Here is a 115,343-nt window from a genome sequence, read left to right as displayed (position 1 = left end):
GGCCCATGGGATCCTCACCGGGGAGATGGCCGACGCGATCACAAAGCGCTTCGGCGCCACCTCGCCGATCTACATCGATGTGACGACCGAGAAGCGCTATGCCCAGGCCGGGTGCAGCCGCCTGAAGGTCACGTTCTGGCAGGACGGTGTCCTCCTGCCCGGCGCCACGACCCCACGCCGGCAGACGATGGACTTCGGCATCGACTACTGCCTCGACGGCCGGCCGCCGCAATTCCTGAAGTAGCCGTTCGGCATGAAACGTTCCGCGTTTCGCACGTCCGTCCGCTTGCCGCTGGCGCTGGCCTTGCTGCTGGGTGCCGGCGTGGCGTCGGCCCAGGATACCGCTGCGCGCTACTGGTCTGACAGTTGGCGCGGCTGGCATTTCTATGAGGATCCACCGGCCGCGGAACATGAACGCCCGACGTTGTCGGAGCAGGCCGTGTCCTCGGCCCCGGCCTCGAGAGCCGCGGAACTGGTCGAGTTCGAACGTCTGCAGAAAACCCTGGAGGACACCCGCAACATCGCCATCATGCGGCCGACCGAGGCGAACGTGCGGCGCTACATGGAACTCGAGTCCCAGGTTGTCGCCCGTGCCTCCTATTTCGCCGACGTCGCCCAGCGGGTGGCCTGGGCGACGCCCGAGCTCGATCCGACCCTGCAGGGGCGACCGGTCAACGCCAAAGCGCTGGAGGTGTTCGAGCAGACCCAGCAGGCCGGGCGTTCGCGCGTGATCGCGGACCTGGGCGCGGACCATGTCCTGTTCTTTTTCTATCGCTCGGACTGCCCCTACTGCCATGCCTTCGCGCCGATCCTTGCCGCTTTTCAGGCGCGCCACGGCATCCAGGTCGTCGCCGTCAGCATGGACGGCGGTCCGATGCCGGGCTTCCCCGCGGCGCGCCCGGACAACGGCATCGCCACCACCCTGAAGGTCACCCAGGTGCCCGCCGTCTTCCTGGCCCAGCCCTTCACCGGAACGATCACGCCCATCGGCTTCGGCGTGCTCTCCGAATCCCAGTTGCTGGAGCGTCTCGCCATCGTCTCGACTCCGCAGGGCGAGGCGATGCTACCCAGCGCGACGCGGCAGATCGACCTTCGATAGGAGTCCACCCACATGTCCACCCTGCCACGCCCGACGGTCCCTTCCTTCACGCGCCGGACGGCCGCGTTCGCGCTTTCCGCCCTGCTGCTCATCCCCTCCGTCCCCCTGCACGCCGGCGACCTCAACGCCGAGGTCAACGACATGTTCAACAACCTCGGCGCCATCGGTAATTACACGGCCCCCGGCGCCTTCCGCGGCCAGACCTTCAACACCTACACCGGCGGCAACCTGATGATGCGCTCGCCCAACAAGGTCTATCAGCTCGCAGCCATCCAGTTTCCCAGCGCCAAGGCGGGCTGCGGGGGGATCGACGTCTTTGGCGGCAGCTTCAGCCACATCTCGGCCGAGGAGTTCAAGAACATGCTGAGGAACATCACCGCCGCCCTGCCCGGCATTGCCTTCCAGTTGGCGCTCGAAGCGGTCTCGCCGCTGCTGGGTGGCCTCACCAAATGGGCCAAGGGCCTGGAGACCTGGATCAACAATGCCCGCATCAACTCGTGCGAGACCGCCAAGGCCATCGTCAGCACCGCCGCCGAATCGCTCGGCTACAGCTCGCAGGAAACCTGCGCCGATCTCGCCATCGAGATGGGCCTGGAGAGCGACCGCGATGCGGCGCGCCGGCGCTGCGCCACCGACCGGCCCAGCATCCTGTCCTCGGCGCGGGCCTCCAGCGATCCGAACGTGAAGAACAAGGCCCCCTTCGTCGGCAACCTCACGTGGAAGGCGCTGCAGTACACCGGTTCCTATCTCGACGATCAGGAGCGCGAGCTGATCATGAGCCTGGTCGGCACGATCATCTACTACCCGGAGGAATCAGCCCGTGACCCCGAGCCGATCGCGCCCACGCTCACGTCGATCAGCCAGTTGCTCTACGGCCAGAGCGCAGCGAGCGGCACGGATGTCATCCAGCACATCCTGAAGTGCAACGACTATACCAACTGCGACGTGGTCAGCCTGAACACCACCTACACCCACACGCCCTTCACCGCCAAGGTCGAGAACATGATGCGCTCCATCGCGGAGAAGATCGCCTCGCGCACCGCCATCCCCAACAACTCGGCCGAGGTCGGCTTCGTGAACCAGACCACCGAACCGGTCTACAAGATGCTGTCCATCGGCACCAGCATCCCGGGGTCGGGGCTGTCCGACAGCCTCATCGCCCAGTACCGCGACGTCATCGCCGCCGACTACGCCTACGTCTTCCTCGAACGCAACCTGCGTCTGGGCATGGCGGCTCTGGACAAGAACTACACCTTGCAGCAGACGCAACGCGAGCAGGCCAACCAGGTCCGCCAGCGCGCCGAGGCGATGCTCCTGCAAATCTCACAGGAGAAGAACCTGCTCTACCAGAAAGTCGGCTCGTTCCGGGCCGTGTCGAGTCACCTGGAACAGCTCGAACGCCAACTGCGTTCCAGCATGCCGCAGCACGTGATGGACATGCTCGGCCAGCAGGCCGCCTATCTGGCGCAGTAGGGCCGACAGGATAGTGCGAGGAGAACGAAGGCCATGTGGGAGATCTACGCCTACCAGAATGCCGACAGCCTGTTCGGCGTCTTCAACGCGGCGGCGGCCATCCATGCCTCGGGCGACTATGCGGCGGCGGTGGCGGCCGTGGCCTTCTGCGGCTTCGTCGCGGCACTCATTGCCTACGCCTTCGCCCCCGAGAAACTGCAGGGCTGGAAGTGGCTGGCCACCGTGGTGCTGGTGTTCTCGGTGCTGATCGTGCCCAAGGTGACCGTCGGCATCGTCGACAAGACGGGCGGCTCGGCGGTCAAGGTGGTCGACAACGTGCCCTTCGGCGTGGCCCTGCTCGGCAGCCTCACCAGCACCATCGGCCACACCCTGACCGGGTTGTTCGAGACGGCGTTCCAGGTCATCCCCGGCATCGGCGCGCTGCCCGCCGAGCTCAGTTACCAGCAGAACGGACTGATGTTCGGCAACCGCCTGATCCGCGAGACCGGCAACGTGGTGTTCCAGGACCCGGCGTTCCGCACCGACCTCATCAACTTCATCCACAACTGCACGACCTACGATCTGATCGACGGCACCCTCGATCCGGCCGCCTTCTCCACGTCGGACGATGTCTGGCCGTTGATGGCCTCGCCCAATCCCGCGCGCTTCAGCACTCTCACCAGCGCGGGCGGCAGTGTCGGCGTCGATACCTGCCCCAACGTCTATCAGAGTCTCAACGGGCGACTGCCGGCCCAGATCACTCGTATCGAGGGGCGGCTCGCCTTCCAGCTCAACCCGACCTTGCCGGGCGCCGCGGCGGCGGCGGCCATCGCCGGGCAGATCCAGCAGGCCTATCTCAAGAACAGCATCGCTACTGCCGCGGCCACCGCCGCCGACCTCATCCGGCAGAACGCCATGCTCAATGCGATCGAGGACACCAGCAAGATCGTTGGCCAGAAGGTGAACGACCCGGCGGCCATGGTACTGGCGGTTGGCCGCGCCCAAGCCGTGGCCCAGCAGAACGCGACCTGGCTCAACTACGGGAAGGTGGCCGAGCAGGCCCTGCCGGTGTTCCGCAACGTTGTCGAGGCGGTGACCTACGCGATGTTCCCGCTCTTCGTCCTGCTCCTCCTGCTCACCAGCGGCCGCGAGACCATGATCGCCTTCAAGGGCTACGCGGCGGTGCTGATCTGGATCCAGTTGTGGCCCCCGCTCTACGCCATCCTCAACTACATGGCCTCGATCTACGCGGCCTACGATCTGGCGGCCGCGGCGGACCTTGGCACGGGCACCAAGGCGCTGGCCCTGCAGACCGCCTCGACGATCTATTCGCGTGCGATCTCGGGCGAGGCCGTCGTCGGCTACTTGGCGATGAGTATCCCCTTCATCGCCTGGGCGGCCTTGAAGCGTATGGAAAACTTCGGGACGGCGCTGATCGGCGGCCTGTCGGGCCTGCAGGCGATGATCGCGGGTGGCACCTCGGCCTCGACCGTCGGCAACGTCTCCATGGGGAACGTGGGGCTGGACCAGATGCACCTGGCGCCCAACCGCAGCTCGGCCTTCATGCACAGCTGGCAAAACGACCTGAGCGGGAACACCTTCTCGTCGAATGCCCTGACCGGACGGACGGCCGTCAGCCTGCTGCGCAACCAGGGCTTTGCGTCGCGGATGGTCTCGATGCGTGTGTCCGAACAGGATGTGGTGCAGGCCAGTCGGCAAGCCGATGCCGCGCGCGGCGAAGCAATCTCAGCAAATACCGAGCGATCAGCGGCGCTCACCGAGACCTTTACACGAGGCCTGGCAAAACTCCGATCCCTACGCAGCAGTAGTGGTACGGTCTCAAGCAGCTTCGAGCAAACGGGCGAGACCCTCAACCGGCTGGATCAGATCTCGAAAAACGTGGCAGACAGCACCGGATTGACCCAGAGCCAAGTGGCGCAGATAGCCTTTGGCGCTGCCGGCCACCTGGGGATCAATACCCCCGTAGCGGGCGCGGAACTTCAGGCCCGCGCCGGGAAGAACTACATGTCGGGTCTATCGGCTGCCCAGCAGAAGGTGCTCAACAGCCTCACACAAGAGCAGATTGCGGAGTTCAAGCAGTTTGGCGATCGGGTGTCGAGGGATTCGAGCCTCATCAACAGTTTCGCCAAGGACTCCCGCGAGGCCCAGGACATGTCGTCGCGGCTCGCCAGCGCCATGTCTCGAGCCGAGCGGGCCGATGCCACTTTCGCCGAAAGAACGGCCTTTGCAGAGCGTCTCTCACTGGCCAGGGACCGCGGAGAATCCCTTTCCATTGATATCGCCCAGGACCCGCACAACCTGGAGATGTTCCTGCGCTACGCCGAGCAGTATGGCGGCGACAGCGCCTCGGCGCTCTCCATGTTTGAGGCAGAACTCGCTCGCCAAGGGCTCAGGCCAAACCGGGTGTTTTCCGATGGCACCGCTCTACCCACTTCGTTCGAAGACGTGCGCGTCCTGCACGATCGGCACACCTCGGACCCGGCCCTGTCGCCCGATCTCTCGGCCTCGGATCAACAGCACCGCGCAACAGTTGCGCACTCCAACCGACCCGCCCCGAGCGCTCACTCGGACACGAGCCCGCCTTCGCTGCGAAACGACGTACAGACTGAGGGCATGGCCATCAGGAATGAAACCGCTTCGGCCAGATCCACCTTTGACCGAAAGGCAGAGATCGTCGACACGGCAGATGGCACCTTGGCCACCAAGAAATCCCTGCTCAAGCAATCGGGCAAGCAGGTGGTCGATGATGGCGCAGCATCGATCGAGAACGCGAAGGAAGTGGTGAAAGATCTGCTTCGAAAGGACGAGTGATCAATCGGCCATTCCGCCAGTTCCGCCGAACTGTTTGCTGTCCGGGGACGGCGGCTTCATGAACTGCGGATGGCCCTCGTCGCGCCAGTAGTTTTCCATGAGGTCTTGCGAGGAGGTACCGAGCCCGCGGAGGGCGTCGTCCCGACGAGGCGTCGGGCGACCGCGACCGATTCGCGACAGGGCCGCGCCAGCGATTGCGCCGATAAGGGCGCCAAGCCCCATCATGAACACTTTGAGGGCCAATGTCTCGCCAAGCGACGACAACAAGCCAATGGCCGCCCCTGCTATAACGAATCCGATGACAACGAGTTTTCTCATTTCGGCCTCCTCGGTGTCAGCCTACATCGGACGGTGCAGGCTTCAAGCCCACGAACACTACCCCATTCGCATTTCCACCGCCAAGGGCTTCCAAGCCTGCCCAGACGGCGGGTGAAATCACCTGCTCGGTTCGTGCCCGCGGCCCATTCTCCCGGTCGCTGAAGTAGTCGTTCACGGAGCTCAGTCCTTCGGCGCGAGCGATGCGGCAACCGCTGCCCCATTGACGATCTGTTCGAAGCGCTCAATGCTGGCAAGTACCACGTCAAGCTGCGGAACGTCGCCGAAGACCATGCCAGCCATCGCTGCGTAGTCTTTGGCGAGCGCTTCACCCATCGCCGGACTGGGTACGAGCGTGAATGTGCCGGGTTGAGCGGCATCCAGCCCCAGGTCGGCACTGCCGAAGAACAGCCTCGCGTGCTGGGCGCAGTCGATGGCAAGCGCATGATCGGCTTGCCACTCGGACGATGCCGATGCCTGCATCAGGCGGTGCACATCGTAGTAGTGGCGCGAGACGCGCTGTCCGCCGTGCCGGAGTTCGCCGCGGCGGTCATGCCATTGTCGCAGGCCGTGGAGGATGATGACCTTGTCCCAGAAGGTGCGCTCTGGCTTCACGGTGGTGACGTTACCCACTGCCAGATGCAACCCGGGCAGATCTTGTGCGACGTACGGTACGACCGAAGCTGCGATATGCGGGTCCAGCGCCGACTTCGCACCGGATTCGATCTTGACGGCTGAGCGGATGTAGCTGTCGGCCGCGGGCGTGACGGCGGGATACCAGAACAGCAGGCTCTGGCCGTCCTTGTCGTCTGGGTCGAGTTCCAACCGGAAACGCCCTTGCGGGATGACGGCGGCGGCGACTTGGGTGAATTGGTTCGTCAAAGGGCCGGCGATGTACGCTTGGCACGCCGTGCGGATGGATTCAAGACGCGCACGACGTTTCTTCCCGCTCAAGGCTTCCAGTTCCGCCACGTCGGCCGCTTGCCCCAAGTCGTCCCGGAAGACCGTGATATCGATGTCCTCGGAAAAACGGGAGATCAGGCCGAACGCCTTGGACAGGGAAGTGCCCCCTTTGAACAGAAGCCGGGGCCCGCCCGCCGCCAAGCCGTTGAACAACACGTCCAGGGTCCAGCAGACCCAGAAGTCCTTTTCGACGTTCTGGACCGCCGTGCCGAGACGGGCAGCAGCGCCCAGAAATAGATCGAGCCGGTCGGCGTCGGCGGCGGTGATCACCTCACGGAAGGATGGGTTCAACTGGCCCTCCCTGCGCTTCCAAGGGAACCGGGACTCGCCGATCGCTTCACGCTGCTTAGCGGTTGCGGAGTCTTCTTGGCCACGGCGACCAGCGGGTCGCATTCGGGCAGCTCACGGATCAGGCTTTGCATCCACGCTGGCAAGGTATTGAACCCGTCAAGCAGATCCTGGCGGAGTGCCATGCCATGGGTCGGATCGGCCAGCAGCTGGCTCAGGCGGTTCAGGATGCGGTCGCGGTCGGAGACCAACGTGTCTTTCAGCCAGTGCAGCGCTTGTACGACCCGCATGGCAGGACGACCGGCCCAGTAGAGACGACTGGGCGCGGTCTGCTTGAAGTCGATGGTCAGCTTGTCGAGTTTGATCGCCCGGCGGCGTGCATCGGTGTGTATGGTGACGCGGGCCGGGACGGCGTCCGTCAAGCCGAGATCGTTCGCCGCCGTCATGCCATCCACCAACAGACGCAGTTGGTCGCGCCGAGCAATGGCCTCGACGATTGCGCGATAGTCCGGGGTGGTGGGACGCTGGGTCAGACGGTTAATGGTGGGTTTGTCGTACAACCCACGGTCGATACGACGCAGGTCGCCCGCCAGCACCATGCGTTGAAGCGTCTTGTCGATTGCATCACGGTTGCCGAGGTGTGCGAAGTCGGTCGGCACCCAGACATGGCCGGCACCGGCGGCGGTGATCTGCGAGGAGATGGCGGATTTGAGATCGGACATAGGGGCACCTTGTCCGATATTTGTACAGCTTTTTCGGACAATCGGCAAGAATCGATGTCCGAAATTTGTAGATATTTTTCGGACGTATGCGGACAGCCACCTTCCAGCCGCCCGGCACTCAACGACGAATCCGAGGGCCACAGACAGCGTCGCCCACAGCGGCAAGATCAACGCTACAGGGCCGACTTACGCCCATCCAACGCGTCAGGAGCATAGTTTTTCCCGGCGTTACCATACAGACGGCGTAAGCACGCGCATCATCAAGCGATGCCGACACCTCGTCGGATGGGCACCACATTGGCGCCACTCTTGATCCAGCCATCCAGCATATCGGCCCAGGTTTGAAGCATCGCTCTTCGCTGTTCGGCGTACTCGGCCTTGTTGTAGATCGCACGCACACCGCGCTGCTCATGAGCTAGGCACTTCTCGATCCAATCGCTGTTGAAGCCGGCTTCATGGAGCAATGTACTGGCCGTGCGGCGCAGGTCATGCACGGTGAAGGGCTCGAAATCTTCACCGCGGTCACGGATCAACTTCACGGTGGCATCGATGACCCGGTTCAACGTCGCCGCGCTGATCGGCAATTCCGTCTCGTAACGCCCCGGATGCAGGTACGAACTGGCACTGAAACAGGTCTTGAAGGCGACCAGGATATCCAACGCCTGCTGGCTGAGATACACGTTGTGAGGGCGTCCCGCCTTCATGCGTTCCTTCGGGATCGTCCATATCGCCGTCTCGAAGTTCACCTCATCCCATGTCGCCTCGATGAATTCCGACTTGCGCACCAGCGTCAGCAGCATGAACTTGACCGCCAGACGCAGTGTGGACATGGTCGCAGTCTGATCGAGCGCATTGAAAAATGTATGGATCTCGGCCGGTGACAGGGCCCTGTCTCGAGCTTTGAACGTGGCGATGGCGCTGGGTCGAATCGCCTCCGCTGGGTTTTCGATCTTCAGTCCGCGCGCCTGGATGAATCGAAAAACCTGCTGCACGATTTCGCGCGCTTGAACCGCTGGTGCTGCGGCCCCCCGTTCCTTGATCTTCTCGCACCTCGCCATAAGGCGCACCGGCGTGATTTCTTCCAACTTCAGCCGGCCAAATTCCTCCGCCAAGTTGCGCTCATAGACCGACTTTCGCATAGACCGGGTGGACTCAGCCAAGTGCGCTTCAGCGAAGTACTTTTCCGCCCACTTGCCAAACGTTAACGCGTCCGCAGCCTCGACTCGTTTTTCAACCTTGGTACGCGAAGGGCTCTCGCCTTGCTCCACAGATCGGTGCGCCCGCGCCAGCAGAAGTCGCGCCTCCGCCAGGCTCAAGGACATCCCGTAGTCCAGTTCCACCAGATCACGCGGCTTCTTGGCCCCGAGATTCGGATCGTACTGGCCGATCACCAGGGTTTCACGGCGACCATTCACCCGGTAATCAAACCGGAAACTGACCACTCCTGTCCGCGTGACAGCGACGTAGAGCCCCTGCTGATCAGCAACCTTGTAGATCTTTCCCGTGGGCTTCAGCGCCTTCAACTTCAAGTCAGTGAGCATCTCATCCCCCGAACCGATACCGTCCACTGATACCGTCAGGGCATTTGACGGTATCAACTTTGGTCGTTCAAGGCCGGCTCTTCGATACCGTCACCAATACCGCCAATTTGGGCGCGCTTTAGTGAGGCGAGTTGAGACCAGATGAGACGCTAACCAGTTGTCAGGGCTTGCTTTTCTCCGGAACACCGGACGACATGGGACGACCTGACACGAAGATAATTTATTCCCACTCAATCGTCGCGGGCGGCTTGCCCGAGATGTCATACACGACCCGGTTGATGCCGCGCACCTCGTTGATGATGCGGTTGCTGACCTTGCCCAGCAGGCTGTGCGGCAGTTCCGCCCAGTGGGCGGTCATGAAGTCCTGGGTCTGCACGGCACGCAGGGCAACGACGTACTCATAGGTACGACCGTCGCCCATCACGCCCACGCTCTTTACCGGCAGGAAGACGGCGAAAGCCTGGCTGGTCTTGTCATACCAGTCGGCGGCGCGCAGTTCATCAATGAAAATCGCATCAGCCCGGCGCAGAAGATCAGCGAACTCCTTCTTGACCTCGCCGAGGATACGTACCCCGAGGCCTGGACCGGGGAAGGGGTGGCGATAGACCATGTCGTGCGGCAGGCCGAGGGCGACGCCGAGTTCGCGTACCTCGTCCTTGAACAGCTCACGCAGCGGCTCCAGCAGCTTCAGGTTCAGGGTCTCCGGCAGGCCACCGACGTTGTGGTGGCTCTTGATCGCATGTGCCTTGCCGGTCTTGGCGCCGGCAGATTCGATCACGTCCGGGTAGATGGTGCCCTGGGCCAGCCACTTCGCCTTCGGCAGCTTCTGCGCCTCGGCCTGGAAGACTTCGACGAACTCACGGCCGATGATCTTGCGCTTCTGCTCCGGATCGGACACCCCCTTCAGATGGCCCATGAACTGCTCGGTCGCGTCCACATGGACCACCCGTACGCCGAGCGAACGGCCGAAGGTCTCCATGACCTGCTCCGCCTCGTTCAAGCGCAGCAGGCCGTTGTCCACGAACACGCAGGTGAGCTGTTCGCCGATAGCGCGGTGCAGCAGCGCTGCTGCCACCGAGGAGTCCACGCCGCCGGAGAGGCCGAGGATGACTTCCTCGTCACCCACCTGCTCACGGATCCTGGCCACCGCTTCGGCGATGTAGTCCGGCATGTTCCAGTCATGACCGCAACCGCAGATGTCATGGACGAAGCGGGCGATCATCTCCTTGCCTTTGATGGTGTGGGTGACCTCCGGGTGGAACTGCACGCCGTAGAAGCCGCGCTCCTCGTCCGCCATCGCGGCCACCGGGCAGGATTCGTTGCTGCCGATCACCTTGAAGCCGGCAGGCAGCTCGGTGACCTTGTCGCCGTGGCTCATCCACACGTCGAGCAGGCCGTGGCCTTCGTCGTTGCTGCGATCCTGGATGCCGTTGAACAGCTTGGAATGACCACGGGCGCGGATCTCGGCGTAGCCGAACTCGCGCTTGGACGAACTCTCCACCTTGCCGCCCAGCTGTTCCGCCATGGTCTGCATGCCGTAGCAGATGCCGAGCACCGGCACACCCAGCTCGAACACGGCCTGCGGCGCACGCCAATCCACCGCGTCGTACACCGAGTTGGGGCCACCGGACAGGATCACGCCGTGCGGCGCGAAGTCGCGGATGAACTGCTCGGAAACATCGTAGGGATGCAGTTCGCAATAGACCTGTTGCTCGCGCACGCGACGCGCGATCAGCTGGCTGACCTGGGAACCGAAATCGAGGATGAGGATTTTGTGGTGATTCATGCCGGGACGGGATCTAGCCTTGCGGCTCGCTGAAGTAGAAAGGCGCCCGGAGCAATACCGGGCGCCACGCAATCGGACCGGAAGCGAGCCCCCAGAGGCCCACCCGGCGAGAAGAAACGCTCAATCCACGTGGTAGTTCGGCGCTTCCTTGGTGATCTGCACGTCATGCACATGCGACTCGCGCACGCCCGCCGAAGTGATTTCGACGAACTCGGCACGCTCGTGCATCGCCGCAATGCTCTCGCAGCCCACGTAGCCCATGGAGGCGCGCAGGCCGCCGACCAGCTGGTGGATCACCGCGCCGACCGGCCCCTTGTAGGGCACACGACCTTCGATGCCTTCCGGCACCAGCTTCTCCACATTGGCCGAACTGTCCTGGAAGTAGCGGTCGGCAGCACCCTGCTGCATCGCGCCCAGCGAACCCATGCCGCGGTAAGCCTTGTAGGAGCGGCCCTGGTAGAGCACGGTTTCGCCCGGCGATTCCTCGGTACCCGCGAACAGGCCGCCCAGCATCACCGCGTTGGCGCCCGCCGAAATTGCCTTGGCGATGTCGCCGGAGAAGCGCACGCCACCGTCACCGATCAGCGGCACGCCGCTGCCTTTCAGTGCCGTGGCAACGTTATCGATGGCGGTGATCTGCGGCACGCCCACGCCAGCCACGATACGGGTGGTGCAGATGGAACCGGGGCCGATACCCACCTTGACCGCGTCCGCGCCGGCATCCACCAGCGCACGAGCGGCGTCGCCGGTAGCGATATTGCCGCCGATCACCTCGACCTGCGGAAAGTTATTCTTCACCCAGCGCACACGATCCAGCACACCTTGGGAGTGACCGTGGGCCGTATCGACGATGATGACGTCAACCCCAGCCTCTGCCAGCAGTTCCGCGCGCTCCTCGGTGCCGGCGCCGACGCCGATCGCCGCGCCGACGCGCAGGCGGCCAAGCTCGTCCTTGGCGGCGTCCGGATGCTCGGTGGACTTCATCATGTCCTTCACGGTGATCAGGCCGCGCAACTCCCCAGCTTCGTTCACCACCAGCACCCGCTCCAGGCGATGCTTGTGCAGCAGCGCGCGGGCTTCATCCAGGCTGGTGCCTTCCTTCACCGTCACCAGGCGGGACTGCGGCGTCATGATGGCCGACACCGGTTGATCCAGGTTCGTCTCGAAGCGCAGATCGCGGTTGGTGACGATACCGACAACCTTGGTGCCTTCCAGCACCGGCAGGCCGGAGAAACGGTGCTGACGGGTCAGCGTCACCACCTCGCGCACGCTCATCGTGGGCGGAATCGTGATCGGGTCCTTCAGCACACCCGACTCGAACCGCTTCACCTTCAGCACCTCTGCCGCCTGCTCCTTCGCCGACAGGTTCTTGTGCACGATGCCAAGCCCGCCTTCCTGCGCGAGCGCAATGGCCAGGCGGGCCTCGGTAACGGTGTCCATCGCGGCGGACAGCAGGGGGATGTTGATTTGAATGCGGCGCGTCAGTTGCGTACGCAGGCTGACATCGCGCGGGAGGACCGTGGAGTGGGCGGGCACGAGAAGGACGTCATCGAACGTCAGCGCCTTCTGGATCACTCGCATGGCTTCTATCCTTTCGACCAAATCCGTATTATACAGACCGCCCTCGCGCCGTGTAAGCGGTGTATTCCGGAGATTGCCGATGCTGCGCCCCGCCCTCCTCCTGGTCGCCCTGCTTGCCGCATTTCCTGCCGCGGCCGAGATCTACAGCTGGCGCGACAAGGAAGGCCGCCTGCATTACTCCGACGTGCCTCCGCCCGAAGGCGAGGTGAAAACGCTGCGCAATGCCCGCAGCACAACCGCGCCTAGCACGCCCGAAGCTGCTGCTGGTGAAACCAACGGCAGCACCGCCGGCCAGGCGCCGGCAAACGTACCGCCGGGGACCGCAGGCACCTCCAACGCGCCCAAGACCATGGCAGACCGCGAGCTCGAGTTCCGCCAGCGGCGGACGGCCCAGGCCGAAGCGGAGGCCAAGGCAGAAAAGGAGCGCGCCGATGCCGCTCAACGCCAGCGGGCATGCGAGCAGGCCCGCAGTCAGCTCGCCGCGCTGGAAAGCGGCCAGCGCATCGCCCGTTTCACCAATACCGGCGAGCGTGCCTTCCTGGACGACAGCTCCCGCATGAACGAGATCAACGAGGCACGGACGCAGGTCGAGCAGCTTTGCCGTTGATCGGGCGCCATTAACCTGCCAACTGCCAAGGCGGACTTGTTCAGCACTGTCGGCCCCGCAGGAGGCGACCTCGTCCAACTGACACCGACGGCCCCGAGCCAACACGGAAAGCACCAAGACCAAGGCACACCGCCCCCGTGCCGCCTCACTCCTCGGCAGCCGGCGCGCCCTTGCGGCGCGCCTTCTTCACCGCCTTGCCCTCATCTGCACGCTGCCTGCGCACCGCCTTAGGATCGGCGATCAGCGGACGGTAGATCTCCACCCGGTCCTTGTCGCGCAGCACGACGTCGCCCTTCACCAAGCGCGCGAAGATTCCGAGTTTGTTGGCTCCATCGAGATCGATTTCCGGATGCTTCTGCAACAGCCCGGACGCCTCGACCGCTTCACGGGCGGTGGCGCCGGCGGGGAGACGCAGCTTGATAAGCTCCTGGCGCTGCGGCAGTGCATAGACGACCTGGACGTCTATCGCGTCGCTCATGTTCAGCCCTTCTGGTAGACCTGCGAGGCGCGCTTCACGAAGGAGTCGACGAAGGTGTTAGCGATGTGGTTAAAGACCGGCCCCAGCGCCTTCTCGAACAGCTTGTTGGAGAACTGGTAGCGCAACTGGAATTCGACCTTGCAGGCGGTCTCTCCCAGTGCGGTGAAGCGCCAGGTGCCGTCCAGATGGGTGAACGGGCCTTCCTTGAGGCGGATCAGCATCTCATGGGGAAAACGCTTGTCGTTCTCGGTGCTGAAGTGCGCCTTGATGCCGTGATAGCTGATGTGCAGCGTCGCCGCGGTCAGCGTCTCGGTACGCTGGTGCACATCGGCGCCGCCGCACCAGGGCAGGAACTGGGGATAGTCTTCGCAGCGATCCACCAGTTCGAACATCTGCGCGGGGGTGAACTCGATCAGGACGAGCTTGTTGACTTCGGCCATAGGTCGGGGGAACGGGCGCGTCGCCGAACTGCTAAAATGGTCGATTCTACCGCAAGCCGGGCGTGCCGCCCGCATCCGCCGGCCACGCCGGCGGGAAACGCAGCCGGACTACGCACACCATGAGCATCATCGACAACCGCAAGGCTTATCACGACTACTTCATCGAGGAAAAATACGAGGCCGGCCTCGTGCTCGAAGGCTGGGAAGTGAAGGCGATCCGGGCCGGGCGGGCGAACATCAAGGAAGCCTACATCATCGTCCGCGGCGAGGAGATCTTCATCCTCGGCATGCACATCACGCCGCTGAGCAGCGCCTCCACTCACATCCGCACCGACCCTACCCGCACCCGCAAGCTGCTGCTGCATGCGGGTGAGATCGCCAAACTGATCGGCAAGGTGGAGCGCGCCGGCTTCACCCTGGTCCCGCTGGACCTGCACTACAGCAAGGGCCGGGTGAAGGCCGAGATCGGCCTGGCCAAGGGCAAGAAGCAGTACGACAAGCGGGAGGACGAGAAGAAGCGCGATTGGGACCGGGAAAAAGCGCGGCTGATGCGCGTGAAGGCCTGAGCGTCTGCCCGGCTTCCAGCATCGCCCTCCTCCGCCGCCGGTTCGGCCCCCTCGTCCACCGCGGCATGCCCGGCGCGCCGGAGGGTTGCTTCCCAACTGAACGCCCAGCCGCATCCAGATGCCTGCAGGCCGGCCTCTGGCACCCATGACGAAAGCCATTTGCCGTTAAGCTTCGAGACTCGTCCCCAGGAGCTTCGTATGAGCTTTCTCGTTGCCGGCCTGCTGCTTTTCCTTGGAACTCACCTGATACGCGTCTGCGCCGCCAGCTGGCGCAGCGAGCAGATCGCACGCATGGGGCCAAACGCCTGGCGGGGCCTCTACTCCGCCTTTGCCTTGCTCGGCTTCGCCCTCATCGTCTGGGGATACGGAGAAGCGCGGCTAATGCCCACCATGCTGTGGGTGCCGCCCGTATGGACCCGCCATCTCGCCGCGCTGCTGACCCTGCCCGCCTTCATCCTGCTGGTCGCGGCCTATGTGCCGGGCTGCAGGATCAAGGCCGCCATCGGCCATCCCATGGTCGCCGGCACCAAGCTGTGGGCCCTCTCTCACCTGCTGGCCAACGGCAATCTGGCGGACGTGCTGCTGTTTGGCGGCTTCCTCGCCTGGGCGATCGTGGTGTTCGCCGCCGCTCGCCGGCGGGACCGGGAAGCCGGCGTGCGCTACCCGGTCGGGCCACCGAGCCGCGATGCGGTTGCGGTGGTCGGCGGCATCGTCGCCTGGGCGGTGTTCGCCCGCTTCCTGCATGAGCCGCTGATCGGCGTGCAACCCTTCTGACGCAGCCGGCGTTCAGGAACTGCAGGACAGCATGGAACATCCCGCCCGCTGGCGCGCCCAGTCGGGCCTCTTCTGCGCATAGGCTTCGCGGCCCGGCTGCTCCTCGTAGGGACGGCGCATGACGTCCAGCAACTCCTCGACCGGCTTCAGATCGCCCGCCTCCGCCGCGTCTATCGCCTGCTGCGCCAGGTAATTGCGCATCACATAGCAGGGGTTGGCGGCATTCATGCGGGCGCGGCGCGCTTCGGGATCCAGCCCTTCGCTGCGCACCTGCGCGGCATGGGTTTGGAGCCAGGCCTGGAATTCCTCGGCGGTGCTCCGGCGCTTGTCCTCGTCATAGAAGACGTTGGCAAACAGGGCTGCATCCGGCGTGGCAGGATCGAGCTCGGCGAGGCGGCGGAAGAACAAAGTCATGTCGATCTCCGCCCGCACCATCAGCGAATGCAGGGCATTGACACCGGCGAGGTCGGCCTCCCCCAGTTGCGCCAGCCCCAGCTTGTCCGCGGTCATGCGGCGGCTTTCCACGTCATAGACCTCGGCATAGGCGGTGAGCGCGGCCTGCAGCGGCTCTGCCGCGCCGATGGCGGGATAAATGGCGTTGGCCAGCTGTGCCAGGTTCCAGTGGGCGATGCGCGGCTGGTGGCCGAAGCGGTAGCGGCGGCCGGCGGCGTCGGTCGTATTCGGCGTCCAGCCAGGGTCGAAGTTGTCCACCCAGCCGTAGGGGCCATAGTCGATGGTGAGACCGAGGATGGACATGTTGTCGGTGTTCATCACGCCATGTACGAAGCCCACCCGCATCCAGTGCGCAACCATCAGCGCGGTCCGCTCGCACACCTCCCGGAACCAGCGTATGCGTCTCTCCTTGCCGCCGCCGCCGAGTTCGGGAAAATCGCGGTCTATGGTGAAGTCGATCAGCTTTTCCAGCAGTTCCTGGTCGCCGCGCGAGGCGAATATCTCGAAATTGCCGAAACGGATGAAGGACGGGGCGACGCGGCAGACCACCGCGCCCGGCTCGGCCTTGGGATTGCCGTCGTAGAACATGTCGCGCATCACCTGCTCTCCGGTGCCAACCAGGCACAACGCGCGGGTGGTGGGCACGCCCAGGTGATGCATCGCCTCGCTGCAGAGGAATTCCCGGATGGAGGAGCGCAGCACCGCGCGGCCATCGGCCCGGCGGGAATAAGGTGTGGGGCCCGCCCCTTTCAGTTGCAGCTCCCAACGCTCGCCCCGCTGGTTGATGGTCTCGCCCAGGGTGATCGCCCTGCCATCGCCCAGTTGCCCGGCCCAGTTGCCGAACTGGTGGCCGCCATAGCAGGCGGCATAGGGCTCCATGCCCTCCAGCAGCGCGTTGCCGCCGAAGACGTCGGCGAAGCCCTCGGAGCGGACATCCTCCGGCTCCAGATCCAGCAACGCCGCCACCTCGCGCGACCAGGCCAGCAGGCGCGGCGCGGCCACCGGAGTGGGCATCACCCGCGAGTAGCAGGCGCCATGCACCTGGCGCAGCCGGGGGCCGGTTTCCGGATCGGCGGGCAGTTCACGGATGAAGCGGTTGTCGAAAGTCAGGTTTCTCATCTGTCGGGGTTCCGTTGCGGAATGTTGTCGTTGTCGGCTTCGCCACAGGTGAGAGCGGCGGCCTCCGGCTTGGTTCTCGAAGACCGGCCCGGATGGAAGGCACAGCAGCAAGGAGCAGGCCAGCGCCGCCTGCGGCCGAGCTAGTGGAAACTCAGCCGCGGCGGGGATCGAAGGCGTCGCGCACCACGTCGGCGAACAGGTTGGCGGCCAGCACCAGCAGGAACATGAAGACGAAGGCCGCGGACAGCGACCACCACACCATGGGTTCGCGGGCCAGTTCGGCGCGCGCCATGTTGATCATGGTGCCGAAACTGATGGTGGTGGGGTCCACGCCGACGCCGACATAGGACAACACCGCCTCCGCCAGCACCAGCCCGGAGAAATCCATCACCAGCGTGATCAGCACGATGTGCATGACGTTGGGCAGGATGTGGCGGCGCAGGATGGCCGGCGTGCCCACCCCGAAGGCGCGTGCCGCCTGTACATAGTCCAGCTCCCGCAGTTTCAGCGTCTCGCCGCGCAGCAGCCGGCACAGGCCGGTCCAGGAGGTGATGCCGAGGATCACGCACAGCGCCAGCAAGCGGGCGTCGGAGCGCTCCGCCGCAGTGGCGAACCAGTCGGGGTGGGTGTCTATCACCACCTGCATCATCAGCACCGAGGCGGCGATCAGCAGCACGCTTGGCACCGCGCTGAGCACGGTGTAGATGTACTGCACCACGTCGTCCACCCAGCCGCCCAGATAACCTGCAGCAATGCCGAGGGCGATGGCGAAAGGCAGCATGACCAGCGTGGTGATGGTGCCGATGACCAAGGCGGTGCGCACGCTCTTCAGCGCGAGGTAGAGCACGTCCTGCCCTACCTTGTCGGTACCCAGCACGTGGTAGTAGGGCGCGAGTGCCACAGCCAGCGCACAGACGCAAGCCAGCCCGGCAAATGTCAGCAGTGCCGCCCGCCAGGCCAGCACCGCCCTGCCGCGCAGCACGTCTGCCGCCGCAGACACGAAGCCGCCGCGGCGCGCCCGCGCCACCCGCGCGGTAATCAGCAGGAAGGCCGCTAATACCGCCAGCGCCGCGCCGCCCGCCGCCGGCAGGGCGCGGTGGGCGATATCGCCCGCGGCCTGGGACGGCGGATCTTCCAGATGGGCAGCGCCGTGCACCAGCCGCGGATACATCCTCGCCTGCCCGCCCTCCGGCAGTTCCACCGTTTCCTTTTGGTAGAGCGTGGCAGCGAAAGGGGCGGAATAGGTCTTCTCGGTGCGCAGCCGCAAGCCTGCCAGCAGGCCATCGAGCACGCTGAGCACCTCCGCCGAGTAGGCCTTCTCGCCCTGCCCATTCTCCGCAGGCGGCAGTTGCGGACGGTAATGCAGGCTGTCCAGCAGTCCGACGACGACGAAGGCGAGCAGGATGACCGCCGCCACAATACCTGAGGGCCGCCGCCCCACCTTGCGCCAGGCCTCCCGCAGCGGCGGGCTGCGGCGAGCGTGAAAGGCCGACAACAGCGCGGCCGCCAGCAGCACGAACAGCAGGAGATCGGTCCAGAGCAGGACGGGCTGGAAATCCATGTGCTAACCCAGCCTCACCCGTGGATCGACCAGCGTGTAAGAGATGTCGGTGAGGATCAGGCCGGCGATGTACAGCACCGAGCCAATGAATACCATGGAGCGCACCACCGCGAAGTCCTGCGCGCGGATGGCGTCTATGGTGTAGCTGCCCAGCCCCGGTACGGCGAAGAAGGATTCGACCAGCAGCGAGCCCATGAACAGCATCGGGATGACCACCACTACCCCGGTCAGGATGGGAATCATCGCGTTCTTCAGCACATGGCGGAACAGCACCCGCAACTCGGACAAACCTTTGGCGCGCGCGGTGCGCACGTAGTCGCGGGAGATTTCCTCCAGGAAGATGCTGCGGTACCAGCGCGCGCTGGCGCCCATGCCGGCGACCACGCTGATCAGCACCGGCAGCACCAGGAAGCGCGCCGCATCCAGGCCCGGCGCATAGCCGGAGATGGGCACCAGCGCCCACAGCTTGGACACCAGCCACTGCCCGCCGATGATGTAGAACATGCCGGAGATGGACATCATCACCACGCAGGCGATCACACCCCAGGTGTCCAGGTAGGTCGCGCGAAAGAACACCAGCAGCAGCGAGAAGAAAATGGCCGCCGCCAGGCCGAGGACGAAGGTGGGCAGCGCGATCGCCAGCGACGGCCCCATGCGGTCGCGGATCTCGCGGCCGATGTCCCGACCGTCGTCGGCGCTGCCGAAGTCGAAGGCAAACATGCGCAGCGACTTGTCGAAGAAGATGGTGTCGGTGAGGTGCTGCACGCCCTTGGCTCCGGCGTTGAAGAACAGCGGCTTGTCGTAGCCGCGCTCCACCTTCCAGCGCTCGATGGCCTCCGGCGTGGCACGCTTGACGCCGATCTGCATGCGGGCGATGTCGTCCGGCGAATTCACCACGAAGAACAGCAGGAAGGTGAGCAGGTTCACCCCGATCAGGATGGGAATGGCGTAGAACAGGCGGCGGACGATGTAGGCGAGCATCTCCCCTTCCCCTCAGGCCGTCGCCCGTTCCCGCCGGCGCCAGTGCAACGCCGCCGGCACCACCAGCGCCGCCGCCAGCAGCAGGAGTATGGCGATGGGCCACAGCACCGGCCGGTTCCATTCTGCCCGTGCCGCCTCCCGCCGGGCGACGTCGATGCGCTGGTACTTGAGCCCGTTGCGGGCGATGTTGCCCGGCTTGCGGTTGTACACCCAGCCGTGCTGCAGCGAGTAGGTCTTGGGATGGAAGCCGAACAGCCAGGGCGAGTCGTGCTGCAGGATGGCGATCATGCGGTCGATCACCGCCTGGCGCTGCGGGCCGTCAGGCATGGACTTCATGCGCTCGAACAGCCTGTCATACTCCGGGTTCTGGTAGTTGGAGGCGTTCTGCCCCTGATACTTGACCTTGCCCTGCGGCCCGTAGAGCAGGAACAGCATGTTCTCCGGGTCGGGGTAGTCCGCGTTCCAGCCGAAGAAGAACAGCTGGCCGTTGCCCAGCCGCATCTTGTCCTGGAAGCGGTTCCAGTCGGTGGGGCGGACGACGAACTGCACGCCCAGTTCGCGGAACTGCTTGGCCAGCCAGTCAGAGCGCGACTTGTCACCCAGGCCGGTGGGCGTGGTGTCCAGGTTGATGATCAGCGGCTCGCCGGTGCGCGCATCCCGGCCGTTCGGATAACCTGCCTCCGCCAGCAGTTGGCGCGCCCGATCGAAACCGCGGCGCACTGGCCTGCCCTCGCGCCATTCATAGACCACCGGATTGATGCCGGCCTCACCCTCCCGCGCGCCGAACAACCCTGGCGGAATCGGATGCATCGCGCTGACTCCCCGACCGTTCTGGAAAATGGAAACGAACTCTTCCATGTCCAGCGCCACCGAGATCGCCTGCCGCAGTTTGCGCGCCCGCTCGCGGCCAGCCGCGGAGTCGCCGCCGCCCACGAGCGGGTCCAGCATGTTGAAGCCCATGTAGAAGATGGAGGGCGACACCGAGGTATTGAGACGGATGCCGCGCTCGGCCATCTCGTCCGACAGGCCGACTTCGCCCTGGCTGGTCAGCGTCACCGCCTGGTCGAAGTTGTCGGAGGAAACGCCGGAAGCGTCGTAATAACCCTGCAGGAACTTGTTCCACAGCGGAATTCCCTCGCGCTCGCGGGAGAACACCACCTCGTCGATGAAGGGAATGGGCTTGCCGCAATCCGCCAGCAGACCGGCCTCCGCATCGCCCTTTTCGCCCTCGCAGGGATAGCGCTCGCCACGGAAGTTGGGGTTGCGCGCCAGCACCATGCGGGCGTTGGGATTGTTCTCAGACAGCATGTAGGGGCCGGTTCCGACCGGCCACCAGTCCAGCGTCAGGTTGCGCTCGGCCATGCCCGGCTGGCCGAAGAAGCGGTCGGCCTCGGGCGGCACCGGCGAGAAGAAGGGCATGGTGAGCCAGTACAGGAACTGGGGATAAGCGCCCTGCAGGGTGATGCGGTAAGTGTACTTATCCACTACCTCCACGCCCGGCAGTTCGTAGCGGGTCAGATCCAGCCAGCCCGGCTCCTTCTTCGCCGCCTCGGCGAGCTGGGCCTGCAGCGTCTTCAGGCCGGGGATGTACTCCGCCATCAGCTCGAAGATGGGCGAATGCAGGCGGGGATGGGCGAGGCGCTTGATCTGATGGACGAAGTCCGCCGCCTCAAGCTCCCGGGTGCCGGTCTCGGCGAAATCGCCGAGATCGCGGACGCCGGCCAGGTCCTTCTGGGTTAGCGCCAGATAGCGCGGCCTTCCCTCCTCGTCGCGCGCAAAAGCCGGATGCGGCTGATAGAGCACGCCTTCGCGGATATGGATCTCATAGATGCTCTTCGCCACCCGGGAAGCGTCCGCGGTGGCCGGCAGCTCGCGACCATTCTCGTCGTAGCGTCGCAGGGTCGGCATTTCCGCCGCCGAGCCCGGCTCCAGCACATAGGGCCGCTTCAGGTAGTGGTATTGCAGCGGCGGCTCGACGATCTGGTAGAGGAAGGTCGCCTCATCCTCGGAATAGGACTGCACCGGGTCCAGGTGCTTGGGCCGCTCGCTGAAAGCGGTGTAGAGGATGTTGCGGCCCCGCTCGCTGGCGGGATAGGGATCGTTCCACACCGGCCCGCAGCCGGAGAGCACGCCCACCGCGGCCATGCAGGCGGCGGCTCCGGCCAGGAAGGAATAGGGCTGCGGGCGGCTCATCGGCAGCGAGTGTATTCGCTGCTGCCGCTCAAGTCAGTATGAAATCCTTGTTCGGCTCATGCGCCGGCGCCGACGCCTCGCCGAGCATCTCGCGCAGGCTGGATTCGATGCCGGCGGCCATGGCGTCCAGCGCCAGGTCGTTGGGCGCCAGGCCGAAGGGCTCTTCGATCTCGTCGCTCAGCGCTTCCAGCGCGAAGAAGGTGTAGGAGACGAAGGCCACCACCACCGGCGTCATCATGCCGATGCCGTCCACCAGGCCGAAGGGCAGCATCATGCAGTAGAGGTAGATGGTGCGATGCAAAATGACCGAATAGGTGAAAGGCAGTGGCGTGCTGGCAATGCGCTCGCAGCCGCCTATCACCTCCGACAGGCCGGACAAGGGCACGTCCATGCGCTGGGCGAGCATCGGGTCCAGTTCGCCGTGCTCGCAGCGCTCCCGTATCCAACTGCCCAACCACAGCAGGATGACGATGGGTGCGAAACGCGCCTTCACCATGCGTTCCATCACCGGCTGCGGCAGCAGGCCTTCAATCTCGTCGCCGCGGGGGCGCCCGCGCAGCTGGTTGCGGCTGGCGTAGGCAAAGGCGATCAGCCCGAGCACGAAGGGCCGCGCATTGACGCTGGCGCGCGGAAAGGTGATGGCCTGCCGCGCCAGGGTGCGCGACTCCACCAGCAGGCGCCCCCACAGCTTGCGTCCTTCCCAGTAGCGGTCATAGCTGGAGTTGTTGCGGAAGCCGAGGAAGATGGCGAGCGCCACGCCCATCAACGAGAACGGCGCGGAGGTCAGGGTGACCTTCCAGTGGAAGAGCTGGCCGTGCATCAGCACCACGCCACAGGCGAGCAGCGTGGTGAAGAGCAATTGCGGCAGGATGCGGGGAAGAATGGAACCTCTACGGACGAACAACAGGTGCAGCCAATGGGGACGCGGGCGGATGATCACGGCAGTGGGGTCTGGATGGGGGCGAGAACTGGAAGAGTCATGGGCGCCACCGGCTTTCACGGGCGGGACAAAAACCCGTACGGCGACGCGGCTTGAGATTCTGGCAGGTTTTATTCCGCACTGCAGCATAGCACTCGTATCAAGGAGAAAGCGGCGGCAGTAGATTTCGCTATAATTCGCGGTTCTGTCATTCGGAGTTTGGATTCCATGGGCTTTCTCGCCGGCAAACGCATTCTCATCACCGGGCTGCTCAGCAATCGCTCGATTGCCTACGGCATTGCCAAGGCCATGCACCGCGAGGGCGCCGAATTAGCGTTTACCTACCAGAACGAACGCTTCCAGGAACGCGTGGCCAAGATGGCCGCCGACTTCGGCAGCACGCTGCTGTTCCCCTGCGACGTGCAGGACGACGACCAGATCACCGGCCTGTTCGAGCAGCTCGGTCAGGTGTGGGACGGCCTCGACAGCCTGGTGCACTCGATTGCCTACGCCCCCAGCGAAGCGCTGGAAGGCGACTTCCTCGATGGCTTCTCACGTGAAGCCTTCCGCATTTCGCAGGACGTCAGCGCCTACAGCTTCCCCGCCCTGGTCAAGGCCGCCCGACCGATGATGAAGGGCCGCAACGGCGCGGTGCTTACCCTCTCCTACCTGGGCGCGGTGCGCACGATGCCCAACTACAACATCATGGGCATGGCCAAGGCCAGCCTGGAAGCTTCGGTGCGTTACCTCGCCGTCTGTCTGGGCCCGGAGGGCACCCGCGCCAACGCGATCTCCGCCGGCCCGATCAAGACGCTAGCCGCCTCCGGCATCGGCAGCTTCGGCAAGCTGCTGGCCTTCAACGAGCGCAACGCGCCGCTGCGCCGCAACGTCACCATCGACGAAGTCGGCAACGCCGCCGCCTTCCTCTGTTCCGACCTGGCCAGCGGCATCACCGGCGAGGTGATGTATGTGGACGCCGGCTTCAACACCACCGCCCTGGGCAACGCCGAACAGGTCTGATCCCGGCGCCGCTCGCGGCACCACAAAGCAAAACGCCCGATCGTCGATCGGGCGTTTTGCTTTCAGGGCGGCGTTTCCGCCACCGGCGGGAAGCCGGGTGGCGGCGGGCGATTTACCTGCCCCGCCCCGGAATCAGTTCTCCGTCTGCTGCACCGCCGGCAGCTTGGTCTCGACCTTGTAGCGCTGACGCAACTCGGCCAGGAAAGCGTAGAAGTCGCGTTCCGCCATCAGCCGCTCGTACTGGCTCTTCACCGCCGCCAGGTTGGGATCATCCTTCTTCAGTTCCGGGCGATGCACCGCATCGATGCTGTACACGATGAAGCCGCCCTCCGCTGCCGGCGCCCCGACATAGGCCGGCAGCTTGGCAGTGGAGGCAGAGAAAACCGCCTTCATCGCCTCAGCCGGCAACGCCGGGGCCGCGCGCTGAAGCTTGCGGGTGGCGCTCCACTGGCCTTCGGTCGCCTCGCCCTTCTGCAGGGCCGCCAGCACCTTGCCGCCCTCCTCCGCCGCGCGGGCCGCAGCGGCCTCGTTGCGCAGGTGGGTTTCGATCTGGCTGCGCACCTCGTCCAGCGGCAGACGGCGCGCCGCCTCGTACTCCTGCACCCGCGCCGCCACCAGAATGTTGGGGCCGGCTTCGACTGCCTCGGTGTTGCGATGATTGCGCACCGAATCGTCGGAGAAAAGGGCCTCCGCCAGACGCGGGTTGCGGTAGTCGCCCAGCCCTTCGGCGCTGCGTTCTATCCAGTCGCTATGACGGATCTGCAGGCCCAGTTGCTCGGCGGCGGGTTGCAGGCTGTCCGCCTGTTCATAGACCAGGTTGGAGAACTGCTCCGCCAGCTCGGCGTAGCGGCGGCTGGCGGCCTGATCACGCAGCTCGGCGACAATCTCGTCCTTCACCTCGGCGAAGGGCCGCACCGTGGCCGCCTTGATGTCGGTGACCTGGATGATGTGGAAGCCGAAGTCGGAGCGCACCGGCTCACTGATCTCGTCCTTCTTCAACGAGAAGGCCGCATCGTCGAAGGCCTTGACCATGGCGCCGCGGCTGAAGAAGCCGAGATCGCCGCCGCGGCTGGCGGAACCCGGATCCTGCGAGGCCTCCTTGGCGATGGCGGCGAACTGCTTGGGATCCTTGCGCAGCCGCGCCAGCAGCGCATCCACCTTGGCCTGGGCCTGGGCAAGCTCGTCGGCGCTGGCGTCCGCTCCGACCTGGATCAGGATGTGGCGCGCCTTGCGCTCTTCCGGCTGACCGAAGCGGGACTGGTTGCCCTCGTAGAAAGCGCGGACTTCGTCGTCGCTGACGCTGACCCGGCGGCGGACCGCCTCCGCGTCCAGCACCACGTATTCCGCCTTGAGCCGCGCCGGGCGCTCATAGCGCGCCGGGTTCGCGTCGTAATAGGCCTGCACCGCGTTGTCCGCCAGCTTGACCTCGGCCAGGTAACGCGAAGCCGGGAAACGCAGCTCACGGATCTCACGTTCCTCCGTCTGTGCCGCCAGGAAGCGCTGCGCCGAGCCGTCTGCGACGAAGGCCGACTCGCCGACCGACAGCGCAAGTTGCTGGATGCGCAGGTCCTGCGCCAGCCGGCTCTCGAACATCTCGGGCGTCATGCCCTGGGCGCGCAGCTGGGCGTCGTAACGGCCGAGGGAGAACTTGCCGCTCTCCTGGAAAGCGGGTACCGCCGCGATGGTGCTCTGCAGCTGCTGGGCACTCACCGAGAAGTGCTTCTCGGCACTGTACAGGGCCAGCAAGCGCTGGTTTACCAGGTTGTCCAGCACCGCCTGCCGCAACGCCGGCGACTCCAGCAAGGCACGGTCGACCTGGCCGCCGGCCGCGTCGCGCATCCTGTCCTGCTGAGTGCGCAGCGCCTGGTCGAACTCGGCCGCGGTGATCCGGCTCTTGCCGACTGTGGCCACTTCGCCGCCGCCGGGGCCGTCGCTGAAATAGGCATCCATGCCGAAGAAGGCGAAGGGGACGATGAGCACGGCCAGGATGACCTGGGCGACCCGTTTGTTATTGCGAACTGCTTCGAACATCTCGATTTCCGTGGAAGCCAGTAGGAATAAAGCAGCCGGAGCGGGTCCGGCATCGGAGGCGGGAGTTTAGCGCATCCCGATGCGCAGCAGGCCGTCGCGCCTCCTCGGTGAAAGGGCTCTATCTCCGACGACATATGCCCCTCCTGTACGCCACGCCGAGTAGATATACTGCGCGCCATGCCCGCCCACCTCGCCCAGCTGCTCGCCGTCGCCCTGGCTTATGGGTTAGCCGGCTGGGCCTCTCTCCAACTGGCGGTGCCGCCCGGCTATGCGGCACCGGTATTCCCCGCGGCCGGCGTCGCCCTCGCCGCCGTGCTGATACGCGGCAGGGAGGTACTGCCGGCGATCTTCGCCGGTGCCCTGCTCGTCCAGTTCCTCGCCCAGACCCAGACCGGCGCCAGCCATGCGTGGTGGAGCGCGGGGCCGGTGGCCCTGGGCGCCAGCATGCAGGCGCTGGTGGGGGCGGAGATGGCGCGGCGGCTGGTCGGCTTTCCGAACCCCCTGGACGCCCCGCCGGCCATCCTGCGCTTCCTCGCCGTGGTGGCCCCGGTCAGCTGCCTGATCAGCCCCACCGTCGCGGTGCCCCTGCTCAATCTCGCCGGCATCATTCCCAACGGCGAAATGGCATTCAACTGGTGGAACTGGTGGGTGGGCGACACCCTGGGCATCATCGTCGCCATTCCGCTCATCTTCGTATTCTTCGGCCAGCCAGCGGCAGACTGGCGCGGCCGCCGGCTCGGGGTGACGGTACCCCTGGGCCTCGCCCTCGTCCTCCTCGCATATACCTTCCACCAGGTGCGCAGCTGGGAAGAACTGCGGGTGCTGACCCAGTTCAATCGCGATGCCGAGTACGTCGCCAGCATGGTGCACCGCCGGCTGGACATCCAGGCCAACATGCTGAGGTCCATAGAACGCCTGATGACGGTAAGCGACGACGTGTCACGGGAGGACTTCGCCGAGTTCGTCGGCCCCTGGCTGGAGCGCTACCGCGGCACGCAGAACTTCGGCTGGAGCCCGCTGGTGACGGCCGGCAATCGCCAGGCTTTCGAGGCCTCCGCCCAGACTGAGCACCCCGGCTACCGCATCCTGGACCGCAACCCGGAAGGCAAGACCTTCCCGGCCGCTCCGGCCGACTACTACCTGCCGCTGGAGTTCATCGAGCCCTCTGCCAGCAACAGCAGCGGTTTCGGCCTCAACCCGCTGTCGCTGGCGCAGACGGAAGCCGCCATCCGCCAGACCATCCTCAGCGGCGAACCCGCTGCCACCGAGCCCTTCCGCCTGGTGCAGGAGACCGGGGGACAACGCGGCGTCGCCGTCTATCTCGCGGTCTATAGCAAGCGCATGCGGGGCTTGACGAAGCCGCTGGCCGGCGTCGTGTCCAGCGTCTTCCGCATGGACGACGCCCTCGCCGCCACCTTCGAAGGGCGCGACCTCAGCGGCATCGAACTCTGCCTGGTCGATAGGGATACAGCGCCGGACAACCGCCGCCTCTCCGGCCCGGCGGGTTGCGAGTCGGCGGGCTGGAGCAGCCAGGACATGGCCCGCAGCCACGCGCTCTCTTTCGCCGGCCGGCACTGGGAGCTGCATCTGCGCGCCAGCCGGGAGTACGCGCTGGGGATGCGCAGCTGGGCGGCCTGGAGCACCGTGGCGGTGGGCCTGCTCGCGGTCGGCATACTCGGCGCTTTCCTGCTGATCACGACCGGCAACACCCGCCGCATCGCCGCGCTGGTGGAAAGGCGCACCGCCGAACTGGTGGCGGCCGGCGCCCGCCTGCGGGAACAGCAACTGGCCCTGGTGGACGCGCAGCGCATCGCCCGCCTCGGCAGCTGGGAAACCACAGGCAGCCCGGACAGCTTGCGCTGCTCCAGCGAGCTGCCAGCGGTACTGGGTTGTAACCGGCATCGCCTGATCAACCTGGAAAGCCTGGTGGATACGGTATGCGCCACCGACAGGCCAGAACTGGAAAAAGCGCTGCAGCAGGTTGCCGACGCCCCTGGCCTGGCAACGCTGGACTGCCGCATGAACGGCACGCCGCAGCGCACCGTGCAGTTCCAGATCGAGAGCGAGTGGCGCGACGGCCTGCTCCACCGCATCCGCGGCACGGCGCAGGATGTGACCGACGCCCGCGAGGCCGCAGCCCACATCCAGTACCTGGCCCACTACGACGCCCTCACCGGCCTGCCCAACCGCAGCGCGTGGCTCAGCCACACCCGCGCCGCGCTGCATGCCTCGCAGCGCTACGGGGACCAACTGGCGGTGCTCTTCCTCGACCTCGACAACTTCAAGACGGTGAACGATTCACTCGGCCATCCGGTGGGCGACCGCCTGCTCGCCGCCGTCGCCCACCGCCTGTCCGCCTGCCTGCGCGAGGAGGACATGCTGGCCCGCCTCGGCGGCGATGAGTTCGTTGCCCTGCTGCCGCGGTTGCAGGAGCCGGCCGACGCCGCCGGGGTGGCGCGCAAGATGCTCGCGGTGCTGGGCGAAGCCATAGAGATAGACGGCCACGACCTGGTGCCCTCCGTCAGCATAGGGATTGCCGTCTTCCCCGCGGACGGCGGCGATGTGGACACGCTGCTCAAGCATGCCGACACCGCGATGTACGGCGCCAAGGCCGCCGGCCGCAGCAACTACCAGTTCTTCGTCCCGGAAATGAACGCCCGCGCCACCGAACGGCTGGTGCTGGAGAATGCGCTGCGGCGGGCGGTGGATCGCAACGAACTCTGCCTGCACTACCAGCCGCAGGTGGATGCCGTCAGCGGCGAGGTGCTGGGCTGCGAGGCGCTGGTCCGCTGGCAGCATCCGGTCCGCGGCCTGGTTCCACCCGCCCACTTCATCCCGGTGGCCGAGGAATCCGGCCTCATCGTCCCGCTGGGCAACTGGGTGCTGCGCGCCGCCTGCCGGCAGCAGGCGCAGTGGGCCAGCGAGGGACTGGAAACGCTGATGGTTGCGGTCAACATCTCGGCGCTGCAGTTCCGCCGCCGCGACTTTGTAGACATCGTCGCCGCGATACTCGCCGAAACCCGCGCCAATCCGCGCTGCATCGAGCTGGAGATCACCGAGAGCGCGCTGATGGAGGCCAGCGACGACGATCTCGCCAGGCGCCTCGCCGAGTTGCGCCGCATGGGCCTCAGCCTGGCGCTGGACGACTTCGGCACCGGCTACTCCAGCCTGGCCTACCTCAAGCGCCTGCCGATAGGCCGGCTGAAGATAGACCGCTCCTTCGTCAAGGATCTGCCCGGCGACCCGGAAGACGCGGCGGTCGCCTCCGCCACGCTGTCGCTCGCCCGCGACCTCGGGCTGGACGTGGTTGCCGAAGGCGTGGAGACCAGCGCCCAGCGCGACTACCTCGCCGCCCGCGGCTGCCAGCTGATGCAGGGCTACCTCTACTCGCCGCCCCTCACCGCAGAAGCCTTCGAGGCCTGGCTCACCGAACGCGCCGGCACGTAAAAAAGGGCGACCCACGGGATCGCCCTTCTCGTTTCCGCCCCTGCCGGATGCCTCCCCGGCCTCCGTGCTTACTCCACCCGGCTGAAGCTCAAACGGCTGCCGCTGGCATCGACCTTGATGCGGTCCTTGGCCGCGAACTGGCCTTCCAGGATGGCCTTGGCCAGCGGATTCTCGATCCGCTCCTGGATCGCCCGCTTCAGCGGCCGCGCGCCGAACACCGGATCGAAGCCGGCCGAGGCGATCTCCGCCAGTGCCGCCTCGCTCACCTCCAGGCTCATGTCCAGCCGCGCCAGGCGCTTCTCCAGGTACTGCAGCTGGATGCGGGCAATGCCGGCGATGTTCTTCTCGTCCAGCGCGTGGAACACCACCACCTCGTCGATGCGGTTGATGAACTCCGGCCGGAAGAAGGTCTTCACCTCCGCCATCACCGCCAGCTTGATCACCTGGTAGTCATCGCCCGACATCTGCTGGATCATCTGGCTGCCGAGGTTGGAGGTCATCACGATCACCGTGTTCTTGAAGTCCACCGTACGGCCCTGGCCATCGGTCATGCGGCCATCGTCCAGCACCTGCAGCAGCACGTTGAACACGTCCGGATGCGCCTTCTCCACCTCGTCAAACAGGATCACGCTGTAGGGCTTGCGCCGCACCTGCTCGGTCAGGTAGCCGCCTTCCTCGTAACCGACGTAGCCCGGAGGCGCGCCGATCAGCCGCGCCACCGAGTGCTTCTCCATGAACTCGCTCATGTCGATGCGGATCAGGTGCTCCTCGGAGTCGAACAGGAACTCCGCCAGCGTCTTGCACAGCTCGGTCTTGCCCACGCCGGTGGGGCCGAGGAAGAGGAAGGAGCCGTAGGGCCGGTTCTCGTCGGCCAGACCAGCGCGCGAACGGCGGATGGCGTCGGACACCAGCTTCACCGCCTCGTCCTGGCCGACCACCCGCTGGTGCAGGCGCTCTTCCATCTTCAACAGCTTGTCGCGCTCGCCCTGCATCATCTTGCTCACCGGGATGCCGGTGGCGCGGGACACGACTTCGGCGATTTCCTCGGCGCCGACCTCGGTGCGCAGCAGCTTGTTCGGCGTAGCCGTGTCGCCGGCCTGCTCGGCCGCCTTGAGCTGCGCCTCCAGCTGGGGCAGCTTGCCATATTGCAGCTCGGCCACCTTGTCGAGCTGGCCCTTGCGCTGGAACTCCGCCATCTGGGCGCGGACGCGGTCTATCTCTTCCTTGATGTGGGCCGAGCCCTGCACCTTGGCCTTCTCCGCCTTCCACACCTCTTCCAGGTCGTTGTATTCGCGCTGCAACTTGGCGAGTTCGTCCTCTATCAGCTGCAGGCGCTTCTGCGAGGCCTCGTCCTTCTCGCGCTTCACCGCCTCGCGCTCGATCTTCAGCTGGATCATGCGGCGGTCCAGCCTGTCCATGACCTCCGGCTTGGAGTCGATCTCCATCTTGATGCGGGCGGCGGCCTCGTCGATCAGGTCGATGGCCTTGTCCGGCAGGAAGCGGTCGGTGATGTAGCGGTGCGACAGCTCCGCCGCGGCGACGATGGCCGGGTCGGTGATGTCCACCCCGTGGTGGATCTCGTACTTCTCCTGCAGGCCGCGCAGGATGGCGATGGTGGATTCCACCGAAGGCTCGTCCACCAGCACCTTCTGGAAGCGGCGCTCCAGCGCGGCATCCTTCTCGATGTACTTGCGGTACTCGTCCAGCGTGGTCGCGCCTATGCAGTGCAGCTCGCCGCGCGCCAGCGCCGGCTTCAGCATGTTGCCGGCGTCCATCGCGCCCTCGGCCTTGCCGGCGCCCACCATGGTGTGGATCTCGTCGATGAAGAGGATGATGCGGCCCTCGTCCTGGGCGATGTCCTTCAACACCGCCTTCAGCCGCTCCTCGAATTCGCCGCGATACTTGGCGCCAGCCAGCAGTGCCGCCATGTCCAGCGACAGCACCTTCTTGCCCTTCAGCGTTTCCGGCACTTCGTCGTTGACGATGCGCTGGGCCAGCCCCTCGACGATGGCGGTCTTGCCCACGCCGGGCTCGCCGATCAGCACTGGGTTGTTCTTGGTGCGGCGCTGCAGGATCTGGATGGCCCGGCGGATCTCGTCATCGCGGCCGATCACCGGGTCCAGCTTGCCGGCGCGGGCGCGCTCGGTAAGGTCCATGCAGTACTTGGAAAGCGCCTCGCGCTGGCTCTCGGCGTCCTGGCTGCCCACGCTCTGGCCGCCGCGCACCGCTTCCACCGCAGCCTCCAGCGCCTTGCGGGTGAGGCCGTATTCCTTCAACAGGCGGCCGGCCTCCCCCTTGTCGTCCGCCAGGGCGAGCAGGAACATCTCGCTGGCGATGAACTGGTCGCCACGCTTCTGCGCTTCCTTGTCGGTGAGGTTCAGTAGATTGCCCAGGTCGCGGCCGACCTGGACCTCACCGCCGTGACCTTCCACCTTGGGCAGGCGCTCCAGCGCCCGCTGCAGCGCCGCCTTCAGCGGCGGCACGTTCACGCCGGCGCGCTGCAGCAGCGACAGGGTGCCGCCGTCATCCTGGCCGAGCATGGCGGCGAGCAGGTGCAGCGGCTCAATGAACTGCTGGTCGTTACCCACCGCGATGCTCTGCGCATCGGCGAGGGCTTGCTGGAACTTGGTTGTCAGTTTGTCGTAGCGCATGGCAGTCATCCTTTTCCGGTACTTCATGTACGGCTTGCACTCGATATGGGGCCACGCAGATGGAATTCAACTACCCAACCCGCGCTATCCCGCCTGTGCTATGGTTGCCGAGGAGGCGGAGGGAGCAGAAGCAGCCCGGCGGTCGCCGCGGAAACTGCGAATGTCTAGAGCGCCTCGTACCGTCAAGCTCGCACCTGGAGGAAAAAAATATGGCAACCAAGCAGGATCAATTCAACGAGCTGCAAAAGAAGAATCTCGAAGCCGCCATGCGCCTGGCCCAGCTCTCCATCGAGAACTCCCAGCGCATCATGGAAATCCAGGTCTCCACCGCGAAGTCGCTGTTCGAGGAAGGCGTGTCCAACGCCAAGGCCCTCTCCGCGGCCAAGGACCCGAAGGATCTGGTCGAGCTCCGCACCCAGTACGCCCAGGCCGCCACCGAGAAGATGCTGACCCTGGCGCGCCAGATGGCCGAACTCACCACCCGCACCCAGACCGAAGTCGGCAAGCTGGTCAGCGAGCAGCTGACCACCGGCAGCCAGGACGTGTTCGAGGCGATGCAGAAGCTGTTCAAGGGGCTGCCCATCACCGACCAGAACGCGGTCACTTCCTTCCAGACTGCGGTGGACACCACCCGCGCCGCCTTCGAGCAGATCACCCGCGCCTCCACCGAAGCCTTCCAGGCCTTCGGCCAGGGCATCCCGGGCAAAGGCCGAAAGTAAGGAACGGACAAGGCACAAGTATCGAAGGGGCGACGAGAGACGCCCCTGAGGTGAAAAAAGGGCGCTGGATAAGCGCCCTTTCCTTTTGCTGCGACAACACCTTGGCGCGAGCCGGCCGGGCCTACGCCCTGCCGCGCCGCATCTGGCTATTCCCAGCGCGCCGCCGCCTTGTCGTCCGTCTCGCGCGCATCCACCCACTGGGCGCCAGCCGGGGTCTCTTCCCGCTTCCAGAACGGCGCGCGGGTCTTCAGGTAGTCCATGATGAACTCGCAGGCAGCGAAGGCTTCGCCGCGATGCGGGCTGGCCACGCCGACGAAGACGATGCGCTCGCCCGGCAGCAGGCGGCCGTAGCGGTGTATCACCCGCACACCCTGCAGCTGCCAGCGCTGATGGGCCTCGGTAACGATCTCCGCCAGCGACTGCTCGGTCATCCCCGGGTAATGCTCCAGCGTCATCGCCCGCACACTGTCTTCCGCGCCGCGCACCAGGCCGAGGAAGGTGGCGATGGCGCCGATGTCGGTGCGCCCGGCGCTCAGCGCCGCGGTTTCGGCGCCGACGTCGAAATCCTCCTGCTGCACGCTGACCGACATCGCTCAGCCCCCGGTGACGGGCGGGAAGAAGGCCACTTCCTCGCCGCCCTGCAGCGTATCGTCCGATCGCGCCATGCGCTGGTTCACCGCCGCCCGCACATTGCGGCCCTCGCCCAGCGCCTGCCAGGCATCGCCGCGGGCGTGCAGATAGGCGCGCAGCTGGCCCACGGTAGTCACGCCTTCCGGCAGCGGCAGGCTTTCCTCGCCGCGGCCCAGGGCTTCACGCAGGCTGGCGAAATAGAGAATCTTCAGGTCCATGGTCTTCAGTATAGGAAGCGCCCTGCAGCGCTCCTGTTCGGTGACTGATCAGTAAAGCAGCTCGCCGTAAGGCAGGAAGCGCACAAGCTCGCCGCGGCGCACCGGCGTCGCCGCAGGCACGTCCACCAGGCCCTCGGCCCAGGTGGTGGATTGCAGCGCAGCCGCGCCCTGGTTGGGAAACAGCTCGACATGGCCGTGCGCATCCAGCCGGGCGCGCAGGAACTCGCGCCGGCGGTCCGGCCGCGGCCAGTCGAAGGCGGCAGGCAGGCTCAGCGCGCGCGGCAGGGGCTGGCGCACGCCCTGCGAGGCGAGCACGAAGGGCCGCAACATGGTCAGGAAGGTGACGAAGCCTGACACCGGGTTGCCCGGCAGGCCGACGAAGGCGGCGGCATGCACCCGGCCGTAGGCCAGCGGCTTGCCCGGCTTCATGGCGATGCGCCACATGTCCAGGCTGCCCTCTGCCTCCACCGCCGGCTTCACATGGTCTTCCTCGCCGACCGAGACACCGCCGCTGGTGACGATGAGATCGTGGCCCTCGGCCGCCTCGCGCAGCGCCTTGCGGGTGGCCTCCAGATTGTCGGGGACGATGCCGAGGTCGGTGACTTCGCAGCCCAGCCCGGCCAGCAGGCCACGCAGCATGTAGCGGTTGGAGTTGTAGATGGCGCCCGGCCGCAGCGGCTCGCCCGGCATCACCAGCTCGCTGCCAGTGGAGAAGATTGCCACCCGCAGCCGGCGATAGACCGGCAGCCGCGCCAGCCCGAGCGAGGCGGCCAGCGCCATTTCCGGGGCCCGCAGGCGGCAGCCCTGGGTCAGGACCTCGGCGCCGGCGGCGATGTCCTCGCCCATGCGCCGTACCGACTCGCCCGCCTGCGGCAGATGGTTGATGACGACGCTGTCGCCCTGGTGCTCGCACAGCTCCTGCATCACCACCGCGTCCGCGCCGGCCGGCAGCGGCGCGCCGGTGAAGATGCGCGCCGCGGTACCGGCGGCCAGCGGATGGGCGACACCGCCGGCGGCGATGCGCTGCGACACCGGCAGCCGGGTGCCAACGGCCGGCACGTCGACAACACGCAGCGCGTAGCCATCCATCGCCGAGTTGTCCATCGGCGGCTGGGCGATGGGCGAACGCTGGTTCACCGCCAGCACCCGGCCAGCGGCGATCAGGGTGTCCACTTCCTCGATCTCGCGCACCGGCCGGGCGTAGCCCAGCAGGCGTTCCAGCGCTTCGTCGAAGGGCAGCAGGCCAGCGTTCATGGCGTCTCCTTGGCGCTGACGTAGTCGAGGATGAAATCGGCGATCGCCTCGACGTGGTTGAGCGGCAGCAGCGGCAGCGGGCAGGCGATGGCCTCGTCGCTGGCAACGGCGACCACGTGCGGGTTGTCTGGCCACAGCGGCGCCTTGCCGACCGCCGGGCGGTGGATCTCGATCTTGGGCACCGGCGCCGCCTTGTAGCCCTCGATCAGCACCAGGTCGCTGGGCGCCAGCAGTGCCAGCTGCTCCTCCAGCGTCGGCTCCGGCTGGCCGCGCAACTCGTGCATCAGCACCCAGCGGTCGTCGGACAGCATCAACACCCGGGTGGCGCCGGCTTCGCGGTGGCGCCAGGAGTCCTTGCCCGGCTTGTCGATGTCGAAGCCGTGGTGGGCATGCTTGATGATGGACACCCGCAGGCCGCGGCGGGTGAACTGCGGGATCAGCTTTTCGATCAGGGTGGTTTTGCCGGAGCCGGACCAGCCGGCGAAGCCGAAGACTTTCATTCGTGGATATTCGCTTTGCGCCGTCTGGCTTCCCGGCGTCTCATCGTTCGAAGGTCGGAGGATACAACAGCGCTCAATCGCCCCCCGCCCCGCTGCCCTTGGGCGGCGGCAGCGCTTCCAGGAAGGCCACCGCGTCCGCCTCCACCCGGGTGCGGCGCATCGGCGGCAGGCTGCGCCACACCACCTTGCCGTAGGATTTCTCGATCATGCGCGGATCGCAGATGCACAGCACGCCGCGGTCGCACTCGGTGCGGATCAACCGGCCGGCGCCCTGCTTCATGTTGATCACCGCCCGCGGCAGCTGGTGGTGGATGAAGGGACTGAGGCCCTGCTTCTGCATGTGCTCGACGCGGGCCGCCAGCACCGGATCGTCCGGCGGGGCGAAGGGCAACTTGTCGATGACCACCAGCGACAGCGCATCGCCCGGCACGTCCACGCCTTCCCAGAAGCTCTGGCTGGCAACCAGCACCGCGTTGCCCAGGCGGCGGAAGCGCTCCAGCAGCTCGGTGCGGGAGCCTTCGCCCTGCAGCAGCAGCGGCAGCTTGTCGCCGCTGCCTTCCAGGCCCTGGGCGATCAGCTCATGCACCCGGCGCATCGCCCGCAGCGAGGTACACAGCACGAAGGCGCGGCCCTGGGCGGCGCGGATCAGCGGCAGCGCGGTGCGCGCCACTCGCTCGATGTAGTCCGGCGCGTTCGGGTCCGGCATGTTCTGCGGCGAGTACAGCAGCGCCTGCTCGCCATAGTCGAAGGGGCTGCCCCATACCGCGGTGTCCGGCGGCGGGTCCATCCAGGCCAGGCCGAGTTCGCGGCAGTAGTGGCCGAAATCCCTGCCTACCGCCAGCGTGGCGGAGGTGAAGATCCAGGCCCGCGGCTGTGCTTCCAGCTGGCGCTTGAACACGTCGGACACATGCAGCGGCGTGGCGTTGAGCGCCATCGAGTGGGCGAACACTTCCACCCAGCGGATCAGGTCTTTCTCGCCCGGGTTCTGCCAGTTGTTCAGGCGCTCGCCCATCTCCTGGCTGCGCCGCAGGCAGTTGGCGAGGCCCTCGGAACGCTCGGCCTGGGTCTCCAGCACCGCCTCGAACTTCTGCAGCGCTGCCGCCAGCGCATCGACCTGGACCTCGAAACCCTGGCGCTCGGCGGCCTGAGCGGCGGACAAGCGCGCGCTCTCGGCGCCGAACACCAGGCGCAGGTCGCGCGCCGCCTTCTCCAGGTTGCGGCTTTCATCGATCATGGCAACGCAGTCGCGCGCCGCGGCCACGGTTTCCGAGCGGGTGTCGCGCGCCAGCTCCAGCACCTGAGCGGTGGATACGCTCTCGCCGAAGAACAGGCTGGCGGTTTCCGGCAGCTGGTGGGCTTCGTCGAAGATCACCGCGTTGCAGGCCGGCAGCAGCTCGCCCATGCCCTCGTCGCGCAGCATCACGTCGGCGAAGAAGAGGTGGTGATTCACCACCACCACGTCCGCGTCCATGGCGTTGCGCCGGGCGTTCATGACGAAGCATTCCTTGACGTCCGGGCAGTCCTGGCCAAGGCAGTTGTCGCGGGTGGAGGTGGCGGCCAGCCAGGCGGCGGAATCCTCCCGCACCTCGGTGCATTCGGCCTTGTCGCCGGTCTGGGTGCGGTCGGCGAAGCGGGCGATGGCGCGCAGGTCGGCGGCATCCTGGGCGGTGAGGAAGCGGCCGTCCCTGGCGTTGCGGGCGAGGTGGTAAGGGCAGACGTAATTGGCGCGGCCCTTCAGCAGCGCGATGGAGACCGGCACCTTGAGCGCGGCGCGCACCGTCGGCAGGTCGCGGTTGAAGAGCTGGTCCTGCAGCGTCTTGGTGCCAGTGGAGACGATGACCTTGCCGCCGGCGAGCAGCGCCGGCACCAGGTAGGCGAAGGTCTTGCCGGTGCCGGTGCCGGCCTCGGCCACCAGCACGCCATGGCTGCGGATCGCCGCGCCTATCTTCTCCGCCATCTCGATCTGCTGCGGACGCGGGCGATAGCCGGGGATCGCCTGGACCAGCGGACCTTCGGTGGAAAAGACGTGGGCGAAGTCGGTCATGGGTGTTGCGGGAAAACCGGCATTCTAAGCCATGCAGCCGGAGTCGCGGGCCTTACGGCAGCCTTGCGGCCGGCTGACGTTCTGCCGGCGGCGACATATTGGCGTCATCTTGGCTTGTCAGCATCGTGGGCTACACCTCCTTTCCCCCTCTGGAAAAGCCCCCCGCCACCATGATTTGCCCCCGACAGAAAGCCGCCTTTCCCCGCCTGCGCCGCCTCGCGGTGCTCGCCCTCGCCCTGCCCCTGCTCGCCTGCACCGGCGACAGCGACGATGACGACGAAGCCGCCGCCCCGGCACCGGCTCCGGTGCTCAGCAGCATCAAGCTGAGCCTGCTCGGCCGCTACGCCACCGGCGAGTTCGGCGTCAGCGCGGCGGAGATCCCGGCCTACGATCCCGCCACCAGGCGCGCCTTCGTCGTCAATGCACAGAAGGGCATGGTCGACGTGCTCGACCTCTCCAACCCGGCCGCGCCCACGCTGGTCGGCACCCTGGACGCCAGCGCCATCGCCGCCGGCGCCGAGGTGAACAGCGTCGCCCTGCACGACGGCATCGTCGCCCTCGCCATCCAGGCGGCGGTGAAGACCGATCCCGGCTTCGTCGGCCTCTACCGCGCCGACACCCTGGCGCTGATCGGCCAAGTCGGCGTCGGCGCCCTGCCCGACATGCTCACCTTCACCCCGGACGGCAAGACCCTGCTGGTCGCCAACGAAGGCGAGCCCAGCGACGACTATCAGACCGATCCGGAAGGTTCCATCAGCGTCATCGACGTCAGCAACCCGGCCGCGCCGGTCGCCCGCATCGCCGACTTCGCCGCCTGGAACGGCCGCGAGGCCGAGCTGCGCGCCAACGGCGTGCGCATCTACGGCCCCAACGCCAGCGCCGCGCAGGATCTGGAGCCGGAGTACATCGCCATCTCCGCCGACGGCAGCACCGCCTGGGCCACGCTGCAGGAGAACAACGCCCTGGCGCGCATCGACATCGCCAGCGCCACCGTCACCGCCATCCTGCCGCTGGGCTACAAGGACCACGGCCTGGCCGCCAACGCCATCGACGTCAGCGACACGCCGCCGGCCATCGACATCGCACCGCGCCCCGGTGTACTCGGCATGTACATGCCGGACGCCATCGCCGCCTACAGTGCCGGCGGCCAGACCTACCTGGTGATGGCCAACGAGGGCGATGCCCGCGCCTGGGGCGAGGACGACCCCGCCTACTGGGCGGGCGATGCCAGCAGGGGCTTCGTCGAGGAGTTCCGCGTCAAGCACCTCAGCCGCACCAACGGTTTCGCCGGCCGCCGCGGCGACGACTTGCCGCCGCAGCTGGATGCGCTGGCCGCCGGCGCCCTGCTCAACCCGGTCACCTTCGCCTGGTGCGGCGCCACCGCAGGCAACCCCGGCGCCTGCCGTGACGACGCCCAGCTCGGCCGCCTCAACGTCACCTGGACCATGGGCTACCGCACCGACAGCAGCGGCAACCCGGTGATGTTCGACACCAGCGGCGCCGAGAACCCGGCCGGCAACCGCCTGATGTACGACCAACTGTACGCCTTCGGCGGCCGCTCCTTCTCCATCCGCGATGCCAGCGGCAACCTGGTGTGGGACTCCGGCGGCGAGTTCGAGACCTACCTCGCCAGCGACGCCTGCCGCGTCGGCCCGGCCCGCGACATCCCGTGCAAGACCTGGTTCAACTCCGGCCATGACGAAGGCGACGCCTTCGACAGCCGCAGCGACGCCAAGGGGCCGGAACCGGAAGGCATCGAGATCGGCACCCTGGGCGGCAAGACCTTCGCCTTCATCGGCCTGGAACGCATGGGCGGCGTCATGGTGTACGACATCACCACGCCCACCGCGCCGACCTTCGTCGACTACTTCAACACCCGCGCCGACTGGAGCACCGCCGATCCCTCCACCGTGCTCTCCACGGTGGGAGACCTCGGCCCCGAGGGCCTGAAGTTCGTCGCCGCCGACAAGTCGCCCAACGGCAAGCCGCTGCTCATCGTCGGCAACGAAGTCAGCGGCACCACCGCCATCTTCGAGATCGAGCAGATCTTCCAGTAAGCCCCCGGCCGGCGCCGCCGGCCGTTTTCAGATGCCATTCACATCAGCGCAAACAAACCGGACATCGCGTGGAAGGAAACCGCAACGCTTCCTTCATCCGTGTGAAATATCACGTTCGGACAATTGCATTTCCCCCATCGCTTCGATCTCGGAGAACTTCGTGAACAAGTCGCAAGACCTCGACGACCTGCCCGCCAACACCTCGGACAACGAGCACTTCCAGGCGGTCGTGAACCGCGTGGTGAGCCGCCGCGGCTTCCTCAAGACCGGCGCCGGCCTCTCCGCCGCCGCCTTCTTCTCCGCCTCGCTCACCGCCTGTGGTGGCGACGACGATGACGATGACGACGAAGCCGCCGCGCCGCCGAGCACCCCGGCCACCCCCACCCTGGGCTTCACCGCCATCCCCGTCGGCACCGGCGACGAGATCGTGGTGCCCGCCGGCTACAGCAGCTACGTCATCGCGCCCTGGGGCTCGCCGCTGTTCAGCGACTCCCCGGCCTGGCTGCCGGACGGCACCAACACCGGCGCCGACCAGGCCCGCCAGGTGGGCGACAACCACGACGGCATGGCCTACTTCGCCATCGACGGCAGCAACGAAGGCCTGCTGACGATGAACCACGAATACACCAACTACGAGTACCTGTTCGGCGCTGCCGGCACCACGCCGTGGACGGCGGACAAGGTCACCAAGGCCATCAACGCCCACGGCATCTCCGTCATCCACATCAAGAAGAACGGCAGCGGCCAGTGGGAAGTGCAGGTCGGCTCCAGCTACAACCGCCGCCTCACCGGCTACTCGCCGATGCAGATCACCGGCCCGGCCGCCGGCCACGCCCTGCTCCGCACCAGCACCGACCCCAGCGGCACCATCGTCTACGGCACCTTCAACAACTGCGCCAACGGCCGCACGCTGTGGAACACCTACCTCACCTGCGAGGAGAACTTCAACAGCTACTTCGGCACCACCAGCGGCGCCGACACCCGCGACGCCTACATGCGCCGCTATGGCCTCAACGCCACCGGCACCAGCTACCGCTGGGAAGAATTCGAAGACCGCTTCGACTATGTGAAGGAGCCGAACGAGTACAACCGCTTCGGCTGGGTCGTCGAGATCGACCCCTTCACCCCCGGCTCCCTGCCGAAGAAGCGCACCGCGCTCGGCCGGGTGAAGCACGAGAACGCCGCCATGACCCTCTCCGCCGACAAGCGCGTGGTGGTCTACATGGGCGACGACCAGGCCAACGACTACATCTACAAGTTCGTCTCCGACGGCACCTATGACGCCGCCCGCGGCACCGCCAACGGCGACCTGCTGGACAGCGGCAAGCTCTACGTCGCCCGGTTCCTCGACGGCGCCGCCAGCGGCGACTTCATGGGCACCGGCGAGTGGATCCTGCTGGACAAGACTGCCAACGCCACCCTGGCCGCCGACAGCAGCTTCGCCAGCCAGGCCGAAGTGCTGATCCACACCCGCCTCGCCGGTGACGCCGTCGGCGCCACCAAGATGGACCGCCCGGAGTGGATCGCGGTGCACCCCAGCACCGGCGAGGTCTACTGCACGCTGACCAACAACTCCGGCCGCAGCGTGACCGACGACGCCAACCCGCGCACCAACAACGTCTATGGCCAGATCATCCGCTGGCGCGAAACCGGCAGCGATGCCGCCGCCCTCACCTTCGAGTGGGATCTGTTCGTGCTCGCCGGCAACCCGATCGCCTACCCCGACCGTACCGACCTGCGCTCCGGCTCCTCCAACATCACCGCCGACAACACCTTCAACAGCCCGGATGGCCTGGGCATAGACGGTAACGGCCGGCTGTGGATCCAGACCGATGGCAGCTTCGCCAACACCGGCAACTACCAGGGCCAGGGCAACAACCAGATGCTCTGCGCCATCCCGGAAACCGGCGAGATCCGCCGCTTCCTGGTCGGCCCCTCCGGCTGCGAGCTCACCGGCATGACCTGGTCGCCCGACTACAAGACCATGTTCGTGAACATCCAGCACCCGGGCGAAGCCGGCTCCCACCCGCGGGCGCCGGACGCCGCCACCCGCGGCGGCCTGAGCATGGACGAGTACCTGGCGCAGAACCCGCTGGCCTTCAGCCAGTGGCCGGATGCCGCCGGCGGCCGGCCGCGCTCCGCCACCGTGGTCATCGTCAAGAACGACGGCGGCGTGATCGGGACCTGAGCCCCGATTCCGCAAGCGCCCGCGCTCCATGAACGGGCGCGGGCGGCGCGAACCCGCTCCCGCCAGGGGGCGGGCAAGCGTCCCCGGCAACGCCGCGCCTGCCACACCGCCGCCGCACGCAACCGCACAGATCGAACACGCCTTGCACGCCTTTACGCCGCGCCCCTCTTTCCCGTCCGCCTGCGCGCCGTCCCGGCCCGCCAGCCTCGCCCGCCGGCCGCAGTCATGACAACCGGATTCGAACGCCTGCAGTCCCGCCTTGCCGGCTACCTGCCGATGCTGGTGTGGCTGCTCGCCATCACCTTCTGCGCCTGGGTGTGCGCCAGCCTGTTCTGGGCCTTCGCCGGCCCCGGCCGCCTGGGCACCCAGCCGCGCCCTGAAACCGATCCGCGCAAGGCCGCGCAGCAGATCGTCCAGGCCTTGGGGGGCCACACCAGCCAGACCGCCACCGCCGCGGTAGCGCCGCCCGCCCGCTACAGCCTCATCGGCCTCGCCACCGGCTTCGGCGACAAGCCCGGCTTCGCCCTGCTGCACACCGAAGACGGCCAGACCCTGCCGCTGCTGCTGGACGAAAGCACCGCCGACGGCCTGCGCCTGATCGCCATCCACGCCGACCGCATCGAACTCGAGCGCGATGGCCGCCGCCAGGAACTGCGGCTGGCCTCCCGCCCGGACAACGAAGACAGCCGCGACGAGGTCGCCAGCGCCATGCCGCCCCCCGCACGCGCGCTGCCGCCCGCCGGCACCCCCGCGGCACCGCCCCCGGCCGCCGGCCCGCCGGCCTTTCCCCGCTCCAACGACTGAACCGGACCGCCATGCCCCTCGCTTTCCGCCCGCGCCAGCCCCTGCTCCACAGCCTCGCCTGCGCGCTCCTCTGCCTCGCGCAACCCGCCGCCGCGGCCCAACCGCCTTCCACGAGCGCCACCACCGCGAGCGAGCCCGTCTCGCTCAACTTCCAGAACGCCGACATCGAGTCTGTGGTCCAGGCCGTCGGCAAACTGTCCGGCACCAACTTCCTGATCGATCCGCGGGTCAAGGGCAAGATCAACGTCGTCACCAACACCCCGGTGCCGCGCGAACTCGCCTACCAGATCCTGCTCTCGGCGCTGCGCCTGCAGGGCTACGCCGCCATCGAGGGCAAGGGTGTGACCAAGATCGTCCCGGAGGCGGAAGCCAGGGTGCATGCGGTGCCGGTGGGCAAGGAAGGCCGCGCCGCGGCGCAGACCAGCGGCGGCGACCGCCTCGTCACCCAGGTGTTCGCCCTCAAGCATGAATCCGCCACCCAGATGCTGCCGGTGATACGGCCGCTGGTGGCGCCGAACAACACCATCAGCGCCTTTCCCTCCAACAACGTGCTGGTGGTCACCGACTACGCCGAGAACGTTGCCCGCATCGCCAGCGTCATCGAATCGCTGGACGTGGCGCAGGGCGACCTCAGCGTTATCGAACTGCGCCATGCCGCCGCCATCGACCTCGCGCCGCTGCTGTCGCGCCTGCTCGCCGAGCGCGGCGGCGCCAACGCCGGCGGCGCCGGCGCTGCCCAGGTGCTGGCAGAACCGCACAGCAACAGCCTGCTGATCCGCGCCGACACGCCCAGCCGGCTGGCGGCGGTGCGCCAGCTGGTCGCCAGCCTGGACAGGCCCGGCGCCGGCGGCAACATCCACGTGGTCTACCTGAAGAACGCCGACGCCCGCCAGGTGGCGGAAACGCTGAACGCCACCCTCAGCGGCACCGCCGCCGGCAGCGGCAGCCCGGCCAGCTCCGCTACCAGCCTGAGCGCGGGCGGCAGCGGCCTGGGCGACGGCGGCAGCGCCAGCCTGTCGTCCGCCACCGCCAGCGACAGCGGCGGCACGCTAGGCGCCAGCAGCGCCACCACCTCCCCCTCCTCCGTCGGCCAGTCCCGCAGCAGCGGCGGCGGCAACGGCATCGTGCAGGCGGACGCGATGAACAACGCCCTCATCATCAACGCCCCCGAGGCGATCTACCGCAACCTTCGCCAAGTGATAGACCAGCTGGACCGCCGCCGCGCCCAGGTCTACATCGAAGCGCTGATCGCCGAGATCTCCACCGAGCGCGCCGCCGAATTCGGCATCCAGTGGGCCGCCGGCGGCGTCGCCGGCAAGACCGCCGTGGTGGGCGGCAGCGCCTTCGGCAGCGGCGGCAACAACCTCCTCAACCTCATCGCCGGCGCCGCCAGCGGCGAACTCGCCCTGCCCGGCAACGGCCTCACGCTCGCCATCGGCGGCGGCACGGTGAACATCCCCGGCGTCGGCGAGATCATGAGCCTGGGGCTGCTCGCCCGCTTCCTCGAGAACGAGGTGCGCGCCAACATCCTCTCCACCCCCAACATCGTCACCCTGGACAACGAAGAGGCCCGCATCGTCGTCGGCCGCAACGTCCCCTTCGTCACCGGCACCTACACCACCAACACCAGCAACAGCGTCAGCAACCCCTTCCAGACCATAGAGCGCAAGGACGTCGGCCTCACCCTCAAGGTGCGGCCGCAGATCTCCGAAGGCGGCTCGATACGCCTGGCCATCTACCAGGAAGCCTCGGCGGTGGTGGACAGCACCGACACCGGCAACGGCCCCACCACCACCAAGCGCGCCATCGAATCCAGGGTCATGGTGGACGACGGCGCCATCATCGCCCTGGGCGGCCTGGTCGAAGACAGCTACAGCGGCAGCCAGGAGAAGGTGCCGATGCTGGGCGACATCCCCTACGCCGGTGCCCTCTTCCGCTACGACACCCGCCGCCGCAGCAAGACCAACCTGGTCGTCTTCCTGCGCCCGGTGATCCTGCGCGAGCGCGAGGACTACGCCGGCCTCACCCGCTCCCGCTACGACTACGTGATCGGCCAGCAGCGCGCCAGCGCCCGGCCCGCGGAGCAGATGCGCGGCGAACCCGGCCCGGCCGAGCTGCCCGCCCTCGACAGCCTGGGCCGCGACACCCCTGCCGTACCCGGCTTCGCCCCGGTGGTCGAAGCCGAAGTGCGGCCGGTGTCGCCGCAGTAAGAGGACAAGATGAGCGCCCCCGCCCTCCCCTACGCCTTCGCCCGCCGCCACGGCGTGCTCGTCACCGCCCTGGGCGCCGAGCAGGCCGAACTGCTGCTGCGCGAAGATGCCGCCCTCGCCGCGGTGGCCGAGGTGCGCCGCCACCTGGGCGTGCCGCTCACCCTCACCACCGCCGCCCGCGCCACCTTCGACGCCCGCCTCGCCGAGGCCTACAGCGGCGGCCAGGGCAGCGCCGCCGAGGTGGTGGCCGACGTCGGCCAGGAGGTCGATCTCGACCAGCTGATGACCGAGCTGCCGGCGGTGGAGGACCTGCTGGAATCCCAGGACGACGCCCCCATCATCCGCATGATCAACGCGCTCCTCACCCAGGCGGTGCGCGAGGGCGCCTCGGACGTCCACATCGAACCCTACGAGCGCCACTCGGTGGTGCGCCTGCGCCGCGACGGCGTGCTGCACGACATCGCCCGCCCCCACCGCGGCCTGCACGCCGCCATGGCCTCGCGCATCAAGATCATGGCCAGCCTCGACATCGCCGAGAAGCGCCTGCCGCAGGACGGCCGCATCACCCTGCGCCTGGCCGGCCGCCAGGTGGACGTGCGCGTGTCCACGCTGCCCACCACCCACGGCGAGCGCCTGGTGCTGCGCCTGCTGGACAAGGGCGGCGGCCTCATCGGCCTCGCCGAGCTGGGCATGGCGCAGGACACCCGCCAGCGCTTCGGCCAGCTCCTCGCCCAGCCCCACGGCATCCTGCTCGTCACCGGCCCCACCGGCTCCGGCAAGAGCACCACCCTGTACGCCGCGCTGCAGAGCCTGGACGCCGGGCGCCTGAACATCGTCACCGTCGAAGACCCGGTGGAGTACGACCTGCCGGGCGTGGCCCAGATCCAGGTCAACAGCCGCATCGAGCTCGACTTCGCCCGCGCACTGCGCGCCATCCTGCGCCAGGACCCGGATGTGATCCTGATCGGCGAGATCCGCGACCTGGAGACCGCCCGCATCGCGGTGCAAGCCAGCCTCACCGGCCACCTGGTGCTGGCCACCCTGCACACCAACGACGCCGCCTCGGCCATCACCCGGCTGGTGGACATGGGCATCGAACCCTTCCTGCTCGCCGCCACCGTGCGCGGCGTGCTCGCCCAGCGCCTGGTGCGCCGGCTGTGCCCGGACTGCCGCCAGCCCTATGCCGCCGGCGCAACCGAACGCGCCCTGCTGGGCGCCGATTGCCCGGCCACGCTGTGGCGGCCGGCGCGGGACGCGCACGGCGAAGGCTGCCCGGCCTGCCGTCACACCGGCTACCGCGGCCGCGGCGGCCTGTACGAGCTGCTGACGGTGGACGACGCCGCCGCCCGCCGGGTGCATGACGACCTGGGCGAAGCGGCGCTGCGCGAAGCCGCCCGCGCCGCCGGCAGCCGCGGCCTGCGCGAGGATGGCCTGCGCCTGCTGGCCGAGGGCCTGACCTCGGTGGAAGAGCTGCTGAGCGTGACCCGGGACTGACATGGCCGCCTTCCGCTACCGCGCCCTGGACGCCGCCGGCACCGCCGGCCAGGGCGTCGTCGAAGCCGAGAGCGCGCGCGCCGCCCGGGCGCTGCTGCGCGAGCGCGGCCTGTTCCCGCTGGAGGTGGCCAGCGTCGCCGCCACGGCGAGCGGCGGGGGGCGCCGGCGCCGCAGGATGAAGGATGCGGCGCTCGCCCTGATGACCCGCCAGTGGGCCACGCTGCTGGCCGCCGGCCTCACGGTGGAGCAGGCGCTGGCGGCGCTGATCGAGCAGGCAGAGGAGGACGGCGTGCGCCAGCTGCTGGCCGGCCTGCGCTCCGAGGTGCTGGCCGGCTACAGCCTGCGCGCGGCGCTGGACCGCTACCCGGCGGCCTTCCCCGCCATCTACCGCGCCTCGGTGGCCGCCGGCGAGAAATCGGGCGAGCTCGCCCAGGTGATGAACCAGCTGGCGGACTACCTGGAGCAGCACGGCGCGCTGCGCCAGAAAACCCTGCAGGCGCTGCTCTACCCGGCCATCGTCGCCGCCGTCGCCCTGCTGGTGGTGATCGGGCTGATGACCTACGTGGTGCCACAAGTGGTGGGCGTGTTCGCCCAAACCAAGCAGGCGCTGCCGCCGCTCACCCGGGCGCTGATCTGGGTGTCGGACTTCCTGCGCGACTGGGGCTGGCTGCTGCTGGTGCTGCTCGCGCTCGCCGGCCTCGCCGCCCAACTCGCGCTGCGCAGCCCCGCGCTGCGCCGGCGCTGGGAGGCGCGGCTGCTCTCGCTGCCGGTGCTGGGCCGCCACCTGCGCACGCTGGATGCGGCCCGCTTCGCCAGCACCCTGGCCATCCTCGCCGGCAGCGGCGTGCCCTTGCTCGCCGCGCTGGAGGCCGGCGGCCGGGTGATCGCCCGCCTGCCGCTGCAGGACGCGGTGGCCGCCGCCGCCGCCCGGGTACGCGAGGGCCAGGGCCTGGCGCGCGCGCTGGGCGCCACCCGCGCCTTCCCGCCGCTGCTGATCCACATGGTGGCCAGCGGGGAAACCACCGGCCGCCTGCCGGAGATGCTCACCCGCGCCGCCCGCCTGCAGCAGCAGGAGCTGGAGAGCCGCGGCGCGGTCCTCGCCAGCCTGCTGGAACCCGTGCTGCTGCTGGTGATGGGCGGCGTGGTGCTGGTCATCGTGCTCGCCGTCATGCAGCCCATCATCGAAATCAACACCCTGATGAAATGAACATGAAAACCACTGCCTTCCCCATGCGTCCCGCTACCGCCCGCCCGCGCGGCTTCACCCTGATCGAGGTCATGGTCGTCATCGTCATCCTCGGCATCCTCGCCGCGCTGGTGGTGCCGCGGGTCATGAGCCGGCCAGACGAGGCGCGCGCGGTCGCCGCCCGCCAGGACATCGCCCAGATCATGCAGGCGCTGAAGCTCTACCGCCTGGACAACCGCCGCTACCCCACCGCCGAGCAGGGCCTGGCCGCGCTGGTGCAGCGCCCCCAGGGCGGCCCCGCCGCCGACAACTGGAAGCCCTACCTCGAACGCCTGCCCACCGATCCCTGGGGCGGCGCCTACCAGTACCTCAACCCCGGCCTCAACGGCGAGGTCGATGTGATGAGCTTCGGCGCCGACGGCAAGAGCGGCGGCGAGGGCTTCGATGCCGATATCGGCTCCTGGCAGCGCTGAGGGGCGGCTGACGCTCATGCACGCACAGCGCGGCTTCACCCTCGTCGAACTGCTTGTGGTGATGCTCATCGTCGGCATCCTCGCCGGTGGCGCGGGATTGGCCATAGAGGGCGTACGCGCGAACGACGAGGCCGATGCACTAAAGCGGCTGCAGCTGGTGCTGGAAGCCACCGCCGAACGCGCCGAGATCCGCGGCCGGCCGCTGGCGCTGGATCTGCTCACCGACGGCTACCGCTTCGCCGAGCTGGGCACCGACGGCCGCTGGCGCGCGCTGGAAGAAGCCCCGCTGTTCACCAGCCGGCGCCTGCCGGCCCAGCTGCAATGGCAGGCGCTGCGCAGCGAGGGCCGGCTGCAGCCGGCCAATGCCGGCCGGCGGCTGGTGTTCGGTAGCCGGGCACCACAGTTCGAACTCAGCCTGCGCGGCAGCAAGGGGCTGGTGGTGCTGGCCGGCGACCCTTCCGGCCGGGTGCGCCAGCTCGGCTCGCCAGCGGGAGAGCAGCGATGAGGCGCAACCGCGGCTTCACCCTGCTGGAAACCCTGGTCGCCCTGGCCATCCTCGCCATCGCCCTGGTCGCGGCGCTGCGCAGCGTCGGCAGCACCGCGCTGGCCGCCGCCGGCCTGCGCGAGCGCGCCCTGGCCGACTGGGTGGCGCAGGACAGGCTGGCCGAATACCGCGCCAGCGGCGCCTTCCCCGCACCCGGTCGCAACGAGGGCCGCGCCCGCCAAGGCCATAGCGCCTTCGTCTGGCGCGAGACCATCAGCGGCACGCCCAATGCCCTGTTCCGGCGGATCGACGTGCGGGTTTTCGACGGCAGCGGCGAGCAGCTGAGCAGCGCCACCGGCTTCGTCTCCCGCCCGCTGCGCTGACCCCGCCATGCTCCGCGCCTCCTCCCTCCGCAGCCGCCGCCAGCATGGCCTGACCCTGATCGAACTCAGCGTCGCCCTGGCGGTATTCGCGGTGCTCGGCCTGCTCAGCTGGCGCGCCACCGCCCAGCTGGCCGACAACCGCGACCGGGTGGGCGCGGAGCTGGGCCGCTGGCGCGAAATCTCCGCCGCGATGCAGCGGGTGGAAACCGAGCTGCTGCAAGTCGCGGCGCCGGCCCGCCCCGCCAACAGCGACGCGCCGCCGGCACTGCAGCTGCTGCGCAGCGGAGACGGCCACGGCAGCGAGCTGCGCCTGCTCGCCCTGGCGCCGGACGGCGCCCACCGCAGCGCCCTGCGCTACAGCGGCCAGCAGCTGGAGTGGCTGGTGTGGCCGGACCGCAACGGCCTTGGCACCGCGCAGGCCTATCCGCTGCTGGAGGGCGTAACCGCGGTGCGCTGGCATTTCGCCGCCGGCGGCAGCCGCCGCGATGACTGGCCGCCCGCCGCCTCGAGCCCTCCCGGTGAGTTGCCCGCCGCGGTCGAAATCGAACTGGAGCTGGGCGATGCCGGCACCTTCCGCCGCCTGTTCGCGCTGCGCTGAATCGCGGCCGCCACAGCGCGGCCAGCGCGGCGCCGCAGTGCTGCTCGCGCTGCTGGCGATGAGCTTCGCCGTCCTGGTCGCCGCCACGGTGATCGCCGACTACGGCCGCGGCTACGACAGCCTCGCCGGCCGCCGCGACCAGGCCCAAGCCCGCCAGCTGGCGCGCGCCGCGGTGGATTGGGCGCGCAACGTGCTCGCCCAGGACGACAAGGAAAGCAGCACCGACCACCTGGGCGAGAACTGGGCGGTGAAGATTCCGGCCACGCCGCTGTCCGCCGACCCGGCAGACGGCAGCGTCGGCGGCGAGATCGCCGACCTCTCCGGCCACTTCAACCTCAACGACCTCTCCCCCGGCGGCAAGCCCAGCGAAGCCGCGCGGCTGCGCCTGCAGCGTCTGCTGGAGAATCTGGGCGAAGCGCCGGACAGCGCGCTGGCCGCCGCCGTCGCCATCAGCGCCTGGATCACCCCCGCCGCCCGCGGTGCGCAGGACGAAGCGCCGCATGCGCCACTGCTCGCGGTCGCCGAGTTGGAACGCATCCCCAATCTGCCGCCCGGCCTCGCCGGCCGCCTCGCGCCCTACGTCACCGCGGTGCCGGCGCCCTCGCGCATCAACGTGAACACCGCGCCGGCCGAGGTGCTGTCGGCGCTGGTCAGCGGCCTCAGCCTGGACCGGGCGCGGGTGCTGGTGGCCGAGCGCGAGCGCGCCTGGTTCCGCGACCTCGCCGACTTCGGCACCCGCCTGCCCGAGGGCGCCACCCAACCCGCCAGCCAACTCGCCGACGTGCGCAGCCGCTACTTCCTCGTCACCGTGCAAGCCGGCTACGGCGTCGCCGCCGCCCACCTGCAAGCCCTGCTCGACCGCCAGGAGCGCTGGCCCGAAATCCTCTGGTACCGCATCCCATGACGCACAGACTCCTCGTTCTCCTCGACGACCACTGGCCACGCGACCCGGCCGCCGACTGGGTACTGCTGGACCCGGCCGGCCGCCCGCTGCAACAAGGCCGCTCCGCCCCCGCCCACTGGCCAGCCGCCGACCGTACCGACGCCCTGCTGGGCGGCAGCCAGTGCCTGTGGCTGGAAGTGGACCTGCCGCCCGGCCCACGCCGCGAGCAGCCACGCCTGCTCGCCTACGCGCTGGAAGAGCACCTGATAGGCGACGCCGACGCCCAGCACCTCACCCCGACTCACAGCCGCGCCGAAGGCGAGCTGCGCCGCACCGGCGTAGTCGTGCTGGCCCGCAGCCGCCTCAAGCAGCTCATCGCCCAGTTCGACAGCCTGAGCCGGCCGCTGGCCAGCCTGCGCAGCCAGCTGCAGACCGCGGCCACCTCGGTGCCCGCCTCAGGGTCCGCCTCTCCCCCGCGCTGGGTTCTGGCCGGCGACGCCCACGGCGGCATCCTGCGCACCGGGCCGGACCGCGCCCTGCGCACCGAGTGGCGCAACGGCGCCGAGGCCCGCGACTGCCTCGAACATCTGCTGCCCACCGCCCTCGCCCTGCACGCCGCCATGCCGCCGGAAGCGCTGGAACTGCGCCTGGCCCCCGGCTTCAGCCTGGCGGACGGCCCTCGCCCCTTGCCGCTGCCGCTGGTGGCCGGCCCCGCCTGGCACTGGTGGGAAAGCTACGAACACGGCAGCGAACTGCTGCACGGCGATTTCGCCCCGCGTAAGCGCTACGCCCGCCACTGGCAGGCGCTGCGCTTGCCAGTGGCGCTGGCCGGCCTCGCCCTCAGCGTCTTCCTCATCGCCGGCCTCGCCCACATCCTGCTGCAGCGCCACGCCCTGAACGAACTGGAAGCGCGCAGCCTCGCCCTGTTCCAGCAAGCCCTACCCGGCACCCCGGCGGTGTCGCCCGCTGCCCAGCTCGCCCGCGTGCTGGAGCGCGAACGCGCCAGCCGCGGCCAACTCGCCAGCGACGATCTGCTCGGCCTGCTGCACGGCTACTTCCTCGCTGGCGGCCCGGCACCGCAAGCGCTGGACTACGCGGCCGGCAAGCTGGTGCTGGAATTGCCCGCCGAAGCCGCCGCCGGTCTGCCCGGCCGCCTCGCCCTGTACGGCCTGCAGGCCAGCGCCCAGCAGAACCACCTGACCATCATGCCGATGGCCGCCCAGCTTGCGACGACCACCCCATGAGCCCGAACGCAACCCTCCCCCACACCAAAGCCGCATCACCCAACGGCTTCGTCCAGCGCAGCCGCCAGGCGCTCGGCCGCCTCCAGCCGCCCGCCCTGCTCCAGCGCTGGTTCAACAGCCTGCGGCCACGCGAGCGGATGCTGCTCGGGGCGCTGGCCTGGCTGCTGCCGCTGCTCGCCATCGCCGCGCTGTTCGACTGGGTGCTGACCGAGCAGGCCCGCCTGGAACGCCACCTGCCGGCCGCCCAAGCCACGCTGGAGAAGATGCGGGAAGACGCCGCCGAGCTGGAACGCCTGCTCGCCCTCAAACCGCCGGCCACCGTCCCCCCGCCCCAGCTGGCGGAAGCGGTGAGCGCCGCCGCGCGAGCGCGCGGCCTGGAGACGGAGGCCTCGGCCACGCCGGACGGCCTCACAGTGACAGGCAGCGGCGGCCTGGCAGCGCAGGTGGACTGGCTGGCCGCACTGCAGGCCGACCTCGGCCTGCGCCCGCGGCAGCTGCGCCTGCAGGACGATCAGCGTTTCGAAGTGCTGCTGGCTCCCGCCAGCGACGAAGGCGGACGATGAAGCCGCGCGCCGCCTGGACGCTGCCGCTCTTCCTCGTCCTCACGCTGGCGCTGCTGCTGGCCTGGACGCCAGCTGCATTGCTGGACCGTCAGCTGGAACGCGTCAGCGATGGCCGGCTACGGCTGGGCGAGGCCCAGGGCAGCCTGTGGCAAGGCAGCGGCCAGCTCGCCGCCGCCGACGACAGCCGCCTGCCACTGCCCTGGCTGGCGCTGCGCTGGGCTTTCCAGCCCGCCGGCCTGCTGCGCGGCGGACTAGCTTGGCAGCTGTGGGCGGACGGCGCGCCGGCCTTTCGGCTGCAGCTGAGCGCCAGCGGCGTGGCGCTGCAGGACATCGCCATCGATGTGCCGAGCGCACCGCTGCTGCGCAGCCTGCCGCAGGCCGCCCTGCAGCTCGGCTGGAACGGCCGGCTGCGGCTGCACGGGGACAAGCTGGATTGCGGCTGGGACCAGCGCTGTCGCGGCCAGGTGACGGCGGACTGGCAGTCCGCCTCGGTGGATGTATTGCCGCGGCAGGCGCTGGGCGACTACCACGCGCTGCTGCAAGCGGATGGCGAGACGCTGGCCCTCACCCTCTCCAGCCCGGCGGCCAACCCGCTGCAACTGGCCGGCAGGGTCGCGCTGACACGCGGCCAGAAGCCGGTGCTGGACCTGAGGCTGGGCGGCGATCCGCCACTGTTGGCGCGGCTGCGCCCACTGCTGCAGCTGGGCGGCCGGCTGGAGGCCGGCACGCTGGCGATCCGTTATCCCTGATTTCCCCCGGGCAGAAGCGGAGCGCCGCGCCCCGGTATCAATCGATGCGGTGGGCCTCGGCGAGATAATCGCGGGTGCGCATCTCCATCAGCCGGCTCACCGTGCGCACGAACTCGTGGGCATTGTGGCCTTCGGTGTAGAGGTCATGCGCCTCCACCTCGGCGCTCATCACGAGCTTGACCCGGTGGTCGTAGAGCACGTCGATCAGCCAGGTGAAGCGGCGCGCCTCGGAGGCATTGCCCGCCAGCATGCGCGGCACCCGCGACAGGAACAGGGTGTGGTGTTCCCGCGCCAGTTCAAGGTAATCGTTCTGCGAGCGGGCGCCGCCGCACAGGGTGGCGAAGTCGAACCAGATCACGCCCGGCGCCTGCCGGACCACGGGCAGCTTGCGCCCCAGCAGCTCGATCTCGCCGGCTTCGCCCTCTATCGCGGCGAGGCGGTGGAACTGCTCCTTCATCTGCCTATCCGCCTCGGCATCCGCCGGCACCAGGTAGATTTCGATCTTCTCCAGCGTGCGCAGGCGGTAGTCGGTGCCGTGATCCACCTCGAAGACGTCGAAGCGGCGCTTGATCATCTCTATGGTGGGCAGGAAATTCACCCGCATCAGGCCATTGGGGTAGAGGCCATCCGGCGGGTAGTTAGAGGTCATCACGAAGATCACGCCGCGGGCGAACAGCGCCTCCAGCAGGCGGCCGAGGATCATCGCGTCGGCGATGTCGGAGACGTGGAACTCGTCGAAGCACAGCAGGCGGGTCTGGCGGGCGATGCGCTCGGCCACCTTCTGCAGCGGATCGGGCTCGTGGTTGTGGTCCTTGAGGTCGTTCTGTACTTCCTGCATGAAGGCGTGGAAGTGCACCCGGCGCTTGCGCTTGTAGGGCACCGCGTCGAAGAAGCAGTCCATCAGGAAGCTCTTGCCGCGGCCCACACCGCCCCAGAAATACACGCTGCGCGGCATGCGCGGCTTGTTGAACAGCCGCCGCAGCGTGCTGCTGCGCGCCGCCTTGAAGCAAATGAGTTCGGTGTAGAGATTCTGCAGTCGCTGGACCGCAGCGCGTTGTGCAGGGTCGGACTTGAAGCCCCGGGCGCGCAGCTGGGCCTCGTAGGCCTCCAGCATGCCGTGCTCGGGAACGTTGAGGGTGCGATGGGGCATGGTGTGGAAAGGCGACGACGCGGCGGCCTCTCCAGCCCCCGCGTTCGGCCGCGGTGGCACGAATCGAAAACGCGATTGTAGAGCAAGGCGCCCCCATTTTCCGTCCGGCGGCCCGGCTTGCCCCCCGCCCGGGCGGACGCTATGCTGCAATGCAACACACCCATACTCAGCCGCGGCGCCAAAGCAGCGCCGCCCGCCCTCCCCCGATACAGACCGGAGACCTCACCCGTGGATCTCGCCACTCCGCCGCTCACGCCCGAATTGCCCGGCTTGTCCCTGCTCTCTGCCAGCCTCTCGAATGCAGGCCAGCTCTTCAGGATGCAGTTCGAGACCTTTGCCGCCGCCTCCGAATACCTTTACGACCGCTTCCAGCGGCAATGGCTGACGGCGGACGTGCTGCGCGAGCGCGGCAACCAGTACCTCGCCCACGCCCGCTCGGGCAAGCCGCCGGTGCTGGCCTTCGACTACGAGATCATCATGGACGGGCGCACCCTGCCCGATCCCGCCAACTACGCGCTGGCGCGCATCCATCCGCCAGCCGGCAGTCCGCCCACCGATCCGACCAAGCGGCCCTTCGTCGTCATCGACCCGCGTGCCGGCCACGGCCCGGGCATAGGCGGCTTCAAGATCGACAGCGGCATCGGCATCGCCATGCGCGAAGGCCACCCCTGCTACTTCGTGATGTTCTTCCCCACCCCTGAGCCGGGCCAGACCATCGAATCGGTGACCAAGGCGGAGTACGCCTTCCTCGCCCGGGTGAACGAGATGCATCCGGACGCCAGCCAGCCGCTGGTGATCGGCAACTGTCAGGGCGGCTGGGCGCTGATGATGCTGGCCGCCGCCGCGCCCAAGGCGGTCGGCCCCATCCTGCTGGCGGGCTCGCCGGTATCCTACTGGGCCGGTGTGCGCGGCAAGAATCCGATGCGCTACAGCGGCGGCCTGCTCGGCGGCACCTGGCTGGCCTCCTTCGCCGGCGACCTGGGCAATGGCCGCTTCGACGGCGCCTACCTGGTCAACAACTTTGAGCTGCTGAACCCGGCCAACACTTTCTGGGGCAAGCCCTACAACCTGTTCGCCAACATCGATACCGAGCGTGAGCGCTTCCTCGAGTTCGAGCGCTGGTGGGGCGGCCACTTCCTGCTCAACAAGGCGGAGATGGAGTGGATCACGCAGAATCTCTTCGTCGGCAACCGCCTGAGCGCCGGCGACATCGTCTCCGCCAACGGCCGCACCCGCATCGACCTGCGCAACATTCGCTCGCCCATCGTAGTGTTCGCCTCCTGGGGCGACAACATCACCCCGCCGCAACAGGCGCTGAACTGGATTCCGGACCTCTACGACAGCGTGGAGGACATCCGCCTCAACGAGCAGACCATCGTCTATTGCCTGCACGAGAAGATCGGCCACCTCGGCATCTTCGTGTCCGGCGCGGTGGCGCGGCGGGAGACGGACAAGCTGGTCGGCACGCTGGAGCTGATCGACGTGCTGCCGCCTGGCCTCTACGAAGCGGTGATCGAGGACACCCGCCCCGACATGCCGGGCCGGGAATACGTACGCGGCCGCTTCCACGTGCGCTTCGAGCCACGCACCATGGGCGACATCCTGGCGCTGGACGACGGCCGCGAGGATGAACGCGCCTTCGAAGTGGTGAAGCGGGTGGCCGGCGTCAACCAGGGTCTGTACGACACCTTCGTCTCGCCCTGGCTGCGGCTGATGAGTAACGAGGTCACCGCCGAGACTACACGCAACCTCAACCCCGCCCGCTTCGAGCGGCTGTGGTTCTCCGACGCCAACCCGCTGTGCTGGCCGTTGGCACCGCTGGCTGGCCTGGTGCGGCACAAGCGCGTCGCCGCCAAGCCGGACAATCCCTTCGTGCAGGCCGAGAAGCGCGTCTCCGACGCGGTGGAAGATGCCCTGGACCACTACCGGGACGTGCGCGACCGCATGCAGGAGCAGCTGTTCACCACCATCTACGAATCCCCGCTGCTGCAGGCCCTGGTCGGCCTGGGCCAGGGGGTGGTCCGCCGGCGCGAGCAGGCCCACACCTGGATGGAGGAAGAATTCCGCAAGCTGCAGCGCAATGCGCTGGACGGCGCCTTCGACAGTGGCAGCACGCTGGACGGCATGGTGCGCACCATCTTCTTCACCAAGCCGGACATGCTGGGCTTCGATGAGCGCCCCTTCAACCTGCTGCGCGAAGAACTGACCAAGGCCGGGGTCACGCCCAGCCGCGCGGCCATCGCCGACCTCAAGCAGACGTTGAAGCACCAGGCCCTGCTCTTCCTGCTGGACGAAGACCGCGCGTTGGCCGGCCTGCCCGCCCTGCTCCCCAACGAAGAGCTGCGGCGCAAGGCGCTGGATACCGCCCATTCCCTTGCCCGCGCCCGCGGCGACGTCGGCGAGATCTTCCAGCAGCGCTACGCCCGCGTCGCCCAGCAACTCGGCCTGCCGGCCGCGCTGCCAGGCCCGGCTTTGGACGGTGCATCCGGCAAAGCCCAAGCTGAGGCCACTCCGCCCGCCAAACCGGCCTCCCGCAGCCGGGCAAAAAAGAAGCAGTGAATATGAAAGGGGCGGAGGCCTTCGCGGCCTCCGCCCCTTTCCCTGCTGCAGATTTTCCGCCCCTCCCGGGGCGGGCTCAACACTCAGAAGTGCAGCGGACGCTTATCCACCGCCAGTGCTGCCTCATGCACCACCTCCGACAGCGTCGGGTGAGCGTGGCAGATGCGGGCGAGGTCTTCGCTGCTGCCGGCGAACTCCATCGCCACCACCGCCTCGGCGATCAGCTCGGAAGCATTGGCACCGATGATGTGCACGCCGAGGATGCGGTCGGTGTTGGCATCCGCCAGCATCTTGACGAAGCCGGAAGGCTCGCCCATGCCCAGCGCGCGGCCATTGGCCAGGAAGGGGATCTTGCCGGCCTTGTAGGCCACGCCTTCCGCCTTCAGCTGCTGCTCGGTCTTGCCCACCCAGGCGATCTCCGGGCTGGTGTAGATCACCCAGGGCACGGTGTCGAAGTTGCAATGTCCGGCCTGCCCGGCGATCAGCTCGGCCACCATCACGCCCTCTTCCATCGCCTTGTGCGCCAGCATCGGGCCGCGCACCACGTCGCCCACCGCCCACACGCCGGGCAGGTTGGTGCGGCAGTGGTCATCCACCTCGATCTGGGAACGCTCGTTCAGCTTCAGGCCCACCGCTTCGGCATTGAGGCCGTCGGTGTTGGGCACGCGGCCGACGGACACGATCAGGCGATCCGCGTCCAGCTTCTGGTCGGCGCCGCTCTTGTCCTTGTAGGCGATGGAGACGCCCTTCTTGGCGATCTTCACTTCACCGATGGTGACACCCAGTTCGAACTTGAGGCCTTGCTTGGCGAACAGCTTCTGCGCTTCCTTGGCCACGTCCTGGTCGGCGGCAGCGAGGAAATCCGGCATCGCTTCGAGGATGGTCACCTCGGAACCCAGGCGGCGCCACACCGAGCCCATCTCCAGGCCGATGACACCGGCACCGATGATGGCCAGCTTCTTCGGCACGCTGTCGATGTCCAGTGCGCCCACGTTGTCGCAGACCACCTTGTTGTCCACTGGGATGCCCGGCAGATGGCGTGCAGTGGAACCGGTGGCGACGATGACCTGCTGGGCGACGACCACTTCCTCGCCCACCTTAACCTGCCAGCCTTCCGGCGTCTTGGCGACGAAGCTGCCGTGGCCGTTCAGCAGGGTGACCTTGTTCTTCTTGAACAGGCCCTTGATGCCGCCGGTGAGCTGGTCGACGATGCTGCTCTTGCGCGCCATCATCTTGCTCACGTCGATCTTGGGCGTGCCGACGTTGATGCCCTGCGCGGCAAAGCTGTGGCCAGCCTCCTCGAACAGGTGGGAGGTGTGCAGCAGCGCCTTGGACGGAATGCAGCCCACGTTCAGGCAGGTGCCGCCCAGGCGCGGTTCGCCCTTGGGGTCGGCGTAGGGATTGGACTCGCAGCAGGCGGTCTTGAAACCGAGCTGGGCGGCACGGATCGCCGCCACGTAGCCGCCGGGACCGCCGCCGACCACCAGCACATCGAATTGCTTGCTCATGTAGTGCTCCTGTGAATGCCGCAGAGCGCGCGATCACGACTCGGGCGGCGCATGCGCCGCCCGAGTCCTAACCCGTGCGCCGGGTCTTAGACGTCGAGGATCAGGCGGGCCGGATCTTCCAGCGCTTCCTTCATCGCCACCAGGCCGAGGACGGCTTCGCGGCCGTCGATGATGCGGTGGTCGTAGGACAGCGCCAGGTAGTTGATCGGGCGGATCACGACCTGGCCGTTCTCGGCCACGGGGCGGTCCTTGGTGGCATGGATGCCGAGGATGGCCGACTGCGGCGGGTTGATGATCGGAGTGGACAGCATGGAGCCGAACACGCCGCCGTTGGAGATGGAGAAGGTGCCGCCGGAGAGCTCTTCCAGCGACAGCTTGCCGTCCTTGGCCTTCTGGCCGAACTCGGCGATCTTCTTCTCGACGTCCGCAACCGACATCTGGTCCGCATCACGCAGGATGGGCACCACCAGACCGCGCGGCGAACCGACCGCGATGCCGATGTCGATGTAGCCGTGGTAGACGATGTCGTTGCCATCGACCGAGGCGTTCAGGATGGGGTACTTCTTCAGCGCGGCAACCGCGGCCTTGACGAAGAAGCCCATGAAGCCCAGACGCACGCCGTGCGCCTTCTCGAACTTGTCGCCGTACTGCTTGCGCAGCGCCATCACCGGCGCCATGTTGACCTCGTTGAAGGTGGTCAGGATGGCGTTCTCGTTCTTGGACTGGATCAGGCGCTCGGCGATGCGGGCGCGCAGGCGCGTCATCGGCACACGCTCTTCCGGGCGCTCGCCGGCGATCACCACTGCCGGCGCGGCCGCTGCGGCCGGCTTGGCCTTGTTGGCGCCCACCGCGTCTTCCTTGGTCACCCGGCCGCCACGGCCGGTGCCGCTGACTTCAGCGGCGGTGATGCCCTTCTCTTCCAGGATCTTGCGCGCTGCCGGGCTCGGCGAGCCCGCAGCGGCGGAAGAGGACGCGGCAGCCGGAGCAGCCGGGGCGGCGGCAGGCGCCGTCACCGGCGGAACCGGCTCGCTCTTGGCGGCGCCGGAGGCGGCCTTGGCTTCGGTGTCGATCTGGGCGATCAGTTCGCCGGAAGTCACCGTGTCGCCGTTGCCCTTGACGATCTTCACCAGCACGCCATCGGCCGGAGCCGGGGTTTCGAGCACGACCTTGTCGGTTTCGATGTCGATCAGGTTCTCGTCGCGCGAGACGGCATCGCCTTCCTTCTTGTGCCACGAAACCAGCGTGGCTTCAGAGACGGATTCGGACAGCTGCGGCACTTTTACTTCGATCAGCATGGAGTTCTCTCCCGTATTCGTTCGGTTTCTTGCTTATGTTTGCGCGGGCTTGCGGACTCAGTCCTTGATCGGCGCGAAGGCGTTCTCGATGACCGCCTTCTGCTGCAGATTGTGCTTGGCGTAGTAACCCACCGCCGGCGAGGCAGCCGCAGGACGGCTGACCAGCAGCAGCTTGTGCTTCGGACCCAGCACGTTCACCAGGTGCTGACGGGAAGCCAGCCAGTACCAGGCGCCCTGGTTGCGCGGTTCTTCCTGGCACCACACCACTTCCTTGGCGTTGGGGAACTGCGCCAGGGCAGCGGCAAAGGCTTCGGTCGGGAACGGGTAGAGCTGCTCGATACGGATCAGCGCCGTGTCCTTGATGTTGTTTTCGCGGCGGTGCGCCAGCAGCTCGTAGTACAGCTTGCCCTGGCACAGCACGATGCGCTTGACCTTCTTCGGATCCAGCTTCTCGGTCTCGCCGATCACGGTGCGGAACCCGCCCTGCGCCAGTTCATCCAGCGAGGAGACCGCTTCCTTGTGACGCAGCAGCGACTTCGGCGTGATGATGATCAGCGGCTTGCGCACCCGGCGCAGCATCTGGCGACGCAGCAGGTGGAAGATCTGGCTCGGCGTGGTGGGCACGCAGATCTGCCAGTTGTTCTCGGCCGCGTTGTTCATGAAGCGTTCCAGGCGGGCGGAGGAGTGCTCCGGCCCCTGCCCTTCGTAGCCGTGCGGCAGCATGATGGTCAGGCCGCACAGCCGGCCCCACTTGGACTCGCCGGAACTGATGAACTGGTCCAGCACCACCTGGGCACCATTGACGAAGTCGCCGAACTGGGCTTCCCAGACGACTAGTTCGTTCGGCTCGGCGGTGGCGTAGCCGTACTCGAAGCCGAGCACGGCTTCTTCCGACAGCACCGAGTCGAAGCACTGGAAGCCGGCCTGGCCTTCCTGGATGAACTCCAGCGGCTTGTAGGAACCTTCGTCCCAGCGCTCGCGCTTCTGGTCGTGCAGCACCGCATGACGGTGGAAGAAGGTGCCACGACCGACGTCCTCGCCGGAGATGCGCACCGCATAGCCCTGCGCCAGCAGCGAAGCGTAGGCCAGGTTCTCGCCCATGCCCCAGTCCAGCGGCAACTCGCCGCGGCCCATGGCGCTGCGGTCGTCGATGATCTTCTTGACGCGGGAATGCAGCGTGAAGGTTTCCGGGATTGCAGTCAGGCGCTCGGACAGGCGCTTGATCTCCTGCATCGGGATGCTGGTGTCGGCATCGTCGGTGTAGGGCTGGTTCAGGAAAGGCGTCCAGTCCACCGAGAACTGGCGGTTGTGGCCGGACAGCACCGGGTTGTACAGCAGCTCACCCTTGTCCAGGTGCTCGCGGTACTGCTGGATCATCTGCTCCGGCTCATCCGCACCCAGGGTGCCCTCGGCAACCAGGCGATCGGCGTAGAGCTTGCGGGTACCCGGATGCTGCTGGACCTTGCGGTACATCAGCGGCTGGGTGACCATCGGCTCGTCCTGTTCGTTGTGGCCGAGCTTGCGGTAGCAGACGATGTCGACCACCACGTCCTTCTTGAACTGCTGACGGAACTCCACCGCCAGCGCCGTCACGAAAGCCACCGCCTCCGGATCGTCGCCGTTCACGTGGAAGATCGGCGCCTCGACCATCTTGAAAATGTCGGTGCAGTACAGCGAGGAGCGGTAGTCGCGCGGATCGGAGGTGGTGAAACCGATCTGGTTGTTCACCACGATGTGCACCGTGCCGCCGGTACCGTAACCCCGGGTCTGGGAGAAGTTCAGCATCTCCTGGTTCACGCCCTGGCCGGCCACTGCGGCGTCGCCGTGGATCAGCACCGGGATGACCTGGCCCTTCTCGGCGTCCTTGCGGCGGATCTGACGGGCATAGACCGAACCTTCGACCACCGGGTTGATGATTTCCAGGTGGGACGGATTGAAGGCCAGGGTCAGGTGCACCGGGCCGCCCGGGCTCATGACATCGCTGGAGAAGCCGAGGTGGTACTTGACGTCGCCGGCCGACAGATCGGCAGCGGCCTTGCCCTCGAATTCGGAGAACAGCATCTTCGGCGACTTGCCGAGGGTGTTCACCAGCACGTTCAGCCGGCCCCGGTGGGCCATGCCGATGACGATTTCCTGCGCACCCAGCGCACCGCCGACATGGACGATCTCGTCCATCGCCACGATGGTGGATTCACCGCCTTCCAGCGAGAAGCGCTTTTGGCCGACATACTTGGTATGCAGGTAGCGTTCGAGGGTTTCGGCTGCGGTGGTGCGCTCGAGCACCCGGCGCTTCTTGTCAGCCGAGAACTTGGGCGTGCCCCGCACGCTTTCCAGGCGGCTCTGGATCCAGCGCTTCTGCTGGATGTCCGAGATGTACATGTACTCGGAGCCGATGGAGCCGCAGTAGGTCTGGCGCAGCGCCTCGAGGATCTCGCGCAGGCTGGCGCGCTCGGTCGAGAAGCCGTGGAAGGAACCGACATTGAAGCTCTTGGACAGGTCCGCCTCGGTGAAACCGTAGTAGGACGGCTCCAGCTCGGCGATCTGCGGACGCTCGGTGCGCTTCAGCGGGTCGAGATTGGCCCAGCGGTTACCCAGGAAACGGTAGGCATTGATCAGTTGCAGCGTGGAAACCTGCAGCTTGTCCTCGCCACCGGCGGCAACCACGGTGCGCACCGGGCCGCGCTTCGCCATCTGCTCGAAAGCGGCGATGACCGGGCCGTGAGCCACGTCACGCACTGCACTGCCGGCCTGGCTCTGCAGGTTGTCGAAATAGGTCCGCCAGGCTTCGGGGACCGAAGCAGGATCGGAAAGATAGTTCTCGTAGAGTTCTTCGATGAACGGCGCGTTGGCACCGAACAGATGTGAAGTGTTCTGCAGCTCTTTCATCATGGTGTAGCCACCTGTGTGTTCTGGTTCCCTGCTTCCGGGGGTAAGTGTCCGGCTGCGGTGCCCGATGGAAAAACGGGATGGGCGCGACATCACGACCCATCCCGTAGGGCTTAGTCCGTCATCCGGCCTTGCCTCCCTTCCCTCTCCATCGTCTCTTACGGACGCTGCCCGATGGCCGGAACGTCGCGACGTGCCGCGCCGATGTACAGCTGGCGCGGACGGCCGATCTTGTATTCCGGATCGGTGATCATTTCTTCCCACTGGGTGATCCAGCCCACCGTCCGCGCCAGCGCGAAGATGCAGGTGAACATGGAGGTGGGGATGCCCAGGGCCTTCTGCACGATGCCGGAGTAGAAGTCCACGTTCGGGTAGAGCTTCTTCTCGACGAAGTACTCGTCTTCCAGCGCGATCTTCTCGAGTTCCTTGGCAAGCTTGAACAGGCGGTCGTCTTCCAGTCCCAGCTCGGTCAGCACGTCGTTGCAGACCTTGCCCATCAGCTTGGCGCGCGGGTCGAAGTTCTTGTAGACGCGGTGGCCAAAGCCCATCAGCTTGAAGCTGTCGCTCTTGTCCTTGGCGCGCTTGATGTACTCGCCGACGCGCGACACGTCGCCGATCTCTTCCAGCATGTTCAGGCACGCTTCGTTGGCACCACCGTGCGCCGGGCCCCACAGGCAGGCGATGCCGGCGGAAATGCACGCGAAGGGATTGGCGCCGGAGGAGCCCGCCAGGCGCACCGTGGAAGTGGAGGCGTTCTGCTCGTGATCGGCGTGCAGCGTGAAGATCACGTCCAGCGCACGAACCAGCACCGGGTTGGGCTTGTACTCCTCGCACGGGGTACCGAACATCATGTGCATGAAGTTCGCCGTGTAATCGAGGTCATTGCGCGGGTACATGAAGGGCTGGCCGAAGTTGTACTTGTAGGCCATGGCGACGATGGTCGGCAGCTTCGCGATCAGGCGGTTGATCGAGACGTTGCGGTGCTCCTGGTCGGAGAAGTCCATCGCATCGTGGTAGAAGGCGGACAGCGCGCCCACCACGCCCACCATGATCGCCATCGGGTGCGCGTCACGACGGAAACCGTTGAAGAAGCGGGTCAGTTGGTCGTGCACCATCGTGTGGGTCTTGATGGTGTTCTCGAAATCGCTCTTCTGCACCGCATTCGGCAGTTCGCCGTTCTTCAGCAGGTAGGCGACCTCGAGGAAGTTGCACTTCTCTGCGAGCTGCTCGATGGGGTAGCCGCGGTACAGCAGCTCGCCCTTGTCGCCATCGATGTAGGTAATGCTCGACTTGCAGCTGGCAGTGGAAAGGAAGCCAGAGTCGTAGGTGAACAAACCGGTTTTACCGCCCAGCGTTCGAATGTCGATGACATCGTTGCCGTGGGTGCCGGTCATTACCGGGAAATCGACGGCCTTGCCATCGACGGTTAGGGTTGCGGTGCGTTCAGTGCTCATAAGTCGTCCCTTCTCTGCTAGCCGGTTTAACTGCTCTGCTCCCTGTTCATGAAAGGCTGGTCAACGTCATGCCTGACGCAGCAAGCCGATCATCTCCTTCCAGCGGTCTACGTCGCATGTCTTGCTGCCATTGACCATCGCCCAGAGGTCGTAGTCGTCGCAGCGCAGCAGGTCGTCCAGATCCGCCAGCTGATCGTCGCTCAGACGATCGAAATGCCGCTCGAGGAAGCGTGCGAAGACAAGATCGAGCTCGAGCAGAGCCCGACGGCATTGCCAGCGCACACGTCCCCGGTTGATGCTCATCTCAGACCGCCCGACGGACCATCATGTCCTTGATCTTCCCGATCGCACGGGTCGGGTTGAGGCTCTTCGGACAGACGTCCACACAGTTCATGATGGTGTGGCAACGGAACAGGCGGTACGGGTCCTCGAGATTGTCGAGGCGCTCGTTGGTGGCCTGGTCGCGGGTGTCGGCGAGGAAGCGGTAGGCCGCCAGAAGGCCGGCCGGGCCGACGAACTTGTCCGGATTCCACCAGAACGACGGGCAGGAGGTCGAGCAGCATGCGCAAAGGATGCACTCGTACAGGCCGTTGAGTTCCTCGCGGTCCTCCGGGGTCTGCAGGCGCTCGCGCTCCGGAGCCGGGTCGTTGTTGACCAGGTAGGGCTTGATCGAGTGGTACTGCTTGAAGAACTGGGTCATGTCCACGATCAGGTCGCGGATGACCGGCAGGCCCGGCAGCGGACGCAGCGTGATCGGCTGGGCCAGCTTGTCGATGTCGGTCAGGCAGGCCAGGCCATTCTTGCCGTTGATGTTCATCGCGTCGGAACCGCACACGCCTTCGCGGCAGGAGCGGCGGAAGGACAGGGAATCGTCCTTCGTCTTCAGGCGGACGATGGCGTCGAGCAACTTCTTGTCGGACGCTTCCAGTTCAACGGAAATGTCCTGCATGTAGGGCTGCGCATCCTTGTCCGGATCGTAGCGGTAGATCTTGAATTGAACGGTACGCTTGCTCATCTCGTTTGTTCTCCCGCGCTCAGTAGGTGCGCTTGGCGAGCGCAATCGGCTCGACATCCGCCGACAGGGGCTTGAGGTTCACCGGCTTGTAGTCGAGGCGGTTGCCTTCGCTGTACCACAGGGTGTGCTTGAGCCAGTTCTGGTCGTCGCGGCCGTTCGGATGCTCGGCGGTATCCGGCGCGTCATCGCGTACATGGGCCCCGCGGGATTCCTTGCGGGCCTCGGCCGAGATCATGGTGGCCTTGGCGACTTCGATCAGGTTGTCCAGTTCGAGCGCCTCGGTACGGGCAGTGTTCCAGACCTTGGACTTGTCGGCGATCTGGGTGACCTTGGCCTGCTCGGCCACTTCCAGGATGCTGGTGACGCCTTGCTGCAGCAGCTCCTTGAAGCGGAACACCCCCGCGTGCTTTTGCATGGTGCGCTGCATGGCCAGGCGCACGTCGTGCACCTCGCTGCCACCAGTCTGGGTTTCCAGCCTGTTGATGCGGGCCAGGGAAACATCGGCGGCATCCGCCGGCAGCGGCTTCAGCACCAGATTCCCGGACTTGAAGTCCTCGACCACGGTCTCGCCCGCCGACTTGCCGAACACCAGCAGGTCGAGCAGCGAATTGGTACCCAGGCGGTTGGCGCCGTGCACCGAGGCGCAGGCGCACTCGCCGGCTGCGTAGAAGCCGGCCACCGGCACATTGGCGTCGCCATTCTTCGGCGCAACCACTTGGCCCTTGTAGTTGGTGGGGATACCGCCCATCTGGTAGTGGCAGGTCGGCACCACCGGGATGGGTGCCTTGATTGGATCGACGCCGGCGAACTGGATCGAGATCTCGCGGATGCCGGGCAGCCGCTTCATGATGGTCTCGGGCGACAGGTGGGTGATGTCCAGCAGGACGTGGTCCTTGTCCGGACCGCAGCCGCGCCCTTCGTTGATCTCGGTGACCATGGAGCGGGACACCACGTCACGCGAGGCCAGATCCTTCAGGTTGGGCGCATAGCGTTCCATGAAGCGCTCACCGGACGCATTACGCAGGATGCCGCCCTCGCCACGCACGCCTTCGGTGATCAGCACGCCGGCACCGGCCACGCCGGTGGGGTGGAACTGCCAGAACTCCATGTCTTCCAGCGGAATGCCGGAGCGCGCAGCCATGCCGACACCGTCGCCGGTGTTGATGAAGGCGTTGGTGGAGCTGTAGTAGATACGGCCGGCACCGCCAGTGGCGAAGATGGTCGCCTTGGCATGGAAGATGGAAACTTCGCCGGTTTCCATCTCGATCGCGGTCACACCGAGGACATCGCCCTCGCTGTTGCGGATCAGGTCCAGCGCCATCCATTCGACGAAGAACTGGGTGTTGGCTCGCACGTTGCGCTGGTACAGCGCGTGCAGCATGGCATGACCGGTACGGTCCGCAGCGGCACAGGAGCGCATCACCGGCGCCTGGCCGTAATTCATCGAGTGGCCGCCGAACGGACGCTGGTAGATCTTGCCGTTGTCGGTACGGTCAAAGGGCATGCCGTAGTGTTCGAGTTCAATCACCACCTCGTTGGCCTTGCGGACCATGAACTCAATGGCGTCCTGGTCACCCAACCAGTCCGACCCCTTGACGGTGTCGTACATATGCCAGTGCCAGTTGTCCTCGGTGGAGTTGCCCAGCGATGCCGCCACCCCGCCCTGCGCCGCCACGGTGTGGGAACGGGTTGGGAACACCTTGGTCAGCACAGCGGTCTTGAGGCCCGCTTCAGACAGTTGCAGGGCTGCACGCAGGCCGGCACCGCCGGCACCGACGATGACCGCATCAAAGGTACGCTTCGCGACGTTCACGCTTACAGCCTCCAAAGAATCTGGGCTGCCCAGCCGGCGTAACCGACGAGCAGGAAAATGGTGATCAGGTGCAGCACGAGGCGCAGGCCGGTCGGCTTGACGTAGTCCATCCAGATGTCACGAATGCCGATCCAGGCGTGGAAGAACAACGAGAGGAAGAACAGGAAGGTCGCGAACTTCATCAAGCCGTTGGAGAACAGACCCGACCAGGCTTCGTAGCTCAGTTCCGGCAGGGTCAGCGCACAGATACCGAAAACAACGGTATAGATGGCCATGAAGAGCGCGGTGGCGCGCTGCGCGATCCAGTCGCGGAGGCCGTAGTGAGCCCCGACCACATGACGATTCACCATAGCTTCACCCCGATGATGACGGTGAGCGCCAGGCTCACGACGAGAACGATGCGGGCGGAATTGCGCGCGGACGGCAAGTCCAGCCCCTGGTGCAGATCCAGCAGCAGGAAGCGGATGCCCGCACAGAAGTGGTGCAGGTAGGCCCACAGCAGGCCGAGCAATACCAGCTTCGCCAGCGGGTGGCTGACAACTGCCTCGAAGGTTGCGAAGGTTTCCGGCGAACCCAGGCTGCGACCGAAGAGGAACAGCAGGAAAGGCAGCAGCAGGAAGAGGCCCGCCCCGCTCACCCGATGAAGAATGGACACGATGCCCGGCAGCGGCAGCCGGATTTCGTGAATGGCCAGATGCTTCGGCCTTTGCTTGCGCACTGTCACTTCTGACATGAAGACTCCCCTGAACATTTGCGGCGAAAAACCGCCGCCGACTTCAAAAAGTTCATAATTATAGCTTTCCTGAATACGACGTTAGCCAGCCGCGCCCCGTCAATTCAGCTCGTTCAGATAGAAATGTTCCGCCGTGGAATACAACCCGCGCCGCCACTCCACCGGCTTGTCGCCGTAGGTGTAAGTCACCCGCTCGACCGACAGCAGTGGCGTACCTTCGGGCACCTTCAGCGCCTCGCTGGTCGAGCGGTCCGCCGCGACCGCCCGGATGCGCTCCTGCGCGCGGATCATGCGCAGACCGAAACGCGTCTCGAACAGGCTGTAGAGCGAGCCGTTCCAGTCCTGCAGCGCTTCGAAGGTCAAACCGGGGAAGACGTCGCCCGGCAGGTAGATTTCGTCCACCACCACCGGCTTCTGCGCGAAACGCAACAGGCGGCGAACGATGATGATGGGAGCACCGAGCTCGATGCCCAGCATGCGCGAAGCCTCTTGCCCCGCCTTGGCACGCCAGCAGTCCAGCGGCACGCTCTGCGGATGGGAAAGATCACCATCCATCGGCACCAGGCGCAAGAAGCGGAACAGGGCACGCGGATCGTTGTGCGAGGCGACGAAGGTGCCTTTGCCCTGCTTGCGGATCAGCAGATTCTCCGCAGCCATTTCGTCGATGGCCTTGCGCACCGTTCCCTGGGAAACGGAGAATCGCGCCGCCAGCTCCTGCTCGCTGGGAATCGCTTGACCGGGACGCCACTCCCCCGCCTCAAGCGCTTGTAGGATCAGCGTCTTGATCTGGCGGTAGAGCGGGCTGAAGGTGGGGGATTCCTGGGCCATCGGCGTATTGGAGCATAAATTTTTCCGAGCGTCTATGCCATGTCTCATATCTTATATAAGACAAAAGACATGATTTGACAGGCCAGCCCTTAGCTTCTACCATCCTTGCGCCCTGCCCCAAGGCCGCCTATACCAAGCCAGGCTGTGCGCTTTCGGGCGATTGCTGCGCCGTCAGCGCGGGCATGAACATCCTTTCATCAAGACCGTTTTTTGGGAGTACTTTCATGAGCAAAGCCCCTGTGCGCGTCGCTGTCACCGGCGCAGCCGGCCAGATCGGCTACAGCCTGCTGTTCCGCATCGCCAGCGGTGAAATGCTGGGCAAGGACCAGCCCGTCATCCTGCAACTGCTCGACCTGCCCCAGGCCCAGAAAGCGGTCAAGGGCGTCATCATGGAGTTGGAAGACTGCGCCTTCCCGCTGCTCGCCGGCGTAATCGCCACCGACGATCCCAACGTTGCGTTCAAGGATGCCAAGGTTGCACTGCTGGTCGGCGCCCGCCCCCGCGGCCCCGGCATGGAGCGCAAGGACCTGCTGACCGAGAACGCCAAGATCTTCACCGTCCAGGGCGCGGCCATTGGCCAGTACGCTGATCCGGACTGCAAGGTGCTGGTGGTCGGCAACCCCTGCAACACCAACGCCTACATCGCCAAGGAAGTCGCCCAGAAATACGGCCGCGTTCCGGCGAAGAACTTCACCGGCATGCTGCGCCTGGACCACAACCGTGCGCTGTCGCAGCTGGCCACCAAGTCGGGCCGCGACGTGGCCTCCCTGAAGAACCTGGTGGTGTGGGGCAATCACTCCCCCACCATGTACGCCGACTACCGTTTCGTCACCTCCAACGGTGACAACGTCAAGGGCCTGATCAACGACGACGCCTGGAACAAGGACGTGTTCCTGCCCACCGTCGGCAAGCGTGGCGCCGCCATCATCGAAGCCCGTGGTCTCTCCTCCGCCGCCTCCGCCGCCAACGCGGCGATCGACCACATCCGCGACTGGGTGCTGGGCTCCAAGGGCGAATGGGTCACCATGGGCATTCCGTCCGACGGTTCCTATGGCATCCCCGAGGGCATCATCTACGGCTTCCCGGTGACCACCGAGAACGGCGAGTACAAGATCGTCCAGGGCCTGGACATCGACGCCTTCTCCCGCGAGCGCATGACCAACACGCTGAACGAGCTGCTGGAAGAACGCGAAGGCGTGAAGGACCTGCTGGCCTGATACCTGGCCACGGTCGCAGAAAGAAGCAGGGAGCGCACGGCAATGCCGTGCGCTTTTTTATTGGCCTCACGCCCTGCTATCCTCGACACCCCGCCGCAGCCTTCGAGACCCTCCCGATGCGTTACAGAGCCCACCCGAGCGATGTCCTCTTCGCCGGCGAAAAGCCCTTTCCCATACTGCCCGCAGTGGATCATTACGCCGGCGCCGAGAAGTTGATGCTGAAAGCGCTCTCGCTTCAACGCGAGCTCGGTCCGGTCTTCGACCTCACCTGTGACTGCGAGGACGGCGCCCGCGCTGGCGCCGAGGCGGAGCATGCGCAGATGGTCGCCGAGTTGGTGACCGGCCCGGAGAATATCCATGGCCGTGTGGGCGCCCGCATCCACGACATTACCCACCCCCACTGGCAGCGCGACCTGGAGATCCTGATCGGCGCTGCCGGGGAACGGCTGGCCTTCATCACCCTGCCCAAGGTCAGAAGCGCTGTCGATGCCCTGGCCCAGATCGCGGAGTTGCGGCGACAGGAAACCGCGGCCGGACTAAGCCGCGCCCTGCCTGTCCATGTATTGATAGAGACTCACGGCGCCCTGCGCGAGGCCTGGCAAATCGCCTCGCTGGCGGGTGTCGAGTCGCTGGATTTCGGGCTGATGGACTTCGTTTCCGGCCACCACGGCGCCATCCCCGCCTCGGCGATGAAAAGCCCGGGGCAGTTCGATCATCCGTTGGTGGCACGAGCCAAGCTGGAAATCGCGGCGGCCGCGCTGGGTTGCGGCGTCGTGCCGTCACACAACGTCACCACAGAGCTGAAGGATCTGGAAGTCATCCGCAGCGATGCAGGCCGGGCGCGGCGGGAGTTCGGCTACCTGCGGATGTGGAGCATCCATCCGAACCAGATCCTGCCCATCGTGGAGGCAATGCGACCAGATTTCTCGGAAGTGGAAGAGGCCGGCGAAATCCTGGCTGCGGCACAGGACGCCGACTGGGGACCGATACAACAACGCGGCCGTCTGCACGACCGCGCCTCCTACCGCTATTACTGGGAACTGCTGCAGCGCGCCCGCCAAACCGGCATGCCGATCGACCCGGCGCATCTGGCACGCTTCTTCGGTGCCTGAAAACAGCTCCCGGCCAGGCCGGGAGCAGCGGTTTTACTCCTGCCGCGGAGCTTCCGGCTTGCCCGCCGATGCGGCTTCAGCCGGCTTTTCAGCGGCAGCCTTGGACTGAGCGGTTTTGGGTTGAGCAGCCTTCGCCGAAGCAGCCTTGACCGCAGCCGGCTTGGCTTTGGGAGCGGCCGCGGGCTTGGCCGCCTTGCGGGGACTGGCCTTCGCCGGCTTCTTCGCCATCTCAGGCTTGCTCGCCGCCTTGGTAGCACCGGTTTCTTCCTTTACCGCAACGGCGGCCGGAGCCGATGCCGCCTTCGCCGAGCTTGCTGCCGGCTGCGGTGCCGGAGCCTGAGGCTTGGCGGCAGTCTCGGGCCTCTGCTTCGCAGCCGCTAGGCGCCTGGCGGAAGGTGCGGCGTTGGCACTCGCAGGCCTGGCCTTCTCTGCCGGCGCCGCCTTTGAGGCAACCGCAGCCTTCTTGGCGGGCTCAGGCTTGGCCTTAACCGGCTTTGCTGCCGGCGCGGCCTTGACCGCAGGCGCCTTCTTCGCGGCCACCGGCTTGGCCACAGCCAGAGCCTCGACAGTGCGCGCAGCAGGGGCTTCGCCCTTCTGGGGCGCCTTCTCGGCCGGCTGACGCGCCGTCGGCAGCGGAATACCGAATCCGGCCGCCCTTGCCTCCAACATGAGCCAATCTGCCGCCGGCGCCCAGGGCAGCGCCGCCCGCAGCATCACCTTGACCGCCTCTTCGCCGTCATGGCCATCGGCGGACGCACCGCCATCCAACCGCGGCAGCCAGGGCAGGAAGAAATCGATCTGGGAGGGCTGATTCTCGCGCTCTTCCGCCAGCGCAGGCAGCCAAGGGCTGGGCCCGGAGCCGAATGCGCTCAGCCAGGCGTGCCACTGCTCGCCCCAGAAGCTGCTCCAGCCTTGCCAAGCAGAGAAGGGGCGGGTCCAGGCGTCTACCCAAAGGTCCGAGAATGCCGCAATCGGATTCGCGGCGGGGCTGGTGCGCTTCATCGCAGGCTCTCCCGAGTGGAAAAGCGCTAGCTTACTCTGCCAGAGATTGCAGCGGGATATCCGGGGTAGATTGCGGACCTCGCGCGCTCACGCCGCGGCCTCCCCGTATCATGCCGTCTCAGTCCGGACGCGCGGCCAGCCAGTTCGCGAAATCCGCTCCGGGCATCGGCTTCGCGTACAGGAAGCCTTGCGCGCTGTCGCAGCCTTCTCGGCGCAGCAGATCCGCCTGCGCCTGTACCTCCACCCCTTCGGCCACCACCGCGAAGCCCAGGCTACGGCTCAAGGCGATCACCGCACGGGTGATGGCAAGGTTGCTGCCATCGCCCGGCAGATCGCGTACGAACTCGCGGTCGATCTTGAGCCTATGCACCGCCAAGTGCTTGAGGTAGGCCAATGACGAGTATCCGGTACCGAAATCGTCGATCGCCAACCCGACCCCAAGCTCGCGCAGCGCCGCGATGACGCGCTTGGCGTTGTCGGCGTTGTGCAGCAACGAGCTTTCGGTGATCTCCACTTCCAGCGCCGCCGCCGGCAGGCCGGTTTCCTCCAGCACACGGGCGACCACTTGCTCGAAGCCGCCGCGTTCGATCTGCGGCGCCGCCACGTTCACCGCCACCCGGCCGGGGTTGAGGCCGGCGTCCAGCCAGCTGCGCGCCTCGCGACAGGCCTGCCGCAGCACCCAGGCACCTATCGGCACGATGAGGCCGGTCTCTTCGGCCAGCGGGATGAACTCCAGCGGGGGCACCAGGCCGCGCGCCGGATCGCGCCAGCGCAGCAAAGCCTCCACGCCTATCACCCGGCCTGAACACAGATCCAGCTGCGGCTGGTACCACAGTTCGAAACTGCCCTGCTCCAGCGCCTGGCGCAGGCCGTGCTCCATCTCCAGCCGCCGGCGCGCGGCCAGGGCCATTTCGTCATGATGAAAGCTGAAGGTGTCCCGGCCCAGCTGCTTGCTGCGATACATCGCGGTATCGGCAGCCTTGATCAGCGAGGTCGCATCCGCGCCGTCGCGGGGGAAGATGGCGATGCCTATGCTGGCGGACACTCGCGTCAGGTGGCCATCCAGGTCCACCGGCAGCGCCATTTCCGCAATTAGTTGCTCGGCGGTCTCGGACACCGCCTCGCCCAGGCTGATGTCCTCCAGCACGATGGCGAACTCGTCGCCACCGAAACGGCATACCGAATCTTCCTCGCGCAGGGCCGCGCGCAGACGCTCGGAGACCACCTGCAGCAAGCGATCGCCGGCGGGGTGGCCGAGGCTGTCGTTGACGTTCTTGAAGCCGTCCAGGTCCAGCAGCAGCACCGCGACGCTGGAACCGGTGCGGCGGGCGCGGTCCAGCGCATGCTCCAGGCGGTCACCAAGCAGCGCCCGGTTGGGCAGGCCGGTGAGCGGGTCGTAATGCGCCAGACGCTCCAGCTGGGTCTCGGCATCCTTGATCTGGGAGATGTCGGAGAATACGGCGACATAGTTGCTCACCCTGCCCTCGTCATCCTTCACCACGCCTATGGTCAGCCACTGGGGATACACCTCGCCGGTCTTGCGCCGGTTCCAGATCTCGCCCTGCCATTGACCACGCTCTTTCAGCGTCTTCCACATGGCGCGGTAGTACTCGCGGTCGTGGCGGCCAGATTGGAGGATGCGGGTATGGCGGCCGACGACGTCGATCTCGTCGTAGCCGGTGATGAGGCTGAAGGCAGGATTCACCGACAGGATGATGCCGCTCTCGTCGGTGATGGAAATGCCTTCGATGGTGTTGTCGAATACCGTCGCGGCCTGCCGCAGGCGTTCCTCCGCGATGCGCCGGGCAGTTACGTCGCGGCCGACGATGACCAGGCCATCGCGGCTGCCGTCTCCACGGCGGATCGGAATGCGGGTCACGTCGAAGTAATGGCGCTCGCCCGCCGGATCATTCACCACCTCGATGGAATGACAGGGCAGCTCTTCGCTGTTCCAGGCCACTTCGTCGTTGTCCAGGCACTGTTGCAGCGCAGGCGCATACTCCGGCCGTAGCAGACCCAGTTCGCGGTCGGTCATGCCGAACCATTTCTCGCCGCGCAGGTTGAACAGCGCCTGCGCGCGCTGGTTGGTCACCAGCCAGCGACCAGCGCCGTCCTTGAAGAAGATGGCGTCCGGCAGCGCTTCGATCAGCGCGCTCATGCGCCGCTCGCTCTCCCGCACCCTCTCTTCGGCTTCCTTGCGCTCGGTGATGTCCAACACCGTGCCGACCAGGCCATGGACCTCGCCATCCGGGCCGGCGATGGTGGCCTTGTAGAAGATCACGTCGCGCCGGCCGGCCTGGGTTTCCACCTGGGTTTCGTATACCTGCCTCCCCCTGGCGTCCAGCAAGGCTCGATCGCGCTGCTCGTAGGCGGTAGCGAGGTCCGCGGGCGCGACTTCGTAGACCGTGCGGCCGATGATCTCCGTCTTGGAGCGCCCGAGGAATTCGCCAAAGGCATTATTGCAGCCGAGGTAGCGCCCGGAGACGTCTTTGTAGAAGACCGGCGCGGGAATGGCATCCAGCACCGCCTGCAGGAAGCGGCCGCGCTCCCGCCGCGCGGCGTCGCCGACGCGGGCAGCGCGCTCGCCCCGCACCGCCAGCATGAGCACCAACGCCCCACCGCCGAGGAAGGCGCCAAGCACACATAGCATCGCACCGGAAAGTGCAGGCACATGGGGTTCGGTCAGCACTTCGGAAGCACCGGGAATCGCCATGCTGTCCGTCTTGCCGAGCAGGAAGCTCAGGTAGAGCAGCAACAACATGCCGGCGAACACCAGTGCATCCACCCACCAGCGGCGATGCATGGGGGACGACGATGAATCTGGACTACTGGCCATCTTTCTTATGTTCTGTTCTGCAACTGCGGGGTTGGTCATCCACCCACTCGCGCGGGCGGAAGGAAGGCCGCATTCTACGCGTCGCCGCAAACAGCTCAAACGCTGTAACAAAACCTGCCCGCCTGTTCATGCCGTCGGACTTATGCCAGACGACACCCGGTATTCCGGAAAAGCACGTCAGGGCTTGCAGACCTCATCCAGCACGGCGAGAAAGCCCCCCAGCAGCGGCGCCGGCGCCTCCTTGCGGACCGCGACCGCCAGGCCGAAGTAAGCCTCCTCGTCCTCGATCGGCAGGTAGTTCACCCGGGGGATGCGTACGCACTCCAGTGGCGAGGGCAGCAGCGCGATGCCCAGCCCGGCGGCGACCAGGCCGATCTGGGTTGTCGCCTCCCGCGCGGTCTGCACGACATTGGGTTCGAAGCCCGCCCGGCGGCAGAGGCGCCGGAGGATGGCCGGCAGGCCGGTGCCGGCATCGGGCGGAAAGGTGATGAAGCCCTCGCCCTCCAGTTGCTCGAAGCGCAGCGCCGCTGCTCTCGCCAACGGATGGCCGGCGTTGAGAACCAGCCGCAGTGCGTCCCGTCCGATCTCCCGCAGTTCGATCCCCGCCGGCGCGTCCGGCGAGTGGTAGCGCACCAGGCCGACATCCAGCTCTCCCCGGGCAAGCGCGGTGAACTGGTCCGTGGAGAACATCTCCTCCAGTTGCAGCCGCACGTCCGGGTAGCGGCGGCGATAGGCGTCCAGCACCGCCGGCATGGTCTCGGTGTAGGGCAGCGAGGAGGTGAAACCGATGCGCAGTTCGCCCACCTCGCCCTGCCCTGCCCGCCGCGCTTCGGCAGCGGCCAGCGCGGCCTGGGCGAGGATGTCGCGCGCCCGTTCAAGAAAGCGCTTGCCGGCCTCGGTCAGCATCACTTTGCGCTTGCTGCGCTCGAACAGCCGCGCGCCCAGCTCCTGCTCCAGGTCGCGGATCTGCATGGACAAGGGCGGCTGGCCGATATGCAGGCGAGCTGCCGCCCGGGTGAAGTTCAGTTCTTCCGCAACCGCGACGAAGTAGCGCAGATGCCGTAGCTCCATTCATATATCCAACAGATCAGAAGACCCCTTCGAATATATTGGACTGCCACCCTGGACACAATCTACTGTTGAAGTACGGCCCGCCGCAGCGCCCGGCCGACAACAACAGGATGGCTCACCGTGTCCGCAGCAGCCCCAAGCCCAGAGAGATCCACCTCGCCCGCGGCGTCCCCCGCCTCCGACCGCCTGGAGGCGGGCACGGCCGCTTACCGCCGCACCAATCTGGCGATGTTCCTCGGCGGTTTCGCCACCTTTGCGATGATGTACGGCACCCAGCCGATGCTGCCGCTGCTGTCCCGGGTGTTCGAGGTCAACCCGGCGACGGCCAGCTTGTCGGTCTCTGCCGGCACCGCCGCGCTGTCGCTGATGCTGATTCCGGCCAGCGTGCTGTCGGACCGCTATGGCCGGCAGCGCGTCATGAAGTGTTCGCTGATACTGGCGGCCCTCATTGCGCTGGCCTCGGCGCTGGTCACCGATTTCAACCAGTTGCTGGTGCTGCGCGCCCTGCTGGGCGCGGCGCTGGCCGGCCTGCCCGCCGCCGCCATGGCCTACCTGGGCGAGGAAGTCGCGCCGAATGCCCAGGGGCGGGCAATGGGCATCTACATCGCCGGCAATGCCATGGGCGGCATGAGCGGCCGCTTCCTGTCGGCGCTCGTCACCGAGTGGGGTTCCTGGCGGCTGGCGCTGGCGACCCTGGGCATACTCGGGGGCATCGCCGCCATCGTGTTCTGGCGCGGCCTGCCGGCTTCCCGCCACTTCCGCCCCCGTGCCGCCGCCATCGGCCGCATCCTGCAGGATGCCCGCGCCATCGCCGCCGATCCCGGCCTGCCGTGGCTGTTCGCCACCGCCTTCCTGATCATGGGGGCCTTCGTCGGCCTCTACAACTTCCTCGGTTTTCGCCTGCACGAGCCGCCTTTCAGCCTGGGCCAGACAGCCATAGGCGCCATCTTCCTGCTGTATATGGTCGGCACCTGGGCCTCGGCCTGGTCCGGCTTGCTGGCGGACCGCTTCGGCCGCCGCAACGTGCTGTGGATCATGGTGGTGCTGATGATGGCGGGCATTGCCACCACGCTGGCCGACCATCTGCTGGTGGTGATCCTGGGTGTAGCCCTGTTCACCTTCGGCTTCTTCGGCGCCCACACCACTGCCAGCGGCTGGGTGGGCCGGCGGGCGCAGGAGCGGCGCGCGCTGGCTGCGGCGCTATACCTCTGCAGCTACTACCTGGGCGGCAGCGTGCTCGGCACCTTCTCCGGCCTGGCTTGGGGGCCAGGCGGCTGGCTCGGGGTGGCGGCCATCCTGGGCGGCTGCGCCCTGCTCACCTTTGGCATCTCCCTGCGCCTGCGCGGCCTGCCGCCGCTGCCGGAGGCGGTAGCGCTGCACGGCGCCGCCGGCGCACGCGGTTCCGCCTGAGCACCGCCCCCGTTGCTCAAGGCGCGGTCAGCGTCAGCATCAACGGCATGGTCAGCGCAGCCAGCACGGTGGTCCATACCAGGCAGCTGGCCACCGGCCCTTCCAGCACGCCGAACTGGCGTGCCATCAGATAGACGTTCGCGCCGGTGGCAATGGCGGCCAGCAGCACCACCACTTGCGTTTCCAGCACCGGCAAACCCAGCACCAGCGCCAGCCCCCACACCACCAGCGGCTGCAACAGCAGCTTGATCGCGGCGATGGCCGCGCTGATGCGCCAGCCTTCGCGCACGCCATACTGCGCCAGCCCCATTCCCAGCACCATCAGCGACAGTGGCGCAGCCGCCTGGGCGATCATGTCCAGCGGCACCGCCAGCACCTTGGGCAGCGGCAGACCGGTAAGGCCGAACAGAGTGCCAAGCACGATGCCCACGACCAGCGGGTTGGTGAGTACGCCCCGCGCCGTGCGATAGAAGCCGCGCGCAGAAAGCTGCCCGTGCCTAGCCCACTCCACCGATACCGTCACCAGCGTCCACAGCGTCAGCGCGTTGAAGACCAGGACCAGCGCCACCGCCGGCACCGCCTCCTCGCCCAGCGTCAGCCGCGCAATGGGCAGCCCCAGCATGACGTTGTTGGAGAACACGCCGCCCAGCGCGAACACCGACTGTGCCACGCCATCCAGATGAAAGCAGCGCCAGGCCACCAGCCTGCCGATCAGGAACACCAGCAGGCAGCCACCGAAGTAGGCCAGCAGCAGACGCAGGTCCACCGGCGGCAGCACAGCAAAGTCGCTCATCAGCCGGAACAGCATCGCCGGCAGCGCCACTGCGAACACGAACTGGGTGAGCGCATCAGCCATGCTCTTGGACCAGTGGGCGAGCCTCATCAGCCCGTAGCCGGCGAACACCAGGATGAAAAGCGGGGCGGAAAGGGAAACCTGCTGCAGTAAAGTGTGCATCGCGATCCGGCAGACCTCGACGCCCGGGCACCGGGCGGGGCGCCGATTTTAGTCGACGGGCTGGCACAGCCCCAGCCCTGCGGCGCACCGCGGGGCACCCGGAAGCGGAGATTGAAGATGAGCCAGGAGGACAACAGCGTAGGCTGGTTCGAGATCCCGGTGCTCGACATGGATCGGGCGCGCGGCTTCTATGCCTGGGTGCTGGGCGAGGAACTCACCGAGATGCCCATGGGCGAGGACGTCGAAATGTACGCCTTTCCCTGGCGCTATGGCGCCGGCGGCGCCAGCGGCGCACTGATCCGCCATCCGCTGATGCGGCCTGCACGCATCGGCACGCTGGTGTATTTCATCTGCGCCGAGGTGGGCGAAGCCGCCGAGCGCGCGGCCGCGGCCGGCGGCGTCGTCGTGCAGGGCAAGACCCGGGTGGGCGAGCACGGCTACATCGCGCTGGTGGAAGACACCGAGGGCAACCTCATCGGCCTCCACTCCCAGCGCTGAGGCCGGCCTTGGGCTCAGTTGGCGAGGTCAGTTGTTCGGCGCCTGCCCTGCCACCAGCGCGCGGATCTCGCGCAGCTTGGCCTTCAACCGGCGGGCGTTGTCCGGGCCGATGCGTATCATGATCTTCTGCCCGGCGGAGAGCGCTTCCAGCCGGGCATCCTCGAAACGGTAGCGCACCTTGGGCTGCACCAGCCGTATCGGCCGCGTCACTTCCGGCGCTGCCAGCAGATGGTCCAGCACCGTCACCAGGCGGTCGTTGAAATAGGCGTTCGGATAGCCCAACTCTTCGTACACCGACTGGAACAGCGGATAGAGCCGCACATAGAGGGCTACCAGGCGGCGGCTGTCCACCGCTTCCGCCAGGGCCACAAAAGGCCTGTAACGCGCCGCGTTCTCCGGGCTGATGAAGGTGCCATCCGGCTCGGTGCTGACCATGAAGGCGCCCGCGGCCGGTTTCACCGGTGAGCGCGACAATGGCAGTTGCTCGCCCGGCAGGTTGTCCACGGTGACCACAATGCGGCGGATGAAATCCTGCACGACGACCATGTCGCGCAGCCCGGTATCCGCGATCAGGCTGGCGAGCGCATCGGCGACCAGCGCATCGCTTTCCGGCAACGCGGGCGGGGGCGGGGCCGATGCGTCCGCCACTTCCGCCCCGGCCGATTCGATGGGATGCCGGATCGCCGGTTCGATCTCTCCCGAGGCCTGCGGCCCCTGTACCGGCGCGGGAGCCGGCTCAGGATTCGGTGCCGCCACCGGCGTCGATTCCGGTGCCCTGGCCTCCTCCCTGGAAAGGTAGAAATATCCGAGGGCGGCCACCGCCGCGACCACCGCAACCGTTACCACCCTACCCAAGACTGAATTCACTTCCGCTTCTCCTGAAACGCCGTATGCGGAAGGTGAGAGACCTGGGACCGGCAGACGTTCCGCTCCCTCGGTCTAGCCGCCGGCGCATCAACAAGCCTTCGCCCGTGCTTCCGCGGCAGTGAACGCCCCGGGCATCAGCTCTCCAGCGTCGGCTCCCTATCCAGATACGCCGCCATTTCCGCGGTGAAGCCCTGAGCAGCCGCCGGCCCGGCAAAGCGTTCCAGGTGATGCCCCAGCCGCTGCAATTCCATCCTCAGCTCGCCTGGCCGGCGGACGTGCTGCAGCCGCCGGGCGATCACCGCCCCCGCTTCGCCGGCGTGGCGCTCCAGCGCCACCCGCCCTGCCTGCCGCGCATTTTCCATCCAGACGGGTACGGCCATGACAGGCGGCGCGTCTGACGGGCGCGCAGCCATCCCTCCTGGCGGCTCTGCGGTCTCGGCAAGACAGCGGATATGCCCGTGCTGCTCCAGCGCCCGCAAGGCCGGCAACAGGGTGGCGGCGGGCATCAGGGTGAGCAACTCGCCTATAGGCCGGCTGCCATTCACCAGGATCAGCACATTGCGCAGGCGTTGCGGCAGGCGGCGCTCACCACCGCCCAGTTCCTGATCGCCGAGAGGGGTTTTGCCGAAGACCGTTGCCGCGTCCATTCGCACCATCCTGTTCCGATGGGGTGCATATATAGAACGGCCGCATGGCTGCAAGATGACAGCCCGGTCGCAGGAATGAAAAAACGCCCCTGCCGGCAACCCGGCAAGGGCGTTCCAAAAGCGGCAGGTACGCTACTTTGGCGTCCCGCTCGTGCTCCCTCTACCTCAAACTTCGACGGTATCCGCCACGTTACGGAATTCTTCGATCTGGTCGAAGTTCATGTAACGGTAGATATCCGCAGCCTTCTTGTTCACCACCTCGACTTGCGCCAGGTATTCCTCGACGGTGGGAATCTTGCCCATCAGCGCGCACACCGCCGACAGCTCCGCCGAACCCAGGTAGACACGGGTGTCTATGCCCAGGCGGTTCGGGAAGTTGCGGGTGGAGGTGGACATCGCGGTGCTGCCCTTGCGGATCTGCGCCTGGTTGCCCATGCACAGCGAGCAGCCCGGCATCTCCATGCGGGCGCCGGACTTGCCCAGCACGCCGTAATAGCCTTCCTCGTTGAGGATCATCGCGTCCATCTTGGTGGGCGGAGCGATCCACAGGCGGGTCGGGATGTCGGACTTGCCGTCCAGCACCTTGCCGGCAGCGCGGAAGTGGCCGATGTTGGTCATGCACGAGCCGATGAAGACTTCGTCGATCTTGTCGCCGGCGACTTCGGACAGCAGCTTCACATCGTCCGGGTCGTTCGGGCAGGCGACGATGGGCTCCTTGATGTCGGCCAGGTCGATGTCGATCACCGCCGCGTACTCGGCGTCGGCATCGCCCTTCAGCAGTTCACCCTTGGCGATCCACTCCTCCATCGCCTTGATGCGGCGCTTGAGGGTGCGGGCATCCTCGTAGCCGTTGGCGATCATCCACTTCATCAGCGTGATGTTGGAGTTCATGTACTCGACGATGGGCGCCTTGTTCAGGTGCACCGTGCAGCCGGCGGCGGAGCGCTCGGCGGAGGCGTCGGTCAGTTCGAAGGCCTGTTCCACCTTCAGGTCGGGCAGACCTTCGATTTCCAGGATGCGGCCGGAGAAGATGTTCTTCTTGCCCTTCTTCTCGACGGTCAGCAGGCCTTGCTTGATCGCATACAGCGGAATCGCGTTCACCAGGTCACGCAGGGTGACGCCCGGCTGCATCGTGCCCTTGAAGCGCACCAGCACGGATTCCGGCATGTCCAGCGGCATCACGCCGGTGGCGGCGGCGAAGGCGACCAGGCCGGAACCGGCCGGGAAGGAGATGCCGATGGGGAAGCGGGTGTGGCTGTCACCGCCGGTGCCGACGGTGTCCGGCAGCAGCAGGCGGTTGAGCCAGGAGTGGATCACGCCATCGCCCGGACGCAGCGCCACGCCGCCGCGGGTGCTGATGAAGCTCGGTAGCTCGCGGTGCATCTTGACGTCGACCAGCTTGGGGTAGGCCGCGGTGTGGCAGAAGGACTGCATCACCATGTCGGCGGAGAAGCCGAGGCAGGCGAGGTCCTTCAGTTCGTCGCGGGTCATCGGGCCGGTGGTGTCCTGCGAGCCGACGGTGGTCATCTTGGGTTCGCAGTAGGTGCCCGGGCGGATGCCCTGGCCTTCCGGCAGACCGCAGGCGCGGCCGACCATCTTCTGTGCCAGCGAGAAGCCCTTGCCGGAGTCGTTCGGCGCCTGCGGCAGGCGGAACAGGGTGGAGGGCGGCAGGCCCAGCGCTTCACGCGCCTTGGAAGTGAGGCCGCGGCCGATGATCAGCGGAATGCGGCCGCCGGCGCGCACTTCGTCGAGGATCACCAGGGTCTTCAGTTGCGATTCGGCGATCACGCCGCCGTTCTTCAGCGCGGTGACCTTGCCGGAAGCCTGGTCGACCTTCAGTTCGATCTCGTCGCCCATGTCCATCTGGCCGGCGTCGATCTCGATCGGCAGCGCGCCCGCGTCTTCCATGGTGTTGAAGAAGATGGGGGCGATCTTGGAGCCCAGGCAGACGCCGCCGAAGCGCTTGTTCGGCACGAAGGGGATGTCCTCGCCGGTGAACCACAGCACCGAGTTGGTGGCGGACTTGCGGGAGGAACCGGTGCCGACCACGTCGCCGACGTAGGCGACCAGGTTGCCCTTGGCCTTGAGATCTTCCAGGAACTTGACCGGGCCACGCACACCGGCTTCTTCCGGGGTGATGCCCGGACGCGGGTTCTTCAGCATCGCCAGCGCGTGCAGCGGGATGTCCGGGCGGGACCAGGCGTCCGGCGCCGGAGAGAGATCGTCGGTATTGGTTTCGCCGGTGACCTTGAACACGGTGAGCTTCTGCGAGGCCGGAACTTCCGGGCGGCTGGTGAACCACTCGGCGTCGGCCCAGGACTGCATCACCGCCTTGGCATTGGCGTTACCGCCTGCAGCCAGTTCCTTGACGTCGTGGAAGTAATCGAACATCAGCAGGGTCTTCTTCAGCCCCTCCGCGGCCACCGTGCCTACTTCGGCATCGGCCAGCAGATCGATCAGCGGCTTGATGTTGAAGCCGCCCAGCATGGTTCCCAGCAGCTCGGTGGCCTTGGCGCGGGAAACGAGCCCACAGGCCGTCTCGCCCTTGGCGACCTTGGCGAGGAACTCCGCCTTCACCTTGGCCGCATCGTCCACACCGGCCGGCACGCGATGGGTCAGCAGGTCGACCAGGAAAGCCTCCTCGCCAGACGGCGGGCTTTGCAGGAGTTGGACCAGTTCGACGGTCTGCTGCTTGTTCAGGGGCAGCGGCGGAATGCCGAGGGCAGCACGCTCGGCAACATGGGCACGGTAGGCTTCAAGCACGGCGACGTCCTTCCATATTCGTGACGTTGGCAGGGGTTCCGAGCGGGGTTCGCCCGTTCGGCGCGAAACGGATTATATGTCTTTTATAAGACTCGCGGGGCGGTGCAACGCACAATGCACCGCGCAACACGCTCCGGGTCGCGGATTCTACTCCTGCACAATGGATGGCGACAGGTGCGCGAGGAGGAACATCCGGCTATGAAAGGGGTCGGATTGATGTTTTTCGGTCCGCCTGTCCGGCCGGAACGGCCAGCCGCACAGGGCGACAATATCGAGGAGAAGAAACCATGCCCCACACGCTGTTCGACACCCTCAAATCCTTCTCCAGCCCCGGCGGCAAAGGCGGAAGCTATTACTCGCTGCCGGCGCTGGAAGCCGCTGGCGTCGGCCCGGTATCCCGCTTGCCGGTGTCCATCCGCCTGGTGCTGGAGGCGGTGCTGCGCCATTGCGACGGCAAGAAGGTCACCGAGGCCCATGTGCGCGAGCTGGCGAACTGGCAGGCGAATGCGCCGCGCACCGCGGAGATCCCTTTCATCGTCGCCCGGGTGGTGCTGCAGGATTTCACCGGCGTGCCGCTGCTGGCCGATCTTGCGGCAATGCGCAACGTCGCCGCCGAGCAGGGACGCCCGCCCAAGCTCATCGAACCGCGGGTGCCGGTGGATCTTGTAGTAGACCACTCGGTGCAGGTGGACCACTACGGCAGCCCACTGGCGCTGCGGCAGAACATGGAGCTGGAGTTCAAGCGCAACCGCGAGCGCTACCAGTTCATGAAATGGGGCATGCAGGCCTTCGACACCTTCGGCGTGGTGCCGCCGGGCATAGGCATCGTGCACCAGGTGAACCTGGAATACCTGTTCCGCGGCGTGCGCCACGATGGCGACCTCTACTACCCCGACACCCTGGTCGGCACCGACTCCCACACCACCATGATCAACGGCGTTGGCGTGGTCGGCTGGGGCGTGGGCGGCATCGAGGCCGAGGCCGGCATGCTGGGCCAGCCGGTATATTTCCTCACGCCGGACGTCATCGGCGTGGAACTGCGCGGCAAGCTGCCGGAAGGCGCCACCGCCACCGACCTGGTGCTGACCATCACCGAAATGCTGCGCAAGGAGAAGGTGGTGGGCAAGTTCGTCGAGTTCTTCGGCGAGGGCACCGCCAGCCTGTCGGTCACCGACCGCGCCACCATCGCCAACATGGCGCCGGAGTACGGCGCCACCATGGGCTTCTTCCCGGTGGACGAGAAAACCGTTGCCTACATGCGCGGCACCGGCCGCAGCGACGAGGAATGCGAGCTGCTGGAAGCCTATTTCCGTGCCCAGCAGATGTTCGGCGTACCGCGCGCCGGCGAGATCGACTACACCCGCACGCTGACGCTGGACCTCGCCGGCATCGTCCCCTCCCTGGCTGGCCCCAAGCGGCCGCAGGACCGCATCGAGCTGCCAGCAATGAAGGAGGCCTTCTCCTACCTCTTCTCCGCGCCGGTGGCCGACAACGGCTTCGGCAAGCCGGCCGCCGAGCTGGAGCGGCGCCACGCCACCGTCCTGAAGGATGTCGACCTCGGCCACGGCGACGTGCTCATCGCCGCCATCACCTCCTGCACCAACACCAGCAACCCGGCGGTGCTGATCGCCGCCGGCCTGCTGGCGAAGAAGGCGGTGGCGCGCGGGCTGCGGGTTAAGCCGCACATCAAGACCTCGCTTGCACCGGGCTCGCGGGTGGTCACCGACTACCTGGAGAAGGCCGGCCTGCTGGAGCCGCTGGCGCAGCTGGGTTTCGCCCTCGCCGGCTATGGCTGTACCACTTGCATCGGCAATGCCGGCGACCTCGCCCCGGAGCTGAACGCGGCGATCACCGAGAACGACGTCATCGCCGCGGCGGTGCTGTCGGGCAACCGCAACTTCGAAGCCCGCATCCACCCCAACATCCGCGCCAACTTCCTCGCCTCGCCGCCGCTGGTGGTCGCCTACGCCATCGCCGGCAAGGCCAACGTGGATCTGAGCCAGGAGCCGCTGGGCAGCGGCAGCGACGGCAAGCCGGTGTTCCTGCGCGAGCTGTGGCCCAGCTCCGAAGAGATCGCCGAGATCCTGCCCTTCGCGCTGGACCCGGCCACCTACCGCGCGCGCTATGCCGATTTCACCCGCGACCACGACCTGTGGAACGCCATCTCGGCGCCGACCGGCCAGGTCTACGACTGGCCGGCCTCCACCTACATCGCCCGGCCGCCCTTCTTCGACGGCTTCTCGATGACGCCCTCCGCGGTGGGCGACATCCACGGCGCCGTTACCCTGTTGCTGCTGGGCGACTCGGTGACCACCGACCACATCTCTCCCGCCGGCTCCTTCGGCGAAGGCACGCCGGCCGGCAAATGGCTGAAGTCGCATGGCGTCGAGCGTGCCTCCTTCAACTCCTACGGTTCCCGCCGTGGCAACCACGACATCATGGTGCGCGGCACCTTCGCCAACGTGCGGGTGAAGAACCTGATGCTGCCAGCCAAGGCGGATGGCAGCCGGGTGGAAGGCGGCTATACCCTGCTGAATGGCAAGCAGACGACGGTGTTCGAAGCCGCCAGCGCCCACATCGCCGCCGACATCCCCAGCGTGGTCTTCGCCGGCGAGGAATACGGCACCGGCTCTTCCCGCGACTGGGCGGCCAAGGGCACGGCGCTGCTCGGCGTGAAGGCGGTGGTGGCGCGCAGCTTCGAGCGCATCCACCGCTCCAACCTGGTCGGCATGGGCGTGCTGCCGTTGCAGTTCAAGGGCGAGGACAGCTGGCAGTCGCTGGGCCTGAAGGGCGACGAGCGCTTCGACATCCTGGGCGTCACCGAGGACCTGAAGCCGCAGCAGGATCTCACCCTCGTCATCCATCGCACCGACGGCAGCCGCCAGGAAGTGAGCCTGCTGTGCCGCATCGATACGCCGATCGAGGTCGAGTACTACAAGCACGGCGGCATCCTGCCCTATGTGCTGCGGGAGATCCTGGCGCAGTCGCATTGATTGCAGGCCGGCCTCCGCGCCAGGCAATCCGCTTGGCGCGCCGCCCCTCGCCTGGGCGACAATCCGGGGAAGGCCATCGCGGCTTTCCCCGTTTCCTTTCCGCCCACGCACACGACTCGATGAAATCCCTCCCCTGCCCCTGCGAATCCGGCCAGCCGCTGTCCGCCTGCTGCGGCCCACTGATCGCCGGCGCCCAGCCCGCGCCCACCGCCGAGCGCCTGATGCGCTCCCGCTACACTGCCTACGCCCAGCGCAACGCCGACTACCTGCTGGCCACCTGGCACGCCACCACCCGGCCGGTGACGCTGGACCTGGACGACAGCGCGCCGGCGAAGTGGATAGGCCTGCGCATCCTCCGTCACCGCGACACCGCCCCAAACCGCGCCGAGGTGGAATTCCTCGCCCGCTACCGCGTCGGCGGCCGCGCCCACCGGCTGCACGAGAACAGCCGCTTCGTGCGCGAGGACGAACGCTGGTTCTATGTGGACGGCGACATGCTGGAATGACGCCGCGCTGCGCGCCGGAGAGGAACGCTCTCTGCCTATAATCCGCCGGCTTCACCCACCCGGCCTTATTCCACCCACTCCACATACGAGCGCGGCGACATGAACCTCGAGAAGGTGATCTTCGGCTTCTTCATCGTGCTGGCGGCGACGCTGAACTTCGGCTTCTTCGTCGGCGACATCGGCGACCCGGCCCACCATGACGTCTACGAACTGTTCGCCGCGCTGGTCGTCAGCCTGATCGCCACGGTGCTCAAGTTCGGCGACCGCACCCAGATCGGTGCGGTGCACCTCGCCACCAGCCTGGTGGCCGACCTGCAGCTCATCGCCGCCGCCCTCACCTGGGGCTACGCCGCCCACATCACCGGCAGCGGCATGACGTCGGAGATGACCGCGCGGGTAGTCTCGCTGTCCGGCGGCGCCCTCTTCGCCAACGTCGTCTCGGTGATCATCCTGATCGCCGAAACCATCATGCAGCGCCGCTGAGCCCGGCCGCCGTGAAGCCCGCCCGCGCGCTCGCCCCGCTGCCGCGGCACCACAGCATCTTCTTCCTGATCATGCGCCGCCTGCGGGCGCCGCTGATCGTGCTCATCGTCATCATCGCGGTGTCCGTCTTCGGGCTGACGCTGATCCCCGGCGTGGATGCCGACGGCCAGCCCACCCGGCTCAGCTTCTTCCATGCCTTCTACTTCATCAGCTACACCGCCACCACCATCGGCTTTGGCGAGATTCCGCACGCCTTCTCCGAGCAGCAGCGGCTGTGGGTGATGTTCTGCATCTACCTGTCGGTGATCGGCTGGGCCTATACGCTGGGCACGGTGTTCGCGCTGCTGGGCGACCGCAACCTGCAGCAGGCCATCCAGATGCAGCGCTTCGTGCGCGCGGTGCGGCGGCTGCGCGAACCCTTCTACCTCGTCTGCGGCTATGGCGAGACCGGCCGCCTTATCTGCCGCGCCCTGGACCGCCTCGGCTACCGCGCGGTTGTCATCGAGCTGGACGAAAGCAAGGTCGGCGAGATCGACCTGCACACCTACGCCGCCGACGTGCCCGCCCTCACCGCCGACGCCCGCAACCCGGAAACCCTGGAGTTCGCCGGCCTCACCCACCGCAGCTGCGTGGGCGTGATGGCGCTGACCAACGACGACAACGCCAACCTCGCCATCGCCATCGCCGCCCGCCTGCTGGCACCCCACCTGCCGGCGCTGTGCCGCGCCGAAAGCGCCGAGGTGGCGGCCAACATGGCTTCCTTCGGCACCCGCCACATCATCAATCCCTTCGAGAAATTCGGCGAATACCTCGCGCTGGCCTTGCATTCGCCGGCCGCCTGGCACCTGCTCGCCTGGCTCACCGGCCAGCCGGGCAGCACCGTCATCCATCACCGCAATCCACCACGCGGACGCTGGATCATCTGCGGCCACGGCCGCTTCGGCCGGGTGATGGTGGACGCGATGAAATCCCAGGCGGTGCCGCTCACCATTATCGACCGCTCGCCCCGGCAGGACCCGGAGCACACCTGGGTTCAGGGCGAAGGCACCGGAGCGGATGCACTGCGCCAGGCCGGGGTCGGCGAGGCGGTGGGCATCGTCGCCGGCACCGGCAGCGACGTGGACAACCTCTCCATCGCCGTCACCGCCCGCGCACTCAATCCCAGGCTGTACGTGGTGCTGCGGCAGAACCACTACACCAACCACGCCCTGTTCGACGCCTTCGAGTCCGACATTACCGTGGTGCCGAGCGAGATCGTCGCCAACGAGTGCCTGGCCATCCTCGGCACGCCGCTGCTGGCGCCCTTCCTCGCCGAGATCCGCCAGCGCGACGAGGAATGGTGCGCCTGGGTACTGGAACGGATGACGCGCCGCTTCGGTTGGGAAGTGCCGCGGGTGTGGAGCGAGCGCATCAACCTCGTCCGCACGCCAGCGCTGTACCGCCGGCTGATGCGCGGCGAACGCGTCACCCTGGGCATGCTGCTGTGCTCGCCGGGCAACCGCTACGAGGCGCTCGGCTGCGAAGTGCTCTACCTGCGGCGGGACGACGAGGCCCCCAGGCTGATCCCCGCGTCCGATCTGGTATTGCAGCCGGGCGACGAGTTGCTGCTGGTCGGTCGCGGTGGCGCGCGCGCCGAACTGGCGCTGACGCTGACCAACGAACACGCCCTCAACTATGTGCTCACCGGCGAAGATCTGCCGGGTGGGCTCGTCTGGGAGTACCTTTCCCGCCGGCGCAAGCCGCACGCAACCCCATCGAAATCAGGAGAACAAGAAACGTGAAGCTCTATTACAGCCCCGGCGCCTGCAACCTGTCCCCACACATCGTCCTGCTGGAGGCCGGCCTGGACGCCGAACTGGTCCGGGTGGATCTGAAGACCAAACTCACCGAACACGGCGAAGACTTCGCCGCCATCAACCCCAAGGGCTACGTACCGGCGCTGCTACTGGACGACGGCGAGTTGCTGACCGAAGGCCCGGCCATCGTCCAGTACCTGGCGGACCTGCGCCCTGACGCCCAGCTGGCGCCACCCTGGGGCACCCGGGAACGCAGCCGCCTGCACGAGTGGCTGAACTTCATCGGCACCGAACTGCACAAATCCTTCAGCCCGCTGTTCCGCGCCCAGTCGGAAGAGTGGCGTGAAGTGGCCATCGCCAACCTCAAGCGCCGCTTCACCTACGTCGCCACCCACCTGCAAAGCCACGACTACCTGCTGGGCGAGTGCTTCAGCGTGGCCGACGCCTATCTCTTCACCGTGATGAGCTGGGGAGCCAAGGTCGGCTTCGACCTCTCGCCCTGGCCCGCGCTACTCGCCTTCCAGCAGCGGGTCGGCGCCCGTCCGGCAGTGCAGGCCGCCCTGCAGCAGGAAGGCCTCACCGCCTGAACAAGACTCAAGAGGCTTAGGCGGACAGACGGATCTCGGTGCCGCCGAAGGAAACGCGCTGACCGGGCCGCAGCTTGGCCCGCTTGCGCATCTCCACCTTGCCGTCCACCTTCACCTGCCCGGCTTCGACCGCGGCATGGGCTGCCCCACCGGAATCGACCAGGTTCGCAGCCTTGAGAAGTTGATCCAGCTGTATGTAATCGCCACGGATGGCGAAGGAAATCGGCATTTGTCGCTCCCGCGGGGACGTCGATGCGGACACCGCCATCCCTCATGTCAGAATTGCGCATTGTCTCCCGCGGGATGCCCAGATGACCAGCCAGCTCCAGCCTGACTCCGACCTCGCCCGCCTGTTGGCCGACTGCACCGAGCGCGCGCTGGAAAGCGGCGCCCTGCAACCGATACGCACTGAACAGACGATGGTGGAAGAAGCCGGCATCCGCTTCTCGGTGCGCTGGGTCTCCTCCCTCGCCCACAAGGACGCCGCCCGCGTCGCCGCAGTAAGCAAGCGCGATCCGGGCTTCAACCCCTTCCTGCCGCCAGAGCCAGAGCTCACCGCGGCCGCCCTCGGCGAGCACCATCTGGCGGTGCTGAACAAATACCCGGTGATCGCCAACCACCTGCTCATCATCACCCGCGCCTTCGAAGCACAGACCGCCCCGCTGACCGCCGGAGATTTCGCCGCACTGGCACGGGTGCAGGGCCCCTTGGGCGGCCTGGGTTTCTACAATGGCGGCACCGAGGCGGGTGCCAGCCAGGCGCACAAACACCTGCAGTGGGTGCCATCCCCCGCGGGGCTGGAGGCCTTCGCCCCCCATCTGCCGCAGTGCCGCCCCGGTGAAAGCGGCATGGTCAGCGTATTCGACTGGGCACACTGCTTCGTCCGCCTGCCGGCTTCGGCCTGGCAGGCGGAGGACGCCGGCCGCACGCTGCGGCACTGCTATGTCCAAGCCTGCGGACTGATGGGGCTCTCCTCCGCGGTGGACGCGATAGCCCCCTACAACCTGCTGCTCACTCATGAGTGGCTGCTGCTGATTCCCCGCAGTGCGGAGAAGTGGCGGGATATTTCGGTGAACGCGCTGGGCTACTCCGGCTCGCTCTTCGTACGCCGGCAGGAGCAGATCGACGAGTTGCGGGCGGTGGGCCCGTTTACGGTGTTGCGCGGCGTCGGGCTGCCCCGCTGAGGCGCCTCGTGATGCGCCAGGGCGTTCAGGCGGCGTGCGGCATCGGCAGATGCGGCAGGGGCGGCAGGCCGATACCAGCGCGCAGTTCGTCGCACTTCGGGTTGGGCGTGCCATCCTCGAAGTGGGTGGGAAACTCCCTGCAGGGCGTCGGCCGGTTCTCGTAGATCGTACAGAACACCTGTTTGCCGACCTCGCCCCCCAGCGCCGAGCAGCGGCGGGGAAGCTCGTTGCTGCCTTTCATGCAGCGCAGGTGGGGCGTGAGTTGCTCGGTCATGCCGGCCGGCACAAAACCGCCAGGCGCGTCGTCACCCTCGCCCCAGTAAAAGGAAATACGGAAATGGGTACAGCAGATGCCGCAATCCAGACAGGGGTTGTAGGCGTCCATGGTCACCGCGCGAGCAAGCTGGCGAAAGCGCCGCTCCTGCGGACGCGGCACACCCGCGCGGCCCCGGTCAGCACCATGCGACGGGCCCGAGCCGGGTGCCGCGGATTCTAGCGTTTCCCTAGCCGCCTGCAAGCGACCATTTCCAGCAAAATCAATTGCTTGAAATACAAACCCAGGACTTAGGCTTCCTCCCCTGCGGCGCGATGCTCAGCCCAGCGGCGCCATGCCGTGGCGGCGGCGGGCGCGGTCGCAACCATCCTCGCCTATGCCCAGCGCTGCATAGGGTGCGAAGTCCCGGCAGGGCGAAGGCCGCTGGCCATAGATGGAACAGCCCACCTCCACGCCTATCGTCCCCTGCAACGCAACGCAGCGCGGCGGGCCGTCGTCGGTGCCGCGCATGCGTACCAGTTGGGCGGTCAGCGGCAGGGTCAGCTCGTCCGGCACGCCGCCATCGCAGGCGCTCGCCAACTCCGAGGGATGGAAATCCACCCGGAAGGAGGCACAACAGGCACCACAGCGCGTGCAGTGATCCAGGCTCACCGGCCCTGCTCCCACCGACAGCTCAAGCCGCGCCGCAGCACTTCTTGTACTTCTTGCCGCTGCCGCAGGGGCAAGCCTCGTTGCGCCCCGGGCCGGCGGCCTTGGGCGCGGCGGGCACCTCGACCGCCACCTGCTGCGGCGCTGGCAGCCCAACCGCACGCCAGCAATCGAAGATATCCAGCACGCCTTCACCGGTCACTTCCAGCCAGCCGAGGCGGGTCTCATCCTTGGCCTCCGCCGCCTTCTCTTCGGCCCACGGCGCCAGCATTTCGTCGATCAGGCTGCGCACCGCTTCGACTTCCTGTTCGGGCACCAGCGTTTCCCAGTTGTTCGGCCACAGTTCCAGACCCTGGGTGAAACCTTCTATCCACTCTTCGCCGATCTTCAGCGGGTCGCCTTCGGCGATGGCGAAGCAGAACGGCTCCCACAGATCCTCTTCGCCGAAGCTGCCCACCATCTCGTTGTAGTAGGACAGCACCAGGCGGATGGCACGCTGCACGCCGCTGCCGGAACCGAAGGAGACGCCATCCTCATGCGCCGACCACACCACCGGCAGCCAGCGTTCCACCGGCACCGGCTGGGGCGAGATCAACACGCCGGCGAGGAAACCATCCAGCATCTCGAGGTCCATGCAGTCCTCGGGGACGACGTTGGAGCTGAGGATTTCCTCCAACGCTTCGAAATCCTCGTCGCTCATCGCATGCGGGTTGTCGGTGCTCATGTGCTTTCTCCAGAACTGAGGGCCAGGCCCGTTCCCAGGTCGGTGACGATGCGGAACAGGGTCTGGCCGGAATCGCGGTATTTTCGCTCGAACGGGGTGAGGGGCGTGGGCGCCTCGAAGGCTTCCCAGCCGATTTCCCGCTCCGTCAAGAGGCCCAACGCGCAGGCGAACTCCTCGGCGTACACCTGCCAATTGCTGCGGCATTCCAGCACGCCGCCCAGCAGCAGCAGATGCGGGAACACTGGGTGCGCATGCCAGCGCCGGCCGAGGTGGCCAATCTTGGGCCAGGGGTTGGGATAAAGGATGTAGTGGCGGGCGAGCCTCAGCCCCTCGTCGCCCAGAAGGCGCCAGAAATCCACCAGGTCGGCGCGCACGAATACCAGGTTCTTCGGCATCAGCGCTTCCGGATAGGGCTTGCGCCGCGTAAGCCGGTCTTCGGACTGGTCCACGCCCATCACCCAGTGATCAGGATAGGCGCGCGCCAACTGGATGGTGCTGTGGCCAACGCCGCAACCGGCGTCCAGGATCAGCGGCGCCCGGCGGTCCCAGCCGGCCAGGGCGGCGCTCAATGCCTCACGGTTGTAGTCGGCGTAGGGCTTGCGGAAGGGCTGGAGGCGGTGTTTCTCCAGCCGCTTGACCAGGCTCTCGTGTATGCCCTGCTGGGCGCTGGAGGGGATGCGGGAATTGGCGTAACTCAAAACAGGGTCTCGGAAATCAGGCGGCAGCCAGTTGCGGCGGAAGGGCAAGCCCGTGCTCACGCAGCATCGGGTCGATCTCGGCCATGGTCTTGAGCGGCCGCAGCGTCTGATAAAGCGCCTCGGCCTGCGGATAAGTCCGGCGCAGGAAGTTCAGCCACTGCTTGAGCCGGCCGGCCGCGTGGCGGCCCTCCAGCTTGGCGCTGACGCGCTGATGGAATTCGACCAGCAAGCCGAGCAGCTGCGCCCATTCCTTGGCGCGGACGGCCGGATCCGGCTCATCCTGCTCGCCCCGGCGTATGCGGGCGGCGAGGAAGGGATCGGCCACCGCGCCGCGGCCCAGCATCACATCCTCGACCCCGGAGACGGCGCGGCAGCGCGCCCAGTCCGCTACCGTCCAGACCTCGCCGTTAGCGCACACCGGCACCGCCACCACGTCGGCGATGCGGCCTATCCATTCCCAGTGTGCCGGCGGGCGATAGCCATCGGCCTTCGTCCTGGCATGGACGACCAGTTCCGCCACGCCGCCGTCGGCCAGCGCGCGGGCACAATCCAGGGCCTTGCCGGTGTCGTTAACGCCCAGGCGCATCTTGGCCGTCAGCGCCAGTTCCGGCGGCAGGGCCTGGCGCACCGAGCAGGCGATGCGGTACAGCAGTTCGGGCTCATCCAGTAACACCGCACCGCCACGATGGCGATTCACGGTCGGAGCCGGGCAGCCGAAGTTCAGGTCGATCGCCGCCGGCCCGAGCCGCGAAAGACGCAGCGCGTTGATGGCCAGATAATCGGGATCGGATCCCAGCAGTTGGACCCGCACCGGCGTACCGGCGGCCGTCCTGCTTCCGGCATCCAGTTCGGGAGCGATGCGGCGGAAGAAGCGATCCGGCAACAGGCTGCCGGACACCCGGACGAATTCGGTGACGGCGCAGTCGTAGGCCGGCACCCGCGTCAGCACCCCGCGCAGCACCTCGTCCAGCAAACCCTCCATGGGCGCGAGCAGCAGACGCACCTGATCCCCTCCAGACGTACAGCCAGAAAAGGGGCGCATTGTAGTCGACGCCCGGGCCGCACCCTTGCCATATTTGACTATCTGGCACATAATCCATCGTTTCCCACACTCAGGGCGGCCACATTCACCGCCCGCTTGCAACAAAAGGACTGAATATGAAAGCGGATGTCCATCCCAAGTACGAAGACGTAAACGTCAACTGCTCCTGCGGCAACACCTTTGTGACCCGCTCCACTCTGGGCAAGCCCCAGTTGCACGTGGAAGTGTGCTCGGCCTGCCATCCGTTCTACACCGGCAAGCAGAAGATCGTTGACACCGCGGGCCGCGTCGAGCGCTTCCGCCAGAAGTACGGCAACGTGCAGCGCGGCTAAACCGCTCTGGCGCATCGCAAAAAGGCAGCTTAGGCTGCCTTTTTTCATTTCTGCGCCTTCTTTCGGCAAGCTTTGTTGCACTCGCGCATCGGATCGAGCAGCTGCGCCCGATACAATCGCCCTCCGGGAAGCGCCCCAGCAACAACAAAAGACAACAACGGAACGGCTCCGCTCAGCAAGCGCATGATCAGCGATTCACCTCCTTCCTCCAGATTTCACAAGCGCCTCTACGGCACGCTCGGCCTCACTCTGCTGGTCGGCCTCTACCTCCTGGTCGGCCTCAGCGGCCACGATCCCTGGCGGGGCGATGATGCCCGCCACTTCGGGCCGATCTACAGCATGCTGCGCGGCGAAGGCTGGCTCTTCCCGCTGATTGCGGGCGAACCCTTCGCCGACTTTCCGCCGCTGTATTACTGGGCTGCGGCCGTACTGGCCTACCTGCTGGGCCCCGTCCTGCCCTTCCATGATGGCGCCCGGCTGGCCAGCGCGCTCTTCACCGCGTTGGCGATCTATTCCATCGCGCGCGGGGCCGAGCGCCTCTATGGACGCCCCGCCCGCACCCCGGCCGCGCTGCTGACGCTGGGCACGCTCGGCCTGGTGCTACATGCTCATGAAACTCAACCATTGATCGCGCTGGTCGCCATGGTGGCGCTGACGCTGGCCGGCCTGGCCCGGGTACCCGCCCAGCCTTTGATAGGCAGCCTGCAAGCGGGCATGGGCAGCGCGCTCGCCTTCCTCGCCGGCGGCCCGGCCGGCGCCTTCCTCACGTTGCCGCTTTTCCCGCTGCTGATGATCGCCAGCCCCGACTGCCGCACGCCCCATGGCAGTGGCGGCCTGCTGGTGGGGCTCTGCCTTGCTCTCGGCCTCGGTGCCCTGTGGCCGCTTGCCCTGCATCTGAGCGCACCGGAGTTGCTCTCGCTGTGGCTGAGCGAGGAGTGGAGCCCCTTCGGTAGCCAGCTGCTGGAAGCGAGCGCCCTGCCACGCCTGTTCGAACTGCTTGGCTGGTTCGTCTGGCCGCTGTGGCCGCTCGCGCTGTGGGGCTTGTGGCGCGGCCGCCGCCAGCTCTGCGCCCTGCCCTGGCTGCTGCCGCTGGGCTCCGGCCTGATCGGCCTCATCTGGCTGATCGTGAACGGCGACGTTTCGCCGCCGCTGGCCCTGCCGCTGATTCCTCCCATCGCCCTGCTCGCCGCCGGCGGCGTGCCCAGCCTGCGCCGGGGCGCGGCGAACGCCTTCGATTGGTTCGCGCTGATGAGCTTCGCGGTGTTCGCCCTGCTGGTGTGGATCGCCTGGACTGCGCAGGCCTTCGCCTGGCCGCCCGGCCTGGCGCGACATATCGCCCGGGTCACGCCCAGCTTCAGCTTCGAGGGCGGTCTGGCGCAGGCCGTCGGCGGCATCGTCCTGTGCCTGGTCTGGCTGCTGCTGGTCTGGCGCCTGCCGCGCTCCACCAGCCGCGGCCCCGCCAACTGGGCGATGGGGATGACCATGCTATGGTGTCTGGCCGTGCTGCTGCTGATGCCCTGGTTCGACCACGGCCGCAGTTATCGGCCCATGGCCCATTCGCTCGCCCGCGCGGTGGCCGCCCAGCCGGCCGACTGCATCGCCACCACCGGCCTGCCCGACGCGGTGCGCAGTTCGCTGCACTATTACGCCGACATCCGCACCATAGAAGCCCACCGCGGCACGACGCCCTGCGGCCTGTTGCTGGTCTATGATGACCGGCGCCTGAACGCCCCTTCGCCGTCCAGCGAGTGGAAGAACATCTGGGAATACCGCCGCGGCGGCGGCAAACAGCTCGAAGTGCTTCGTCTCTATCAGCTCAACCCATCGTGATGACCGAAAACTTCCTCCCCCCCCAGCAGCGCGCCACCTGGCAGGCCCTGGAAGCTCACGCCCAGCGGCTCACTTCCCTTTCCCTGCGCGAGGCTTTCGCCTCCGACCCCGGGCGCTTCCGCTCGTTGTCACGGAAGCACGGTGATTTGCTCGCCGATTTCTCCAAGCAGCGGCTGGATACGGCAGCGCTGGAGGCGCTCCTGGCCCTCGCCGAACAATCGGAGTTGAAGCGCGGCATCTGCGCCCTCTTCGCAGCCGCACAGGTGAACTTCACCGAAGGCCGGCCGGCGCTGCACATGGCTCTGCGCGGCAGCTGCCCGCCGCCGGCCGGCGCCATTCTGGACGACGGCCCGGTACGCCGCTTCGCCGCGGCCCTGCGCGCCGGCGAGATCCGGGGCACGACCGGCAAGCCCATTACCCGAGTGATCAACCTCGGCATCGGCGGTTCGGATCTCGGCCCGCGCATGGTCTTCGAAGCCCTGCGCGAACCAGGCCCGCCGGTGGAGGTGGAATTCGTCGCCAACATCGATCCGAGGGAACTAGACGAAGCGCTGGCGCGAGCCGAGCCGGACAGCACCCTGTTCGTGATCTCTTCCAAGAGCTTTTCCACCGCCGAGACGCTGGCCAACGCCTGCGCGGCGCGGGCCTGGCTGGCTGCCGCGCTGGGCGAAGAGAAGGGGCTGTCCGCCCACTTCGCAGCCGTCAGCAATGCCACCACCGCAGCAGCCGCCTTCGGTGTGGCGCAGGAGCGCGTCTTCGCCTTGCCGGAATGGGTGGGTGGGCGCTATTCGGTGTGGTCTGCGATCGGCCTGCCCCTGTTGGTTGCCATCGGCGAGGCGCGCTTCGATGCCCTGCTGGCCGGCGCCCGGGCCATGGACGAGCATTTCCGCGACGCCCCCTTCGCCGACAACCTGCCGGTGCTCATGGGCCTGATCGGCCTATGGAACACCGATTTCCTCGGCATGGAGACCCTGGCTGTGCTGCCTTACGCCCACGGCCTGCGTAACTTCGCCGCCTGGCTGCAGCAGCTCGAGATGGAAAGCAACGGCAAGCGCGCGCTGCGCGACGGTTCGACCAGCGCCGTTTCCACCTCGCCGGTGGTCTGGGGTGGCGTCGGCACCGTCGGCCAGCACGCTTTCCACCAGCTCTTCTACCAGGGCACCCGCCACATCCCCATGGATTTCATCGTGCCGGTCGGCGAGGACGAGCCGCGGCAGCGCGCACTGATCGACAACGCCTTCGCACAGAGCGCCGCACTGATGAACGGCCGCGACCTCGCCGGCGCCCGCGCCGCGCTCGAGGCCAAGGGACTGCCGGCGGCGGAAGTGGATCGCCTTGCGCCCCACCTGGTCAGCCCCGGCAACCAGCCCAGTACCACGCTGCTGCTGCCCTGTCTGGATGCCTTCCACCTCGGCGCGCTGCTGGCACTGTATGAGCACAAGGTGTTCGTCCAAGGCTGGATCTGGGGTATCAACAGCTTTGACCAGTATGGCGTGGAGCTTGGCAAGGAAATGGCCCGCGCCCTGGCCCAGGGCGCGGGCGGCGCCCAGGACGGCTCCACCGCCGCGCTGCTCCAGGCCGCCGAAGCGTTACGTAGAACCGGCTGAGTATCGGGATAGGGGCGATCAGGTTGCCTGACCGTTCCCCTCCCACACCACCCGGCATGCGGGTCCGCACCGGGCGGTTCGAGTAGTTGAGGTCATGAGAGCCGAGGCACGCCGGGCCGTTCGAAGTAGGCAATAGGCATCGCACGGTTCAGCGCCTGGCGGCTGTTGCGGACTGTTTGCGGCCACCGTGCGGGCGTCCGCCTACGACGCGCCCATCGCTTTCAACCCCCGGTACATCCTCGTGCCCCGACGCCAGTGCTTGAGCTGCAACGCACGCAGCCGGTGACGAAGCCACTCGTCGAGTTCGCGGAACACCTTGGGCGTCTGCGCAAGTTGGAAGTACGTCTTCCAGCCCGGCATGTAAGTCCGTAGTCGTTCGGCGCCCTCCGGCAGGCTGCGCCCACCCAAGCGGCGCGTCATTTCCCGAATGCGTTGCTTGAAGGCTTCGAGCGCCTTTCGAGCGACCGCACACTTGATCCGATCCCCCGCACTGCGCCACAGCTCGTAGCCCAGAAACTTGCCACCGGTCGCCGGCGCGATCGCCGTCTTGGTCTCGTTCCCCTTCAAGTGGAGTCGATCGTAGAGCCGGCACAGCCCCTCAAGCACCCGTTCGCCCGCGCGGCGACTGCGCAACGTTGCAGTCGTCGGCGTAGCGCACGAACCGATGGCCACGCACCTCCAGTTCCCGATCCACCTCGTCCACCAGCACGTTGGCCAAGAGCGGCGACAGCGGCCCGCCTTGCGGCGTACCCTCATACCGCTCCATGACCACCCCGCCATCCATGATGCCAGCACGAGGTAACGACGGATCAGCCGCAACACGGCCTTGTCGTCGATTCGCCTCGCCAACCGCTCCATCAGGATGTCATGATTGACCCGATCGAAGAACTGCTCCAGGTCCACATCGACCACCACCCGATAGCCGTCCTGCACGTAGCGCTGTGCATCGAGCACCACGTCATGCGCACGGCGTCCCGGTCGAAAGCCGTAGCTGTGTTCGGAGAACGTCCGATCAATCACGGGCTGCAAGACTTGCAGCAGGGCTTGCTGGATCAGCCGATCCGTCACCGTCGGAATCCCCAACTCGCGCACCCCGCCGCCGGGCTTCGGGATCTGGACGCGCCGCACCGGCGCGGGCCGGTAGCGGCCATCCCGTAAGGATTCCCGAATCCGGGCCAGGGCGCTTTCAGGGGGTCCGCCGTCTCGGCAATCGACAGCCCATCCACCCCAGCACTGCCGCGATTGGATTTGACGCGTTTCCACGCCGCCTCCCTGTTCGCTTTCGGGAGCACCTGCGCAAGCAGGTCATCTCGCCCCGGGCCTGCGGTTTCATGCCGCGCCGTCCGTGCTTCATCACGCACTGCTTCCGGCTCGGCTTCACCGCGCCCTCCCGCATTGCGCCCCAGTTCCCCAGGCTTCTGATGCACTGCACGTCCGAGCGACACGGCCTTCGGCTCTCCTGCTCGTTCGGCCCTTCGCCCCACACCGGCAGCGACTACAGCCTCTGCTGACTTCTCGCTCCGGCTCAGCACCGTCGCCCTTTCAGGCACAAAGCGAGATCTCCCCAGGTAAGAACGCCCTCCTTCGCTGCACAACCGCCGGATTTACGCCACTTCGCCTTGATCACGAGAGCTTCGCGGTTCATGGCCCGCTCGCCCTGCTCGGCAGCGCCTTCTATCCGATTCTTGTCCATCGGCTCGCAGCTTATGCTCCACGCTTCCTTCCCACGCTCGGTCGCCCTCACGCAGTTGCGCTTCACTTCGTTCGCTGTGATCAACTTACGGCCGGACTTACACCCGCAGGAGTGCGCCCATACTGGGCGCACAATGAAAAAGGGGCCCCGGAGGGCCCTTTTCCTTTTCTCTGCAGACCTCACTCCAGCCGCAGGAAGTTGTCGCGGTAATAGCGCAATTCGGCGATCGACTCCTGGATGTCCGCCAACGCCTCATGTCTGCCCTGCTTGACCACGCCCTTGGCCACCTCCGGCTTCCACCGGCGAGCCAGTTCCTTCAACGTCGAAACATCCAGGTTGCGGTAGTGGAACCAGGCCTCGAGCGTGGGCATGTAACGGGCGAGGAAGCGGCGATCCTGTCCGATGGAGTTGCCGCACATCGGCGATGCCCGCTGCGGCACCCACTCCTGCAAGAAGGCCAGCATGCCCGCTTCGGCGTCCGCTTCCGACACGGTGGAAGCCTTGACTCGGTCTATCAGGCCCGATTTGCCGTGGGTGTTCTTGTTCCAGTCATCCATTGCGTCCAGCACACTGTCCGGCTGATGCACAGTGATCACCGGGGCTACCGCAACCTCGTTCAACTGACTGTCGGTGATGATGACCGCGATCTCGATGATCCGATCGCGTTCCGGTTCCAGGCCGGTCATTTCCATGTCCAGCCATATCAGGTGATTCGGGTCCTGTGCCATAATTCTCCAGCCTTTCAGATGCATCCGCGTGAATCGGACAAGGCCGGGATTGTGGCACATTTCCCCTTGTCCTCCGCCTCCTCGCCGCCGTCGGCCCCGCTGCCCGGCCATTCGCCGCCCCAATCCATCGGCCACTCCTGATCCGCATGTCCGCCGCATCCTTCAGCCTGCTCTTCGTCCTCTTCCTGGTCGCGTCGACCGCAATCAAGAGCGGGCTGATGCTGCGCCAGATACGACATGTCGCCGCCCGCCGCGGCACCGTCCCCGAGCCGTTCGCCGGCAGCATCGGCCTCGCTGCCCACCAGCGTGCAGCGGATTACACGGTGGCGCGCATGCGCCTTGCTGGCGTCGAGACCCTGACGGGCGCGGTGTTTGTCCTCGCCTTGACACTGGGCGGCGCGCTGCAGGCGGTACATGGCCTCGTTGCCCGGTTGTGGCCAGCCGGCAGCCTGTTGCATGGGGTAACACTGCTGGCCTGCATCGCCTTGGCCAGTTGGCTGATCGAACTGCCCTTCAGCCTGTATCGCATCTTCGTCGTAGAGAAGCATTTCGGCTTCAACCGGATGACGCCCGCGCTCTTCCTCTCCGACACGGTGAAGGAAGGCCTGCTGGCAACCCTGGTCGGCCTGCCGCTACTGGCCGCGGTGCTCTGGCTGATGGGCGCGATGGGCGAATACTGGTGGCTGTGGGTATGGGCCTTCTGGCTGGCCTTCAACCTGCTGGTGCTGCTCGTTTGGCCGACCTTCATCGCCCCACTGTTCAATACCTTCACGCCCCTCAGCGACGACGCGCTGAAGAGCCGAGTAGAAGCGCTGCTGCAGCGCTGCGGCTTCAAGGCCAAAGGCCTGTACGTGATGGACGGCTCCCGCCGCTCCGCCCACGGCAACGCCTATTTCACTGGCTTCGGCGCTGCCCGCCGCATCGTCTTCTTCGACACCCTGTTGGACAAGCTCGCCCCCGCCGAAGTCGAAGCCGTGCTGGCACACGAGCTGGGCCACTTCCGCCATCGCCATATCCTCAAGCGGCTCGCCGTGCTCGCGCCCCTCAGCCTGGCCCTGCTCGCCCTGCTGGGCTGGCTGGTTACCCAGCCGTGGTTCTTTGCCGGCCTCGGCGCGCACAGCCAGGACACCGCCACCGCGCTGGCGCTGTTCTTCATCGCCCTTCCAGCCTTCACCTTTCCGCTGGGACCCTTGATGAGCCACTGGTCCCGCCGCCACGAGTTCGAGGCCGACGCCTATGCGGCAGCCCAGACTCGCGCCGCCGATCTGGTCGCCGCGCTCACCAAGCTCTACCGGGACAACGCCTCGACGCTGACACCGGACCCGCTGTACTCCCGCTTCTTCGACTCCCACCCTCCGGCGGCAATCCGGATCGCACGCCTGCAGACCCTGCCCGAATGAAAGCAGGTCAAGCCGCAGCACGCGATTCCCAGCCCCGCACCGGCTCCTGGCCGGCCAATACGAGCCCCTTCATTTGAAACGCTCTTCCCGACAGCAGACCAGAAACGACGCCTCCACAGCAACCGTGCGCGGCAGAGTTACCGCCGCCTTTGGTCGCCACTATGAGATCGACACTGGGAAAGGCCTGCTGCAGGGCTACCCCCGTGGCAAGAAAAGCGTGTTCGCTTGCGGCGACGAGGTAGAAATCCTGCCGCAAGGGGAAGGCCAAGGCGCCATCGTCGAACTGCACCCCCGCCGCAGCCTGCTGTGGCGCTCGGACGCTTTCCGCGAGAAGCTGATTGCTGCCAATCTCAGCCATATCGCCATCGTCGTCGCCACGGAGCCCGGCTTCTCAGACCTGCTGCTTTCCCGCTGTATCGCTGCCGCCGAAAGCCAGGGCATCACCCCCCTGATCATATTGAACAAGAGCGATCTCAGCGCTGGGCTGCCGTTGGCCCGGGAGCGCCTCGCCCCCTTCGTCGCCCTCGGCTATCAGCTCATCGAGCTCTCTGCACTGGAAGGCGCAGAGAAGCTCAGGCCCTGGCTGGAGAACCGCCACAGCATCCTGGTGGGCCAGTCCGGCATGGGCAAGTCTACGCTGACCAATGCCCTGATCCCCGGAGCCAAGGCCGCCACCCGGGAGATCTCCACCGCGCTGGATACGGGCAAGCACACCACCACCTTTGCCCGCCTTTATCCGCTGGGTGAAGACGGCTGGATGATAGACAGCCCCGGCCTGCAGGCCTTCGGGCTGGCGCACCTGGGCGAGGAAGAATTGGCGGAAGCCTTCGTCGAATTCCGGCCGTTTCTGGGGCAGTGCCGCTTCCGCGATTGCCGGCACGAGGCCGAACCTGGCTGCGCGATCCTGGCCAGCGTCGCCTCAGGCGAAATCAACGTCCGGCGCTTCGAGCACTACCGCAGCATCAAGGCTGAAATCGCCGAGGCACGCAGATTGAACCCCGGCTGGTAAAACACCAGGGGCCATCGAGCAGCGCCGCTAGCTAGCCCTCGCCCAGCGGCGAAGGGTTCGGCAATTCGTCGAAAGTCGCCCGCAGCGCGCCGCCCCAACGCGACTGGATCATGGCGAAATAGCCGTCGTTGCCATCGATATGTCGCTGTTCGCCAAGCTTGTAGGCATCGGTATGAACAACGGTTAGATCCAGCGGCAGGCCAACGGAGAGGTTGGAGCGCAGCGTGGAATCCATCGAGATCAGTGCGCACTTGGCCGCCTCCTCCAGGGTGGTCGTCCGCTGCAGCACGCGGTCGATGATAGGCTTGCCGTACTTGGACTCGCCGATCTGGAAGTAGGAGGTTTCCGGTGTCGCTTCAATGAAGTTGCCAGCGGCGTAAATGTTGAAGAGCCGCGGCGGCTCGCCGCGGATCTGCCCGCCCAGAATTAGCGCGGCATTGAACTCGACGCCGAAGGCCTGCAAGGCCTCCGCGTCCCGGCGGCGGATCTCCCGCAGCGTCTCCCCTACGTGACGCGCGGCTTCGAAGAGGTTGGGCACTGTCGCCAGGCTGACCCGACTGTCCGATGCCGCGACCGCCTCGCGCAACATCGACAGCGCCGCCTGGGTGATCGCCAGATTTCCCGCGCTCATCAGCACCAACACCCGCTCGCCATCCCGCCCGAAAACCGCGGTCTTGCGGAAGGTGCTGATCTGATCGACGCCGGCGTTGGTGCGCGAGTCGGACAGGAAGACCAGCCCCGCATCCACCAGCATGCCAACGCAATAGGTCACCCCACTCTCCTGCCGTTGTGCCCCTCATGGGGCAGAGCCTCAGGGCGTTTCAGGACACCGGGACAAGGAAGTCGTCGGCGATGCGGTTTCCCAGTTCCTGCGTGCGTGCCAGCATCCGGATGACGTAGTTGTGCAGTCCGCCACGCACGATGTCGTCGATGCGGCCAAAGCGCAAGGTCGCCTCCAACTCGCCAGCCTGCCGCTCGGTTTCGGCGGATTGCGCATTCCTGACCCGCTGCAGATTGGTATAGACCTCCTTCATGCAGCGGGCCAGGGAACGCGGCATGTCCACCCGCAGCAGCAGCAGTTCCGCCACGCGCGCCGGGGTGATCAAGTCGCGATAGACCTTGCGGTAGACCTCGAAGGCGGACACGGAACGCAGCAAGGCACTCCATTGGTAATAGTCGGCCGCCCCACCCTCGACCTCTCCGGCGGGCAGGAGGAGCTGATACTTCACGTCCAGGATGCGCGCGGTGTTGTCGGCGCGTTCCAGGAAGGTGCCGATGCGGATGAAGCGCAGCGCCTCGTCCTGCAGCATGGTGCCTATGGTCACCCCGCGGGACAGGTGAGAGCGGTACTTCACCCACTCGAAGAATTCACCAGCCCCGGCATCGGCAAATGCCTCGGGCGTGAAATCCCGCATCTTCAACCAGGTGCCATTGGTGGTTTCCCACAACTCGGAAGTGAGCGTTCCACGCACCGCGTGGGCGTTCTCCCGGGCCGCGCGCAGGCAGTTACGGATGCTGGAGTGGTTGTCCTGGTCGAAAATCATGAACTCCAGCACATTGTCCGGCGTGATTTCGGCATAGCGCTGATGGAAGGCGGCCTCCAGCCCCATGATGCGCAACGTGGCCCCCCAGGCCTGCTCCTCCTGGATGCGGGACTGGGGCATCATGGACATGCGGTGATTCACGTCCAGGATGCGGGCGATGTTCTCGGCCCGCTCCATGTAGCGGGCCATCCAGTAAAGGTGATCGGCGGTACGGCTCAGCATCTTCTGTTCTCCCTAGTTCGCCGATTCAGGCTTCCAGTACCCATGTGTCCTTGGTGCCCCCGCCTTGCGAGGAATTCACCACCAGCGACCCGTCACGCAACGCCACCCGTGTCAGTCCGCCGGCCACCAGCTGGATCTCCTCGCCCGACAGCACGAAGGGCCGCAGGTCGATATGACGTGGCGCTACACCGGATTCGACGAAGGTCGGGCAGGCAGACAGTGCAAGCGTGGGTTGCGCGATGTAACGCTCGGGATGCTTGATCAGGACCTCTCGGAAAGCCTCCACCTCGGCCTTGGTGGACGCCGGTCCGACCAGCATCCCGTAGCCGCCCGCACCATGTACCTCCTTCACCACCAGTTCGGCGAGGTGCTCCAGTACGTAGGCCAGGTCATCCTTCTTGCGGCACATATAGGTTGGAACGTTGTGCAGGATGGGCTCCTCGCCGAGGTAGAAGCGCACCATTTCAGGCACATAAGGATAGATGGATTTGTCATCAGCCACACCGCTACCGATAGCGTTGGAAAGCGTGACCCTGCCGGCCTGGTAGGCCCCGAGTATGCCCGGCACACCAAGCACCGAGTCCGGCCGGAAGGCGAGCGGATCGAGGAAGTCGTCATCCACCCGGCGGTAGATCACATCCACCCGCTGCGGCCCCTGCGTGGTGCGCATGAACACCTGCTCGTCCTTGACGAACATGTCCTGGCCCTCCACCAACTCCACGCCCATCTGCTGGGCCAGGAAGGCGTGTTCAAAATAAGCGCTGTTGTAGGCACCCGGCGTAAGGACGACAACGGTCGGATCGGTCACGCCGGTCGGCGCCACGCTGCGCAGCATGTTGAGCAGCATGTCCGGATAGCGGTCCACCGGAGCAACTCGGTAGCGGGAGAACAGGCGGGGGAAGAGCCGCATCATCATCTTGCGGTTCTCCATCATGTAGGAGACGCCGGACGGCACCCGCAGATTGTCTTCCAGCACGTAGTACTCGCCGGCGCCGGCACGCACTACATCTACCCCGGCGATGTGAGCATAGATGCCTCGCGGCACGTCCACACCCTGCATGACCCTGCGGTACTGGGCATTGTTCAGCACCTGATCCGGCGGGATATGGCCGGCCTTGAGGATGTCCTGCCCGTGGTAGATGTCATGGATGAAGAGGTTGAGCGCCTTGACCCGCTGGCGCAGGCCGCTCTCCAGGGTCTTCCACTCCGCAGCGGGAATGATGCGCGGGATGATATCGAAGGGAATGAGGCGCTCCGTTCCCGCCCCTTCGCCATAGACGGCGAAGGTGATGCCGTGGCGATGGAACAGCGCATCTGCCTCAGCCCGCTTCTGCGCAAGCCGCTCTTCCGGCATTTCCGACAACCACGCCGCGTACGAGGCATAGTGGGGCCTCACCTGCCCCGCCTCATCTTTCATTTCGTTATAGAAGTTCTTGATCGTCATGGCGCTGAGCCCGCCTTTCTGGGTGGTGAATCGGGACAATCTGAGGTCAGCGAAAAGCATGCCAGCACCGCATCATGGGTAATCCGACGGCGTAGCCTTCCTGAGAAACAGGATACGCACCAATGCGGTGCAAACCCACCCAACCCATTTTGGCAACTGGTGCATATGTTCCCACTCTGCGCTGGCAGCGGACGAAAAAAAACCCCGCCAAGGCGGGGTTTCTTGAGGACTACGCGAACGCTCAGATCCGTTCCCAGATGGTCGTAATGCCTTGGCCACCGCCGATGCACATGGTTGCCATGCCGTAGCGTCCACCGACGCGGTGCAGTTCATGCAGAAGTTTGGTAATGATTACGGCACCGGTCGCTCCTACCGGGTGGCCCAGGGAGATGGCACCACCGTTCGGGTTCGTCTTGGCCGCATCCAGTTCCAGCCCCTTGTTAACCGCAATTGCCTGGGCCGCAAAAGCTTCGTTGGACTCGACCACGTCGATCTTGTCCAGCGTCAGGCCCGCGCGCTGCAGCGCGAGCTTGGAAGCCGGGATCGGGCCTTCGCCCATGACGTCGTTCGGCACGCCGGCGATCGCGTAAGCAACCAGGCGGGCCATCGGCTTGTGGCCGTCAGCACTCGCCTTGGCAGCGTCGGCCAGCAACAGGAAGGCACCGGCGTCATTGATGCCAGAGGCATTGCCCGCGGTCACGCTGCCATCCTTCTTGAAGGCGGGCTTCATCTTGGCCAGCGATTCCAGGGTAGTCGCACGCGGATGCTCGTCGGTATCGAAGACCACCGGGCCCTTGCGGGTTTCAAAGGTGATCGGAACGATCTGGCTCTTGAAACGGCCATCCGCCAGTGCAGCGGCCGCACGGTTCTGGGACTCCAGCGCGAAGGCATCCTGGTCTTCCCTCGTGATGCCCCACTTGCTCGCCAAATTCTCGGCAGTGATACCCATATGACCAACACCGAAGGGGTCGGTCAGCACTGCGACCATCGCATCGATCGCCTTGGTGTCACCCATGCGCGCACCGGAACGCAGGGTCGGCATCAGATAGGCGCCGCGGGACATCACTTCGACACCACCGCCGATGGCGTAATCCGCATCGCCCAGCATAATGGCCTGGGCCGAACTCACGACAGCCTGCTGCGCGGAGCCGCAGAGGCGGTTCACTGCAAAGGCCACTGAGTCCATCGACATTCCACCCTGGATGGAAGCCACACGGGCCACGTAGGGGTAACGGGATTCGGTCGGGATGCAGTTACCGACAGCGGCAAAGCTCACCTGCTTCGGATCCACGCCACCACGGGCAATGGCCTCTTTGATGACGATACCGCCCAACTCGGCGGGTTCCATGTCCTTCAGCGCCCCATTGAATCCACCAACGGCGGACCGAACAGCGCTGAGAACGACGACTTCACGATTTGCCATCTCCACTCCCTCCTAGGAAATCAACGCCCCACCCAGCCAGCAACTCCCAGCAAGGCAAGCATCAATAGACATACCAGCAGTGCCCGCCACACCAGGCCCACTGTGCTCTGCATATAGTCGGCATCAGCCTCGTCTCCCAGGCCCATCTCCGGGCGTTCGACGATCTCGCCAGATTCGTGCACCGGCATACCCAAGCGTACGCCCAAAGCGCCTCCTCCACTCGCAAGGAGTATAGCGGACGCCCTGTCTGGCCACAGCATGGGTTGGGTGCGCCAGCAATAGATTGCGTCTTCGAAGTCACCGACGATGGAAAACGAGGCCGCAGTCAAACGTACCGGCAGCCAGTCGATCACCTCGAAAGCCTTCCGCGCGAACAGACCGAAAAGCCCGAACTCCGGATCCGTCCGGCGCCCCCAGTCCTCAGCGAAGAAACGTGCCAGGCGATACATCACCGCCCCGCTCGGCCCCGGTAGCAAGATGAACCAGAAAGCCACGCCGAAGACATTACGGTGAGATGCGACCAGCGCCTGCTCGATGGACAGGCGCGCGATCTCGCTGGAACTGGCCTCGTGATAAAGGCCGCCTCGCCATTCGGCCAACAGGACACGCGCCCTGTCGACTTCCCCCATACGCAGCGCCAGATGGATATCGGTAAAAAAGTGGCTCTCCTGCCGAAAGCCCATCGTCAGGTACAAGACCCCGACGTTGAAGAGCATGGCCAGCAGGGGATGCACATGCCACAGGATGTAATACAGCAGCGCACACCCGACGGTAGCTGTCAGCACGATCAACCACCACGCAGCCCGCCCGTGATGCGCCTCCCCATCGTTGAAACGCTGCACCATGGCGCCCGACAACCGCCGCAGCGGATCCAGCACCAGTTTCTGTACGGGAAGAGGACGCAACTGCTCAATGAGCAGCGCGATGATCAGCGAGAGGAGCGTCATGCGGAACCAAGAAAGCTGAAAAGGCCCGCCACTGGGCCATTCGCTGGGCAAGATACCATAAAAGGCCGGCCCGACCTCCGACTCCCATTCCCCTTGTCAACACGCGTCCGAAAACACCAAAACGCCAATGCCGTTCGGCGGCCTATATCCAACGCTCATCGCCCGCAGACGCTACACCAACGGCGCCCCCCTAAGATCCCCACATCCCGACCTCAGGCGCACACCATGCAGTTTTCCGGCAGGACTGACGGCTTCACCCTGATCGAACTCATGGTCACTCTGGCTGTGGCGGCCATTCTGGCTGCAATGGCCGCGCCCTCCTTTCGGACCTTGCTCGCAAACAACCGTCTGAGCACGCAGACCAACGAACTCGTAGGTGCAGTCACTTTCACTCGTAGCGAGGCGGTGAAGCGAGGGCGCAACGTAACACTCTGCCGTGCCGACAGCGACACCGCACTGACCTGTCTGGCTGGAAATCAAAGTGAATGGGAGCACTGGATAGTCGTAGACCCCGCCATTGATGCGGCCGACTCCAGCCGAGTCCTGCGCCGTGGGTCAATTGCCACTCAGCAAATCTCTGTCGAAGCCAGCAGCAACATCACTGACGCAGCCAACGAGATCGTGTTTCGTGCCGATGGGCTGGCCCGTGGCACTGATGGCAGCACGCTACTCGTCGGAACCCTCCGGATCTGCTCCGATACGCAAGGTCTGGATCAGAACGCCCGCCTGCTGGAGTTGAGAGGAGGCGGACGCGCCACCACCAGTACGGCGTCTGAAACCTGCAACTCTGACGTCTCCAACCCTGGCTGAAAAATGCTCACCTATAGTTCCCCTGCTGTAGCAATACACCCTTATCAGAAGGGGGTAAGTCTTATCGAGGTATTGATTGCTGTGCTCGTACTCTCGTTAGGACTTCTTGGCATGGCAGGGCTCCAGTTCTCCTCGCTTCGCAATAACCAAAGCGCCACCGAACGTAGCATGGCCGTGATCCTGAGTTATTCGATCCTGGACAGGATGCGCGCGAATCGCTCTGCGGTCCTCGCTGGGAACTACAACTTCAGCGACGCCGCCTGCACAGCCCCCACCGGCACCAACCTGGCTGAAACAGACCTTGCCGCCTGGCTGGCGTCGGTTCAGCAAAGCATTGGTGCCGGCTCATGTGGCTCTGTGAGTTGTGATGGCGCCGGTCTGTGCACCGTATCCATTACCTGGGACGACAGCCGGGGGAGTGCTGCCGACGCGACTGCTGCGCAGAGTTTCAGCATTCAGACCAAGGCCCAACTATGAGGCGCCCACCTCTTCCCCTCCGTCGTCTGCAGGGCCTCACCCTCATCGAAATGATGATTGCCCTCGTCCTCGGCTTGATCGTCGTGGCAGGCGTAGGGAGCGTCTTCTTGGCCAACCGACAGGTCTACCGCAACTCGGAAGGCCTTTCGAGAATTCAGGAGAATATCCGGACAGCGTTCGAATTGATGGCCCGAGATCTACGTGAAACCGGTGGAACCGCCTGCGACCCCAGCGGGACTTTGAGCAACACGGCCTGGTGGAATAGCTGGGGGCTACGCGCCTACTCAGGCTCAACAGCTTTCCCCACTGGTATGCCGGAATTTGGCTCGCAAGCGGCCAAAAGGGTTCAAGGCAGCCAAGCAATGATCCTTAGCGGAACAACAGGCCTTCCTGCATCAGTCAGCACTCACTCGGGAACTACCATAACAACCCAAGCGGCCCACGACCTTCCCACAGATGGGTACCTCCTCATCTGCAACCCACTCTCCAGCGCAGGCCAACTGTTCCAGGCCAGTGGAGGCACTACGACCACCATCACCTATGCTGCCGGAGCAGTTCCCAACACCACATTTGGTCGCAACAGCGAACTCTCTCGCTTTGCGAGCCAAGGATGGTTCATCGGATGCAATGGACGCAGCGCCTGCGACCAAGATACCGGGCGATCCCTTTATCGGACCCAGTTCATCAACTCTTCCGCACAGACACAGGAAATTGTCGAGGGAGTCTCGGCAATGACGCTCCAATTCCTACGGGAAGGCGACGCCGTATACAGCGCCATGGCCGACACCGCTGGCTGGACAAGTACCGATTGGGCCGGCGTTTCAGCAATCAGTGTGCGTCTTACGTTTGTTGAACCTGGCAGCGAGGCGGCAAGCGGCATTGCCGAAAATGGCGGTAGCGCCCGTGTCAGCCGGGAGTTGACGAACGTTATTACCCTCAGGAACAGAATGCCGTGAAAACCCGCCGGCCGCATAGTGCAGCGCTCAGTGAACAGCACGGTGTCGCGCTGGTCGTCGCCTTAATTCTATTGTTGCTGGTCACGATGATCGGTTTGGCAGGCATGCGGGGAACAACGCTGCAGGAACGGATGACCTCCAATCTTTACGACAGGGAACTGGCTTTTCAAGCGGCGGAAAGCGCTTTGCGCGCAGCCGAAGCTGCAATTGTCGCGGATGAAACTGCATTCCAGACTGATTGCTCCGCGACAGCGTGCCCCACAACGCCTTCCATCGACGGCATAACTTGGATCAGTCCATCCCTCGCCTTGGGCGATCTAGCAGTCGCGCCTCGATATCACATTCAATATCTCGGCGAAGGAAGCGAAGACAGCAGCGATGTCGATACCTGCGGTGGCGCTGCAGAGTATGGCACGAGCGGCTGCACCAAAACCGTTGCCCGCTACTACCGAATTACAGCACGCAGCGCTGCCGGGGATGGACGCGCTGCAGTCTGGCTTCAGTCCACAATGTCTCTCAGCAGTACCGAGTGAGCGATCAAATGAAGAATATAGTCCCCCACGGCCGACTGAACCTCATCTCGCTAGCAGCGCTTGCCCTTCTCTCGAAGAGTGCATGGGGTGTCATCGACATCGCGACTCAACCATTGCTTGTAGCTGAGCCCTTAGCGCCCAATATCGTATATATCATTGACGACTCTGGATCAATGAATCGGGACGACCTCCCCGACGACGCCGGCTGCAGTTCCAGCGCTGGCGGCGACAACACCAACGTGATCCGGATGGACACCGGGCGAGTCAATAGCGGAAAAAGCAACGCCTGCCAATCACCCACTTTCAACAAGTTGTATTACAACCCCAGCACGATCTACACCGCGCCAGTGGACGCGAATGGCAACAGCCTAGGAGACAGCAGCTTCACTGCAGCATGGCGCAATGGCTATTCCTCAACCCGGGACACCTCGGTCACCGACCTGAGTAACTGGAGCGGCTACTTTGCGTTCTGGTCAGGCACGAATGCTAATGCCGTGACCAATGCAACTTCTGGCTTCGTCTGCAACAGCCGTGTTTCCACGGCGACAAGCAACAGTTATGCCTATTACATGTGCACAGAAGCAAGCTCGACCACTCCACTCTCTGGTTACAGACTCACCAATCCAGACCAACTCCGCCATGCGACCAGCGCTAACGGCAATGCCAGTGGCAACAGCTCGTTTACAAGCGGCTTTGTCTGTAGCAGACGCTTGGAATTCTCTAACAACATCTATCTCTATCAACAATGCGCTAATGCCAGTTCCAACTCACCTCGAACTGGCTATCAGCTCTCAGACTACTCCGTAACATATCTTGCCAATGCGGTCACCGGCAGCAGCAGCACCTCCCACTCATCCGGTTTCGTGTGTGCCGACAGGGTCGGCTCCGGTAACTATGCATACTATAAATGCGCTGATGCAACCAGCGCCTCTCCTCGCACCGGCTATGCCCTAACTGCGGAGCCCTTTTATTACTATGCCTACAATGGCACCGGCAGTACCAACAGTGACTCCAGCTATGCCAAGACCTATCTAACGACTGACGCACAGCGCCAGAATGTAGCTAACTGGTACTCCTACTATCGGACGCGCCTCTATACGGCACGCGCCGGCACCAGCCTTGCGTTCTCGGGCATTTCCGACAGCTATAGAGTGGGTTACGGCAGCATCAACCATGCCAATGTTTTGGCATCGGGCGTCCGAACGTACTCCGACGTCAAGAGCAACTTCTATAGCTGGCTGTTCTCGATATCGGCCAGCGGCCAAACCCCCTTGCGCCATGCACTCCAAGCGGCGGGCACCTACTACGAGACTGAGGAACCCTGGCGGGAGAATCCTGCATCAAGCACCAGCGCGGAACTCTCATGCCGCCAGAGCTTCACCATTTTGATGACGGATGGCTACTGGAACAGTACGGCCGCTAGCGGCGGTGCTTCCGGCAACAATGACGGCACCGACGGTAGCGACATCACTAGCGCTGACGGCTCCAGCACCTATAAGTACGTTGCCTCCTCGCCGTTCAAAGACAATTACAACAATACCCTCGCCGACGTCGCGATGTATTACTGGAAGCGGGATTTACGCCCAAATCTCGCTAATGACGTCCCCTCCTCCACATCCGACCCAGCATTCTGGCAACACATGGTGACCATTGGCATCGGCCTCGGCGTGGAGCCTTCGCTGGTAAGCAAGTCCACTGCTTTCAACGCGATCACGACGGGCGCTACCGTCAATTGGGGAAATGGCTCCTCCTACCAGATCGACGATCTTTTGCATGCGGCAGTCAATAGCCGGGGGGATTTCTATTCCGCCGGCGAACCATCCGCCTTTACCGATGGATTGAAGCAATCCATTGCGGCTATACAGTCTCGGCTTGGCTCGGGCACCAGCCTGAGCTCCAACAGCACTGAGGTGGATGACGGCTCTGCTGTCTACAAGGCCAGTTATCAGTCGGTGATCTGGTCGGGCGACCTCGCCGCCTATACCGTTAGCGCAAACGGCATTAGCGGCACAGCAGCCTGGTCTGCCTCGGAGCGCCTCCCCGCTCATGGAGACCGTAATATTCTGACAAGGACCAACGGCGCCGCAGTGACCTTTACTTGGGACAATCTGTCCAACACCCAACAAAGCGCTCTCGGCTCGAACGCGATCTTGAATTATCTTCGTGGCGATCAGAACAACGAGCAAAGCGTATCTGGCGGCAGCCTACGCACTCGGCCCCACGGCCCGCTGGGCGACATCGTAAATTCAACGCCCTATTACGTCGGCCCGCCGGACGCTTCACTCTACGCAAATCGCACTTGGACTGGGGCATCCGCGCACTCCACTTTCGCTGCAAACAACGTAGGCCGAACGAAGATGGTTTATGTGGCGGCCAACGACGGGATGCTGCACGGCTTCAACGCAGAAATATACCTTACAGACTCCAATGGCAATCTTATGACTGACTCAACGGGGAATCTTATCCCTTCCCCTGAAGGAGGCAAGGAGGTTTTCGCTTACATTCCTGAATCCGCGGTAAATAGCACCCTTGCCTCTCTGGCCAACCCCGAGTATTCACACCGCTATTTCGTCGATGGTCAAATTGCTGTCGCTGACGCATACATCGACGGTGCTTGGAAAACCATACTTGTTGCAACCTTGGGTCGCGGCGGGCGAGCCGTATTTGCTATTAATGTGACCGCTCCTTCCAGCATGAATTCCAGCAAGATCCTCTGGGAGGTCACGCCCAGTGTTATGGGGCAGAGCCCAGGAAAGCCAAGCATCGCGCGGTTGGCCAATGATAGTTGGGTGGCCATTCTAGGAAATGGCTACAACAGTTCCGATCATCACGCACGCTTGGTCATGATCAATCTTCAGAACGGTGGGGTCAGTTCCATAGATACTGGAGTAGGTTCGAGCGCTAGTCCTAATGGGCTATCCGCCCCTTATGTGATCGATATAGACAATGACGGCAATGCCGATAGGGCCTACGCGGGGGACATTCATGGGAATGTATGGCGGTTTGACCTGGCAGAGCAGACAGCGACCAAGGTGTTCCAAGCCAGGGATAGCTCTGGAACCGCTCAACCCATCACTTCCGGAATCACTGTAGTCAAACGGACCAGCACCGGCGATTACTGGCTCTATTTCGGCACCGGCAAATTCCTAGGGGAAAGCGATATCACCACGACTTCAGTCCAAACCTGGTATGGACTGATAGACGGATCAGAAATTACGGACCGTGCCGAACTTCATCAATCGAGCATTGTGTCGGACACTGCATCTTCATCCGGGGATTACACCGTCCGCACGGTTTCGGAAGTCAGCGCTAGTGATCTGGCCGCAAAACGGGGTTGGTATATCGACTTGGTTACCGGTAACACCCAAAGTGGGGAAAGAATGATCCTGACCAATCAGATCATCAATGGCGTTCTGATCGGACAGACACTCATACCAACAGGAACTCAATGCAATCCCAATGGGGACGGTTTTGTCATGGCCCTGAACCTCTTCACAGGTGGCCGGCTGGACTACAACTACTTTATATACAATGGAACCGTAATTACCGGAAGTGGCATTAGCTTTAGTAGCACACCCAGTAACGTCGTATACAAAGACGGTTCTCTTTACACCCAGCTCGAAAACACCAACGTCAGGAAAGTGGGGGTAAACACTCCATCGGGAACCACGACTCGCAGGAAGACATGGCGAGAACTTATTGGAGTCGAGCCATGAGAAATATGCGCGGCATGACGCTGATCGAATTAATGATCGTGGTGGTGATCATTGGGATACTGGCTGCTATTGCCTATCCGTCTTACCAGCAGCATATGATGGACACCAGGCGCGCAAGCGCACAGGCTTGCCTGGTCGAACAGGCCCACTATCTGGAGCGCTACTTCACCTCGAATATGTCCTATGAAGGGGCTGTGGGCGACGATGGCGAAAACTGGCCCTCGTTTGGTTGCACCGCTGACACCGCGGGCTTCTACCAGTTCTCCCCCGGGACACCAGGCACCCGGACTTTCACTCTCACAGCCACACCTCAAGGAGCCCAAGCCTCCAATGATCATAAATGCGGCTGCTCCTTGACGCTTGACCAAGCAGGCACACGGGGAGTTGGAGCTGACACATGTACGGTAGCCTCATGCTGGTGATATGCATTTAGTGAGGCGACTCATTCAAGAAGCGCCATAGGGACAAAATAATACCGGCGGTAGCCCCCCAGATGTAATAGGAGCCATAAGGCATGGCGTAATAATTGCGCACCCGGCCTTCCCTGGTCATCGAGTGACGTTGATGGTTCATCGGATTAAGTAAAAACTCGAGCGGAACCTCAAAAACCTCCGCGACCTCGAACGAGTCCGGCACAAGGTCAAACGGGGGTTTGATCACTCCGACGATGGGCGTAATGCAGAAACCTGTACCTGTATGATAGTCGGGAAGTTCGCCCAGAACCTCTACCCGGCTACGCGGAAGCCCTATCTCCTCTTCCGTTTCTCTCAAGGCGGTTATTGTCGGTGACCCATCCTCCGCCTCTCTTCTTCCCCCCGGAAAGCTTATCTGTCCCGGGTGGTGATGAAGATGGTCAGCCCTGCGGGTCAGCAGAACATTCAATCCCGCTTCCGCCCTATCCACAATCGGCAGCAGCACCGCCGCCGGCCGCAGTTGGTCCGGAACAAATTCATCCCGCACAGGCACATTGACGCGGGGAAGCGCAAAACACTGACGAAGCAACTCAACGTCGTAAGCAGCTTGCTTGGCAACCTTCTTGTTTTGACTCATCTGGGGATATACCTCTTTCCCCTAGGATACCGTAGCCCCTGCTCGGGCAACCAGTGTCCCCTATTGCACGCATTGCGAGTGCTCCTGGCGTACCCTCCCCGATGCGCTCAAGACGATGCGTTTCGATCGTTGGGTCCCACAGAGGTAGATCGACCCGAACTGCCATGCCCCCGAAGGTTTCCGCGCCTTTCCATCGGGGCCATAGGAGACGTTGGAGAGGGAATTGCCTCCAATCTCGATCTCGTCGGACTGCTTCCCTGTCACGCGGAGCACCGTCTCTCCCTCACTGGCTTGCCCATCTCCATCGAGATCCACGAAGACAATCCATCCCCTGTTCCAGGCCGACCCAGCGTCGCATGTACTCTCATTCATCGAGGGACATACGGTGACCCGAGTGCTACGGCGAATTGCTTCACTTCTGGCGTAGCTCAGGCTGCCGACCAGAGTTTGAGTGCTTAGCGCCAGTCGTTGCCCCCCTATCAGATCGCGCAGTGCCGGTGCAGCCAAGACCACCAGCACCGCAGCCACCGAAAGCGCCGTCATCAGCTCAACCAATGCGAAGCCGCCA

The 115,343-nt window shown here is 65.9% G+C and carries 100 protein-coding genes (1 of these 100 running past the window's edge); 46 read left to right on the top strand and 54 right to left on the bottom strand.

Annotated features, from left to right (window positions below; genetic code table 11):
- The 4 genes in view from C7389_RS04155 to C7389_RS04140 are tightly spaced (at most 33 nt apart) and all read left to right on the top strand, a layout consistent with a single transcriptional unit that may run on beyond the window.
- Positions 1–244: the 3' portion of a hypothetical protein gene (locus C7389_RS04155; RefSeq protein WP_133588653.1), read on the top strand. Its footprint begins 128 nt before the window's first position; 244 of the gene's 372 nt are visible here — the last part of the coding sequence; its start codon lies off the left edge, out of view; its stop codon occupies positions 242–244.
- 9 nt (positions 245–253) lie between these two features.
- Complete coding sequence (traF, locus tag C7389_RS04150; protein WP_133588651.1) at positions 254–1,099, top strand: conjugal transfer protein TraF; 846 nt, start codon at positions 254–256, stop codon at positions 1,097–1,099.
- Between the two features lie 12 nt (positions 1,100–1,111).
- Positions 1,112–2,572 carry a conjugal transfer protein TraH gene (locus C7389_RS04145; RefSeq protein ID WP_211168173.1) on the top strand — a complete coding sequence of 487 codons (1,461 nt, stop codon included), beginning with the start codon at positions 1,112–1,114 and terminating at the stop codon, positions 2,570–2,572.
- 33 nt (positions 2,573–2,605) lie between these two features.
- Positions 2,606–5,383 (top strand): conjugal transfer protein TraG N-terminal domain-containing protein, encoded by a 2,778-nt coding sequence (locus C7389_RS04140; RefSeq protein WP_133588649.1) that lies wholly within the window; start codon positions 2,606–2,608, stop codon positions 5,381–5,383.
- On the opposite strand, the gene C7389_RS04135 is transcribed toward C7389_RS04140, so the two are convergent.
- The 7 genes from C7389_RS04135 to guaB all read right to left on the bottom strand — a co-directional run bounded on the left by C7389_RS04135 (position 5,384) and on the right by guaB (position 12,579).
- A complete protein-coding gene (locus C7389_RS04135) occupies positions 5,384–5,701 on the bottom strand; it encodes a hypothetical protein (RefSeq protein ID WP_133588647.1) in 318 nt (105 codons plus the stop codon).
- Positions 5,702–5,717: 16 nt separating this feature from the next.
- Complete coding sequence (locus C7389_RS25060) at positions 5,718–5,876, bottom strand: hypothetical protein (RefSeq protein ID WP_211342497.1); 159 nt, start codon at positions 5,874–5,876, stop codon at positions 5,718–5,720.
- Positions 5,877–5,881: 5 nt separating this feature from the next.
- Positions 5,882–6,952 (bottom strand): nucleotidyl transferase AbiEii/AbiGii toxin family protein, encoded by a 1,071-nt coding sequence (locus C7389_RS04130; RefSeq protein ID WP_211168172.1) that lies wholly within the window; start codon positions 6,950–6,952, stop codon positions 5,882–5,884.
- Complete coding sequence (locus tag C7389_RS04125; RefSeq protein WP_068635462.1) at positions 6,949–7,671, bottom strand: DUF6088 family protein; 723 nt, start codon at positions 7,669–7,671, stop codon at positions 6,949–6,951. The genes C7389_RS04130 and C7389_RS04125 overlap by 4 nt, the downstream gene beginning before the upstream one ends.
- A gap of 260 nt (positions 7,672–7,931) precedes the next feature.
- Positions 7,932–9,212, bottom strand: coding sequence for a tyrosine-type recombinase/integrase (locus C7389_RS04120; RefSeq protein ID WP_133588644.1), 1,281 nt, complete (start codon positions 9,210–9,212; stop codon positions 7,932–7,934).
- A 220-nt stretch (positions 9,213–9,432) separates the two neighbouring features.
- Positions 9,433–10,998, bottom strand: coding sequence for a glutamine-hydrolyzing GMP synthase (gene guaA, locus C7389_RS04115; RefSeq protein WP_133588642.1), 1,566 nt, complete (start codon positions 10,996–10,998; stop codon positions 9,433–9,435).
- 120 nt (positions 10,999–11,118) lie between these two features.
- A complete protein-coding gene (guaB, locus tag C7389_RS04110; RefSeq protein ID WP_133588640.1) occupies positions 11,119–12,579 on the bottom strand; it encodes an IMP dehydrogenase in 1,461 nt (486 codons plus the stop codon).
- Between the two features lie 79 nt (positions 12,580–12,658).
- Between guaB and C7389_RS04105 the strand changes: the two genes are divergently transcribed.
- Positions 12,659–13,186, top strand: coding sequence for a DUF4124 domain-containing protein (locus tag C7389_RS04105; RefSeq protein ID WP_133588638.1), 528 nt, complete (start codon positions 12,659–12,661; stop codon positions 13,184–13,186).
- Positions 13,187–13,331: 145 nt separating this feature from the next.
- On the opposite strand, the gene C7389_RS04100 is transcribed toward C7389_RS04105, so the two are convergent.
- Together C7389_RS04100 and C7389_RS04095 are read right to left on the bottom strand one after the other, a co-directional pair.
- Entirely contained in the window at positions 13,332–13,664 is a 333-nt protein-coding gene (locus C7389_RS04100; protein WP_133588636.1) for an RnfH family protein, read from the bottom strand.
- A gap of 2 nt (positions 13,665–13,666) precedes the next feature.
- The gene (locus C7389_RS04095; protein ID WP_133588634.1) at positions 13,667–14,104 is read right to left on the bottom strand and encodes a type II toxin-antitoxin system RatA family toxin; all 438 of its coding nucleotides are present in this window, start codon (positions 14,102–14,104) and stop codon (positions 13,667–13,669) included.
- A 62-nt stretch (positions 14,105–14,166) separates the two neighbouring features.
- On the opposite strand from C7389_RS04095, the gene smpB reads away from it, so the two are divergent.
- Both smpB and C7389_RS04085 read left to right on the top strand, forming a co-directional pair.
- Entirely contained in the window at positions 14,167–14,670 is a 504-nt protein-coding gene (gene smpB, locus C7389_RS04090; RefSeq protein ID WP_281275346.1) for an SsrA-binding protein SmpB, read from the top strand.
- Positions 14,671–14,868: 198 nt separating this feature from the next.
- Entirely contained in the window at positions 14,869–15,444 is a 576-nt protein-coding gene (locus tag C7389_RS04085) for an NnrU family protein (RefSeq protein ID WP_133588630.1), read from the top strand.
- 12 nt (positions 15,445–15,456) lie between these two features.
- Here C7389_RS04085 and C7389_RS04080 read toward each other — a convergent pair whose 3' ends face one another.
- From C7389_RS04080 to C7389_RS04060, 5 genes are all read right to left on the bottom strand, one after another.
- Positions 15,457–17,016 carry a protein adenylyltransferase SelO gene (locus tag C7389_RS04080; protein ID WP_133588628.1) on the bottom strand — a complete coding sequence of 520 codons (1,560 nt, stop codon included), beginning with the start codon at positions 17,014–17,016 and terminating at the stop codon, positions 15,457–15,459.
- Positions 17,017–17,167: 151 nt separating this feature from the next.
- A complete protein-coding gene (locus C7389_RS04075; RefSeq protein ID WP_133588626.1) occupies positions 17,168–18,577 on the bottom strand; it encodes an ABC transporter permease in 1,410 nt (469 codons plus the stop codon).
- Between the two features lie 3 nt (positions 18,578–18,580).
- Positions 18,581–19,558, bottom strand: a complete 978-nt coding sequence (locus C7389_RS04070; protein WP_133588624.1) for an ABC transporter permease — start codon at positions 19,556–19,558, stop codon at positions 18,581–18,583.
- A gap of 12 nt (positions 19,559–19,570) precedes the next feature.
- Complete coding sequence (locus tag C7389_RS04065; protein WP_246034625.1) at positions 19,571–21,703, bottom strand: ABC transporter substrate-binding protein; 2,133 nt, start codon at positions 21,701–21,703, stop codon at positions 19,571–19,573.
- A gap of 76 nt (positions 21,704–21,779) precedes the next feature.
- Positions 21,780–22,691, bottom strand: coding sequence for a bestrophin family protein (locus C7389_RS04060; RefSeq protein WP_133588620.1), 912 nt, complete (start codon positions 22,689–22,691; stop codon positions 21,780–21,782).
- A 207-nt stretch (positions 22,692–22,898) separates the two neighbouring features.
- Here C7389_RS04060 and fabI point away from each other — a divergent pair, with 207 nt between their 5' ends.
- Positions 22,899–23,690 (top strand): enoyl-ACP reductase FabI, encoded by a 792-nt coding sequence (gene fabI / locus C7389_RS04055; RefSeq protein ID WP_133588618.1) that lies wholly within the window; start codon positions 22,899–22,901, stop codon positions 23,688–23,690.
- Positions 23,691–23,822: 132 nt separating this feature from the next.
- On the opposite strand, the gene C7389_RS04050 is transcribed toward fabI, so the two are convergent.
- Positions 23,823–25,721, bottom strand: coding sequence for a SurA N-terminal domain-containing protein (locus C7389_RS04050; RefSeq protein ID WP_133588616.1), 1,899 nt, complete (start codon positions 25,719–25,721; stop codon positions 23,823–23,825).
- Between the two features lie 177 nt (positions 25,722–25,898).
- On the opposite strand from C7389_RS04050, the gene C7389_RS04045 reads away from it, so the two are divergent.
- Positions 25,899–29,168 (top strand): EAL domain-containing protein, encoded by a 3,270-nt coding sequence (locus tag C7389_RS04045; RefSeq protein ID WP_211168170.1) that lies wholly within the window; start codon positions 25,899–25,901, stop codon positions 29,166–29,168.
- Positions 29,169–29,236: 68 nt separating this feature from the next.
- Here C7389_RS04045 and clpB read toward each other — a convergent pair whose 3' ends face one another.
- Complete coding sequence (gene clpB, locus C7389_RS04040) at positions 29,237–31,819, bottom strand: ATP-dependent chaperone ClpB (protein WP_133588612.1); 2,583 nt, start codon at positions 31,817–31,819, stop codon at positions 29,237–29,239.
- Between the two features lie 209 nt (positions 31,820–32,028).
- Here clpB and C7389_RS04035 point away from each other — a divergent pair, with 209 nt between their 5' ends.
- Positions 32,029–32,538, top strand: a complete 510-nt coding sequence (locus C7389_RS04035; RefSeq protein WP_133588610.1) for a phasin family protein — start codon at positions 32,029–32,031, stop codon at positions 32,536–32,538.
- 146 nt (positions 32,539–32,684) lie between these two features.
- On the opposite strand, the gene moaE is transcribed toward C7389_RS04035, so the two are convergent.
- From moaE to yoaA, 5 genes are all read right to left on the bottom strand, one after another.
- Positions 32,685–33,128: a molybdopterin synthase catalytic subunit MoaE gene (gene moaE, locus C7389_RS04030; RefSeq protein ID WP_133588608.1), complete on the bottom strand. Its 444-nt coding sequence runs from the start codon at positions 33,126–33,128 to the stop codon at positions 32,685–32,687.
- Positions 33,129–33,131: 3 nt separating this feature from the next.
- Positions 33,132–33,386 (bottom strand): molybdopterin converting factor subunit 1, encoded by a 255-nt coding sequence (gene moaD / locus C7389_RS04025; protein WP_133588606.1) that lies wholly within the window; start codon positions 33,384–33,386, stop codon positions 33,132–33,134.
- A 48-nt stretch (positions 33,387–33,434) separates the two neighbouring features.
- Positions 33,435–34,640, bottom strand: coding sequence for a molybdopterin molybdotransferase MoeA (locus C7389_RS04020; protein ID WP_133588604.1), 1,206 nt, complete (start codon positions 34,638–34,640; stop codon positions 33,435–33,437).
- The gene (mobB, locus tag C7389_RS04015) at positions 34,637–35,140 is read right to left on the bottom strand and encodes a molybdopterin-guanine dinucleotide biosynthesis protein B (protein ID WP_133588602.1); all 504 of its coding nucleotides are present in this window, start codon (positions 35,138–35,140) and stop codon (positions 34,637–34,639) included. The genes C7389_RS04020 and mobB overlap by 4 nt, the downstream gene beginning before the upstream one ends.
- Before the next feature lie 73 nt (positions 35,141–35,213).
- The gene (gene yoaA / locus C7389_RS04010) at positions 35,214–37,184 is read right to left on the bottom strand and encodes a DNA repair helicase YoaA (protein WP_133588600.1); all 1,971 of its coding nucleotides are present in this window, start codon (positions 37,182–37,184) and stop codon (positions 35,214–35,216) included.
- A gap of 170 nt (positions 37,185–37,354) precedes the next feature.
- On the opposite strand from yoaA, the gene C7389_RS04005 reads away from it, so the two are divergent.
- The 14 genes from C7389_RS04005 (at position 37,355) to gspN (ending at position 52,500) form a co-directional block, all read left to right on the top strand.
- Positions 37,355–39,241 carry a choice-of-anchor I family protein gene (locus tag C7389_RS04005; protein ID WP_133588598.1) on the top strand — a complete coding sequence of 629 codons (1,887 nt, stop codon included), beginning with the start codon at positions 37,355–37,357 and terminating at the stop codon, positions 39,239–39,241.
- Positions 39,242–39,401: 160 nt separating this feature from the next.
- Complete coding sequence (locus C7389_RS04000) at positions 39,402–41,429, top strand: PhoX family protein (RefSeq protein ID WP_246034618.1); 2,028 nt, start codon at positions 39,402–39,404, stop codon at positions 41,427–41,429.
- A gap of 225 nt (positions 41,430–41,654) precedes the next feature.
- Positions 41,655–42,233, top strand: coding sequence for a type II secretion system protein N (locus C7389_RS03995; protein ID WP_133588594.1), 579 nt, complete (start codon positions 41,655–41,657; stop codon positions 42,231–42,233).
- Between the two features lie 11 nt (positions 42,234–42,244).
- The gene (gene gspD, locus C7389_RS03990; RefSeq protein ID WP_133588592.1) at positions 42,245–44,443 is read left to right on the top strand and encodes a type II secretion system secretin GspD; all 2,199 of its coding nucleotides are present in this window, start codon (positions 42,245–42,247) and stop codon (positions 44,441–44,443) included.
- A gap of 9 nt (positions 44,444–44,452) precedes the next feature.
- Positions 44,453–45,937 (top strand): type II secretion system ATPase GspE, encoded by a 1,485-nt coding sequence (gene gspE / locus C7389_RS03985; protein ID WP_133588590.1) that lies wholly within the window; start codon positions 44,453–44,455, stop codon positions 45,935–45,937.
- A 1-nt stretch (position 45,938) separates the two neighbouring features.
- Positions 45,939–47,144, top strand: a complete 1,206-nt coding sequence (gene gspF, locus C7389_RS03980) for a type II secretion system inner membrane protein GspF (protein ID WP_133588588.1) — start codon at positions 45,939–45,941, stop codon at positions 47,142–47,144.
- A gap of 2 nt (positions 47,145–47,146) precedes the next feature.
- Complete coding sequence (gene gspG, locus C7389_RS03975) at positions 47,147–47,596, top strand: type II secretion system major pseudopilin GspG (protein ID WP_246034617.1); 450 nt, start codon at positions 47,147–47,149, stop codon at positions 47,594–47,596.
- Positions 47,597–47,612: 16 nt separating this feature from the next.
- A complete protein-coding gene (locus C7389_RS03970; protein ID WP_162851655.1) occupies positions 47,613–48,101 on the top strand; it encodes a prepilin-type N-terminal cleavage/methylation domain-containing protein in 489 nt (162 codons plus the stop codon).
- A complete protein-coding gene (gspI, locus tag C7389_RS03965) occupies positions 48,098–48,463 on the top strand; it encodes a type II secretion system minor pseudopilin GspI (protein WP_133588584.1) in 366 nt (121 codons plus the stop codon). Before C7389_RS03970 ends, gspI begins: the two co-directional genes overlap by 4 nt.
- Positions 48,464–48,470: 7 nt before the next feature.
- A complete protein-coding gene (locus C7389_RS03960; protein WP_133588581.1) occupies positions 48,471–49,061 on the top strand; it encodes a type II secretion system protein GspJ in 591 nt (196 codons plus the stop codon).
- Positions 49,024–49,965, top strand: a complete 942-nt coding sequence (gspK, locus tag C7389_RS03955) for a type II secretion system minor pseudopilin GspK (protein ID WP_133588579.1) — start codon at positions 49,024–49,026, stop codon at positions 49,963–49,965. Before C7389_RS03960 ends, gspK begins: the two co-directional genes overlap by 38 nt.
- Entirely contained in the window at positions 49,962–51,188 is a 1,227-nt protein-coding gene (gene gspL, locus C7389_RS03950) for a type II secretion system protein GspL (protein WP_133588577.1), read from the top strand. Before gspK ends, gspL begins: the two co-directional genes overlap by 4 nt.
- A complete protein-coding gene (gene gspM, locus C7389_RS03945) occupies positions 51,185–51,751 on the top strand; it encodes a type II secretion system protein GspM (RefSeq protein ID WP_133588575.1) in 567 nt (188 codons plus the stop codon). Before gspL ends, gspM begins: the two co-directional genes overlap by 4 nt.
- Positions 51,748–52,500, top strand: a complete 753-nt coding sequence (gene gspN / locus C7389_RS03940; RefSeq protein WP_133588573.1) for a type II secretion system protein N — start codon at positions 51,748–51,750, stop codon at positions 52,498–52,500. The genes gspM and gspN overlap by 4 nt, the downstream gene beginning before the upstream one ends.
- A 37-nt stretch (positions 52,501–52,537) precedes the next feature.
- Here gspN and zapE read toward each other — a convergent pair whose 3' ends face one another.
- Entirely contained in the window at positions 52,538–53,650 is a 1,113-nt protein-coding gene (gene zapE / locus C7389_RS03935; protein ID WP_133588571.1) for a cell division protein ZapE, read from the bottom strand.
- Positions 53,651–53,878: 228 nt separating this feature from the next.
- On the opposite strand from zapE, the gene C7389_RS03930 reads away from it, so the two are divergent.
- Complete coding sequence (locus tag C7389_RS03930; RefSeq protein WP_246034616.1) at positions 53,879–56,209, top strand: DUF3141 domain-containing protein; 2,331 nt, start codon at positions 53,879–53,881, stop codon at positions 56,207–56,209.
- A gap of 83 nt (positions 56,210–56,292) precedes the next feature.
- Here the strand turns inward: C7389_RS03930 and lpdA are convergent, their stop codons facing one another.
- The 10 genes from lpdA to C7389_RS03880 form a co-directional block, all read right to left on the bottom strand.
- Positions 56,293–57,717: a dihydrolipoyl dehydrogenase gene (gene lpdA, locus C7389_RS03925; protein ID WP_133588569.1), complete on the bottom strand. Its 1,425-nt coding sequence runs from the start codon at positions 57,715–57,717 to the stop codon at positions 56,293–56,295.
- An 86-nt stretch (positions 57,718–57,803) separates the two neighbouring features.
- Positions 57,804–59,012 carry a 2-oxoglutarate dehydrogenase complex dihydrolipoyllysine-residue succinyltransferase gene (gene odhB / locus C7389_RS03920; RefSeq protein ID WP_133588567.1) on the bottom strand — a complete coding sequence of 403 codons (1,209 nt, stop codon included), beginning with the start codon at positions 59,010–59,012 and terminating at the stop codon, positions 57,804–57,806.
- A gap of 57 nt (positions 59,013–59,069) precedes the next feature.
- Positions 59,070–61,901 (bottom strand): 2-oxoglutarate dehydrogenase E1 component, encoded by a 2,832-nt coding sequence (locus tag C7389_RS03915; protein ID WP_133588565.1) that lies wholly within the window; start codon positions 61,899–61,901, stop codon positions 59,070–59,072.
- A 155-nt stretch (positions 61,902–62,056) separates the two neighbouring features.
- A complete protein-coding gene (gene gltA / locus C7389_RS03910; protein WP_133588563.1) occupies positions 62,057–63,352 on the bottom strand; it encodes a citrate synthase in 1,296 nt (431 codons plus the stop codon).
- Positions 63,353–63,418: 66 nt separating this feature from the next.
- Positions 63,419–63,655: a succinate dehydrogenase assembly factor 2 gene (locus C7389_RS03905; RefSeq protein ID WP_133588561.1), complete on the bottom strand. Its 237-nt coding sequence runs from the start codon at positions 63,653–63,655 to the stop codon at positions 63,419–63,421.
- Position 63,656: 1 nt separating this feature from the next.
- Entirely contained in the window at positions 63,657–64,367 is a 711-nt protein-coding gene (locus tag C7389_RS03900; protein WP_133588559.1) for a succinate dehydrogenase iron-sulfur subunit, read from the bottom strand.
- Positions 64,368–64,386: 19 nt separating this feature from the next.
- Positions 64,387–66,180 carry a succinate dehydrogenase flavoprotein subunit gene (gene sdhA / locus C7389_RS03895; RefSeq protein WP_133588556.1) on the bottom strand — a complete coding sequence of 598 codons (1,794 nt, stop codon included), beginning with the start codon at positions 66,178–66,180 and terminating at the stop codon, positions 64,387–64,389.
- A gap of 2 nt (positions 66,181–66,182) precedes the next feature.
- Positions 66,183–66,530: a succinate dehydrogenase, hydrophobic membrane anchor protein gene (gene sdhD, locus C7389_RS03890; RefSeq protein WP_133588555.1), complete on the bottom strand. Its 348-nt coding sequence runs from the start codon at positions 66,528–66,530 to the stop codon at positions 66,183–66,185.
- On the bottom strand, positions 66,524–66,913 hold the full coding sequence (sdhC, locus tag C7389_RS03885) for a succinate dehydrogenase, cytochrome b556 subunit (protein WP_133588553.1): 390 nt from the start codon (positions 66,911–66,913) through the stop codon (positions 66,524–66,526). The genes sdhD and sdhC overlap by 7 nt, the downstream gene beginning before the upstream one ends.
- A 99-nt stretch (positions 66,914–67,012) precedes the next feature.
- The gene (locus C7389_RS03880) at positions 67,013–67,741 is read right to left on the bottom strand and encodes a GntR family transcriptional regulator (RefSeq protein ID WP_133588551.1); all 729 of its coding nucleotides are present in this window, start codon (positions 67,739–67,741) and stop codon (positions 67,013–67,015) included.
- Between the two features lie 224 nt (positions 67,742–67,965).
- Between C7389_RS03880 and C7389_RS03875 the strand changes: the two genes are divergently transcribed.
- Together C7389_RS03875 and C7389_RS03870 are read left to right on the top strand one after the other, a co-directional pair.
- Positions 67,966–68,958 carry a malate dehydrogenase gene (locus tag C7389_RS03875; RefSeq protein ID WP_133588548.1) on the top strand — a complete coding sequence of 331 codons (993 nt, stop codon included), beginning with the start codon at positions 67,966–67,968 and terminating at the stop codon, positions 68,956–68,958.
- 116 nt (positions 68,959–69,074) lie between these two features.
- On the top strand, positions 69,075–70,070 hold the full coding sequence (locus C7389_RS03870) for an HpcH/HpaI aldolase/citrate lyase family protein (protein ID WP_133588546.1): 996 nt from the start codon (positions 69,075–69,077) through the stop codon (positions 70,068–70,070).
- A 33-nt stretch (positions 70,071–70,103) separates the two neighbouring features.
- Here C7389_RS03870 and C7389_RS03865 read toward each other — a convergent pair whose 3' ends face one another.
- The 3 genes from C7389_RS03865 to C7389_RS03855 all read right to left on the bottom strand — a co-directional run bounded on the left by C7389_RS03865 (position 70,104) and on the right by C7389_RS03855 (position 74,979).
- Positions 70,104–71,072 carry a hypothetical protein gene (locus C7389_RS03865; protein ID WP_133588544.1) on the bottom strand — a complete coding sequence of 323 codons (969 nt, stop codon included), beginning with the start codon at positions 71,070–71,072 and terminating at the stop codon, positions 70,104–70,106.
- Between the two features lie 118 nt (positions 71,073–71,190).
- Complete coding sequence (locus C7389_RS03860; RefSeq protein ID WP_162851654.1) at positions 71,191–73,875, bottom strand: EAL domain-containing protein; 2,685 nt, start codon at positions 73,873–73,875, stop codon at positions 71,191–71,193.
- 210 nt (positions 73,876–74,085) lie between these two features.
- A complete protein-coding gene (locus C7389_RS03855; protein ID WP_133588540.1) occupies positions 74,086–74,979 on the bottom strand; it encodes a LysR substrate-binding domain-containing protein in 894 nt (297 codons plus the stop codon).
- A 228-nt stretch (positions 74,980–75,207) separates the two neighbouring features.
- Here C7389_RS03855 and C7389_RS03850 point away from each other — a divergent pair, with 228 nt between their 5' ends.
- The gene (locus C7389_RS03850; protein WP_133588786.1) at positions 75,208–76,389 is read left to right on the top strand and encodes an MFS transporter; all 1,182 of its coding nucleotides are present in this window, start codon (positions 75,208–75,210) and stop codon (positions 76,387–76,389) included.
- Between the two features lie 16 nt (positions 76,390–76,405).
- Here C7389_RS03850 and C7389_RS03845 read toward each other — a convergent pair whose 3' ends face one another.
- Entirely contained in the window at positions 76,406–77,344 is a 939-nt protein-coding gene (locus C7389_RS03845) for an AEC family transporter (protein WP_133588539.1), read from the bottom strand.
- Positions 77,345–77,461: 117 nt separating this feature from the next.
- Here C7389_RS03845 and C7389_RS03840 point away from each other — a divergent pair, with 117 nt between their 5' ends.
- A complete protein-coding gene (locus C7389_RS03840) occupies positions 77,462–77,842 on the top strand; it encodes a VOC family protein (protein WP_133588537.1) in 381 nt (126 codons plus the stop codon).
- 27 nt (positions 77,843–77,869) lie between these two features.
- On the opposite strand, the gene C7389_RS03835 is transcribed toward C7389_RS03840, so the two are convergent.
- The 3 genes from C7389_RS03835 to acnB all read right to left on the bottom strand — a co-directional run bounded on the left by C7389_RS03835 (position 77,870) and on the right by acnB (position 82,119).
- Entirely contained in the window at positions 77,870–78,709 is an 840-nt protein-coding gene (locus C7389_RS03835; protein ID WP_211168168.1) for a DUF3014 domain-containing protein, read from the bottom strand.
- A 134-nt stretch (positions 78,710–78,843) separates the two neighbouring features.
- Entirely contained in the window at positions 78,844–79,356 is a 513-nt protein-coding gene (locus C7389_RS03830) for a hypothetical protein (protein ID WP_133588535.1), read from the bottom strand.
- 165 nt (positions 79,357–79,521) lie between these two features.
- Positions 79,522–82,119, bottom strand: coding sequence for a bifunctional aconitate hydratase 2/2-methylisocitrate dehydratase (gene acnB, locus C7389_RS03825; RefSeq protein WP_133588533.1), 2,598 nt, complete (start codon positions 82,117–82,119; stop codon positions 79,522–79,524).
- 287 nt (positions 82,120–82,406) lie between these two features.
- On the opposite strand from acnB, the gene acnA reads away from it, so the two are divergent.
- The 5 genes from acnA to gstA all read left to right on the top strand — a co-directional run bounded on the left by acnA (position 82,407) and on the right by gstA (position 88,484).
- Positions 82,407–85,112 (top strand): aconitate hydratase AcnA, encoded by a 2,706-nt coding sequence (gene acnA, locus C7389_RS03820; protein WP_133588531.1) that lies wholly within the window; start codon positions 82,407–82,409, stop codon positions 85,110–85,112.
- 119 nt (positions 85,113–85,231) lie between these two features.
- The gene (locus tag C7389_RS03815) at positions 85,232–85,618 is read left to right on the top strand and encodes a YchJ family protein (RefSeq protein WP_133588529.1); all 387 of its coding nucleotides are present in this window, start codon (positions 85,232–85,234) and stop codon (positions 85,616–85,618) included.
- A 99-nt stretch (positions 85,619–85,717) separates the two neighbouring features.
- Positions 85,718–86,101, top strand: a complete 384-nt coding sequence (locus tag C7389_RS03810; protein WP_133588527.1) for a DUF6394 family protein — start codon at positions 85,718–85,720, stop codon at positions 86,099–86,101.
- 71 nt (positions 86,102–86,172) lie between these two features.
- A complete protein-coding gene (locus tag C7389_RS03805; protein WP_133588782.1) occupies positions 86,173–87,882 on the top strand; it encodes an NAD-binding protein in 1,710 nt (569 codons plus the stop codon).
- Positions 87,879–88,484, top strand: coding sequence for a glutathione transferase GstA (gene gstA / locus C7389_RS03800; protein WP_133588525.1), 606 nt, complete (start codon positions 87,879–87,881; stop codon positions 88,482–88,484). The genes C7389_RS03805 and gstA overlap by 4 nt, the downstream gene beginning before the upstream one ends.
- Positions 88,485–88,500: 16 nt before the next feature.
- Here the strand turns inward: gstA and C7389_RS03795 are convergent, their stop codons facing one another.
- Positions 88,501–88,713 carry an RNA-binding S4 domain-containing protein gene (locus C7389_RS03795; RefSeq protein ID WP_133588523.1) on the bottom strand — a complete coding sequence of 71 codons (213 nt, stop codon included), beginning with the start codon at positions 88,711–88,713 and terminating at the stop codon, positions 88,501–88,503.
- Positions 88,714–88,795: 82 nt separating this feature from the next.
- Between C7389_RS03795 and C7389_RS03790 the strand changes: the two genes are divergently transcribed.
- Positions 88,796–89,668, top strand: a complete 873-nt coding sequence (locus C7389_RS03790; protein ID WP_133588521.1) for an ATP adenylyltransferase family protein — start codon at positions 88,796–88,798, stop codon at positions 89,666–89,668.
- A gap of 25 nt (positions 89,669–89,693) precedes the next feature.
- Here C7389_RS03790 and C7389_RS03785 read toward each other — a convergent pair whose 3' ends face one another.
- The 5 genes from C7389_RS03785 to C7389_RS03765 all read right to left on the bottom strand — a co-directional run bounded on the left by C7389_RS03785 (position 89,694) and on the right by C7389_RS03765 (position 93,015).
- The gene (locus tag C7389_RS03785) at positions 89,694–90,053 is read right to left on the bottom strand and encodes a YkgJ family cysteine cluster protein (RefSeq protein WP_133588519.1); all 360 of its coding nucleotides are present in this window, start codon (positions 90,051–90,053) and stop codon (positions 89,694–89,696) included.
- Between the two features lie 207 nt (positions 90,054–90,260).
- Positions 90,261–90,593 carry a YkgJ family cysteine cluster protein gene (locus tag C7389_RS03780; protein WP_133588517.1) on the bottom strand — a complete coding sequence of 111 codons (333 nt, stop codon included), beginning with the start codon at positions 90,591–90,593 and terminating at the stop codon, positions 90,261–90,263.
- A gap of 22 nt (positions 90,594–90,615) precedes the next feature.
- The gene (locus C7389_RS03775; RefSeq protein WP_133588515.1) at positions 90,616–91,314 is read right to left on the bottom strand and encodes a YecA/YgfB family protein; all 699 of its coding nucleotides are present in this window, start codon (positions 91,312–91,314) and stop codon (positions 90,616–90,618) included.
- Positions 91,311–92,012, bottom strand: a complete 702-nt coding sequence (gene trmB / locus C7389_RS03770) for a tRNA (guanine(46)-N(7))-methyltransferase TrmB (protein ID WP_133588513.1) — start codon at positions 92,010–92,012, stop codon at positions 91,311–91,313. The genes C7389_RS03775 and trmB overlap by 4 nt, the downstream gene beginning before the upstream one ends.
- A gap of 16 nt (positions 92,013–92,028) precedes the next feature.
- Entirely contained in the window at positions 92,029–93,015 is a 987-nt protein-coding gene (locus C7389_RS03765) for a tRNA dihydrouridine synthase (protein ID WP_246034615.1), read from the bottom strand.
- Between the two features lie 155 nt (positions 93,016–93,170).
- Between C7389_RS03765 and rpmE the strand changes: the two genes are divergently transcribed.
- From rpmE to pgi, 3 genes are all read left to right on the top strand, one after another.
- On the top strand, positions 93,171–93,386 hold the full coding sequence (gene rpmE, locus C7389_RS03760; protein WP_133588510.1) for a 50S ribosomal protein L31: 216 nt from the start codon (positions 93,171–93,173) through the stop codon (positions 93,384–93,386).
- A 183-nt stretch (positions 93,387–93,569) separates the two neighbouring features.
- Entirely contained in the window at positions 93,570–95,216 is a 1,647-nt protein-coding gene (locus tag C7389_RS03755; protein ID WP_133588508.1) for an ArnT family glycosyltransferase, read from the top strand.
- Positions 95,216–96,823: a glucose-6-phosphate isomerase gene (pgi, locus tag C7389_RS03750; RefSeq protein ID WP_133588780.1), complete on the top strand. Its 1,608-nt coding sequence runs from the start codon at positions 95,216–95,218 to the stop codon at positions 96,821–96,823. Before C7389_RS03755 ends, pgi begins: the two co-directional genes overlap by 1 nt.
- A gap of 201 nt (positions 96,824–97,024) precedes the next feature.
- Here the strand turns inward: pgi and C7389_RS25795 are convergent, their stop codons facing one another.
- Positions 97,025–98,086: a group II intron maturase-specific domain-containing protein gene (locus C7389_RS25795; RefSeq protein ID WP_246034614.1), complete on the bottom strand. Its 1,062-nt coding sequence runs from the start codon at positions 98,084–98,086 to the stop codon at positions 97,025–97,027.
- A gap of 609 nt (positions 98,087–98,695) precedes the next feature.
- Positions 98,696–99,244 (bottom strand): oligoribonuclease, encoded by a 549-nt coding sequence (gene orn, locus C7389_RS03735; RefSeq protein ID WP_133588504.1) that lies wholly within the window; start codon positions 99,242–99,244, stop codon positions 98,696–98,698.
- Between the two features lie 146 nt (positions 99,245–99,390).
- Between orn and C7389_RS03730 the strand changes: the two genes are divergently transcribed.
- On the top strand, positions 99,391–100,644 hold the full coding sequence (locus C7389_RS03730; RefSeq protein ID WP_133588502.1) for a M48 family metallopeptidase: 1,254 nt from the start codon (positions 99,391–99,393) through the stop codon (positions 100,642–100,644).
- Positions 100,645–100,768: 124 nt separating this feature from the next.
- Positions 100,769–101,653 (top strand): ribosome small subunit-dependent GTPase A, encoded by an 885-nt coding sequence (rsgA, locus tag C7389_RS03725; RefSeq protein ID WP_133588500.1) that lies wholly within the window; start codon positions 100,769–100,771, stop codon positions 101,651–101,653.
- A gap of 31 nt (positions 101,654–101,684) precedes the next feature.
- On the opposite strand, the gene C7389_RS03720 is transcribed toward rsgA, so the two are convergent.
- The 5 genes from C7389_RS03720 to C7389_RS03700 form a co-directional block, all read right to left on the bottom strand.
- A complete protein-coding gene (locus C7389_RS03720; protein WP_133588498.1) occupies positions 101,685–102,425 on the bottom strand; it encodes a proteasome-type protease in 741 nt (246 codons plus the stop codon).
- Between the two features lie 49 nt (positions 102,426–102,474).
- A complete protein-coding gene (locus C7389_RS03715; RefSeq protein ID WP_133588496.1) occupies positions 102,475–103,419 on the bottom strand; it encodes an alpha-E domain-containing protein in 945 nt (314 codons plus the stop codon).
- A 25-nt stretch (positions 103,420–103,444) separates the two neighbouring features.
- Positions 103,445–104,863, bottom strand: a complete 1,419-nt coding sequence (locus C7389_RS03710; protein WP_133588494.1) for a circularly permuted type 2 ATP-grasp protein — start codon at positions 104,861–104,863, stop codon at positions 103,445–103,447.
- Positions 104,864–105,104: 241 nt separating this feature from the next.
- Positions 105,105–106,286 carry an acetyl-CoA C-acyltransferase family protein gene (locus C7389_RS03705; protein ID WP_133588492.1) on the bottom strand — a complete coding sequence of 394 codons (1,182 nt, stop codon included), beginning with the start codon at positions 106,284–106,286 and terminating at the stop codon, positions 105,105–105,107.
- A 20-nt stretch (positions 106,287–106,306) separates the two neighbouring features.
- Positions 106,307–107,233 carry a CobD/CbiB family protein gene (locus C7389_RS03700; RefSeq protein WP_133588490.1) on the bottom strand — a complete coding sequence of 309 codons (927 nt, stop codon included), beginning with the start codon at positions 107,231–107,233 and terminating at the stop codon, positions 106,307–106,309.
- Between the two features lie 225 nt (positions 107,234–107,458).
- Here C7389_RS03700 and C7389_RS03695 point away from each other — a divergent pair, with 225 nt between their 5' ends.
- From C7389_RS03695 to C7389_RS03670, 6 genes are read left to right on the top strand one after another with little or no spacing between them, the layout of a single operon-like run.
- Positions 107,459–108,043 carry a GspH/FimT family pseudopilin gene (locus C7389_RS03695; RefSeq protein ID WP_133588488.1) on the top strand — a complete coding sequence of 195 codons (585 nt, stop codon included), beginning with the start codon at positions 107,459–107,461 and terminating at the stop codon, positions 108,041–108,043.
- Positions 108,044–108,046: 3 nt separating this feature from the next.
- Entirely contained in the window at positions 108,047–108,520 is a 474-nt protein-coding gene (pilV, locus tag C7389_RS03690; protein ID WP_133588487.1) for a type IV pilus modification protein PilV, read from the top strand.
- On the top strand, positions 108,517–109,476 hold the full coding sequence (locus tag C7389_RS03685) for a PilW family protein (protein WP_133588485.1): 960 nt from the start codon (positions 108,517–108,519) through the stop codon (positions 109,474–109,476). The genes pilV and C7389_RS03685 overlap by 4 nt, the downstream gene beginning before the upstream one ends.
- Complete coding sequence (locus C7389_RS03680) at positions 109,473–110,009, top strand: pilus assembly PilX family protein (protein ID WP_133588483.1); 537 nt, start codon at positions 109,473–109,475, stop codon at positions 110,007–110,009. Before C7389_RS03685 ends, C7389_RS03680 begins: the two co-directional genes overlap by 4 nt.
- Positions 110,006–113,725 carry a pilus assembly protein gene (locus C7389_RS03675; protein WP_133588481.1) on the top strand — a complete coding sequence of 1,240 codons (3,720 nt, stop codon included), beginning with the start codon at positions 110,006–110,008 and terminating at the stop codon, positions 113,723–113,725. Before C7389_RS03680 ends, C7389_RS03675 begins: the two co-directional genes overlap by 4 nt.
- Positions 113,722–114,147 (top strand): type IV pilin protein, encoded by a 426-nt coding sequence (locus C7389_RS03670; RefSeq protein ID WP_133588479.1) that lies wholly within the window; start codon positions 113,722–113,724, stop codon positions 114,145–114,147. Before C7389_RS03675 ends, C7389_RS03670 begins: the two co-directional genes overlap by 4 nt.
- Before the next feature lie 7 nt (positions 114,148–114,154).
- Here the strand turns inward: C7389_RS03670 and C7389_RS03665 are convergent, their stop codons facing one another.
- Entirely contained in the window at positions 114,155–114,775 is a 621-nt protein-coding gene (locus tag C7389_RS03665) for a CoA pyrophosphatase (protein WP_133588477.1), read from the bottom strand.
- Between the two features lie 60 nt (positions 114,776–114,835).
- Positions 114,836–115,318, bottom strand: a complete 483-nt coding sequence (locus tag C7389_RS25840; RefSeq protein ID WP_425455554.1) for a GspH/FimT family protein — start codon at positions 115,316–115,318, stop codon at positions 114,836–114,838.
- Positions 115,319–115,343 lie beyond the last annotated feature (25 nt).

The organism is Azoarcus indigens (genome assembly GCF_004361735.1).
GTDB classification, from domain to species: domain Bacteria; phylum Pseudomonadota; class Gammaproteobacteria; order Burkholderiales; family Rhodocyclaceae; genus Azoarcus; species Azoarcus indigens.
The sequence above is the reverse complement of the archived record's forward strand: the minus strand, read 5'-3'. Positions and strand labels throughout refer to the sequence as shown.

Excerpts from the sequence above, each read along its gene's own strand:
- traF (WP_133588651.1), top strand. The coding sequence starts at position 254 with ATGAAACGTTCCGCGTTTCGCACGTCCGTCCGCTTGCCGCTGGCGCTG.
- C7389_RS04145 (WP_211168173.1), top strand. The coding sequence starts at position 1,112 with ATGTCCACCCTGCCACGCCCGACGGTCCCTTCCTTCACGCGCCGGACG.
- C7389_RS04140 (WP_133588649.1), top strand. The coding sequence starts at position 2,606 with ATGTGGGAGATCTACGCCTACCAGAATGCCGACAGCCTGTTCGGCGTC.
- C7389_RS04135 (WP_133588647.1), bottom strand. The coding sequence starts at position 5,701 with ATGAGAAAACTCGTTGTCATCGGATTCGTTATAGCAGGGGCGGCCATT.
- C7389_RS04125 (WP_068635462.1), bottom strand. The coding sequence starts at position 7,671 with ATGTCCGATCTCAAATCCGCCATCTCCTCGCAGATCACCGCCGCCGGT.
- C7389_RS04120 (WP_133588644.1), bottom strand. The coding sequence starts at position 9,212 with ATGCTCACTGACTTGAAGTTGAAGGCGCTGAAGCCCACGGGAAAGATC.
- guaA (WP_133588642.1), bottom strand. The coding sequence starts at position 10,998 with ATGAATCACCACAAAATCCTCATCCTCGATTTCGGTTCCCAGGTCAGC.
- guaB (WP_133588640.1), bottom strand. The coding sequence starts at position 12,579 with ATGCGAGTGATCCAGAAGGCGCTGACGTTCGATGACGTCCTTCTCGTG.
- C7389_RS04105 (WP_133588638.1), top strand. The coding sequence starts at position 12,659 with ATGCTGCGCCCCGCCCTCCTCCTGGTCGCCCTGCTTGCCGCATTTCCT.
- C7389_RS04100 (WP_133588636.1), bottom strand. The coding sequence starts at position 13,664 with ATGAGCGACGCGATAGACGTCCAGGTCGTCTATGCACTGCCGCAGCGC.
- C7389_RS04095 (WP_133588634.1), bottom strand. The coding sequence starts at position 14,104 with ATGGCCGAAGTCAACAAGCTCGTCCTGATCGAGTTCACCCCCGCGCAG.
- C7389_RS04085 (WP_133588630.1), top strand. The coding sequence starts at position 14,869 with ATGAGCTTTCTCGTTGCCGGCCTGCTGCTTTTCCTTGGAACTCACCTG.
- C7389_RS04080 (WP_133588628.1), bottom strand. The coding sequence starts at position 17,016 with ATGAGAAACCTGACTTTCGACAACCGCTTCATCCGTGAACTGCCCGCC.
- C7389_RS04075 (WP_133588626.1), bottom strand. The coding sequence starts at position 18,577 with ATGGATTTCCAGCCCGTCCTGCTCTGGACCGATCTCCTGCTGTTCGTG.
- C7389_RS04070 (WP_133588624.1), bottom strand. The coding sequence starts at position 19,558 with ATGCTCGCCTACATCGTCCGCCGCCTGTTCTACGCCATTCCCATCCTG.
- C7389_RS04065 (WP_246034625.1), bottom strand. The coding sequence starts at position 21,703 with ATGGCCGCGGTGGGCGTGCTCTCCGGCTGCGGGCCGGTGTGGAACGAT.
- fabI (WP_133588618.1), top strand. The coding sequence starts at position 22,899 with ATGGGCTTTCTCGCCGGCAAACGCATTCTCATCACCGGGCTGCTCAGC.
- C7389_RS04050 (WP_133588616.1), bottom strand. The coding sequence starts at position 25,721 with ATGTTCGAAGCAGTTCGCAATAACAAACGGGTCGCCCAGGTCATCCTG.
- C7389_RS04045 (WP_211168170.1), top strand. The coding sequence starts at position 25,899 with ATGCCCGCCCACCTCGCCCAGCTGCTCGCCGTCGCCCTGGCTTATGGG.
- clpB (WP_133588612.1), bottom strand. The coding sequence starts at position 31,819 with ATGCGCTACGACAAACTGACAACCAAGTTCCAGCAAGCCCTCGCCGAT.
- C7389_RS04035 (WP_133588610.1), top strand. The coding sequence starts at position 32,029 with ATGGCAACCAAGCAGGATCAATTCAACGAGCTGCAAAAGAAGAATCTC.
- moaE (WP_133588608.1), bottom strand. The coding sequence starts at position 33,128 with ATGTCGGTCAGCGTGCAGCAGGAGGATTTCGACGTCGGCGCCGAAACC.
- moaD (WP_133588606.1), bottom strand. The coding sequence starts at position 33,386 with ATGGACCTGAAGATTCTCTATTTCGCCAGCCTGCGTGAAGCCCTGGGC.
- C7389_RS04020 (WP_133588604.1), bottom strand. The coding sequence starts at position 34,640 with ATGAACGCTGGCCTGCTGCCCTTCGACGAAGCGCTGGAACGCCTGCTG.
- mobB (WP_133588602.1), bottom strand. The coding sequence starts at position 35,140 with ATGAAAGTCTTCGGCTTCGCCGGCTGGTCCGGCTCCGGCAAAACCACC.
- yoaA (WP_133588600.1), bottom strand. The coding sequence starts at position 37,184 with ATGACCGACTTCGCCCACGTCTTTTCCACCGAAGGTCCGCTGGTCCAG.
- C7389_RS04005 (WP_133588598.1), top strand. The coding sequence starts at position 37,355 with ATGATTTGCCCCCGACAGAAAGCCGCCTTTCCCCGCCTGCGCCGCCTC.
- C7389_RS03995 (WP_133588594.1), top strand. The coding sequence starts at position 41,655 with ATGACAACCGGATTCGAACGCCTGCAGTCCCGCCTTGCCGGCTACCTG.
- gspD (WP_133588592.1), top strand. The coding sequence starts at position 42,245 with ATGCCCCTCGCTTTCCGCCCGCGCCAGCCCCTGCTCCACAGCCTCGCC.
- gspE (WP_133588590.1), top strand. The coding sequence starts at position 44,453 with ATGAGCGCCCCCGCCCTCCCCTACGCCTTCGCCCGCCGCCACGGCGTG.
- gspF (WP_133588588.1), top strand. The coding sequence starts at position 45,939 with ATGGCCGCCTTCCGCTACCGCGCCCTGGACGCCGCCGGCACCGCCGGC.
- gspG (WP_246034617.1), top strand. The coding sequence starts at position 47,147 with ATGAAAACCACTGCCTTCCCCATGCGTCCCGCTACCGCCCGCCCGCGC.
- C7389_RS03970 (WP_162851655.1), top strand. The coding sequence starts at position 47,613 with ATGCACGCACAGCGCGGCTTCACCCTCGTCGAACTGCTTGTGGTGATG.
- gspI (WP_133588584.1), top strand. The coding sequence starts at position 48,098 with ATGAGGCGCAACCGCGGCTTCACCCTGCTGGAAACCCTGGTCGCCCTG.
- C7389_RS03960 (WP_133588581.1), top strand. The coding sequence starts at position 48,471 with ATGCTCCGCGCCTCCTCCCTCCGCAGCCGCCGCCAGCATGGCCTGACC.
- gspK (WP_133588579.1), top strand. The coding sequence starts at position 49,024 with ATGCCGGCACCTTCCGCCGCCTGTTCGCGCTGCGCTGAATCGCGGCCG.
- gspL (WP_133588577.1), top strand. The coding sequence starts at position 49,962 with ATGACGCACAGACTCCTCGTTCTCCTCGACGACCACTGGCCACGCGAC.
- gspM (WP_133588575.1), top strand. The coding sequence starts at position 51,185 with ATGAGCCCGAACGCAACCCTCCCCCACACCAAAGCCGCATCACCCAAC.
- gspN (WP_133588573.1), top strand. The coding sequence starts at position 51,748 with ATGAAGCCGCGCGCCGCCTGGACGCTGCCGCTCTTCCTCGTCCTCACG.
- zapE (WP_133588571.1), bottom strand. The coding sequence starts at position 53,650 with ATGCCCCATCGCACCCTCAACGTTCCCGAGCACGGCATGCTGGAGGCC.
- lpdA (WP_133588569.1), bottom strand. The coding sequence starts at position 57,717 with ATGAGCAAGCAATTCGATGTGCTGGTGGTCGGCGGCGGTCCCGGCGGC.
- odhB (WP_133588567.1), bottom strand. The coding sequence starts at position 59,012 with ATGCTGATCGAAGTAAAAGTGCCGCAGCTGTCCGAATCCGTCTCTGAA.
- C7389_RS03915 (WP_133588565.1), bottom strand. The coding sequence starts at position 61,901 with ATGATGAAAGAGCTGCAGAACACTTCACATCTGTTCGGTGCCAACGCG.
- gltA (WP_133588563.1), bottom strand. The coding sequence starts at position 63,352 with ATGAGCACTGAACGCACCGCAACCCTAACCGTCGATGGCAAGGCCGTC.
- C7389_RS03905 (WP_133588561.1), bottom strand. The coding sequence starts at position 63,655 with ATGAGCATCAACCGGGGACGTGTGCGCTGGCAATGCCGTCGGGCTCTG.
- C7389_RS03900 (WP_133588559.1), bottom strand. The coding sequence starts at position 64,367 with ATGAGCAAGCGTACCGTTCAATTCAAGATCTACCGCTACGATCCGGAC.
- sdhD (WP_133588555.1), bottom strand. The coding sequence starts at position 66,530 with ATGGTGAATCGTCATGTGGTCGGGGCTCACTACGGCCTCCGCGACTGG.
- sdhC (WP_133588553.1), bottom strand. The coding sequence starts at position 66,913 with ATGTCAGAAGTGACAGTGCGCAAGCAAAGGCCGAAGCATCTGGCCATT.
- C7389_RS03880 (WP_133588551.1), bottom strand. The coding sequence starts at position 67,741 with ATGGCCCAGGAATCCCCCACCTTCAGCCCGCTCTACCGCCAGATCAAG.
- C7389_RS03875 (WP_133588548.1), top strand. The coding sequence starts at position 67,966 with ATGAGCAAAGCCCCTGTGCGCGTCGCTGTCACCGGCGCAGCCGGCCAG.
- C7389_RS03870 (WP_133588546.1), top strand. The coding sequence starts at position 69,075 with ATGCGTTACAGAGCCCACCCGAGCGATGTCCTCTTCGCCGGCGAAAAG.
- C7389_RS03865 (WP_133588544.1), bottom strand. The coding sequence starts at position 71,072 with ATGAAGCGCACCAGCCCCGCCGCGAATCCGATTGCGGCATTCTCGGAC.
- C7389_RS03860 (WP_162851654.1), bottom strand. The coding sequence starts at position 73,875 with ATGCATCGCCGCTGGTGGGTGGATGCACTGGTGTTCGCCGGCATGTTG.
- C7389_RS03855 (WP_133588540.1), bottom strand. The coding sequence starts at position 74,979 with ATGGAGCTACGGCATCTGCGCTACTTCGTCGCGGTTGCGGAAGAACTG.
- C7389_RS03850 (WP_133588786.1), top strand. The coding sequence starts at position 75,208 with ATGTTCCTCGGCGGTTTCGCCACCTTTGCGATGATGTACGGCACCCAG.
- C7389_RS03845 (WP_133588539.1), bottom strand. The coding sequence starts at position 77,344 with ATGCACACTTTACTGCAGCAGGTTTCCCTTTCCGCCCCGCTTTTCATC.
- C7389_RS03840 (WP_133588537.1), top strand. The coding sequence starts at position 77,462 with ATGAGCCAGGAGGACAACAGCGTAGGCTGGTTCGAGATCCCGGTGCTC.
- C7389_RS03830 (WP_133588535.1), bottom strand. The coding sequence starts at position 79,356 with ATGGACGCGGCAACGGTCTTCGGCAAAACCCCTCTCGGCGATCAGGAA.
- acnA (WP_133588531.1), top strand. The coding sequence starts at position 82,407 with ATGCCCCACACGCTGTTCGACACCCTCAAATCCTTCTCCAGCCCCGGC.
- C7389_RS03815 (WP_133588529.1), top strand. The coding sequence starts at position 85,232 with ATGAAATCCCTCCCCTGCCCCTGCGAATCCGGCCAGCCGCTGTCCGCC.
- C7389_RS03810 (WP_133588527.1), top strand. The coding sequence starts at position 85,718 with ATGAACCTCGAGAAGGTGATCTTCGGCTTCTTCATCGTGCTGGCGGCG.
- C7389_RS03805 (WP_133588782.1), top strand. The coding sequence starts at position 86,173 with ATGCGCCGCCTGCGGGCGCCGCTGATCGTGCTCATCGTCATCATCGCG.
- C7389_RS03795 (WP_133588523.1), bottom strand. The coding sequence starts at position 88,713 with ATGCCGATTTCCTTCGCCATCCGTGGCGATTACATACAGCTGGATCAA.
- C7389_RS03790 (WP_133588521.1), top strand. The coding sequence starts at position 88,796 with ATGACCAGCCAGCTCCAGCCTGACTCCGACCTCGCCCGCCTGTTGGCC.
- C7389_RS03785 (WP_133588519.1), bottom strand. The coding sequence starts at position 90,053 with ATGGACGCCTACAACCCCTGTCTGGATTGCGGCATCTGCTGTACCCAT.
- C7389_RS03775 (WP_133588515.1), bottom strand. The coding sequence starts at position 91,314 with ATGAGCACCGACAACCCGCATGCGATGAGCGACGAGGATTTCGAAGCG.
- rpmE (WP_133588510.1), top strand. The coding sequence starts at position 93,171 with ATGAAAGCGGATGTCCATCCCAAGTACGAAGACGTAAACGTCAACTGC.
- C7389_RS03755 (WP_133588508.1), top strand. The coding sequence starts at position 93,570 with ATGATCAGCGATTCACCTCCTTCCTCCAGATTTCACAAGCGCCTCTAC.
- pgi (WP_133588780.1), top strand. The coding sequence starts at position 95,216 with ATGACCGAAAACTTCCTCCCCCCCCAGCAGCGCGCCACCTGGCAGGCC.
- orn (WP_133588504.1), bottom strand. The coding sequence starts at position 99,244 with ATGGCACAGGACCCGAATCACCTGATATGGCTGGACATGGAAATGACC.
- C7389_RS03730 (WP_133588502.1), top strand. The coding sequence starts at position 99,391 with ATGTCCGCCGCATCCTTCAGCCTGCTCTTCGTCCTCTTCCTGGTCGCG.
- C7389_RS03715 (WP_133588496.1), bottom strand. The coding sequence starts at position 103,419 with ATGCTGAGCCGTACCGCCGATCACCTTTACTGGATGGCCCGCTACATG.
- C7389_RS03710 (WP_133588494.1), bottom strand. The coding sequence starts at position 104,863 with ATGACGATCAAGAACTTCTATAACGAAATGAAAGATGAGGCGGGGCAG.
- C7389_RS03705 (WP_133588492.1), bottom strand. The coding sequence starts at position 106,286 with ATGGCAAATCGTGAAGTCGTCGTTCTCAGCGCTGTTCGGTCCGCCGTT.
- C7389_RS03700 (WP_133588490.1), bottom strand. The coding sequence starts at position 107,233 with ATGACGCTCCTCTCGCTGATCATCGCGCTGCTCATTGAGCAGTTGCGT.
- C7389_RS03695 (WP_133588488.1), top strand. The coding sequence starts at position 107,459 with ATGCAGTTTTCCGGCAGGACTGACGGCTTCACCCTGATCGAACTCATG.
- pilV (WP_133588487.1), top strand. The coding sequence starts at position 108,047 with ATGCTCACCTATAGTTCCCCTGCTGTAGCAATACACCCTTATCAGAAG.
- C7389_RS03685 (WP_133588485.1), top strand. The coding sequence starts at position 108,517 with ATGAGGCGCCCACCTCTTCCCCTCCGTCGTCTGCAGGGCCTCACCCTC.
- C7389_RS03670 (WP_133588479.1), top strand. The coding sequence starts at position 113,722 with ATGAGAAATATGCGCGGCATGACGCTGATCGAATTAATGATCGTGGTG.
- C7389_RS03665 (WP_133588477.1), bottom strand. The coding sequence starts at position 114,775 with ATGAGTCAAAACAAGAAGGTTGCCAAGCAAGCTGCTTACGACGTTGAG.
- C7389_RS25840 (WP_425455554.1), bottom strand. The coding sequence starts at position 115,318 with ATGACGGCGCTTTCGGTGGCTGCGGTGCTGGTGGTCTTGGCTGCACCG.